Genomic DNA, 115,343 nt, shown 5'->3' with positions numbered 1-115,343 from the left:
GCGGGCCCGCTCACCGGGAGCGACACGAACAAGGAGGACACCCGCAAGGGCCTGGAGGAGCTCACCGGTGTCTACCTTCACCAGCGGTTCGTCAACGACACAGCGAATCGTTCCGTCAAGCTCCGGGTCCTCACGGCCAACGGCGGCCAGGACATGCTGCGGCAGACGACGGCGGTCAGGAAGATCATCGAGGTCGCCCGGCGGGACCCCTCCGTCGTCGGCGTGGTGGGCCTGGGCCGCAACACCACGGACAGCGCGGCGGCCACCGGGCTCCTCCAGCGTGCCGGGCTGCCCGTGGTGGACACCACCAACTCCGGCAGCGACCTGGCCCGTCTCTACCCGAACTACTTCGGCCTCGCCGCGACCGACGAGGAGCAGGCCGACGCCGTCGGGCTGATAGCCCGGCAGCTGGCGGACCGGCTGGACCGTCCGCAGGCCGTCGTCCTGTCCAGGAAGGTCGGCAACGAGGACAAGGACCGCTACACCACCGAGCAGCGCAGGGTCGCCCTGGAGATGCTGAAGGAGTCCGGCTTCGCCCTGGCCGCGGACACCCGGTACTCCCTGTCCAAGGACGGCGGCTCCGCCAACCTCGACGCACCGCTGCACGCGATCTGCGGGGCGGAGCGCGTGCCCGACGCCCTGTACTTCGCCGGCCGGGTCGAGGACGTCAACACGCTGATGTCCGGCCTCGGGCAGACGGCCGGCTGCTCCGACAAGAAGATCACGGTCTTCACGGGCGACGATCTGGCCAAGGCGCGCTTCGACGACTCGACGAAGCTCGCCGACAAGGTCACGCTCTACTACGGCGCCCTCGCGCCCATGAGCCAGGGCGGCGGCCGGGCCTTCTACGACGACTCCCGCAAGGCCCTGCAGGCGCTGCTCCCCGAAGGGCAGCAGCTGCCCGAGCTGCCGAAGGACCGCCCGTACGAGGACATGATGTACGCCAGCGGGCAGACCGTCATCTCCTACCAGGCGACGGCCGCCCTCTACGCCGCCGCGACCCGGAGCGACACCCCGCAGAGCGCCGCGGAGACCTGGGCGACGCTCTACTCGGTGGCCCTGCACGACATGCCGACCGGGACCATCACCTTCCGGGGGACGACCCCGTACGCCGACCAGAAGGTCCACGGTCTGAACGTCGTCGAGGTCACCCGCCTGGGGCCGGACGCGCAGAGCCGCGTCGTCTGCGGCCGGGCCGCGGGCGACCCGGCGCCGCTCACCCGCGCGGACTGCCGGGTGCCGTAGGGGCCGGCACGCCGCCGCCTCGCGGCCTCAGTCCACCAGGTCCCGCACCACGGCGTCGGCCAGCAGCCGTCCCCGCAGCGTGAGGACCGCGCGGCCCTCGCCGTACGGTCCGGGCTCCAGCAGGCCGTCCGCCACCGCGCGGCCCGCGGCGGCGAGGCCGGTGGGGGCGAGCAGCGACAGCGGGCAGCCCTCCACGAGCCGCAGCTCCAGGAGGATGCGCTCGACCCGCCGGTCCTCGTCGCCGAGCACCTCACGGCCGGCCCCGGGCGAGCGGCCCTCGGCCAGGGCCTGCGCGTAGGCGCCGGGGTGCTTGACGTTCCACCAGCGGACCCCGCCGACGTGGCTGTGCGCCCCGGGGCCGGCGCCCCACCAGTCGGCGCCGCGCCAGTACAGCTCGTTGTGCAGGCAGCGGCCCTCGGGCGTACGGGACCAGTTCGACACCTCGTACCAGGAGAAGCCGGCCGCCGCCATGGCCTCGTCGGCGATCAGATAGCGGTCGGCGTGGACGTCATCGTCCGTCATCGGGACCTCGCCCCGGCGGATGCGCCGGGCGAGCTGGGTGCCTTCCTCGACGATCAGCGCGTACGCCGACACATGGTCGGGGCCGGCGCCGATCGCGGCGTCGAGGGAGGCCCGCCAGTCGTCGTCGGACTCCCCCGGGGTGCCGTAGATCAGGTCGAGGTTGACGTGCTCGAAGCCGGCCTCGCGGGCCTCGGCCACACACGCCTCGGGCCTGCCGGGCGTGTGGGTGCGGTCGAGGATCTTCAGGACGTGCTTGCGGGCGCTCTGCATCCCGAAGGAGACCCGGTTGAAGCCGCCCTCCCGCAGCTCCGCGAGATACGCGGGACCGACGGACTCGGGGTTGGCCTCCGTGGTGATCTCGGCGTCCTCCGCCAGCCCGAACTCCTCACGGATCGCGGCGAGCATCCGGACGAGGTCGGCGGCGGGCAGCAGCGTCGGCGTACCGCCGCCGACGAAGACCGTGCGCACCGGGCGGGGGTCGTCGCCGAGCACCTTGCGGGCCTGGCGGACCTCCTCGACCAGATGGGCCGCGTAGTTGTCCCGGGACGCCAGGGCACCCCCGGAGCCGCGCAGCTCGGTCGCGGTGTACGTGTTGAAGTCGCAGTAGCCGCAGCGCGTGGCGCAGTAGGGCACGTGCAGGTAGAAGCCGAGCGGGCGTCCGGCGGCGCCTTCCAGGGCGTGGCGGGGCAGCGCCCCGTCGTCGGGCACGGGCTCACCATCGGGCAGTACGGAAGGCATGCCGTCCATTGTCCCTCGCCGGCGGAGCTGCCCCGTCCGGCCGTGTTCCGCTACCCGTCGACCTGGAGGACGAGCAGGGCCAGGTCGTCGTCGGGCGGGCGCTCGGCGAAGGTGTGGACGGCCTCCTTGATCCGGTCCGCTATCCCGGCCGCCGGAAGCCCGGCGCAGCCCGCGAGGACCCGGGCGAGGCCGTCGCCGTCGTCGAACATCAGCCGCCCCGAGCGCCGCTCCGTGACCCCGTCGGTGACGCACAGGAGGCTGTCGCCGGGCGTCAGGTCGAAGCTCTGGCTCCCGTACGCCACGTCCTCGACGATGCCGAGCAGCACCTGCGGCTCGGCGGCGGGGCGTACGGAGCCGTCGGGACGCAGCAGCAGCGGGAGCGGGTGCCCGGCGCTCGCCACGGTGCAGCGCACCCCGCCGTCCGGGAGCGGCACGAGCTCGCCGTACAGCAGGGAGAGGAAGCGGGACTGGGTGCCGTCCTGGATCTGCTCGCCGTCCTGGATCTGCTGGCCGCCGGCCGCCGCGACCATGAGGGCCGCTGCCTCGGCGGCCTCCATGGCGTCGTCCAGGAGGAGCCGGTTGAGCCGGTCGAGGACCTCGCCGACGCGGAAGCCCTCGCGGGACAGCAGGCGCAGCCAGGGCCGGGCGAGGCCGGTGACGACGGCGGCTTCGGGGCCGCTGCCCTGGACGTCGCCGAGCACGAAGCACCAGCGGCCGCCGGGGCACGGGAACAGGTCGTAGAAGTCGCCGCCGACCACGCCGTCGTCCCCCGGTTCGTACACCAGCGCGCTGCTGACCCCGGGGATGTCGGCGACCTTGCTGGGCAGCAGGCCGCGCTGCAGGATGCGGCTGATGGTGGCCTGCCGGGTGTAGGCGCGGGCGGCGCCCACGGCGAGGCCGACCCGGCGCACGAAGTCCGCGAGGAGGGCGGCGGCCTCGTCGGGGATGTGGTCGGCGCCCTCACGGCCCACGAGGACGGCGCCGAGCGTGCGCCCGCCCGAGATGATGCGGTGGGCGAGCGCCGCACCCGTGCCGTCGGTGCCTTCCGTGGGTTCCGCCCCGGCGCCCGACGGCCAGGGGATGGGCACGGGTCCGGTGCCGACGCTTCCGGGCAGGCGGAGCGGCTCCTTCTCCAGCGTGGGGCGCAGCAGCCCGGTCCGCGCCTCGTCCCGGTGCCAGACCCCGGCGAGCCTGGGGGCGGCCGACGGGCCGCCGCCCTCGCTCTCCAGCCATATCGCGCACCAGTCGGCGATGCGGGGCACCAGGAGCCGGCCCGCCGTCGACGCCACCAGGTCCTCGTCGAGCTGGCCCGCGAGGAGGCCGGACGCCTCGGCGAGGAAGGAGAGCCCGCCGCGCCCGGCCCAGCCCGTGTCGTCGCGGAGCACGGGCCCGCCCTCGGGGGTCACGATCCGGCGGGGGCGCGGGCCGCGTACCCGGGCGGCGCCGTCGGGGGGCGGGGTGTCGGGCAGTCCGTAGCGGTCGTCGCCGGGGAGGCGCGCCCAGACGGTCTTGAGGCCGGTGCGGTAGGTGATGCCCCAGGACTCGGCGAGGGTGGCGACGAGCTGGAGCCCCCGGCCGTACTCGGCGGGGTCGGGCCGCTCGGGACGGTCGTCGCGTACGGACCGGGCGGGGTGGTGGTCGGTGATCTCCAGCACCAGTGCGGCCGGCTCGGGTCCGGCCGAGTCCTCCAGCCTGAGGAGCAGCTCGACCGTCGTACCGGCGTGCACGACCGCGTTGGTGACCAGTTCGCTGGCCACGGTCAGGGCGTCGTCGGTGAGCCGTTCGCCGAATTCACCCGTGGTGGGCAGGCCGAGCCCGGTCCAGTCGGCGAGCGCGGCACGGACGAATCTGCGGGCCGCGGCCGAGGCCTGCGGGATTCCGGGCAGGCTGGTGCGTGCGACCGGCCATGGATCGTCGCCCTGACCGGCGACGACGGTCCCGGGACGCTGAACGATGTCCCGCTGCAAGGGTATGGGCCCCACGGTGCGGCTCCTGAGGGTCTCGCGAAACGCCGCTGACGTATCCCGACAGGGTGACAGACCGGGCGTGCCCATAAGCGCCGAGTGACGTAAGTGGCCGGAGTCGGACGGAAAGAGCCGGGGCCGGCGGGCGCTTCCGCACCCACCGGCCCCGGCTCGGGCCCGCTCCTCGGCCGCCACGCCTCGCGCGGCGGCTGTCAGTCCTCGCGTTCGTCGTCAGGCCTCGCGGGAGCCCGCGTACATGTCGTCGATGAGGTCCTTGTACTCGCGCTCGACGACCGGCCGCTTCAGCTTGAGGCTGGGCGTCAGCTCACCGTGCTCGATGTCGAGGTCGCGCGGCAGGAGCCGGAACTTCTTGATGGTCTGCCACCGCTGGAGGCCCTCGTTGAGACGCTGCACATAGCCCTCGATCAGCTCGACGGTCTGCGGCGAGGCCACCACATCGGCGTACGCCTTGTCGCCCAGACCGTTCTCCTTCGCCCAGCCGAGGATCGTCGGCTCGTCGAGCGCGATCAGGGCGGTGCAGAAGTTACGGTCCGCGCCGTGCACCAGGATGTTGGAGACGAACGGGCACACGGCCTTGAACTGGCCCTCGACCTCCGCCGGGGCGATGTACTTGCCGCCGGACGTCTTGATCAGGTCCTTCTTGCGGTCGGTGATCCGCAGATAGCCGTCCTGGGAGAGCTCGCCGATGTCGCCGGTGTGGAACCAGCCGTCGGACTCCAGCACCTCGGCGGTCTTCTCGGGCAGCCGGTGGTAGCCCTCCATCAGACCGGGACCGCGCAGCAGGATCTCGCCGTCGTCCGCGATCCGGACCTCGGTGCCGGGGAGCGGCTTGCCGACGGTCCCGGTGCGGTAGGCCTCGCCCGGGTTGACGAAGGAGGCGGCGCTGGACTCGGTGAGCCCGTACCCCTCCAGGATGTGGATCCCGGCGCCCGAGAAGAAGAGGCCGATGTCGGTGGCGAGCGCGGCCGAGCCGGAGACGCAGGCGCGGAGCCGCCCGCCGAAGGCCTCGCGGATCTTCGCGAAGACGAGGGTGTCGGCGACCTTGTGCTTGGCGCCGAGGGCGAACGGCACGGAGGCCTTGCCGGTGCGCCGGAAGTTGTCCTGGGAGACCGTGGCGTACTCGCGGGCCACCCCGGCCGCCCACTGGAAGATCTTGTACTTGGCGCCGCCGCCGGCCCGGGCCTTGGCGGCCACCCCGTTGTAGACCTTCTCGAAGATGCGGGGGACGGCCGCCATGTAGGTCGGCTGGACCACCGGAAGGTTCTCGATGATCTTGTCCACGCGGCCGTCGACGGCGGTGACGTGACCGACCTCGATCTGGCCGGACGTGAGCACCTTGCCGAAGACGTGCGCGAGCGGCAGCCAGAGGTACTGGACGTCGTCCGCGGTGATCAGCCCGGTCGCCACGGTCGCCTTGGCCATGTACGACCAGTTGTCGTGCGGCAGCCGTACGCCCTTGGGGCGGCCCGTGGTGCCCGAGGTGTAGATCAGGGTCGCCAGCTGGTCGGGGGTGATCGCGGAGACCCGGTCGGTGATCGCGTCCGGGTTCTTCACCAGGTACTCGTTGCCCCGGGCCTCGAGGTCGGCCAGGGTGAGCACCCAGCCCTCGGGGTCCCCTTCCGCGGGCTCGGCGCCCGCCGGGTCGATGACGACGACGTGCGCCAGCTCGGGCAGCCCGGCCCTGTTCTCCCGGGCCTTCGCCAGCTGGGCCGCGTCCTCGGCGATCAGGACGCGGCTGTCGGAGTCGGCCAGGATGAAGGCGGACTCCTCGGTGTTCGTGGAGGGGTAGATCGTCGTGGTCGCCGCGCCCGCGCACATCACACCGAGGTCGGCGAGGATCCACTCGACACGGGTGGAGGAGGCGAGAGCGACCCGCTCCTCCGGCTGGACACCCAGAGCGATCAGACCGGCCGCGATGGCGTGGACCCGCTCGGCGGCCTGCGCCCAGGTGAGCGACTTCCAGTCGTCCGGCCCCTGGCCCGAGGCGGCCGGCACCGGGTAGCGATACGCCTCCCCGTCCGGAGTGGCCGCCACGCGGTCGATGAAGAGAGTCGCCACGGAGGGCGGTCGGCTATCGATCAAGGTCAGTGTGTCGCTCACGACGTCCTCCGGGCCTGCGGCATTGCTACGACCGGCTTATGGGTGCTGCTGCTTGTATGTCCTGCTTCTCGTTCCCGCTCGGCCTGCTTGTTTAACTGGCGAGTAACTAACGGGTGGTGATCAGACTAGAGCGCGTGGGACCGTCGCGTAAGGGGCAACAGGCCGCCGCTTGATAACGAAGCGGGCCCCTGCGCCGCGGATGTCCGCGACGCAGGGGCCCGTTGGGCTACTCCCGGGTACGTCCGACGACGTACCCCCGGGGCGGCCCCTGGCGGGGCGGGGGCGGTGCTACTTCTTGCCCTTGCCGTCGCCGGCCGACTCGTCGGTCGACAGGACGGAGATGAACGCGTCCTGCGGCACCTCCACGTTGCCGACCATCTTCATCCGCTTCTTGCCTTCCTTCTGCTTCTCCAGCAGCTTCCGCTTACGGGAGATGTCACCGCCGTAGCACTTGGCGAGGACGTCCTTGCGGATGGCGCGGACGGTCTCACGGGCGATGACCCGGGAGCCGATGGCCGCCTGGATCGGCACCTCGAAGTTCTGCCGGGGGATGAGCTTCTGCAGCTTGGCGACGAGCCGGACGCCGTACGCGTACGCCTTGTCCTTGTGCGTGACCGCCGAGAAGGCGTCCACCTTGTCGCCGTGGAGCAGGATGTCGACCTTGACGAGCTGGGCGGACTGCTCACCCGTGGGCTCGTAGTCGAGGGAGGCGTAACCGCGGGTCTTGGACTTCAGCTGGTCGAAGAAGTCGAAGACGATCTCGGCGAGCGGCAGGGTATAGCGGATCTCGACCCGGTCCTCGGAGAGGTAGTCCATGCCGATCAGGGTGCCGCGCCGGTTCTGGCAGAGCTCCATGATCGCGCCGATGAACTCGCTGGGCGCCAGGACCGTGGCCCGGACGACCGGCTCGTGCACCTTGTCGATCTTGCCCTCGGGGAACTCGCTCGGGTTGGTGACGGTGTGCTCGGTGCCGTCCTCCATCTCGACGCGGTAGACCACGTTGGGGGCGGTGGCGATGAGCTCGAGACCGAACTCGCGCTCCAGGCGCTCACGGATCACATCGAGGTGCAGCAGGCCGAGGAAGCCGACGCGGAAACCGAAACCGAGCGCGGCCGAGGTCTCCGGCTCGTACACCAGGGCGGCGTCGTTGAGCTGGAGCTTGTCCAGGGCCTCGCGAAGGTCCGGGTAGTCGGAGCCGTCCAGGGGGTAGAGCCCCGAGAAGACCATCGGCTTGGGGTCCTTGTAGCCGCCCAGCGCCTCGGTCGCGCCCTTGTTCAGGGAGGTGATGGTGTCACCGACCTTGGACTGCCGGACGTCCTTCACACCGGTGATGATGTAGCCGACCTCGCCCACACCGATGCCGTCGGCCGGGGTCATCTCCGGGGAGGAGACACCGATCTCCAGCAGCTCGTGGGTGGCGCCGGTCGACATCATCTTGATGCGCTCGCGCTTGTTGAGCTGGCCGTCGACGACCCTGACGTAGGTGACGACACCGCGGTAGGCGTCGTAGACCGAGTCGAAGATCATCGCGCGGGCGGGGGCGTCCGCCTGTCCGATCGGGGCCGGGACGTCCCGGACGACCCGGTCGAGCAGCGCGTCGACGCCGACGCCGGTCTTCGCGGAGACCTTGAGCACGTCCTCGGGCTGGCAGCCGATGAGGTTGGCCAGTTCCTCGGAGAACTTCTCGGGCTGCGCGGCGGGCAGGTCGATCTTGTTGAGCACCGGGACGATGGTGAGGTCGTTCTCCATCGCCAGGTAGAGGTTGGCCAGCGTCTGCGCCTCGATGCCCTGCGCCGCGTCGACCAGGAGGATGGTGCCCTCGCACGCGGCCAGCGAACGGGACACCTCGTAGGTGAAGTCCACGTGGCCCGGGGTGTCGATCATGTTGAGGATGTGGGTCGAGCCCTTGTCCTCGCCCTCGGTGGGCGCCCACGGCAGACGGACCGCCTGGGACTTGATGGTGATGCCGCGCTCGCGCTCGATGTCCATCCGGTCGAGATACTGAGCGCGCATCTGCCGCTGGTCGACCACTCCCGTCAGCTGGAGCATCCGGTCGGCAAGGGTCGACTTGCCGTGGTCGATGTGCGCGATGATGCAGAAGTTGCGGATCAGCGCCGGGTCGGTACGGCTCGGCTCGGGCACGTTGGTAGGAGTCGCGGGCACGCAGGGTCCTGATTCTTGAGACGCCGGACGCCGTGTCTCGGGTCGATGTCGGGTCGGACGGATCGATACGTAGCCTCCATCGTCCCACGCCTGCGGGACCGGGACCGGTTTGGGCCGGTCCGAGGGTGACTGCTACCGTGGGCAGCTGTGCCTCGTGGCCCTCAGAAGCGGCGTGGCGCACATAGAAGATCCAACGAACCTGAAAAGGCTCTTTCGTGGCGAACATCAAGTCCCAGATCAAGCGGAACAAGACGAACGAGAAGGCGCGCCTGCGCAACAAGGCCGTCAAGTCCTCGCTCAAGACCTCGATCCGCAAGGCCCGTGAGGCTGCCGCTGCCGGTGACGTCGAGAAGGCCACCCTGGCCGTCCGCGACGCCTCCCGCCAGCTCGACAAGGCTGTCTCGAAGGGTGTCATCCACAAGAACGCCGCCGCCAACAAGAAGTCGGCGCTGGCTCTCAAGGTTGCCGCCCTCCAGGGCTGAGCTACTGATGTGATCGCCGGGACGGACCCAGCGGGCCCTCTCTCCCGCTCCTGACCGGCACCCCGCGCCGCACACCGAACCTGCGTTCGCCACGCGGGTGCGGCGCACCAAGCGTGAACCGAAGGCCCCGGCCGCGTCCTCCCCAGGACGCCGGCCGGGGCCTTCGTGCATGGCCGCCGGTCGGGGACTTCGTGCGCGCCGGCCCCGGTCCCGGCGGGCAGGTTTCGCGCGTGGCCGTTGGCCGGGGGCTCCGCGCGTGCCCGCCGGGCGGCTTCGCGCGTGGCCGAGGTGCCCCCGGGCCGAGGGGCCCTGCGGCGGTGGTCAGCGGTTGCCGGAGCGGGCCGCGCGGGCTACGGCGACCACGGCCTTCTCGAGGGCGTACTCGGCGTCGTCCCCGCCGCCCTTCACCCCGGCGTCGGCCGCGGCGACCGCGATCAGCGCCGCCGCCACCCCGTCCGGGGTCCATCCGCGCATCTGCTGACGGACCCGGTCGATCTTCCAGGGCGGCATGCCCAGCTCGCGGGCCAGGTCCGCGGGCCGGCCGCCCCGGGCGGAGGAGAGCTTGCCGATCGCCCGGACGCCCTGCGCGAGGGCGCTGGTGATCAGGACGGGGGCGACACCGGTGGACAGGGACCACCGCAGCGCCTCCAGCGCCTCCGCCGCCCGGCCCTCGACCGCGCGGTCGGCGACCGTGAAGGAGGACGCCTCCGCGCGGCCCGTGTAGTAGCGGCCGACGACGGCCTCGTCGATGGTGCCCTCGACGTCCGCGGCCAGCTGCGAGGCGGCGCTCGCCAGCTCGCGCAGGTCGCTGCCGATGGAGTCCACCAGCGCCTGGCACGCCTCCGGCGTCGCCGAGCGCCCGAGCGCCCGGAACTCCGACCGTACGAAGGAGAGCCGCTCGGCCGGCTTGGTGGTCCTGGGGCACGCCACCTCGCGCGCCCCCGCCTTCCGTACCGCGTCCAGCAGCCCCTTGCCCTTGGCCCCGCCCGCGTGCAGGAGCACGAGGGTGATCTCCTCGGCGGGGGTGCCCAGGTAGGCCTTGACGTCCTTGACGGTGTCGGCGGAGAGATCGTGGGCGTTGCGCACGATCACCACCTTGCGCTCGGCGAAGAGCGACGGGCTGGTGAGCTCCGCGAGCGTGCCGGGCTGCAGCTGGTCCGGGGTGAGGTCGCGGACGTCGGTGTCGGCGTCGGAGGCGCGGGCCGCGGCCACCACCTGCTGTACGGCGCGGTCCAGGAGCAGGTCTTCCTGGCCCACGGCGAGCGTGACGGGGGCGAGCGGGTCGTCGGTGGAACTACGTCTGGTGGCCATCGCGGTCCAGCATCCCACGCCCCTGTGACAGGACCGCGGGGCAGCCGCCGCCCCGGCACACCCCTCCCCCGGGCATACCGGAGAATGACGGGGTGAGCGATGTGAGACATGTGCTGGTGCTGCCCGACCGCGACGCGGCCGAGGAGGTCGCAGGGGAGCTGTCCGAGCGGTTCGGCGTGGCCGAGGAGCCTCAGCTCGTACGGGACGCCCTGGCCGGCGAGGACGACGCCGAGGACGCCCAGTGGCTGGTGGTCGTGGAGGACCCGTCCGCCCGGCTGGACTCCGCGGCACTCGACGCGTTCGCCGCGGAGTACGAGGGCTGGCTGGAGGCGCCGTAACCGTACTGCCGGACGCCGGTGCGCCCGGGCAGCGACGGACCGTGGGCGGGCCCGGAGCGGTGCCGGCCCTCGGTGGGCGGGGGCGGTGCCGTCCGTCGCTGTGCCGGGGAGACGGTGTTGTCCGTCGGCGTGCCTGGGACGTGTCAGCCCTTGGGGACGATCTGGATGTCCATCTCGATCTTGATGCTCGGGCCGACCACGGCGATGCCGCGCGCCAGCATCGTCTGCCAGGTGAGCGTGAAGTCCTCGCGGTGCAGTTCGGTGGTGGCCCGGCAGGCGGCCCGGGTCTCGCCCTCCAGGCCGTTGCCCAGACCGAGGTACTGGGTGTCCAGCGTGACGGTGCGGCTCACCCCGTGCAGGGTCAGCGCGCCGGTGACGCCCCAGCGCGTACCGCCGCGGTGGACGAAGCGCTCGCTGTAGAACTCCAGGGTCGGGTAGCGCTCGACGTCGAGGAAGTCACCGGACCGCAGGTGGTCGTCGCGCATCTGCACGTTCGTGTCGATCGAGGAGGCGTCGATGATGACGTGCATGGCGGAGTCCTCCATGCGGTCGGCGATCCGCACGGCACCCGCGAAGGTGTTGAACCTGCCGTGGATGCGGGCCATGCCGATATGACGCGCCGTGAACCCGATCTGGGTGTGCGACGGCTCGATCTCCCAGTCGCCCGGATCGGGGAGCTGCGGCGGCTGCGCCACCTGGAGGGAGACGTCGCCGAGACCGGCGTGGGCGCCCTGGGTCACCGTGGCCGAACCATGGAAGGGGGTGAAGCCCTCGGCCGTGACGCCGAGCCGGTAGTCACCCGCCGGCACAGTGGCGACGACGTTCCCGAAGGGGTCCGTCTCACCGCCGACGACCTTGCGCCCCGCACTGTCCGTGACGACGAACTCCGCCTGCCGCACGGGCTCGGAGACCGGATCCAGGACCCGGCAGCTCAGCATCCCGGCGTTCTGCGGAACCGGGATCCCGGTGAGGGCGCTGCTCTGTGCGGTGCCCGACTTCGCCCTGCTGCTTCGCCAACGGCCGAACATGTGCACGTACTCCCCAGGGGCGGTTCTCACCTCGGACCCCTGACATCCGGACGTCGTTGTCGGAGCAGCGGTCCGCCGACGAATACGCATTCGATCACCGTTGCGATGTTCGAGGCAAACGCCGCAGCTCAGAGGGGTTGTGCCGAGCTGTGTGCCGCTGTACACAGCTGATACCTAAGGTCCGTATTGACCGGTGCCGCATCAGGTGGTGGGCGTCAGCGGAGACCGCACCGTGGGCGGGTGGGCGAGCACCACACCGAAGTGTTCCCGGTAGGCGGCGAGCACCTCGGCGTCGTCGCCCAGTTCCCTCTCGTCTCGCTCCCCCCGCACGGTGGTGATCAAGGTACGGCCACGGAGCGTCACCCGGCCGTCCTCCGTGCGCCGGGAACAGATGAGCGACCGGGAGAAGTGGGAGTCCGGCGAGGTGCGGTGGTACCAGGCCCCGGCCCGGAAGTCCGCCAGCACACGCGGCCGCAGGTCCAGTCGGAACTGCCGCGAACCGTCGCGCAGCAGATCGAGGTCTCCCTGCGGCGCCTCCCGGAGGCGGAACCTGCCGCAGGGGTCCTCCTGTTCGGTGCGCGCCTCCAGCTCGAGTGGGTGCAGGGCATGGTCGCCGAACCCGACATCGGCGAGCCAGGGGCCCGTACCGTCGTCGGTCTCCACGCGCAGGGCGACATGGTCGTACGGGACACCGAGGCGTCCAGCGTCCCCGAACACCCGCGCCTGGAGCAGGGTGACGCGGAAGCCCAGCGCGCGCAGCAGCGCGGCGAAGGCGCCGTTGAGTTCGTAGCAGAAGCCGCCCCGGCGGCGCGTGACGATCTTGTCGACGAGCTTCGCCTCCTCCAGGACGATGTCCTCGCCGAGATGGATCGAGAGGTTCTCGAAGGGCACAGCCATCAGATGACGGACCTGCAGCTCGCGCAGCGCCTCGGCGTCGGCGCGCGAGGGGCGTGCGGCACCGATGCGTTCCAGGTAGGCATCCGTCCAGGCCGGGGCGGACGCGGGGGCGGCCTGCTGCTGCGGTTCCTCGTTCATGCGGGAAGTCTGTCGCGGGGCGTACGGCGGCGCCAAGGGGCCCCGGACCTAGGACCGTCGGCCGATGCGCCCGCCGATGGTGCTGGTTAGCGTCTCGGCCATGACGGAGCGAGAACCGGCGCGCGGCCCGGAACAGCGTAAGCAGGACACACTCGATCGCCTGGAGAAGGAGAAGGACGTCTGGGTGGCGACGGCCTCTGCCGACGGGGTCCCGTGTCTGGTGCCGCTGTCGTTCGTGTGGCACCGGGGGACGCTGCTGCTGTCCACCCGCCGCACCAATCCGACGGCGGTGAACGTGAACCCGTCCGGGCAGGTCCGACTCACTCTCGGCCACACCCGCGACGTGGTGCTGATCGAGGGAACGGCGGAGATCGTGGAAGGGGTGGACCTTCCGGCGGAGTCGGCGGACGCCTTCGCCGAGAAACTCCACTGGGACCCGCGCGAACACCCTTGGGTGTATCTGCGCATCACTCCGCACACCATCAAGGCATGGCGCGAGGTGAACGAGCTGGCCGAGCGCGATCTGATGCTCGACGGCACCTGGCTAGTCTGACGCCCCCTCGGGACACACCACCGGAGACGACCGCAGCGGTGGAGGCGGCTGCGGGGGCGTCGACTCCGGGAGTGGGGGCGGCTGCGGGAGCGGGACGGCGCACCGGGCGTACGCCGCGTTCACGTCCTCGCTCTCGCTCTCGTTCATGTTCACGATCTCGATCTCGATCATGAGCGGCCTGCCGCGCGCAGCCCCGTGCCTGAACCTGTCACCGCGATCGCACCATGGATGTCGGTGCGCAGGACCTTCGCGCCCGTCGCCTCGAGCGCTTCGAGCGTACGGGCCGCCGGGTGCCCGTACGGGTTGTCCGTGCCGCAGCTGATCAGCGCGAACCTCGGGTGTGCGCTGCGCAGGAGCCCGGGGTCCTGATGGCCGGAACCATGGTGCGCGACCTTCAGCACGTCCACCCGTGGCAGTGCCGGATGGCTGCGCAGCACGCCTTGTTGCGCCGGCGGTTCGAGGTCACCCAGGAGCAGAAGGGTCAGGCCGCCGGACCGGACGAGGAGTGTGACGCTGGAATCGTTGGGCTCCTCGGTCACATGGACCGGTGTTGTTGCCCCTGGCACGTCGGCGGCGGGCCAGAGCACTTGCCATTCGAGGGGCCCCGTCCGGCGTCGTTCCCCCGGAACGGCCCGGACCATCGGGATACGTGCCGCTGCGGCCGTTCTCTTCACGAAGGCCGCCTGGTCCGGCGGTTCGTCGAGACTGGTCGTCTGGATCGCGCCGACCTCACGGCCGCTCAGCACACCGGGCAGACCGCGTACATGATCGGCGTGGAAGTGGGTCAGCAGCAGAAGAGGGACACGGGTGATGCCGAGGTCACTCAGGCACCGGTCCACGAGGCGGGGTTCAGGACCGGTGTCCACCACCACGCCCGTGCCCTCCCCGGCGGCGAGCACCATGGCGTCCCCCTGTCCGACATCGCAGAGCGCGAAGGCCCAGCCCGGCGGCGGCCATCCCGTCATGAACCGGGTGAGCGGTACGGGTCTCAGCACCACGAGCACCAGCAGGAGCGCGGCGGCGGAGCAGACCCATGGGTGGCGGGCCAGACGGCGGGCCGACAGCACCACCAGGGCCGTGAGGGCGGCCAGCAGGGCCGCACCGCGCCAGCCGCCCGGCCAGTCGGCCTCCGCCCCTGGAAGCGCGGCTCCGGTGCGGGCCACGGAGGCGAGCCACCCGGCCGGCCAGCCGGCGACCTCGGCCAGAACCCGGGCGGCCGGCAGCGAGGCGGGGGCCACGGCGAGCGCGGCGAAGCCCAGGACCGTCGCCGGCGCCACCGCGAACTCGGCCAGCAGATTGCAGGGAACCGCCACCAGGCTGACCCTCGACGCCAGGACCACCACCACGGGCGCGCAGACCGCCTGGGCGGCTCCCGCGGCGGCCAGCACCTCGGCGAGCCGGGCCGGGACCCCGCGCCGCTGAAGCGCATCGCTCCACCTGGGCGCGAGGGTGAGCAGAGCCCCCGTGGCGAGCACGGACAGCAGGAATCCGTAACTGCGGGCCAGCCACGGGTCGTACAGCACCAGCAGCAGAACGGCGGCGGCCAGTGCGGGAATCAGCGATCTCCGCCGACCCGTCCCGATGGCGAGCAGGGTGATCAGGCCGCAGGCGGCCGCGCGCAGGACGCTCGGCTCGGGGCGGCAGACGATCACGAAGGCGAGCGCGACCCCTCCGCCGATCAGGGCGGTCATGCGTAGGGAAATGCCCAAGCGGGGTGCCAAGCCACGGCGTTCGCTGCGCGATGCCGTTCCTGGCGGACCGATGAGGAGGAAGAGCAGGATCGACAGGTTGGCCCCTGACACAGCGAGCAGGTGGGTGAGATCGGTGGCCTTGAAGGCGTCGTGCAGGTCGGGCGGAACCCGCGAGGTGTCGCCGACGACCAGCCCCGGCAGGAGAGCCCGCGCATCGGCGTCGAGCCCGTCGGTTGCCTCCCGCAGCCCGGACCGCAGCCGCCCTGCCGCACGTTGGAGGAGGGAGGGCTCCGACGTGATCCGCGGTGGGGCGTCGGCGTCCGTGCCGAGCACCGCTGCGATGCGCTCCCCCTCGTGACGCGGTGGCGCGAGCCGCCCCGTGATACGGAGCCCCGTCGAGGGCAGCAGCCGCTGCCACCGCGCCGCCGCCTTCCCCGGGGCGACCATGACGAGCACCGGGGTGCGGAGCTCGGTGACCGTGCCGTCGGGGGCGGTCAGCCGGTCGACCTCGGCGTCCAGAAGCAGGGATACGGGTGTGCTGTGATCGCCCCGTACACGCGGACGGGTCTTCCGGGGATCGGAGGTGACGGTCACCTCCGCCACGACCCGCGCGTAGGACTCCGCGAGATCGGGGACGGGGCCGCTGCGGGAATCCGCACTGTGGAGCCCGGCCGCCGCACCGCCTGCGGCCGCGCAGAGCAGCACCGCGGCCACGGCCGTGGTACGCGTCCCCGCGCGCCGGGGCAGTCTCACCACCCCTGAAGCCCCAGGGGCCCCGGCCTCTGGAACCCCGCATCCCGGACCCGCCTGCCCCGCCGAGCCAGCCTGGCCCCCTTGCCCCGACCGAACCGCGCGCCCAGCCGGGTCCGCGCCCCCAGCTGGGCCCGCGCCCCCAGCTGGGCCCGCCTGTCCTGCCCGGCCCACCCGGCCTCCGCGCCCCGACACGTCCCGAGTACGTGCTCGCGCCATGACCCGGGGTACGGCGATGAGGCAACCCAGACCCGCACATGCGCAGAGCAACGCCCCAGCGGCCACCCAGCGGCCCGGCGCTCCCAGGGCCAGGGCGGAGGCCGCCCACGCCGCGAGGGCGGGAGGGACCAGCCGCAGATCGACCGGCGCCTCCTGTCGTGGTTCGGCGACACCCAGCCGCCGGCCCGAATCCGTGTGGACGTCAGGGCCGTTCATGGCGTGACCAACGGCCGGAGGTCAGCGAACCGGCGGTCTCCGATGCCGTCGACCTCGCGGAGCTCGTCGACGGAGCGGTATCCCCCGTGTTCGGTGCGGTAGTCGATGATGTGCTGGGCGAGCACCGGTCCGACTCCGGGCAGGGTTTCGAGCTGCTCGGCGGTGGCTGTACCGAGGCTCACCGGCGCCCCTGGCCCGGCTCGCCCCGCCACCGCGCCGCCGGCCCCTGTTCCGCCTGGGGGTGGCGGGGCGCCCGGCAGCCCCACCGCGACCTGCTCACCGTCCGTCAGGACACGCGCCCGGTTGAGCGTCGTGAGATCGGCGCCTTCACGGGCCCCTCCCGCCGCGCGCAGGGCGTCCTCGACGCGGGAGCCTGCCGGCAGATGCTGGATCCCGGGACGGCGCACCTTGCCGCTCACATCGACGATGATCTGTCCGCCGGATGCGGCGCCGGCCGGTGAGCCTGCGCCCGGCGCGGGCGTGGGCCCCGGCAACTGGGCGCCGGCGGGTTCCGATCCGTCTTCCTGGACCGCGGCGGCCTCCGTGACCTGATCCGGAGCTCGTACGGGCTCGGGGCGTGCCGACCAGAAGTGTGTGCCGGCGAACACCGCGGCCCCGACCAGCACAACGGCGAGGGCGGCGAGCGCGCGTGGCTCCAGGCCGCACCGCAGCTGTACCCACAGAGGTAACCGGTCCCGCAGCGCGGGCCCCGCCTCCCGCCACCACGGCCTCCGCACATCGGGCCCGCCGGACGCTGCGCGACGCAGCGGGTGTTCGGGCTCAGCAGGAGAGGCCCCCACGGCGCCCGCGTCGGGCGTCGAGGGCGCTGGTGAGGCAACCGCCCAGGAAGGTGTCGCCCGTGTACGCCCGGGGCCGCCGGACAGCGCCGCAGCCGCGCCCGTCGCCGTTGCCTCAGCAGGCCTGGCTGCGGCGACGGGCCTGGACACGGGAGCGGCCGGCGCCGGCTCGCCCGCCATGAGCGCGTCCGCGCGGAGGCGGGAAGCTGCCGCGATCTCGGCGTCGGCCCCCCGCGCGGTCCGCCGCCTTCGCCCGTGCCGTGCGCCGGACGCGGTGCCGGGCGACGTACCGGCTGCTCCACCGGGACGGACACCGGGCCTGTTCCTGAGGCGCTCAGCCGGGCCGGAGCCATGGGACGCGCGTCGTGCGATGCGATGCGCGCCCCGGTGCACACCCGGTACGGGCGGGTCCATGGCCGCATGCGCGGGCAGGTCCGCAGGCACAGCCGCGTGCGAGGGAAGACCCTTGGGCCGGGCTTCGTGCGAGGGAAGGCCCGCGGGCCGGGCTTCGTGGGAGGACAGGCCGGCAGACCGGTGCGGCGCGGGTGGACTCATGGTGCCGCCGCCCGGGCGTTGCTGGTCGGCGGCGCGGTGGGAGGTGGCGAGAAGCGATCGGGAGGTCATGCCTCAGGACGCTAGACACATCCAGGAAATTCCGCTGAGCTGCCCCAATTACGGTGGATAACTCGCTAGTTGTGGATAAGTGCGCCACCCGCAGGAGTGAGGTTCAGCGCGGCGCGATCACCGCTGCCAGGAGCCCCGGCCCCGTGTGCGCCCCGATCACGGCGCCCACCTCGCTCACGTGCAGGTCCACGAGTCCCGGAACCCGCGCCCGCAGCCGCTCCGCCAGACGCTCGGCACCGTCCGGAGCTGCCAGATGATGGACGGCGATGTCCACGGCGCCCGTACCGGCCCGCTCGGCGACGATCTCCTCCAGCCGCGCGATCGCCTTGGACGCCGTGCGCACCTTCTCCAGCATCTCGATGCGTCCCCCGTCGAGTTGGAGGAGCGGCTTGACGGCCAGCGCCGACCCCAGCAGCGCCTGGGCGGCTCCGATACGCCCACCCCGGCGCAGGTAGTCCAGCGTGTCGACGTAGAAGAACGCCGACGTGTCGGCCGCCCGCTTCTCGGCCGCCGCGACCGCCTCGTCCAGGCCGCCTCCCGCCTCGGCGGCCTCGGCCGCGGCGAGCGCACTGAACCCCAGGGCCATGGCGACCATTCCGGTGTCGATGACACGCACCGGAATGGGCGCGTCCTTCGCGGCGATCACGGCGGCGTCGTAGGTCCCGGAGAACTCGGCCGACAGATGGAGGGAGACGATGCCGGTGGCCCCTGTCTCGGCCACGGCGCGGTACGCGGCGGCGAACACCTCCGGGCCGGGCCGTGACGTGGTCACCGAGCGGCGCTTCTGCAGGGCGAGCGCCAGCGACCTGGCCGAGATCTCCGTGCCCTCCTCCAGTGCCTGGTCCCCCAGGACGACGGTCAGCGGCACCGAGGTGATCCCGTGCCGTTCCATCGTCTGGGGCGGCAGGTAGGCCGTTGAATCGGTGACGATCGCGACATGGCGGGACATGAGCCGGAGATTACCTTCCGGGGCGGGGGCACGGCAGCCCGGGACCGGTTTGCTGATCATTTACGGGTGCCCGTTTCCGCGCTCGACGCACCTCGGGCGACCCGTATCCATCCTCGACGCACCTCGAAGGCCCCGTATCCATCCTCGACGCGCTCCAGGGGGCCCGCATCCATCCTCAACCCTCGACACGCTTCAGGCGGCCCGTCCCCACCCCCCGGCGCACCGCGGTCCCCGGAGCGGTTCAGGGCACGCCCGGACACGTCCCCGGCCCGCACCGAGCGCAGTCCGTGTGCACTCGCGGCCGGTGCGCGTCAGTTCGTCGTTTCCGGCCTGGCCGACTTCTGCCACGGATAGCCCCCGCGCAGTCTCGGGTCCGGAGGAGTCAGGGACGGCGGTGTCGCCTCGTTGGCGGGCCCGCTCCAGCTGTGCCCCGCCGTATCCGGCCCCCGCGCGTCCCGCCCCTGGGCCGGCTCCTCTGTCGTCCAGTGACGCAGCGCCCCGGCCTCCAGGTCGATCTGCGCGTTGAGCGCGGCCAGGTCGTCGTCGGCGAACCGCCTGGCCCGGTCGCGCGCCGCCCAGCGCAGCGATTCCGCCGCATGCGTGATGCGCTCCGTGCGCTCCTTCAGCCCCGGCAGCAGCGTGGCCACCGTCGCCCGGTCCGGTTCGCGCTCCAGACGCTTGAGCTCGTCGTCGAGCTCGCGGCCGTGGGCGCTCAGGCGCTCGAAGAGCCCCAGCGACTCCGAGAGGGAGGTGTCCTCCGCCATCGCGGCGTTCAGCGCGTCCTGGGTGGCCCTCATCGAGGTGCGCAACGTGAGCCTCAGCTGCGCCAGCTCCCCCGGGACGCCCGGCTGGCCGTAGCTCTTGGCCCGCAGTGTGGTGTCCTCGACGGAGCGGCGCGCCTGTGTGATCGTCCGGTCCACACCGCGCTTGGCCGCGCGCACGGTCTTCACACCGGCGTACACCCCGAGCGCCATGAAGGCCACGAACAGCAGCGTCAGGATCAGGATCACGGCTTCCATGAACGCCCCTCGGGTTGTCGGATCGGCCGCCCGCGTGCGGTCGCCCCTTCTACCGTAAACGGAACGGGCAGGCCGAGGGTTCCACCGGAACCCCCAACCTGCCCGTAAGGGAAACCCCTGCCCCGGAGGGAGGGCCCTGCCCCTGGGAGAAGGCCCTGGCACGCTCGGCGAACGTCCCCGGGCTCACCCGGACCGCTACGCGGGAACGATGTTGACCAGCTTCGGCGCCCGCACGATCACCTTGCGGATCCCGGCCCCGCCCAGTGCGGCGACGACGTTCTCGTCGGCCAGGGCCAGTGCCTCCAGGTCCTCGTCCGAGATCGACGGTGCGATCTCCAGACGGGCCTTGACCTTGCCCTTGATCTGCACGACACAGGTCACCGTCTCGTCCACGACGTACGCCGGGTCGGCGACCGGGAAGTCCTGGTGGACGACGGACCCGGTGTGGCCCAGCTTGCGCCACAGCTCCTCCGCCACGTGCGGTGCCAGCGGCGCGATCAGCAGCACCAGCTGCTCGGCGACCGACCTCGACAGCGGACCGCCCGCCTTCGTCAGGTGGTTGTTCAGCTCCGTGACCTTGGCGATCGCCGTGTTGAAGCGCATCCCCGCCATGTCCTGGCCGACCCCGTCGATGGCCTTGTGCAGTGCCCTCAGGGTGTCCTCGGCGGGCTCCGTGTCCACGACGGTGACCTCACCGGTCTCCTCGTCGACGACGTTGCGCCACAGCCGCTGCAGCAGCCGGAACTGACCGACCACGGCCCGGGTGTCCCAGGGGCGCGAGACGTCCAGCGGTCCCATGGCCATCTCGTACAGCCGCAGGGTGTCCGCGCCGTACTCGCCGCAGATCTCGTCGGGCGTCACGGCGTTCTTCAGGGACTTGCCCATCTTGCCCAGGACACGGCTGACCTTCTCGCCCTCGTAGTAGAAGGCGCCGTCGCGCTCCTCCACCTCGGCGGCGGGGACGGCGATGCCCCGGGCGTCGCGGTAGACGAAGGCCTGGATCATGCCCTGGTTGTACAGCTTGTGGAACGGCTCGGCCGACGAGATGTGGCCCAGGTCGTGCAGCACCTTCGACCAGAAGCGGGCGTACAGCAGGTGCAGCACGGCGTGCTCGGCGCCGCCGACGTACAGGTCGACACCGCCCGTCGGCTGCCCCTCGCGCGGGCCCATCCAGTACTGCTCGATCGACGGGTCGACCAGCTGCCGGTCGTTGGTCGGGTCCAGGTAGCGCAGCTCGTACCAGCAGGAACCGGCCCAGTTGGGCATGGTGTTGGTCTCGCGGCGGTAACTCCGCGGACCAGCTCCGTCGCCCAGGTCCAGCGTGACGTTGACCCAGTCGGCGTTCCGGGACAGCGGTGTCTCGGGCTGGGTGTCGGCGTCCTCCGGGTCGAACGTCCGCGGCGAGTAGTCCTCGACCTCGGGCAGCTCCAGCGGCAGCATCGACTCGGGCAGCGGGTGGGCGATGCCCTCCTCGTCGTACACGATCGGGAAGGGCTCGCCCCAGTAGCGCTGACGGCTGAACAGCCAGTCGCGCAGCCGGAAGTTGACGGTGCCCTCGCCGACGCCGTGCGCCTGCAGCCACTCGGTGATCTTCGCCTTGGCGTCGACGACACCCAGGCCGTCCAGCGAGATCTCGTCATTGGCGGAGTTGACCAGCTTCGCCTCGTACGAGCCGAAGGCGTCGTCCCACGTGGAGGGATCGGTCCCGCGGTCGTCCGACGGCTGGACGACACAGCGCATCGGCAGCTCGAAGGCGCGCGCGAAGGCGAAGTCGCGCGCGTCGTGCGCCGGTACGGCCATGATCGCGCCGGTGCCGTACCCCATCAGGACGTAGTCGGCGATGAAGACGGGCACCTTCTCGCCGCTGACCGGGTTGGTGGCGTAGGCGCCGGTGAATACACCGGTCTTGTCCTTGGCCTCCGCCTGCCGCTCCACGTCGGACTTGGCCGCGGCCTGCTTGCGGTACGCGGTGACGGCCTCGGCCGGGTTCGCGTGGCCGCCGGTCCACACCGGGTGGGTGCCTTCGGGCCAGGCGGCGGGGATGATCCGCTCGACCAGCTCGTGCTCGGGCGCCAGCACCATGTACGTGGCGCCGAACAGGGTGTCCTGCCGGGTGGTGAAGACGGTGATGTCACCGGCTCCGTCCACCGGGAAGTCGACGCGCGCACCCTCGGAACGGCCGATCCAGTTGCGCTGCTGCAGCTTGATGGCCTCGGGCCAGTCCAGCCCGTCCAGGTCGTCCAGCAGCCGGTCCGCGTAGGCGGTGATGCGCATGTTCCACTGGCGCAGCTTGGCCTTGAAGACCGGGAAGTTGCCGCGCTCGGAGCGGCCGTCGGCCGTCACCTCTTCGTTGGCCAGCACGGTGCCCAGCCCGGGCGACCAGTTGACCGGGGCGTCCGAGGCGTACGCCAGGCGGTACTGCCCCAGGATGTCGGCGCGCTCGGCGGCGCTCAGCGCGCCCCACTCGCCGCCGCCGGGGACGGGACGCTCACCGCTCTCGAACTGCGCGACCAGTTCGGCGATCGGGCGGGCCCGGTCGGCCTCGGTGTCGTACCAGGAGTTGAAGATCTGCAGGAAGATCCACTGGGTCCACCGGTAGTACTCCGCGTCGATCGTCGCGAACGAGCGGCGCTTGTCGTGGCCCAGGCCCAGCCGGCGCAGCTGGACCTTCATGTTCTCCATGTTGGCCTCGGTGGAGGTCCGGGGGTGCGTGCCCGTCTGCACGGCGTACTGCTCGGCGGGCAGGCCGAAGGCGTCGAAGCCCAGGGTGTGCAGGACGTTGTGCCCGGTCATCCGCTGGTGGCGGGCGTAGACGTCGGTGGCGATGTAGCCCAGCGGGTGACCGACGTGCAGACCGGACCCCGAGGGGTACGGGAACATGTCCATGATGAACTTCTTCGGCCTGGCGGCCAGCTCGGGGTCGCCCGCCAGATCACCGGTCGGGTTGGGCGCCTCGTACGTACCCTCGGCGTCCCAGAAGTCCTGCCAGCGTGCCTCGATGTCGGCGGCCATCGCTGCCGTGTAGCGGTGCGGCGCGGCCACCTCGGCCGCGGTGTTCGTCTCGCTCATGATTCTCAAAGCTCCATCGATCGTCATCTGCCGGCGCCCACGTCTACGGACACACGTCTACGGAAACGAAAAATCCCCTCGCACAGGAGGGGACGCCGCGCCGAGTCCGACCAGGCATTCTCACCGGTCGGGAATGATCAGCGCGGCTCGCTAAGCAGAAGGCGTACGGCACGCATGGCGTCAGGGTACCGCACGGGCCCGGCGCCCGGTCCGGCAGATACGTGCCCGGGAGGCTCCGGCGGCCCCGGCCGCTCCGCGCCCGGAAGGCACGTGATCCACGCAGATCTTCCACACGACCCACACACTCCGGGGGTTACTCCGCGTACTGCCTCCTATCGGGGCAACAGTTCAAACCTCGTACCGGCCGGTAAACGGCGACCTAGCATGCGGCAACGGGACCGCTTTGCCGAGCCATTCGGAGTCGCCCCCCATGAAGCCTCATCGCAGGATCCGCTCGTCCCCCTCCATGCGTACCGGCCCGGAGATCAGCCGCCCGGTGCAGGGCGGGCTGACCGTCGCGGCACTGGTGCTCATCCCTCTGCTCGCCGTCGCCGGGAGCGACGGCATGCGTGCCACGTTCGACTTCACGACCGGCGTCCTGACGCTGGTCTCCCTCACCGCGGCGGTCGCCTGGGGCCTGCTGGCCACCGACCGGGTCTTCCTCTCGACCCGCCAGCGGCTCATCTGCCAGGGCATCCACCGGGCCACCGCCGTCACCTCACTCGGCTTCCTCCTGCTGCACGGCACGGTGAAGGTCGCCCTCGGCCACGTCGGACTGCTCGGCGCCCTCATACCCTTCGGCACGGGCGTGAGCGGCACGGCCGGTCTCATCGGCTTCGGTTCGCTCGCCGGGCTGCTGATGATCATCGCCGCGGCGACCGGCGCCATGCGCAGCGCCTTCGCCACACCGGGCAGGATCGCGGGCCGCTGGCGTGCACTGCACGCGCTCGCCTACCCCGCCTGGTGCGCCGCCCTGGTGCACGGCCTGTACGCCGGCCGGCAGCCCGCGACCTGGGTCGTCGTGATGTACATGCTCTGCCTGACGGCGGTGGCCGCGGCGCTGGCCCTCCGCCTGCTTCCCGGCCCGACCAGGCGCCGGCTCACCGACCTGGTGACCGGCCTGATCGGCACGGACGCCCCTCCCGCACCCGATCCGGTCATACGCACGTCCCCGCTCCCCGGACCTGAGCACGCCTCCCCACCGGCCGGCCGGGGTCTCCCGCCCGATGCCCCGGGCTGGGGCGACGACCACGGCGCACTCGGGACCCCGGTCCGCCCCAGGACCCTCTCCGCACCGCCACCGGGAGCGCCCGCCGACGACCCGTACGCCCGGCCGCTGCACGGACAGCAGCCCTACGGACCGTCACCGTACGAACCACCCCTGTACGAGCCCCCGCCGCGCAGCTCCGAGCGGCTCACCCCGGGCGCGGTTCCGGCCCCGGCTCCCGCAGGTCCCCGGCCCGGCATCTCCGCGGCGTACCGCGCCGTCTCCCGGCCCTCCGGCAGGCCACCGGAGCGCACGGACAGCCGCTGGCCCACCCCGTCCCCCGCGCCTCCCGCGCAGGCGCCCAGGGCCCCGTACACCCCACCCCCAGGTTCCGGCTCCGTCTCCGGCCAGGAGACCGAGCAGCTGCCGGGTCCGCTCTACCCGCCCCCGGCGGGAGAGCCCTGGCACGCACCGGCAGGAGACCGACCGTGAACGTCCCCCTCCCCGATGTGCCCGAGGTCCGTGTCGTCGGACTCCCCCAGCTGACCACCGGCTTCGACCTGGTGGAACGCCTCGACCTCGCCATGCACCTGAAGGTGCACGGCCCGCTCGAACCGATGACCGGCGAGCGCCTCGCCGAACTGGCCGAGTCCATCTCGCTGCGCGGCCGGGGCGGCGCGGGCTTCCTTTTCGGCAGGAAACTCCGCGCCGTGGCGAAGGCCTCCATACGGCGCGGGGTACGGCCCGTCGTCGTGATCAACGGCAGTGAGGGCGAGCCCGCCTGCCGCAAGGACACCGTGCTGCTCAACCGCACCCCGCACCTCATCCTCGACGGCGCGCTGCTCGCCGCTGAGGCTCTCGGGGCGCGCACGCTGGTCGTGGCGGTGACGCGTAACTCCACGGAGATCTCCGTGCGGTCCGCCCTGGCCGAACGCGGCCTGTCCGACCGGCGCGGACAGCATCTCCGCGCGCGGGTGGTGCGTACCCCGGAGCGCATGGTCTCCGGCGAGGCCTCCGCGGTCATCCGTGCCGTGAACGGCGGCCCCGCCCTGCCCCCGGGACGGCGCGAGCGCGCCGCCGAGTCCGGTGTGGGCGGCGCCCCGACCCTCCTGTCCAACGCGGAGACGTACGCACAGCTGGCGGTCGCCGCACGGCTCGGCTCCCGTCGCTACGGCCACACCGGCCTCCCGGACGAACCCGGTACGGTCCTGCTCACGGTCTCCGGGGCCGTGGCGCGCCCGATGGTGATCGAGGTGCCGACCGGCGTGCCCCTGCGTTACGTCCTGCAGCTGGCCGGCGCCCCGCCGCTGCCCCAGGGTGTGCTCACCGGCGGCTACCACGGCAACTGGATCGACGCGGTCGCCACGCACGACGCCATGGTCTCCAGAGCGTCCCTGGCCGCGGCGGGCGGAGCGCTCGGCGCCGGCGCCATCCTGCCCATCGGGCCGGAGACCTGCCCGATCGGTGAGTCGCTGAGGATCGCGAACTGGCTGGCCGCCGAGACCGCGGGCCAGTGCGGCCCCTGCAAGCTGGGGCTGCCCGCGGCGGCGGGCGGCCTCTCCGACGTGCTGAACGGCGGTGGCCCGGCCGCCCTGGAGGCACTCCGCGAGGTGACCCAGGCGGTGAAGGGCCGCGGGGCGTGCAAGCACCCGGACGGATCCGCCCGCTTCCTGGCCTCCACCCTGTCGGCGTTCACCGACGACCTGGCGGCGCATGTGCTGGACGGCGGCTGCGGGCGGGAGACGCTCGGGGTGCTGCCACTGCCGTCCCCCGGCTACGAGGACCTGGAGGAGTCCATCCCGAGCGGCGAGAAGCTGGCGGTGGACTGGACGCTCTGCCAGGGGCACGGGCTGTGCGCGGACATCGCTCCCGAGCTGATCAGGCTGGGCCCCGACGGCTATCCGGCCCTCGCGGACGCGGCCGTTCCGATGCATCTGCGGGGCAGGGCCCAGCGTGCCGTACGGCGGTGCCCCGCGCTGGCCCTCCGCATCGAACAGGCCCCCGCCGAACGCCCCGCGCTGCCGAGCGCCCAGCGCAGGGCCCTGGGCAGCGGACGCGGCTGACCGGCCGGCACCGTGGCGGCGACCTGGATGTGACGGGCACGACAAACGAAGAAGCGGGTCATCCGATTCGGATGACCCGCTTCTTGCCCGTGGAGCTAAGGAGAATTGAACTCCTGACCTCCTGCATGCCATGCAGGCGCTCTACCAACTGAGCTATAGCCCCGTGCTGTGGTGTTCGCCGCCCGGTTTCCCTGGCGACATCGAGAACATTACACGGTCCCCCCGGCCCATCAAAAATCGTTTCCACTCCGCCCGCTCATGACCGCTGCGAACCGCTCCGACCAGCGGTTGCTCCGGCCCCGAACAGCCCGCCCGGGGACCGGAGTCAGGCCGTGGCGAAGGAGTAGAACCGCTTGAGGGTGCAGTGCTCCTCGAGCAGTCGGCCGTAGATGGGCTCCCCCTCGAGCTCCCTGTACGTCTCGATGGGGTCCCCTTTTATGATCAGCGCCCGCGCGCACTCCTCGCACCAGTACTGGAACTCCGCGTTGACGGGGTCCATGTCCCGGACGATCGGCGTACCGCTGCCGCACCAGTCGCACTTCCGCCTGTGTGCACCCATCCGGTCAGCTCCGGGGGTGGCCGCAGGCCGTGCACGCGAGGGAGCCCTCTTGCGGGGCGCCAGGAGAACGGCTCACGGTGAAGCCGCGAGTGGTGGAGCCGTGAGTGGTGGAGCCGTGAGTGGCGGATCGGTGACGGCCGGTGCGGTGGGTCGCGGTGGGGGTAAGGAGCAGGCCCGGGGCCCGTACGCGGCTCGCAGGCATCGCGCTCCCTCCCGATCGGTCCGTCGCCCCCTCCGGCGCTCCGATTCTGCCATGGCGCCGCAAGAGGGTCAGCCCGACGAGAGCCCTGCCGCGCGCCTTTGTCCTGAAGAAGAGGCACCGGACCGGCCCGCGTACCTGCGGAGAAGGGCCCGGAGCGCCCTGTCGGCCCTTGTGCCAGGCGGGCCAGGGCAGTTGAGGCGCGACCGGCGCGCACCGGCGCACGGGATCGCGAGACCGGCAAAAAAGATCCCGCCCCCTGCCGGGGACGGGATCTCGACTGTGGAGCTAAGGAGAATTGAACTCCTGACCTCCTGCATGCCATGCAGGCGCTCTACCAACTGAGCTATAGCCCCGCTGTTCGCTGTGTTTCCCTGCGTTTCCGCGCTGCGAACAAGAAGAACTTTAGCCTGCGACGAGCCGGAAAGTGAAATCCGGCCCCCGCCGCCCGCAGCGGGCCTCCGGGCGCCCGCTAGTCGTCGTCGCCGAGCACGGGTTCGGGGAGCGTCCCGGCGTTGTGCTCCAGCAGGCGCCAGCCGCGCGCGCCTTCACCCAGCACGGACCAGCAGCAGTTGGAGAGCCCGCCGAGTCCCTCCCAGTGGTGGGCCTCGAGACCGAGCAGCCGGCCGATGGTCGTCCGGATGGTGCCACCGTGGCTCACGACGACGAGCGTGCCCGACTCGGGCAGCTTGCCCGCGTGCTCCAGGACGACCGGGGCCGCGCGGTCGGCGACCTCGGTCTCCAGCTCACCGCCGCCCCTGCGGACCGGCTCACCACGCTTCCACGCGGCGTACTGCTCGCCGTACTGCCCGACGATCTCCTCGTGCGTGAGGCCCTGCCAGGCGCCCGCGTACGTCTCACGCAGCGCGGCGTCGTGTGCGACGTCCAGGCCGGTGACCGAGGCGAGCTCGGCAGCCGTGGCCGCCGCACGCCGCAGGTCGGACGCCACGATCGCGTCCGGCTGCAGCGAGGCGAGCAGTCTGGCGGCGCGGCGGGCCTGGCCCACCCCGGTCTCGGTCAGCTCGATGTCCGTGGACCCCTGGAAGCGGCGCTCCAGGTTCCACGCCGTCTGACCGTGCCGCCAGAGGACGATCTTGCGGCCCCTGCCGCTGCTACGGCCGTTCAGCTCTGGTCACCTTCCGTGCCGCCGTTGAGCTGGGCGTGCTCCTCGGCCTTGCCCCGGGTCTTGACCGCGTCCTCGGGGAGGGCGATCTCGGGGCAGTCCTTCCACAGGCGCTCGAGCGCGTAGAACACGCGCTCCTCGCTGTGCTGGACGTGGATCACGATGTCGACGTAGTCGAGGAGGATCCAGCGGGCGTCGCGGTCGCCCTCGCGGCGTACCGGCTTGGCGCCGAGCTCCTTCTGCAGCCGCTCCTCGATCTCGTCGACGATCGACTTGACCTGGCGGTCGTTGGGAGCCGAGGCCAGCAGGAAGGCGTCGGTGATCGACAGCACGTCGCTGACGTCGTAGGCGATGATGTCGTGCGCGAGCCGGTCGGCCGCCGCCTGGGCGGCGGCGTTGATGAGCTCGATGGAGCGGTCCGTGGCGGTCACATGCAGGCTTTCGTCGGCGGTCAGATCAACCTCTAGGGTCTCACGGACCGCCGACAGCCCTTACGACGTCTGCTCGGGGATCTTGTAGTTCTGCCCGAGGGCCACGGACACGTCGGCGTTCGCGGCCGGCTCGCCCTTCTTCACCGCGCTCTCGGGCAGGCCCAGGGTCTTGGCGACCTCGACCGCCTTCGCCTTGTCCTCGGCGGTCCCGTAGACCACCTCGGACGTCGCCAGGGTGTCCGCCTTGCCGCTGTCGACGAAGGCGTAGCCGCCGTTGACGAGCTGCACCCTGGCGTACTCCGTGCCCTTGGTGTTCCCCGTGGCGTTCTTGATGCCGACGCGTACGGCCGCACCCTGGTCCGGGGCCTTCACCTTGCCGCCGAGGACGTCCTTGACGACGCTCTCGGTCGCCTTCTCGGTGAGGGTTCCGTCGCTCTGGACCGGCAGGATCTCCGTCTTGTAGTCGCCCACCTTGGCGTGCCCGGCGAGCTTGGCCAGCGAAGCACCCAGGTCCTGCTCCGGCAGGGACGGGTCGAGGATCTGCGCGAGGGTCTCGATGGTGACGGTCGCGGCCTTGGGGTCCTCCGACAGCTTGCGCAGCACGCTCCGCATGACCTCGCCGAAGCGCGCCAGCTGCTTGGCCTCCGGCTCGCCCTCGCCCTGGTAGGTGGCGTACGCGACGGCCATCGGGCCGCTCAGCGTCTGTGCCTCCCCCTTGTTCACCAGGGGCGCCGCGCCCTTCTTGGAGTCGGGCACGGCGGTGTCGGTGTCGACCTCGATGTTGCCCACGAGCTCGACGAGGTTCTCGAGGTACGGGGTGTCGAGTCGCCAGGTACCGCTGATGCTGGTGCCGAGCAGGGTGTCGATCGCCTCGCGGGTGCCGGTGGACCCGTCGTCGTCGACGGACTTGCCGAGCGTGGTGGTGGACCCGTCCTCCGTGGCCACGGCGAGCGAGTTGGGGAGCAGGACCGTGGTGCCCTGGCCGGTGGTGACGTTGTCGACGAGCAGCGCCGTCGAGGTGCCGCCCTTCTTGGTGTTGTGCAGGTGGACGACGATGACGTCCCGCTTCTGCGGGCCGGTGGCCGCGGCGCTCTGTCCGTCCTTGCCCGAGACTCCGGGGATCTTTCCGGCGAACCAGAGGTAGCCGGCTCCGCCGACGACCACGAGCGCCACGACGACTATCAGCGCGACCATCCGGTTGTGCCCGCGCCGGCGTGCCTCCTCGCGTCGCTCGCTGCGGCTCTCGGTGAACTTCAGCCAGTCGATGACGTCTTCGGAGTCCTCGTCGGGCTCCTCGATGAAGGAGAACTGCTCGGTCCGGTAGTCGCGGTCGGCACGGCGCTGCCCGGGGACGGCGGGGTCGGCCGGCGGTTCCGGTTCGCTCCGCTGTTCCGGGAAGGGGGGCGGGGGCGCGGCCGCCGGTGCGGCGGGGGCCTGGGGCGCGTTCCACTGCTGGGTGGAGTCGTCCACGGCGGGCTGCCGGCCCGTGTCGTAGCCGTACGCGCCGTAGCCGCTGCCGTCGTCGTAGCCGTATCCCTGCTGCGTCGGCTGGGCCTGCTGCTGGGGCTGCTGGGTGGGCTGGGCGGCGTACGGGTCGTACTGCTGCCCCCCGGCGTACGGGTCGTAGCCGTATCCCTGCTGCGACTGCCCGTCCTGCTGCGGCTGCTGGGACTGCTGGGGCTGCTGGGCGTACGGGTCGTACTGCTGCTGCCCCTGCTGCTGATAGACCGGCTGCCCGTACTCGTCGTAGCCGATGATCTGCGGCTGCTGGTACGGGTCGTACGGGTTGTGTCGGTCGTTCACAGGTGCCCCTCTCCGTGGCTCATTCGCCGCGGTACAGCTGGCGCTTGTCGATGTAGCGGACGACGCCGTCCGGCACCAGGTACCAGACCGGATCCCCCTGGGCGACCCGGGCACGGCAGTCCGTGGACGAGATCGCCAGCGCGGGCACCTCCACCAGCGAGACGCCACCCTTGGGCAGCCCGTCGTCCGTCAGCAGATGACCCGGTCGGGTCACGCCGATGAAGTGGGAGAGCGAGAAGAGCTCCTCGGCGTCGCGCCAGGTCAGGATCTGGGCCAGGGCGTCGGCGCCGGTGATGAAGAAGAGGTCCGCGTCACCGTGGACCGTGCGCAGGTCCCGCAGCGTGTCGATCGTGTACGTCGGTCCGCCGCGGTCGATGTCGCTGCGGCTCACCGAGAACTGCGGGTTGGACGCCGTCGCGATGACCGTCATCAGATAGCGGTCCTCGGCCGGCGAGACCTGCTTGTGGCTCTTCTGCCAGGGCTGCCCGGTCGGGACGAAGACGACCTCGTCGAGGTGGAAGTGGGCGGCCACTTCGCTGGCCGCCACCAGGTGTCCGTGATGGATCGGGTCGAATGTTCCGCCCATCACTCCGACTCGGCGCTTGCCGGGGCCGGTAGGCACTTCCTGCTCTCCCATGCGTGCAGACCCTACTGGCACAGCTGTTCGCCCTCTGCCTCAGCGGTCTCGGTTGAAGCGGGTGGTGATCCACAGCAGGAGCAGCAGCACGAAGAGCGCGCCACCACCGGTGAGGTACGGGCTGAGGCTTTCGTGGTTACCACCCTGCTCGCCTTCGGAGGCGAGGGTGACCAGCTGGTGCGCGGTGCTCGAGAGGCTCATCTTCTGCAGGACCTATCCATCGGGAATCAGGAGGGAGACGTCGCGCACATCGTATGCGGGCGCCGTGGGCACGCTCACGCCGACTCAGTCGTTGTTGTCGTCGTTGCGGTATCCACGAAGCAGGAACCAGGCGAGCACGGCGGCTCCGACGAGCGAGACGAGCAGCACGATCCGAAGCGTGTTGCCCGGTCCCTGGTCCTCGGACACGGCGGCGAGCATGACGGCGGTTTGCGGCATTCCGGGCGCTCCTCAAAGTTATCCACAGCCCCCGCACACCGTAGCGCCAGCGCATACGCTGGCTTTTGTCAGGGGGACGAGCAACGTCTCGTACGAACAGGGGGCATCCATGACCGACAGCAGTCACGAGAGCGTGCCGAGCAGGCACCGCAAGCGATTCCCGGACATCTCCTCACGTGCTTACGAGCACCCGGCGGACCGCTCGGCCCTCGTGGCCCTGCGCAAGCTGAGCGGTTTCGACACCGTCTTCAAGGCGCTGAGCGGTCTGCTGCCCGAGCGCAGCCTGCGGCTGCTCTTCCTGTCGGACTCCGTCCGGGTGAGCGACGCCCAGTTCGCGCATCTCAACGACATGCTGCGGGACGCCTGTTACATCCTGGACCTCAAGAAGGTCCCGCCGATGTACGTGAACCAGGACCCGCAGCCGAACGCCATGTGTATCGGCCTCGACGAGCCGATCATCGTGGTGACGACCGGGCTGGTCGAGCTCCTCGACGAGGAGGAGATGCGGGCCGTGGTCGGCCACGAGGTGGGCCATGCGCTCTCCGGCCACGCGGTGTACCGCACGATATTGCTCTTCCTCACCAACCTGGCGCTCAAGGTGGCGTGGATCCCGCTCGGCAACGTGGCGATCATGGCGATCGTGACGGCGCTGCGCGAGTGGTTCCGCAAGTCGGAGCTGTCGGCCGACCGCGCGGGGCTGCTGGTGGGGCAGGACCTGCGGGCCTCGATGCGCGGGCTGATGAAGATCGCCGGAGGCAATCATCTCCACGAGATGAATGTGGACGCCTTCCTCGCCCAGGCCGACGAGTACGAGAAGGGCGGCGACCTCCGAGACTCCGTGCTCAAGATCCTCAATGTGCTGCCCCGCACGCACCCGTTCACCACGGTCCGGGCGGCCGAGCTGAAGAAGTGGTCCGAGAGCCGGGACTTCCAGCGCATCATGGACGGCCACTACCCCAAGCGCGACGAGGACAAGAACACCTCGGTGACGGACTCCTTCCGTGAGTCCGCGTCGCACTACGCCGACACGGTGCGCACCAGCAAGGACCCGCTGATGAAGCTGGTCGGCGACATCGCGGGCGGTGCGGGCGACCTGGGAGGCAAGCTCCGGGACAAGTTCACCGGCGCGGCCGGCGGGAACACCGGCGGCGGCTCCGCGAAGGGCGGCGCTCCGGGGTCGGCGGCTACGGACGGCTCCGAGGGGACCTGGCGGCGTCCGGGCCCCGAGGAGGAGGGCCCTGAGCCGGGGAACTGACGCCGAGCGTGCCGCAGAGCGTCGCGGCGGGCACCCCCGTGGCGTACGGGTCGGTGCCCGCGGGGCCCCGGGTGTCCGCCCGCTCGCCCGCCAGCAGCGGGCGGAGGACTCCTGTCGTATCGGCCGAGCAGGACTGCGGACCCGCCTGGACGTAGGCGCTGCGGACCTCCAGCCGGTGCAGCCGGATGTCCTCCCGGTCGAGCAGGAAGTGCAGGACTCGGCGCACGGTGAAGAGAGAGGCTCCGTCGGCCCGGTGGGGGCCGGATACGGCGGGCCTCAGCGCGTACGTGAAGGTGTGGTCGGACACCACCTCCAGGGTGTCCGCCCCCGCCTCCGTGTACGCGAGGGTGCCGTTGACCCGGACATCGGTGTCGGCCAGTTCCACCTCGGCCGGGTCGAAGCGCACCAGCCAGCCGGTCGCGCTGTGCTCGCCGTCGTCGGCCGGTGCGTCCATGCTCGCGTCGAACTGCGCCGTCTGGTCCGGGTCGAGCAGCCGCCCGACCGGCCGGACGACGCCGGCGGTGAGTACGTCGGGGTCGAGGGAGGAGCCCACCAGGTAGTCCTTGACCGTGGTCAGGGCCATGGTCACCTGGCTGTCGGAGAAGTTCTTCGTCCGCCGGACCGGCGGGAGGTTGATGCCCGAGGCGCCGGTGCGGTGCCCGGCGGCCGGGCCGTCGGCGAGGAGCGACTCGGCGGCCCCTCCGGGCACGGGGCCCCGGGGAGCGAGGGGAATCACCGTGGTCTGAAGAGGCTCGGCGCGCCTGCCGACGGGCGTCGGGTAGGGGTTGCGGAAGCCGACGTAGACGGCGGTCGCGAAGGCCAGCACGATCAGCAGGACGAGGGCGATACCCGCCCGGGAGCGGCGCCGGCGGGCGGTGGGGCGCCCGGGGAGGGAGCGGACGGCCCGTGCGTGGTCGCCCATGCGTTCCTGCGCGGAGAACTCCTGCAGCCGGGCAGCTCGGACGAACGATTCGTCGAAGACGAGTGAGCGGTACTCGTCCTCCCCGCCCGAGGGGTTCTCGGGTGGCCCTTCCGGCGGTTCTCCGCGGCCTGTCATGAGTTCTCCCGATCTCCGCGCCACCGGCGGAGGCCGGCGCTGGGATCCGCCTCAGCCGCAGGGCATCGGGCGGACCGGTCCGTCACGGGTTCGGCACATGGGCTTCCGACACATGGATCCGGCGCATGGACAAGGGGCTGGCCCTCGTTCCCGGGGACGGGGACGGGAGGAGGGGGCGCGAGGTCATACCTTCAGATTGGGTCGATCCCCATCAAGGTAAACGCCGCGCAGGTGGGACCGCAGGTGGAGCGCCGCCGGGAGGGGGCTGCGCCGGGGGGACACGGGTCCGCCCCACGGGCTCAGCAAGAGGCAGCGGGAGCACGGGCAGCTGACTCAGGAGGGAGCAGGGGCACGGACAGCAGGCACGGGCAGCGGACTCAGGAGGCAACAGCGCCAAGAACAGCAGGCTCGGACAGCGGGCCCAGGAGGGATCTGGGGCACGGACAGCGGGCGCTCAGGGGGTGCGGGGAACGGCGGAGACCGCGGGGCGGGAGTAGTCGGCCGAGGCGGAGGGGACGATCCCCGGTGTGTCGACGCCGCTGGTCGCCGGCGGCGGCACCTGGTCCTGCCGGCCGGCCGCGCCGCCCCGGTACACGGCGTTGAAGGCCAGCGCCACCATCCCGATCCCCATCAGCAGAGCGAGCAGCCAGGCGACCGGGCGGTGCCAGCGAGCAGAGCCCCGGTAGGGGCGCAGGGAGCCGCCGTGACGGCCGTAGGGGCCGTCCTCGTCCTCGTAGAGCCCGTCAGGTCCGTCGGGGTCCAGGGGCTCGCCGAAGGCCCTCTCGCGGCCGTACACGCCGTCGGGGCCGTAACCATCGTCGTGGAGGTCGTCGTCCAGGGTTCCGCCACCCGAACGCGCCCGGCTCGCCTCGGCTTCGGCGCGTGCCTGCGCGGCGGCCAGCAGCCGCTCCACCGCGGTGGGTTCGTGGATCTCGGCGGACCGGACGAAGTCCTCGTCGAACACCACGGAGGCGAAGTCCTCGTCCGCGCCCCCGCGGTCGTCGTCGGGCTCCCAGCCGTCCGGGAACGGCCTGCCCCCCACGTCGTCCGGCACAGCTTCAGCGTAGCCGCGGCGGGGCGTTTTGGGCAGGGAGCCCGCATATTCGCCCGATCCGCCGCGGACGCCGAGGACCGCCGGGCCGACGGATCGGCTAACGGATGTGGCCGTCGCCGGTGACGATGTACTTCGTCGACGTCAGCTCCGGAAGCCCCATCGGCCCACGGGCGTGCAGCTTCTGCGTGGAGATGCCGATCTCGGCGCCGAATCCGAACTGGCCGCCGTCCGTGAAGCGCGTGGACGCGTTCACGGCGACCGTCGTGGAATCCACCAACTGGGTGAACCGGCGCGCTGCCGCCTGCGAAGTGGTGACGATCGCCTCGGTGTGGCCCGAGGACCAGAGCCGGATGTGCGCCACCGCGGCCTCCAGCGACTCCACCACGGCCGCCGCGATGTCGTACGAGAGGTATTCGGTCTCCCAGTCCTCCGGCGTCGCCGCCACGACGGTCGCCTTGGACCCCTCGGCGTACGCGAGGACCCGCTCGTCGCCGTGCACCGTGACCCCGGCCTCGGCCAGCGCGTCCAGGGCGAGGGGCAGGAAGTCCGCGGCGATGTCCTTGTGGACCAGGAGGGTCTCGGCGGCGTTGCAGACGCTCGGCCGCTGCGCCTTGGAGTTGACCAGGATCTCGACGGCCATCGCGAGGTCGGTCCGCGCGTCGACGTACACGTGGCAGTTGCCGGTGCCCGTCTCGATGACGGGGACCGTCGACTCCTCCACCACGGTGCGGATCAGGGAGGCGCCGCCGCGCGGGATCAGTACGTCGACGAGGCCGCGGGCCCGCATCAGCTCGCGCACCGAGTCGCGGTTCTCGCCCGGGACGAGCTGCACCGCGTCCGCCGGGAGACCGGATCCGCCCACCGCGTCGCGGAGGACCCGCACGAGAGCGGTGTTCGAGGCGTACGCCGACGAGGAACCGCGCAGCAGCACCGCGTTGCCGGACTTCAGGCAGAGCGCGGCGGCGTCGACCGTCACGTTGGGCCGGGCCTCGTAGATGATGCCGACCACCCCGAGGGGCACCCGCACCTGCCGCAGGTCGATGCCGTTGGGGAGGGTGGAGCCCCGGACCACTTCGCCGACCGGGTCGGGCAGCGCCGCCACGTCACGGGCGTCCGCGGCGATGGCGCGGACGCGCTCCGGGGTGAGTGTGAGCCGGTCGACGACCGACTCGCTCGTCCCGGCCTCCCTGGCCTTCGTGACGTCCTCGGCGTTGGCCTCGACGATCTCGCTGGTGCGTACCTCGAGCGCGTCCGCGATCGCCAGCAGGGCGTCGTCCTTCGCCGCGCGCGGGAGTGGCGCGATGTCGTCGGCGGCGGCGCGTGCCCGGTAGGCGGCCTGGGCGACCGGGGACATGTTGTCGTACGGCGAAAGCGTGGTCATGCCCGCAGGGTAATGCGCACGCTGCGGGCATCCCTCACGTATCCCGTGATGCGAGACAGGCGTATCGGTGCGTGTGCGCCCGGCGCGGTAGCCCCCGTCAGTACGGGTGCACCCCGACGGGGGCGGCCGGTGGAGGTCCGTAGCCCTCGGCGATACGCAGGTGGTACGTCTCCCGGTCGATGACCTCCAGGCCGACGATCTCCCAGGGCGGGAGCTTCGCTGTCGAACGGTGTTCGCCCCACAGCCGCAGCGCCACCGCCGCGGCGTCGTGGAGGTCCCGGGCCTCTTCCCAGTAGCGGATCTCCGCGTGGTCGTTGGCGTACCGGCTGGTCAGCAGGAACGGATGGTCGTGCGCCAGCTGCTCCAGCCCGCGCCTGACCTCCTTCAGCGGTGTCTCGCCGCCGGAGACGCTGAGGGTGATGTGCCACAGCTTGGAGCGGGTCAGTTCCTCTTCCGTCACCACCGGTTCCTGGTCGGTGGTCTGGTCGGCGGGCGTGCCGACGAAGTCGGCTCCCGCCCCGACGCTGCTCAGGGCACGGCTGCCCGTTCCGCGGGGCGGCGCCCCCGGGCGCGCTCGTCTCACCGGCGGCCTCCTGTGAATGTGTAGCTCCGACCCCTCTGCGTCCCCGTGACAAAGTTGACCAGCCCGGGACCGGGCGTGGGGCGGTTTTCGTGAAGGTCTCCGCCCGAAGGCTGGACTTTCAGCCGTTTCAGGGGGTCGGGCGGGGCGTGAGGATGACGAGATCGTCCCTGTGTACGACTTCCCGTTCGTAGGCGGGTCCCAGCTCGCGTGCGAGGTCCCGGGTGGACCGGCCGAGCAGCTGGGGGATCTCCTTGGCGTCGAAGTTGACGAGCCCTCGGGCGACGGCCCGGCCGGCCGGGTCGCGCAGCTCGACCGGGTCGCCCGCGGAGAACTCCCCCTCGACCCCGGAGATCCCGGCGGGCAGCAGGGACGTACGGCGCTCGACGACCGCGCGCACGGCTCCGTCGTCCAGCGTGAGGGCGCCCTGCGGGGTCGAGGCGTGGGCCAGCCAGAGCAGCCGGTCGGCCGAGCGGCGCCCGGTGCGGTGGAAGTAGGTGCCGGTGTCGCGTCCCCCGAGGGCGTCGGCGACATGGCTCGCCGACGTGAGGACCACGGGGATCCCGGCGGCGGTGGCGATCCGGGCGGCCTCGACCTTGGTGACCATGCCGCCGGTGCCCACGCCCGCCTTCCCCGCGCTGCCGATGGTGACGCCCTCCAGGTCGGCCGGTCCGCTCACCTCCGCGATCCGGGAGGTCCCCGGCTTGCTCGGGTCCCCGTCGTAGAGGCCGTCGACGTCGGAGAGGAGCACGAGGAGGTCGGCGTGGACCAGATGGGCGACGAGCGCGGCGAGCCGGTCGTTGTCCCCGAAGCGGATCTCGTCGGTGGCCACCGTGTCGTTCTCGTTGACGACGGGGAAGGCGCCCATCTCCAGGAGCTGGTCGAGCGTGCTGTAGGCGTTGCGGTAGTGGGCGCGCCGGCTGGTGTCGTCCGAGGTCAGGAGCACCTGCCCGACCCGTACGCCGTAACGGGCGAAGGAGGCGGTGTAGCGGGCGACGAGCAGTCCCTGGCCGACGCTGGCGGCGGCCTGCTGGCGGGCCAGGTCCTTGGGTCTGCGGACGAGTCCGAGCGGGGCGAGGCCGGCCGCGATGGCACCGCTGGAGACGAGGACGATCTCGCGTTCCCCGCCGCTCCTCACCTTGGCGAGGACGTCGACGAGGGCGTCCACCCGATCGGCGTCAAGCCCTCCCGCCGCGGTGGTGAGGGAGGAGGAGCCGACCTTGACGACGATCCTGCGGGCGTCGGTCACACCCGGCCTGCGGCCCTCGCTGCCCCCGGAGGGTGTGCGGATCGCGCCTTCGGGCACGGCAGCCCGTTCCTCGGATTCCCTTGCCCCTGACACGTACGCCCGTCCCCATCACGTCGTCCTGCTCGGTTCCGCCCAATCTACGTGAGGGGGCGGGGCCGGCATCGTGCCGTCTCAGCTGCTGTCGCCGCACGGACGCCCCTACCGAGGCCGACCGCTCCGGGTCACGCTTCGACATGCCCACGAATGGAGCCATTTACGCAATCTCCACCCGCCATTCATAGGGCTACCCTCTATTGCGTGACAGATGAACTCTCCCGCCAGAGGCGCATTCTCCTCAGATCGGGCAAAAGCCCCTTCGATGTGGCTTCCCTCGAACAGTCCCTCGACAGAGATGTCTTCGCGACCAACGCGGGCAACCTGATCTTCAGCGATGCGTCGCACAAGATTCTGACGACTCCGCGGGCAGAGGTCTTCTCCAACGGCATCCGCACGGATCCGTCGGCGGCGGGCCGGATAAACGAGGAGTACGACGTCTTCGTCGTCCCCTTGGCGAACGCCTTCCGCCCGACGTTCGAGCGGCCCCTGAAGCGGATGACGCAGCTGATCAAGAAGCTGCGCATCCCCGTCGTCGTCCTGGGTGTCGGCGCGCAGGCCGACCTCAAGTACGACGCCACGCGACTGAAGGCGATGGAGCCGACGGTCAGGGAGTTCGTCACCGAGGTGCTCAACCGCAGCGCCTCCATCGGCGTGCGGGGCGAGTTCACCGAGCAGTACCTCAAGAACATGGGCTTCCGGGACGTCGAGGTCATCGGCTGCCCCTCCATGTTCATGAACGGCGAGACGTTCACGCTGGAGAAGAAGTCCGAGTCGCTCACCGCGGAGTCCCGCATCTCGGTGAACGGCTCGCACAGCGCCGTACGGTCGCACGGCCTCGACGCCATCATCCGTCAGGCCCACGAGCGCTACCCGAACCTCCGGTTCGTCGGGCAGAACCTCCTCGAGGCCCAGCTGCTCCACTGGCGGGAGACGTCGAACCCGATCGGCGCCCAGACGTCGATGCCCACCCACCCGTCCCACCCGATGTACCGCGAGGGCAAGGTCCGGCTCTACGTCGACCCGGCCACCTGGATCGACGAGCTACGCGCGTTCGACTTCTCGTTCGGCTCCCGCATCCACGGGAACATCGCGGCGCTGCTGGCCGGCGTCCCGAGCACCGTGCTCTGCAGCGACTCCCGGACCCTGGAGCTCTGCCGCTACTTCGGCATCCCGCACCGCAAGATCTCCGAGACGCCGAAGAACATCGACCCCGCCGAGCTGTACGAGGCGGCCGACTTCAGCGAGCTGGTCAACGGCCACAAAGAGCGGTTCCTCCGCTTCACCGGCTTCATGGAGAGGAACGGCCTGGAGAACACCTTCCACCACGGTGACGGCGGGCAGGCGTTCGACACGCACATGTCCAAGCTGGCCTTCCCGCCCGCAGTCCGCCCGTGGACCGAGACCGACCCCGACTCCCTGAGCAGCCGGTTCAGCTTCATGCAGAGCCGGATGAACGAGCTGTCCGCCGAGAACGCCCTGCTCCGCAGCCAGCTGGAGAAGAAGGCCGGCCCGGTCAGCATCAAGCTGCAGACGGGTGAGGGAGCGGCGGCGTGGCCCTCGGCCTACCGGCGCGCCCGGCGCGTGGTGGGGCGCCCCGTCCGACGGCTGCTGCGCCCCGAGCAGTAGAGGCCCCCGGCCACCGCCGCTCCCCCGCCGACGGACGGTCACCCCGCTTGCCACGCCGCGCCCGCCTCAGACCTTGTGGGCGCGGCGCGGCATGTGCAGACCCGCGGACCGGGCCGTCCTGCGCGCCTTGCCCACGAGCCGGCGCAGGAAGGCCGCGGCGGACTGGGGACCCGGCACGTCGATGCGCTTGCGGCCGACCCATTCGCGCACGGTCAGCTCGTACGCCGACAGCGGCAGCACCCCCTCGCCGAAGTGCGGGTAGACCAGATACAGCCTGCCCCGCAGGCCCTTGCGGACCGCGCGGGGTTCCTTCTTGTCCCGTACGAACTGCAGGACGTCCAGGAGCAGATCGAGCCTGCCCTTCGCGATGAGGAGCAGCCGGAGCCGCTCGTTGACCTTGAGGCGGCGGGCGAGCCCCGGTGACCAGTACGTCTCCAGCAGCGGTGCCGCCAGCCTCATCTTCTCCTGCCGCACCTCGTCGGACTGCCGGAGCAGCGCCGGGCCGAACTGCGGGAGCAGGGTGATGACGAACGGCCGGACCATCAGGACGTCCCGGTTCGGGCCCGGCGGGACGTGGGTGGCGATCAGTGACATCAGCGCCCGCGCCGAGTCGAACCGCAGCACGTAGCTGCCGCTCTTCGTCACGTGCTTGCCGTCGTCCCGGCCCACGAGGTAGTAGCAGGTGTAGTCGGCCACGACGGAGACGCCGCTGCCCCGCAGGTAGGCCTCCATGGTGAAGAGCGCGTCCTCACCCGTCTTGAGCTCCTCGTCGAACCGCATGCCGTGCCGCACCAGCAGCTCGCGCCGGAACAGCTTCTGCGCGCTCAGGGTGAACTTGATGTTGGAGGAGAAGAGATCGGCCCGCTCGACCGTCTCCTTCCACATCGACTTCGCCGCCCCGCGGTTGACGCCGACGACCTTCCCGAGCACCACGTCCGTGCCGGCGCGGTCGCCCATCGCGACCATCCGCTCCAGGGCCTCCTCGCCGAAGTAGTCGTCGGCGTCGAGGAAGAAGACGTACCGGCCGCGGGCGAGGCCGAGGCCGACGTTGCGCGGGCCGCTGGGGCCGCCGGAGTTCTCCTGACGGACCACGCGCATCTCGATGGCGGTCCGGGCGGCGAACTCCTCCAGGTACTCCCCCGTGCCGTCGGTGGACCCGTCGTCGACGGCCACGATCTCCATGCGCCCGGCCGGAAGCGTCTGCGCCTCGACGGACTCCAGGCAACGGATCAGGTACGGCATCGCCTCGTAGGCGCCGATGATGACGGTCACATCTGGTGCGGTGCTGCTCATCTCTCCCCGGTTCACGCATAAACGTATCAATCAGGAGAAACGATGGAACGACGGTCTATGGCCCGTTCCCTGCACGGACACGCCGAACGGCCCGTACGTTCCCCTCCCTGAGGAGGAGACGGACGGACCGTTGGTCAGGTTGCGTCTCGAACCGGACGACTTTCGAACATCTGGATGACAGCCGGATTACACCCGGAAGTCAGCCCACATCAGGCCATCTCCGTCACTTTCCGTCACGGAACGGCCCTCCTGCGCTTCCGGCGCGGTTCAGCGGATCGGCGAGGGACCCGCGCCGATCTCCGCGTCGGCCTCGGGCGTGGTGGGCACGTCCGGGTCGACGGCGGCCTCGGCCTCGGCGACGATCTCCGCCGCGCCGTCCCCGGCCCCGCTGGAGGCGGCCTCCGGGTCGGGCAGCGGTGCCGGCACCTGCTCGCCCACACGCTGGGCGACACCCGCGTTGCGGGCCTCGGCCTTGGCGGCGAGCGCCAGCACCGCGGCGTTGAACTGCTCCATGGAGGTGGGCTCGTCCGGACCCAGCAGATAGCTCTTCAGCTGGTGCCGGGCCTCTGCCAGCGTGTCGGCCGCCGGATCGGCGACGGCCCGCAGCAGCTCGTCGATCTCCTCCGCGCCGTTGGAGAGGATGACGGCCGCCCGTACGGCGGTGTTCTGGCGCTTGAACTCGTCGGCGCCCAGCTCGGCCGAGTCGGTGACGGCGTACGGCTTGCCGCTCGCGATGAAGTCCGAGACCACACTGGAGATGTCCGAGACCATGGCGTCCGACTGGTTGAAGCAGTCGTAGAGCTTCGGCTGCGAACCGGCCACCGTCCGGTGCTCCCACCAGCCGAACGAACGCCAGTAGGCGTCGTTCCACGCGGCACGCAGGGTGGCGATCTCGGCCTGGCGGGCCGGGTCGGCCAGCGCGACGCGGGATTCCTCGGACTCGTCGCCCCCGGCGCGGCCGGGCTTCGCCAGCTCGGCCAGACGGGCGTCTATCCGGGCCAGCTCCGCCTTGGCGGCGCTCTGCGCGCCGGCGGCTGCCGACGCTTCCTTCACCCAGCGCGGGTCGGTGGCACGGTCCTGCGCCGCCTTGGTGACCATGGCCTTGATCCGGGCGTTGACGGCCTTGGCCTTGGCGCTGCGGATGCCGGTGAAGGGGTGCGGCTTGTAGATGACCCGGACCGGGCTGTCCGCCTTCAGCAGCCGGCGCACGATGTTCTCGCCGGCCAGCAGCAGCGAGGTGTTGCCCGGGTTGTCGTCCCAGCCCTCCCAGGTCGGGGCGTAGAGCACCGTCGGAATCGGGTTCCTCGTGGTGCCGGTCCAGCTCTGGATGGGGGCCAGCTGCGGCCGCCCGACCTCGACGATGTCCTCGTCGCGGATGCCGACGTCGGCCAGCGCGTAGCGGTCGCGGCCCGCGCGGCCGGCCGTCCACACCTCGTCGTACACCTTGGAGTACGGGTTGACGCTGGCCAGCTTGTCGCTGTCGCCGTGGCCGATGAAGACGTGCTTCATCGTCGGGACGCGCAGCATGTGGATGTTCTTGCCGACGTTCGCCGGATACAGGCACACACGGACCGTGGAGAGGTCCAGGTTCATCAGGTGGGTGCCGGCGGGCACGCAGACCACGGGCACGGAGGTGTCCGCGAGCTGCGCGACGAGGTTCCGCTCCCGCATGACGATCAGCGGGCGCCCCTCGACGGCGGCCATGGTGTCGAGCCACATGTTGCCCTGGTAGGCGGACTCGTTGGAGCCGGAGAAGTAGAGCACCACGGTCGGCTGGTACTCGCCCAGCCAGGTGTCCAGCGCCTTCAGCACGGCGGGGGCCGAGGGGGCGCGCCGGCTGCGGCGCAGATACGGGATGAGCAGGGCGTTGTAGCCGACGGCCAGCAGCAGCGTCACACCGGCGCCGATGTACCCGGCGAGGTCCTCACCCGTGCCGGCGGCGATCAGGACGCCCGCCACCGCGGGGAGGTCGAGGTGGAGCATCTTCTCGCTGGCGCGGTGCAGCAGCGCGCGCGGCGGGGCGTCGGGGATGCGGACGGCGTGCAGGTCCACGTTCCGGGTGACGATCGGCAGGCTCCGGCGCAGCCGGATCAGCGTCGTCAGCGCGCCGTGCGGGGCCTGCAGACCGTAGAAGAGGAGGAAGCACGCGACCGCCGCGTAGAAGAGCGGCTCCTCCGCGAGGTCCAGCCGGGCCAGCAGCAGGATGATCATCAGCTGGCGGAGCAGGAAGCGGATGGGCAGCCCCGCGCGCACCTTGCCGAGCCGGTTGATCAGGTAGCTGCCGCGCTGGTGCAGATACCAGTCCGCGACGTACGTGACAGCCGTGGCCGCCGCGAAGAACCAGATGTCGGGAAGGAGAGCGGCGATCAGGACGCAGGGGTACCCCAGCGTCATCAGTATGGCCGCCGACAATTCTGACCGACTGCCCACACGGGCCAGGCGAATGGCTGTCGAAATCACGAAGAACCTGCTCCAGGGGGTGCCGGTTGTTTCACGTATAGAGGGAAATGTGAAGGTGCGGCTTCACGCACTCGGGCCTCTGCGTTCACCTTTCGGTGAGCTCAGAGGCCCGTAAAAGTACATTTGTCAAGAATTATTACACATCTTCCTGACGGTCCAGCACCGAGGCCAGCGCCTGCTCGAAGCCCGAGGCCTCGCTGACGTCACGGGTCGGGTCCTGCTGCCGTACGTCGATGACGTGGCCCGTCATCGCGGACAGGAGGACGTCCAGCGAGGTGCGCGCCACGGCCTCGGAGGAGAGCAGCGAGCCCTCGGGCTCCTGGCCGAACGCCTTGGTCCGCATGGGGGTCGCGGTGCGCTCCGGGTTCACGCAGTTGACCCTGATGCCCTCGCCCGCCCACTCGTCGGCCAGCGCCTGGGTGAGGTTCACCATCGCGGCCTTGGTGGAGGAGTAGAGGCTGTACTCGGCGCGGCCCCGGGTGTAGCTGCTGGAGGTGTACAGCAGCAGCTGGCCCTGGGTCTCCGCCAGGTACTTGTACGAGGCGCGGGCGATCTGCACGGGCGCCAGGTAGTTGACGTTCAGGGCTTCCTGGATCGTCGTGTTGTCCGTCTCGGCCAGCTTGCCGATGCGCAGCACACCCGCGGTGTTGATCACGTAGTCGATGCGGCCGGTCTCGCCGTACGCCTTGGAGAGCGCGTCGTCGATGTGCTCCGGGTTCTCGACGTGCGTACCGGTGGTGGAGCGGCCCAGCGCGTAGACGCTGGCGCCGTACTGCTCGGCCAGCGCGGCGATGTCGGCGCCGATGCCGTACGAACCGCCGAAGACGACCAGGGTCTTGCCCGAGAGCAGTTCGCGGTAGGCGGCCTCGTCGGCCTGGCGGGGGGCCGCGGTGGAGGCCAGCTGGAAGAGCTTGTCGGTGATGAAGACGTCGACCGGCTGGGTCACCTTCATGTTGTACTCGTCGCCCGCGACCACGTAGATCGGCACGTCGGGGAGGTACCGCAGGACCACCGAGCAGTCGTCGGTGGCCTGGAAGTTCGGGTCGCCGGCCGCGACCTCGTACGCCTTGCGGATCGTGGACAGCTTGAAGGCCTGCGGCGTCTGGCCGCGGCGCAGCCGGGACCGGTCCGGGACGTCGGTGATGAACTCGCCGTCCTCGCCGTGGGTCCGGGTCACGATGATCGTGTCGGCGGACGGGATGGCGACGTCGACCGCCTGGTAGCGGTCGAGGGCGTCGACGCAGTCCTCGATGACGCGCTGTGACAGAAGCGGACGGACCGCGTCATGGAAGAGGACGTTACGGTCCTCGCCCTCCGCGAGCCCCTCGCCGAGGGCCGCGATGGCGCGCTCGGTGGTCTCGTTCCGGGTGTTGCCACCCTCGATGATCTTGATGACCTTGGTGAGCCCGGCCTTGGCGACGATCTTCTCGACGTCCGGCACGAAGCCGGGCGCCATCAGGACGATGACGTCGTCGATGCTCTCGGCGTTCTGGAAGATGGTCAGCGTGTGCTCGATGACTGCCTTACCGGCGATCTTCAGCAGCTGCTTGGGGATCGACAGTCCCACACGCTGGCCGGTCCCACCGGCGAGCACGACCGCTGTGGTCCGGGGCTTGGCTTCATGCGGCACAGACACAGACGACCTACCTTGCGATGACAGGGGGGAACAGTGTGATGGTCGCACTCTCCGTGACCGTCTCGCAAGGCGGACGTTTACCGGCGCTCGCCCGAGGGAAACCCGCAGTTCACCGTCTGGCCAGGCAGATTGAGCCGCCGGGCCCTGTACCCGGAGTGACAGACTCCACAGACGTGTTACGCAATCCGCACATCACCGGTCCCCGCACCGCCCCCTACCTGGCAGTTCTCTGTGTATCCGGGGTGTGTTCGGTGTGTGTCCGCAGGCGTGTCCGGGGCCCGTTCCCCCTGGACCGGACCGGCGCCGGGTGCCCCCGCCGTACGGGGCACCCGCCGCCGGGCAGGCGGGACTTTCAAAACACGCCCTAGAGCCCGTGTCCGTCCATGGGGTCGAACTCCTCGTACTCGCGCTGTGCGTCGTCGCGCTCGGCCTCACGCTCGCGACGGCGCTGCGCGGCGGGACGCGGAGCCTCCATGCGGTGGTCCTCACCACGGCGGCCCAGCATCTCGGCACCGGCGGCCATGGTCGGCTCCCAGTCGAAGACGACCGCGTTGTCCTCGGCGCCGATGGCCACGCCGTCGCCGGCCTGGGCACCCGCCTTGCGGAGCTCGTCCTCGACGCCGAGGCGGTTGAGCCGGTCCGCGAGGTAGCCGACGGCCTCGTCGTTGTTGAAGTCGGTCTGACGGATCCAGCGCTCGGGCTTCTCGCCGCGCACGCGGTAGATGCCGTCGTCCTCCACGGTCACCGTGAAACCGGCGTCGTCGACGGCCTTGGGCCGGATGACGATCCGGGTCGACTCCTCCTTGGGCTTCGTGGCCCGCGCCTCGGCGATGATCCCGGCGAGGGCGTACGAGAGCTCGTTGAGGCCCTTGTGCGCGATGGCCGAGACCTCGAAGACGCGGTAGCCGCGTGCCTCCAGATCGGGGCGGATCATGTCGGCGAGGTCCTGGCCGTCCGGGATGTCGATCTTGTTGAGGGCTACGATGCGCGGGCGGTTCTCGAGGCCGCCGTACAGCCGCAGCTCCTCCTCGATCATGTCGAGGTCGGAGACCGGGTCGCGGTCCGACTCCAGCGTCGCGGTGTCCAGGACGTGCACCAGGACGGAGCAGCGCTCGACGTGGCGCAGGAACTCCAGGCCGAGGCCCTTGCCCTGGCTGGCGCCCGGGATGAGCCCCGGGACGTCGGCGATCGTGTATACGGTCGAGCCCGCGGTGACGACGCCCAGGTTGGGGACGAGGGTCGTGAACGGGTAGTCCGCGATCTTCGGCTTGGCCGCGGAGAGCACCGAGATCAGCGAGGACTTGCCCGCGCTCGGGTAACCCACGAGCGCGACGTCGGCGACGGTCTTGAGCTCCAGGACGATGTCCCGGCTCTCCCCCGGCTCACCGAGCAGCGCGAAGCCGGGCGCCTTGCGGCGGGCCGAGGCCAGCGCCGCGTTGCCGAGGCCGCCGCGGCCGCCCTGGCCGGCGACGAAGGTGGTGCCCTGGCCCACCAGGTCGGCGAGGACATTGCCGGCCTTGTCGAGGACGACGGTGCCGTCCGGGACGGGCAGCACGAGGTCCGTGCCGTCCTTGCCGGAACGGTTGTCACCAGCGCCGGGCTGACCGTTCGTGGCCTTGCGGTGGGGGTGGTGGTGGTAGTCCAGCAGGGTGGTGACGGACTGCTCGACGACGAGGATCACATCGCCGCCGCGCCCGCCGTTGCCCCCGTCGGGGCCGCCCAGCGGCTTGAACTTCTCACGGTGCACGGAGGCCACGCCGTGGCCTCCGTTACCCGCGGCGGCATGCAGCTCGACGCGGTCCACGAAGGTGGTCATGGTGGGTGCCTCCAGGTACAGCGGAAAAATGCGGGAATGTCTTTTGACGTAACGCGCCGAGGGCGGACCCGCTTCCCCGGAAACCGGGAAAGCTGAGATCCGCCCTCGGGAGGTGCTGTGTCGTTCGGCCGGTGCCTGGATCAGGCAGCGACGGGAACGATGTTCACGACCTTGCGGCCACGGTGCGTACCGAACTCCACCGCACCGGCGGTCAGCGCGAACAGCGTGTCGTCGCCGCCACGGCCGACGCCCGTGCCCGGGTGGAAGTGGGTGCCGCGCTGGCGGACCAGGATCTCACCGGCGTTGACGGCCTGACCGCCGAAGCGCTTCACGCCGAGCCGCTGAGCATTGGAATCGCGCCCGTTCCGAGTGGACGATGCGCCCTTCTTGTGTGCCATGTCTCCTCAGTCCCTTACTTCGCAGCCGCGGGGATACCGGTGACCTTGATCGCCGTGTACTGCTGGCGGTGACCCTGGCGACGGCGGTAACCCGTCTTGTTCTTGTAGCGAAGGATGTCGATCTTCGCGCCCTTGTGGTGGTCCACGACCTCGGCCTGGACCTTGATGCCGTCCAGCACCCACGGGTCGCTGGTCACGGCGTCGCCGTCGACAACGAGCAGGGTCGAGAGCTCGACCGTGTCGCCAACCTTGGCGGTGGAAATCTTGTCAACCTCAACGATGTCGCCGACAGCAACCTTGTGCTGGCGACCACCGCTGCGCACGATGGCGTACACGCGGATCTCTCTCTCACTCGGAACGGATCCCCTGATGCCAGCCGCCCGCGCGGGCCGGGGCCCACGACAGTCCGGAAGGATGAGCGGCCTCCCCCGGGGACGGATCACCGGGAGGGATGTGCTCAGGGGGTAGGCGCACAGAAACACGCCGAGGGTCAAGATTACGGGGCGGGGAGCGGGGGGTCAAACCGGGTGCCGCGCTCCCCGCGCGGGCACCCGCCCCCGGTCACCGGCACCCGGTCCCGGCGCTCCCGCACCGCCGGATCCTCACTCAGCCGAAGTACTCGTCCGGGTCCAGCCCGCCCATGCACACGGCCCCGTTGACCCCGAAGTTGTTGCCCGCGTTGCTGCTGAACTTGCCGGGCCCGATCGTGCCGACGAGCGTGTACCGGGTGCCCGCCCTCCACTCCCAGACAGCCGCGTTCACCGGCAGGTTGTTCACGTACGACCCGATGTCACTCATGTAGCTCGGACTCGCCGACAGGATGAAGCAGGCCTTGGTGCTCGTCGAAGTCAGAGCGAGCCCCTTGTAGTTGATGAAGTCGTACAGACAGAGCTTCCCTGCCGGGCAGCCGCCCACCGCCGCCGCGGGTGCCGCGGTGGCGCCGAGAGCGCCGGCCGCCATCGCCATCCCGCTCACCGCGAGAGTCGCCTTACGGATCCAAGCCATGGTGAGAGCCCTTCGTCGATACGGAGTGTGCGGCGTGCACCGCGTGAACCTACGGACATCCGGATCACGCTGCCCGGCTTCCGCACCGCACCTGGCCGGATTACCTTGCCCTCCGCGTCTCTCTGACCGGATTTCGCCGCGAGCCGTCCCCGGGGCCCGGTGATCATCCACCGTGTCGTCGTCCGGGGCCCTGCGTGGAGCCGGGCCTCACCTGGCCCGGGGCCCCGCGTGGAGCCGGGCCTCACCTGGCCCCTGGACCTGCCCGGGGCCCAGTACTCTGCTCCTTGGCTCGTTCCGGGCCCTCGGCCGGCGTATGCCGCCCCATGGACACGAACGGCCCGCCGAGGGCATATCGCCCCGGCAGATCCCGCACTCGAAGATAGTGACCAGATGCCCGCTGCCTCGATACCCGCGCGCGGCACGCGTGACCAGATGCCCGCTGCCTCGATACCCGCGCGCGGCACGCGTGACCGGCTGCCTTCGCTGACCGGCCTGCGGTTCTGGGCCGCGTTGGTCGTCGTCCTCTACCACCTGTCGCGGCAGGCGGGGCAGCTGCCCTGGATCAGCGATCTGGCCTGGTACGGGCGTAGCGGTGTGACGTTCTTCTTCGTGCTGTCCGGCTTCGTGCTGGCCTGGACGTACGACGGCAAGGCCGTGCCGGCCCGTGTCTTCTTCTGGCGGCGCTTCGCCCGTATCTGGCCGCTGATGGCCGTGTCCGTGGTGGCCTCGATGGTCGTGTGGCACCTTCTGGGCACCGCTGTGTCCTTCAGGGGCGCCGCAGCGAGTCTGGGCCTTGTGAACACCTGGGTGCCGGTTCAGCAGTACATCAAGGGCGGCAACCCGGCCGCCTGGTCCCTGAGCGACGAGGCCTGGTTCTACCTGCTGTTCCCCGCGCTGCTGGCGCTTCCTCTGCTGCGGTCGGCGCGTGGGCGGGTCTGGTGCGTGGTCATCCTGTGCGCCGCCTCGGTGGCCGCGTGGCTGAGCGGTTCGTTCTTCGACGACCCCGCGGTCCGGACCTGGGCGATCGACTACTTTCCGCCGACCCGCACGATCCAGTTCGTGCTCGGTGTGGTCACCGGCCTGGCGCTGAAGCGCGGTTGGCGGCCGCCCGTGGGGCTCCCTGTCGCCATCGCTCTGGCCATCGCCGCCCACATCGCCCTCGTGCCGTGGCACCGCGCGGTCCCGGACGGCCTCTGGTACGGCCCGTACAGCGCCTCCCAGCTGCTCACGGCTCCGCTGTTCGCCCTCCTCGTGGCCGCGGCGGCCACGGCCGACCTCGAAGGCCGCAGGACGGGTCTGGGAGGTCCGTGGATGATCAGGCTCGGCCACTGGTCGTTCGCCTGGTACCTCTTCCACGAGATCGTGATCCGGGCGTACCTCGGGCACTTGGGCAAGCCGGTCGGCGAGACCGCCGTCCTGACGGTCTGGCTGGCGGTCCTGGCGATCAGCCTCACCATCGCGGCGATCGCCTACCAATGGGTCGAACACCCCGTGGAGCGTCTGCTCCGCCGCCACGGTCCGGGCGGTGGTGCTCCGCGCGCCGCGGCCGGTACGCCGGACGGAGAGACGCCCGGGACCGCGGCACCGGGCCGGCCCCACGCTCCCTCCGGGAAGTAGCCCCGTACGGCGCAGGCGGCCGTCCCCTGCTTCCCGCCCGGGAGCTCGTACGGACCGCCGGTGCGCGGCTCGTATGCTCTCGGCAAGTCCTCGCTCCGGAAGGTATGACACGTGAACTACAGGGTTCAGCCCACCGCCCAGGTCGACGCCAGCGCCGAGATCGGCGACGGCAGCAGCGTCTGGGAGCTCGCCCAGATCCGTGAGGGCGCCAAGCTCGGCGAGGGATGTGTGGTGGGCCGCGGTGCGTACGTGGGCACCGGCGTGCAGATCGGCGACAACGTCAAGCTCCAGAACTACGCCCTGGTGTACGAGCCCGCCGAGCTCGGCGACGGCGTGTTCGTCGGCCCGGCCGTGGTCCTCACCAACGACCACAACCCGCGCTCCGTCGACCCCGAGGGCAAGCAGAAGCGCGGCGGCGACTGGGAGGCCGTCGGTGTGAAGGTCGCCGAGGGCGCCTCGTTGGGGGCGCGTTCGGTCTGCGTGGCACCGGTACGGATCGGTCGCTGGGCCATGGTCGCGGCGGGGGCCGTGGTCACCAAGGACGTGGCCGACTTCGCCCTCGTCGTCGGCGTGCCGGCCCGGCAGATCGGCTGGGTGGGCCGAAGCGGCGTCCGCCTCGTCGAGCGACCGGACGAGGCCGGCGTATGGGAGTGCCCCCAGTCCGGCGCGGTGTACACGGAGGAGAAGGGCGTCCTGTCCGAGCGCTGAATGGACCAGACCGATACCCGACCGACGACGGGGGGGAGGTCGCCCGGTCCACCGGGAGCCCCTGTGGACGTCCGACATCGCATCCAGGGTCGCGGCCCTCACTGCGGGACCGGCGCGAGGTCCTCTCCAGGACGGCGGACAGGTGAGTTCCACTTCCCGAAGGTGTGCGGACGGCCATCTTCCCGCCCAGCCCGGTTACCGGGTCTCCCGCTCCCGCCCGTCCTCGACGGGAACTGAAGCAGACGTACGAAGCATCCCGCCGGAAATCCGGCGGGTCGCGCGCATTTCTCCTCCCTCAAGGAGACCCGCCCCTTTTTGTTCGCCTGATTGTTATCAGGCTGCGGAAGGGCACCGGCACAGGCCCCGACGCAGGTGACAGCGCTGTAACACGCCTTTCACACCCCCGAGGTGGAGCGCCTGGGGCCCGGCGATTGCCTACCATTGCCATGACATCCCGTGTGTGACCTGACCCAGAAGAAGAGTGCTCAGTGAAAGTCATCAGCATCGTCGGTGCCCGTCCACAATTGGTGAAGCTGGCGCCCATCTCGGCCGCCTTCGCAGGTACGGAACACGAGCACTTCATCGTGCACACGGGACAGCACTACGACGCGGACCTGTCCGACGTCTTCTTCGACGGGCTCGGTATCCCGGATCCCGATGTACACCTGGGCGTCGGCTCCGGAAGTCATGGAGCGCAGACGGGATCCGTGCTCACCGCGCTCGACCCGGTCCTCGAACGGGAGCAACCGGACTGGGTCTTGGTCTACGGGGACACCAACTCCACCATCGCGGGCGCGCTGTCCGCCGTGAAGATGCACCTCCCGGTGGCTCACCTGGAAGCTGGACTGCGCTCCTTCAACCGGCGCATGCCGGAGGAGCACAACCGCGTGCTGACCGACCACTGCGCGGACCTTCTTCTGGCGCCGACCGAAGAGGCGATGCGCCACCTGGCGGCCGAGGGGCTCTCCGAGCGTTCCGAGCTGGCCGGCGATGTGATGGTCGACATCTGCCTGCGGATCCGTGACGCGGTGCTCGCCGGCGAGCACGCGGCGCCCGCGCTGCCCGAGGGAATCGACCCGACGCAGCCCTTCCTCCTCGCCACGTTGCACCGGCCGGACAACACCGACGACCCCGCACGGCTGTCGGCGATCCTCGAGTCGCTGGCCGGCCTGCCCCTCCCGGTCGCGCTGCTCGCCCACCCCCGTCTTGTCTCCCGTGCCGAAGCGCACGGCATCAAGCTGAACCAGGGCGCCGTGCATGTCGGCCGTCCTCTCCCGTACGCCGGTCTCGTCGCTGCCGTGCTGGCCTCCTCGGGTGTCGTCACCGACTCCGGCGGCCTGCAGAAGGAAGCTTTCCTCCTCGAGAGGATCACGACGACGATCCGCCCCGAGACGGAGTGGGTGGAGACGGTGGACACCGGCTGGAACGTGCTCGTTCCCGACCCGCACCGCATGGACGCGGACACCTGGGCCGCCACGGTCACCCGGCCGACGCCCACGGCCGACCCCGGCACGCCGTACGGCGACGGGCACGCCGCCGAGAACGTCGTCCGGATCATGGAAGAGTGGAAGGGGGGAAGCCGGCACGCGTGACATACGGAGCGCCGTTCGCGGCGCTAATACGTATATGTCACCGTGCTAGCGTCATCCGTTATGTCAGCGTCTTCCAGGTCCGGGGTGCCCACAAAAGGCGCACGGCCGCATGTGATCTACCTTGCCATCGGTTTTCCGCCAGCCGCCAAGAGCTGTGCGTACCGGATGCGCGAGACTGCGAATCAGTTCATCAAGGCGGGCTGGGACGTCACCGTCGTCACGATCGCCCAGGAGTCCTGGGAGCGGGACTCGGGCGTCGACCTCACCCTCCTGGACCAGGTCGACCCGCTGGTGAACATCGTCGAACTGCCTTTGTCGCGTGAGGACCTGGAGACGGACATCCGTCTTTACAGCGAGGACCGCGCGCTCAAGCCCAACGCCTGGGTCGCTCAGCTTCGGACCCGTCAGACCACGACCTTCCCGGAGGCCAACTTCGGCGAGTGGCGCGGCGCGCTCGAGCAAGCCGTGCTGGACATCCACGGGGAACACCGGGCGGACCTCCTCCTGGCCAGCTGCGTGCCGTACGTCAACCTCGCCGCTGCGTGGAAGCTGTGGGAGCACGCCCGCGTGCCGTACGCGGTCGACTTCCGTGACGGCTGGTCCATCGACGTCATCGAAGGCGTGGAGGCCTTCTCCCGCGACTCCGAACTCGGTCGCTGGGAACGCAAGATCCTGGATCACGCGGTCTCCCTCTGGGTGGTCAACGATCCGATCGCCGATCACTACCGCTCGCGGTACCCGGACTTCGCCGATCGAGTGCGCGTCGTACGCAACGGATATGACGCGGACAGCTCGCCGGGCCGTGCCCACAAGCCCGATCCCGAGTCGGGTCTCGTGTTCGGCTATCTGGGCACGGTGAACTTCACCGCCCAGCACCTGGAGACGGTGCTGAATGCCTGGCGGGCGGCTCGCGCGCAGGAACCGCTGTTGGCCGGGTCTCGCTTCGAGGTGCGCGGTCACATCGGCAACGGCGCCGGCCGTGAAGCCAACCGGCACGCAGAGATCCTCAAGCAGGCGGAGGCCGACGGCGTCCGCTTCGGAGGACCCGCCGCCAAGGCCGAGGTTGCCTCGATCTACGCCGGCTGGGACGCCATGGTCCTCATCCTCATCGGGGGCCGCTTCGTGACTTCGGGCAAGGTGTACGAGTACATGGCGACGGGACTTCCGATCGTTTCCGCCCACGTGGTCGAGCACGACGCGTCGAACGTCCTCGACGGCCATCCGCTGTGGACCGGTGCGGTCGGCCTGGACGAGGAAGCCTTGACCCGGTCGTTCATCCAGGCGGCACACATGGCCGTCGAGACCAGCGACGCGGTGCACGCGGAGGCCATGGCCCATGCGGACCAGTTCACCCGCGAGGTGCTGATGACTGCCGCTGTGAAGGAGCTGATCGATCAGCTCGCCACGGACGAGGCAGCGAGCACACCCGCCAAGGACACGGCTGTCCTCGCCGAGAAGTCGATCGTCACCGGAGGGACCGCATCGTGACCGAGGTTCTGTTCATCGCGACCAGGAGACCCGAATTCGGAATCCTCACGGACACCGTGGTGAAGTTCCGCGACCGGGATGCCAAGGTCTACCTGGCCGGTACTTTCCACATGGAGCCGGTCACCGAGGAGCTTTCCGGAGCGGCGCTGGAGGGCGTTCATCAGCTTCCGCGAGGTCTCTCCCGGAGAAGCACATCGGTACGGCGCAAGGCCAAGGCGTCGCCTGCGGGAATGCGGGTATGGCTGCAGGCACAGCGGGACCGCTGGTTGCGACGACGGGCCCTGAGCGCCCAGGTCCTGGTGGCTCTGGACCCGGGCGCCGTCTACACCGTGTGGCGGCTCTCGCAGTACAACCCGACGGCGGAAGCTCACTTCGGTGTCGCCGCGGGTCTGAGGGCGCTCGACAAGCTCAAGGAGCAGGGAACGGCCGCACGCCAGGCCAGTCTCCCCGCGCTGGGTGCCGTCGCCAAGGACGTACGCCGGTCGATCGACGGCCTCCCGGCCGCCATGATGCGTACCGCCACCGCCCGCCCGGTCATGCGCTCCACCGTGGGCGCCCGTCTGTGGCGCTCCGCGGTGACCGCACCGGGTGTCCCGGTCAAGGCGCGGGTGGCGGCCTCCCGCTACGTCGCGGAGGGCATGCAGTGGGCCGGCCGGACCAGCGGGGCGGCCATAGCGCTCACATCGGCGGCGGCGAGGATCCCTGATCCCGCCGTACGGGCGGAACTGCTGTACGAGGGCGTCATGACGGAGATCGCCAGGGGCATCAGTCCCCGCGATCTCGGCAATGCGGTCAGTGCCCAGCTGGCCTACGCCGACGAGCAGTACGCCCAGGACAACTACGAGGTCGCCTCCGAGGCACTGAACAAGGCTCTGTTCCTCGACTTCCACCGGGTCCTGCACATAGACCAGCTGAGCTCGCCTCTCGCCGAGCACGCGGAGGGCTACATCAAGCGCCTCCACGGCTCGACCGCGTTCCAGGCCGTCTCCCGTGCCCGCGGCAGGAAGACTCCTCCGGCCGATCCTCCGACCGACCGGCCGCTGCGGCTGCTCGTCACCACGAGCGCCAACGCCAACTTCCTGCACCACGTCCTGGCACTGTACGAGGACCACCCTCAGGTCGAGCTCCGCTACCTGGACCTCGCTGCCCAGAAGTCGCTCAAGCGCATCTCGTGGGCCGGGCGCCTCATGCTGGAGGACCGGCTGGCCGACGGCGCGTCCGACTACCAGGCGGACGTCGAGCGGCTGATGCGGCCGTACCTGGACTGGGCGGACACGGTGTTCCTCGACTGGTCGGTCGGACCCGCCTCGATGCTGACCACCATCGATCCCGGTGACACGCGCATCGTGGTGCGGCTGCACAGCTACGAGGCGTTCACTCGCTGGCCGCACATGACGGACTTCTCCCGTGTCGACGACCTCATCTTCGTCGCCCCGCACGTGCGGGACCTGGTCACGTCACTGGTGCCGCAGTTGCGGAGCGATTCCGCTCCCCGCATGCATCTGCTCGACAACGCGATGGACCTGTCGGGCTTCGTCCGCCCCAAGTCCGCGGACGCCCGCTTCAACCTCGGCCTGATCGGAGTCAGTCAGGTCGCGAAGGATCCGCTCTGGGCCGTGGACGTGCTCAAGCGTGTTCGTGAACACGACGAGCGTTACCGTCTGCTGCTCGTGGGCGGCGACATGGATCCGAAGACCAGCAAGGCCACCAGCGACTACCTGAAGCTCTTCGAGCGGGAGCTGGCGCCTCTGGTCGAGTCCGGCGCGGTGGTGCGTCTGGGTCCCACCGACGACGTGCCAGGCGCTTTGACCGACATCGGCGTGATCCTGAGCTCGTCCGTACGCGAGGGATGCCATGTGGGGCTGATGGAAGGCGCCGCGAGCGCCGCCCTCCCGGTCGTCCGTGACTGGCCCTTCTACGCCGGTCGGGCGAACAGCGCACGGACTCTGTACCCCGAAGGCTGGGTGGTCGACTCACCAGAGGAAGCCGCACGGCGGATCCTGGACATCACCTCGACCGAGGAGTCCTGGCAGAAGGCGGGCGAGCTGGCCTCGGAGCACGCGGTCTCGACCTGGGACTGGAGCGTGGTCCAGAAGCAGTTCGACCGGCTCTTCCTCGACGAGGTCTGATCCACGTACGACAACGGCTGAGGCCCGCACCCCCGGGGGGTGCGGGCCTCAGCCGTTGTCTCAGGTCTCAGCGCTTCATCGGCGTGCGTCCGGGTGTCTCAGACACCACCCGTCCCAGGCCGAGGCCACCATTGCACGGATGTCGTGGCGCGACGTCCAGCCCAGCTCACGCCTGATGCTGTCGGAAGCAGCGACGACCCTGGCGGGGTCCCCGGGGCGTCGCTCCTCGACCACGGGCTTCAGCTCCGCGTAACCGGTGATGTCCTGGATGACATCGACCATCTCGCTGACCGAGACCCCTTGGCCACGGCCTATGTTGAGCACCAGGGACGCCGACCGGTCGTCCAGGAGCCGCTGAGCAGCTGCGAGATGGGCCGTGGCGACATCTTCGACGTGTATGTAGTCGCGGACGCATGTGCCGTCGGGAGTGGCGTAGTCGTCGCCGAAGATCCGTGGCGACTCGTTGCTCGTGAGCCGTTCGAAAACCATCGGGACCAGGTTGAAGACGCCGTCGTCCCCCAGTTCGGCCGACGCCGCTCCCGCCACGTTGAAGTACCGCAGAGAGACCGTAGCCATGCCGTGGGCCTTACCGGCCGCGGCCACCATCCACTCACCGGCCAGCTTCGTCTCCCCGTACGGGCTCAGAGGCCGGCAGGGAGTTTCCTCCGTCACCAGGTCGACATCGGGCATGCCGTAGACGGCCGCCGAGGAGGAGAACACGAAGCGGTCCACGCCGGCGTCGCAGGCGGCGTCGAGCAGGACTCGCAGCCCCTCGACGTTCTCGTGGTAGTAGTGAAGCGGACGGTCGACCGACTCGGCGACCCGCTTCTTTCCCGCGATGTGCACGATGCCGGTCACCGCGTGCTCGCGCAGTACTCGGCCGACCACGTCCCGGTCGAGTACGGACCCTCGCACCAATGGCACCTCCGCCGGGAGCCTCTCGGCGCGGCCGGTACTGAGGTCGTCGAGGACGACGACGGAGGTGTGGCCTGCCATCGCCCTGACGACGTGCGACCCGATGTATCCGGCGCCACCTGTGATCAGCCAGGTCATCGGATCACCCGCCGATGACGACGCGTCGTACGCCCGCCCACTTGGCCGGGTCGGTCGTACGACGGCCGTCGACCAGGACGCGGACGTCCGGCAGGTCGGCGGCGGCCAGCTCGCGGTACTCGGCGTGGTCGGCCTGCAGGATCGCGGCGGTGACGGCCTGGCCCTCGTGCGGCACGAGGCCGTGCGCGGTCAGCTCGTCCGCCGTGTACATGGGGTCCGAGACGAACGGCACCGCGCCGCGCGCCTTCAGTGCCTCGACGACGCCGAAGACGCCGGAGAAGGCGGTCTCCTTGACGCCACCGCGGTAGGCGGCGCCCAGCACCAGGACGCCGACGCCGTCCAGGTCGCCGTAGGCGGCGGCCAGCAGGTCGACGGAGTACTCGGGCATCGCGGCGTTGGCCTCACGGGCCGAGCGCACGACGGTGGCCTCCGGGTCGTTCCACAGGTACATCCGCGGGTAGATCGGGATGCAGTGGCCGCCGACGGCGATGCCGGGCTGGTGGATGTGGCTGTAGGGCTGGCTGTTGCAGGCCTCGATGACCTTCTTGACGTCGATGTCGTTCTTGTCGGCGAACCGGGCGAACTGGTTGGCCAGACCGATGTTGACGTCGCGGTAGGTGGTCTCGGCGAGCTTGGCGAGCTCGGAGGCCTCCGCCGTGCCGAGGTCCCAGACGCCGTTCGGACGCGGCAGGTCCTCGCGGTCGTCGAAGTCGAGCACGGCCTCGTAGAACTCCACGCCGCGCTGCGTGGACGCCTCGTCGATACCGCCGACGAGCTTGGGGTAGCGGCGCAGGTCCGCGAAGACGCGGCCGGTCAGCACGCGCTCCGGGGAGAAGACGAGGTGGAAGTCCACGCCCGGGGTCAGGCCGGAGCCCTCGGCGAGCATGGGCGCCCAGCGGGTGCGGGTGGTGCCGACGGGCAGGGTGGTCTCGTAGCTGACGAGGGTGCCGGGCTTCAGGCCCGCGGCGATCGCCTTCGTCGCCGAGTCCATCCAGCCGAAGTCCGGGGTGCCCTCGGCGTCCACGAACAGCGGGACGACGACCACGACGGCGTCGGACGCGGCGACCGCGGCCGTCGTGTCCGTGGTCGCGGAGAGGAGGCCCGCGCCCACGGTCTCCTTGAGCTTGACGTCCAGGTCGTGCTCACCGGGGAACGGCTCGGTGGCCGCGTTGACCAGCTCGACGACCTTCTCGTTGACGTCCGCGCCCACGACCTTGTGGCCCTTGGCCGCGAACTGCACGGCGAGCGGAAGGCCGATCTTGCCGAGCGCGACTACACAGATGTTCATCGGATTACTTTCCTCTTCAGCCTGGACAGCTTGCGGCGCAGGCGCCTGAACACACCCGTCTTCGTCTCCCACAGTGGTGCGGTCGTGATGACGAGACGGCCCTTCGGATTCACGTTGGCGGCGACACGGTGTGGCACCGCTCCTCCCCAACGCCGGGCGAGCGGCATCGGAAGGCCGTCGGCCCGCACGGGAATCTCGTACACCGAGCCTGCCACGTCGACGTAGACCCGAACGCCGCGCTTGGCATTGACCGGCTTGATGGGGATGCGGGCGGTCAGGCGGGTTCTCGTCCCGTCCATCACTGTTTCTCTGGCGAACTCGCCCACCACGTTCAGCGGCCCTGCTCCGGCAGACAGCCGGCGCGCGCCCGGTTTGTCCGCGCTCTTGGGCATCGCGCCCTGCGCCAGCGCTACGACCGCCGAGGACGTGTCGCCGATGACACCGAGCCTCAGAACGAGCGCGAGCGAGAGTTCCGCCCCCTCCTGCTCCCACTCGGCCGATTCGAGCTCCGTGTGTTTCGCGAGCCGGCCGGCCACGCCTTCACCCAGGACTTCGTAGTAGCGGTCGGGCAGTCCGACCGCACTGTCCCTGAAGCCCGGGTACGTCGCGAACGCCCGCCCGTCCTCGAGCAGAAACGGCGGAGCCCCGTACTCGGCCTCGTCCGTGAGAGCACGGGAGAGCTCGTCGACCGCGCCCCGAAGGGCAAGGCCGAAACGCACGCGTCGGGTCACGCCCGTATTGTCACGCAGCTCGTCGGTGAAGTACGCGTCGAGCAGTGAGGCTATTCCTTCGCACACCTGGCGCTTGGTTTCCGCATCGAGGGATACGAAATCCTTCTGCAGAAGCTTGGACAGCTCCCACTCGAAATGCCGCTTGAAAACTGCATCACGCTTCGGGCCGGGCTCGATCAGACCGGCAACATGCTCCATGATCTTGGCGGCGCAGCCAAGACGTGCCAGATGATCGGCTCGATAGGTGATATTGCTGGCGTCGCCGCGTTTGACCGCGTAATAGCACGTGTAGTCGGCAACTACCGAAATCTTGCGAGCTCGTACACACGCCTCGATAGTGAATGGCTGATCGCTGCCGACCGGCATGTCTTCCGGAAAGCGCAGGTTGTGCTTTTCAACGAGCTCGCGCCGGAAGAGCTTGGTATTGGCCAGCGTGTAGGGGAGCGCGGACTCATACAGGCTGATATCCGGATCGCTCTCCGCATAGAGCTTCTGGTGCACGTAGCGGCCGTTGGTGCCGACCATCTTGCCGACGACCACGTCGGAACCGTGCTCGTCGGCACACGACACCATTCGCTCCAGCGCTTCCTCACCGAGGTAGTCGTCGGAGCCGATGAAATAGACGTAACGGCCGGTGGCCACCTCCAGGGCGCGATTGCTCGGTGCGGCCGGGCCACCGGAGTTCTCCTGGTGCAGCACGGTGAACGTGTCGGGGAACTTCGCTGCGAAACGGTCCAGTTCGGCCCCGCTGTCGTCCGTCGACCCGTCGTCCACTGCGACGACCTGCAGGCGGTCAAGGCCGATGCTCTGCCCTGCCAGCGAGTTCAGACACTCCGTCAGGTACGGCATGGTGTTGTAGACGGCTACAACGACGGTCACATCCGGTCTGGTCAACTCTGCAGCTCCTGACCGACTTCCTGCCCGCCCGAAAGTTGTACGGTGGTGCGGTTCTTCGCCGACTCCAGAACCGCTGCCGCGACCTCAACGGTACGCAGCCCCTGCCGCAATGTGCAGATATCGGCCGACTCGCCCCGCACCGCGTCCCTGAAGAGCTCGTGCTCGACCAGCAGCGGCTCGCGCTTCGGGATCGCGTAGCGGATCATGTCGCCCTCGGAGACCCCGCGGAACGCGCGCAGCGCCTCCCACTCGGTGGTCACCGCCGCGTTCGAGTGGAACGTCAGGTCGGCGGTGAGGGTGTCGGCGATGTAGCAGCCGCGCTCGCCCGTGACCGAGGTGAAGCGCTCCTTGAGCGGGCTCAGCCAGTTGACCAGGTGGTTGACCATGGTGCCGTCGGAGAGCTGGCCCACCGCGGAGACCATGTCCTCGTGCGGACGGCCCGACTTGGAGACGGTGTGGGCCGCGATCGAGGTGTACGTCTGGCCGGTGACCCAGCCCGTGAGGTCGATGTCGTGCGTGGCGAGGTCCTTGACCACACCGACGTCCGCGATGCGGTGCGGGAAGGGGCCCTGGCGGCGGGTGACGACCTGGAAGACGTCGCCGAGCTCGCCGGCCTCCAGGCGGCTGCGCAGCGAGCGCAGGGCCGGGTTGCAGCGCTCGATGTGGCCGACGCCGGCCACCAGGCCGCGCGACTCGAAGGCCTCGACGAGGCGGCGGGCGCCCTCGACGGTGTCGGCGAGCGGCTTCTCGATCAGGGCGCAGACGCCCGCGTCGGCCAGCTGGAGGCCGACCTCTTCGTGCAGGGCGGTCGGGCAGGCCACGACCGCGTAGTCGATGCCGAGCGCGAGGAGTTCCTCGACGGTCGACAGGACGGGGGCGCCCTGCGCCCAGCCGTTCTTGTCGCCCATCGGGTCGACGACGCCGACCAGCTCCACGCCTTCGAGTCCGGCGAGGACCCGGGCGTGGTGGCGCCCCATGGAGCCGAGGCCGACGAGGCCGGCCTTCAGTACGGCGGTGCTCACAGGTTCCCCCCCAGTGCGTTCACCGCGTCGGCGATGCGCGCGAGGTCGCCCTCACCGAGCGACGGGTGGACGGGAAGCGAGACGACCTCGGCGGCCGCGCGCTCGGTCTCCGGCAGGTCCCAGTTCCGGCCGGCCTTCTGGTCCGGCTCCCAGTACGGCTTCAGCCGGTGGATCGGGGTCGGGTAGTACACGGCGTTGCCGATGCCCGCCTCGGTGAGCTTGGCCATCGCGGCCTCACGGTCGCCCCGCACCCGGATCGTGTACTGGTGGTAGACGTGGCGGGCGCCCTCGGCGACCGGCGGCACCGTCACGTTCGGGGCGGTGATGTGCGCGTCGAGGTAGGCGGCGTTGGCGCGGCGCTGCTCGGTCCAGCCGGCCACCTTGGTGAGCTGTACGCGGCCGACGGCGGCGGCCACGTCCGTCATGCGCATGTTGGCGCCGACGATCTCGTTGGCGTACCGCTGCTCCATGCCCTGGTTGCGCAGGAGGCGCAGGGTGCGGGCGAGTTCGGCGTCGGCCGTGGTGACCATGCCGCCCTCGAGGGAGTGCATGTTCTTCGTCGGGTAGAAGCTGAACGTTCCGCCTTCGCCGAACGCCCCGACGGGGGTGCCGTTCAGGGCCGCGGCGTGCGCCTGGCACGCGTCTTCGACGACGGCGAGTTTGTGCTTCCGCGCAATGGGCATGAGCTTGTCCATCGCCGCCGGGTGACCGTAGAGGTGCACCGGCATGATGGCGGCCGTGCGCGGCGTCACGGCTGCTTCGACCGCGGCCGGGTCCAGGCCGTAGCTGCCGGGCTCGATGTCGGCGAACACCACGTCGGCGCCGACGAGTCGGACGGCGTTGGCGGAGGCGGCGAAGGAGAACGACGGGACGATCACCTCGTCACCCGGGCCGATACCGAGGGCGAGCAGCAGCATGTGCAGAGCCGAGGTACCGGAGTTGACGGCGACGCAGTGGCGGCCGTCGACCAGCTCGGAGAAGCCCTCCTCGAAGGCCGCGACCTCCGGGCCCTGCACGACGCGACCGCTGCGCAGCACGCGTACCGCGGCCTCGATCTCCTCTTCACCGATGACCGGGCGGGCAGCAGGAATCGGCTGCTCGTTGATGCTCGTCATGGACGTCCTCCTTGAACACCGCAAGAGCTCTTCACAGGCAGAGGTCCGGGGTGCGGGACGTCTCACGAGGCCGCGCATAACCCCACCGGCGGATCGCCGACGCCCTACCGAGGAAACTGGACCCGGTCGGTCCTGAACCGGGTCGGTCACCGACCGTAGTTCCATTCCAGGAACTTCACAGGCAGCGACCGCCGTCACATTATCAGGGATTTCTCAGGTGATTTCGGGCTCGTTAACCGGCCCGTGCATCAGTTCTGAAACAAAGCACGTGTCCCGCCCCGAAGTCTTCGGAGCGGGACACGGATCGATGAACAACCGGTTACGGAATGCTCAGTCGGCGGTCGTTCCCGAGTCGGCGGACGACGTCGAGGCCGTCACGGAAGGCGACGACTGCTCGGCGGCGACGGTCTTCTTCGTCGCTGCCTTCTTCGTCGTCGTCTTCTTCGCGGTGGTCTTCTTCGCGGCCGTCTTGGCTGCCGCCTTCTTGGGGGCGGCGGCCTTCTTCGCCGTGGCCTTCTTGGCGGTCTTCCGCGCCGCGGCCTTCTTCACCGGGGCTTCGGACTCCTCGGTGACGGACTCGGCGCCGGACTCCGTGGCGGAGGCGCCGGGCGTGTCGGACTCGGCGTCCGCGACCACGACGACCGCTGCCTCCTCGGCCCCGGCCGGTGACCCCGCCGGAGCGGTGGCCTTACGGGTCGCGCGGCGACGGGCACGCGGCGGGGCCGCGGGAGCGGACTCCTCGTCAGCCACCGGAGCCTCGGGCGCCGTCGCCTTCTCCGAGGACGCCTTGTCCGCGGAGGCGGGCGCCGGGGCCTCGACCACCGGGTCCTCGGCCGCGACGGGCTCTGCCGCGGGCTCGGCCGGGTGGACCGGCGGCGTCACGTCGGCCTGCTGGGGCGAGCCCGCCGGGGCGGACGCCTTCCGGGTCGCCCTGCGGCGCGTACGGGCCGGGGGTGCGGCCTCCGCCTCGGGTGCGGCGGGAGCCTCCACCGGGGCCTCGGCCACCGGCTCGGGCTGCCGCTTCTCCTCGGAAGCCGAAGCGGCCGAAGCAGCCGGAGCCGCCGGGGCGGCCGGCTCGGCCGGGGCCGCCGGAGCGGCCCCTTCCGCCGCAGCGGGCGCACCGGCCGGAGCCGTGACCTTGCGGGTCGCGCGCCGGCGGCCACGGCCGCGGGACGCCGCCGCCTCCGCCTCGGCCGGGCTGCTGTACAGCTCCTCGTCGGCGACGAACTCCGGCTCGGGCAGCGCCACCGGGGCGGCGACCTCGGCGGCCACCTCGGCCTCGGTCTCGGCCTCGGCGTGCTGCTCGGTGTGCTCGTGCTCCTGGCCGTGCTCGTGCCCGGAGCCGCCGCGGCCGCGCTTCTTGGACCGCTTGCCACCACCGCCGCCGCCGGACGCCGTGGGCTGCTCCATGTGGACGATCACACCGCGCCCGTTGCAGTGGACACAGGTCTCGGAGAAGGACTCCAGCAGACCCTGGCCCACCCGCTTACGGGTCATCTGGACCAGGCCCAGCGAGGTGACCTCGGCGACCTGGTGCTTCGTACGGTCGCGGCCCAGGCACTCCAGCAGACGCCGCAGCACCAGGTCCCGGTTGGACTCCAGCACCATGTCGATGAAGTCGACGACGACGATGCCACCGAGGTCACGCAGCCGCAGCTGACGCACGATCTCCTCGGCCGCCTCCAGGTTGTTCTTGGTGACGGTCTCCTCGAGGTTTCCGCCCTGGCCGGTGAACTTGCCGGTGTTGACGTCGACGACGACCATCGCCTCGGTCTTGTCGATCACCAGGGAGCCGCCGCTCGGCAGGTAGACCTTGCGGTCCAGCGCCTTCATCAGCTGCTCGTCGATGCGGTACGTCGCGAAGACGTCGACCTCGGACGTCCAGCGCGACAGCCGGTCGGTGAGGTCCGGCGCCACGTGCGAGACGTAGCCGTGGATGGTCTCCCAGGCGTCGTCACCGCTGACGATCACCTTCGAGAAGTCCTCGTTGAAGATGTCGCGGACGACCCGGACGGTCATGTCCGGCTCGCCGTAGAGCAGCGTCGGCGCGTTGGAGCTGCTGGTGTTCTTCGACTTCTTCTGGATCTCTTCCCACTGGCCCTGCAGCCGCTCGACGTCGCGGCGCAGCTCGTCCTCGCTCGCGCCCTCGGCCGCGGTGCGCACGATGACGCCCGCGTCCTCGGGGACGATCTTCTTGAGGATGGTCTTCAGCCGGGCGCGCTCGGTGTCGGGCAGCTTGCGGCTGATGCCGGTCATCGAGCCCTCGGGCACGTAGACCAGGTAGCGGCCGGGCAGCGAGACCTGGCTGGTCAGGCGGGCACCCTTGTGGCCGATCGGGTCCTTCGTCACCTGGACGAGGACGGACTGGCCGGACTTGAGCGCGGTCTCGATGCGGCGCGGCCCGTGGGCCATGCCGAGCGCCTCGAAGTTGACCTCGCCGGCGTACAGGACGGCGTTGCGGCCCTTGCCGATGTCGACGAAGGCGGCCTCCATGGACGGCAGTACGTTCTGCACCTTGCCCAGGTAGACGTTGCCGACGTAGCTGGTGGCCTGCTCCTTGTTGACGTAGTGCTCGACGAGCACGTTGTCCTCGAGGACGCCGATCTGGGTGCGCTCGCCGCTCTGGCGAACGACCATGACGCGCTCGACGGCCTCACGGCGGGCCAGGAACTCGGCCTCGGTGATGATCGGCACACGGCGGCGGCCCTGCTCGCGCCCCTCGCGGCGGCGCTGCTTCTTGGCCTCCATACGGGTCGAGCCCTTGATGGACTGGACCTCGTCGAAGCCGGTGCCGGGCTCGCGCTCGGCCTCCTTCTTACGGGGCTCGCGGACCTTGACGACGGTGCGCTCCGGGTCGTCGGCTCCGGTGCCCGTGTCCTCGCCGGAGGCGTCCCCGCTACGGCGGCGACGGCGGCGACGGCGACGGCTGCTGCTGGAGCCGGAGGAGGACTCGTGCTCGTCGTGGTCGTCGTCCTCGTCGTCCTGTCCCTGCTGCTCGTCCTCGGAACGGTCCGAGGCGGCGTCGTCCTGCTGCTCCGCGTCGTCCGTGTCGTTGGCCTCGCCGCGACGGCGGCGACGGCCGCCACGACGGCGGCGGCGGGAGGGCCGGTCGCCGTACTCGTCCGTCTCGTCGCCCTCGTGCTCGGCGTCCGTGCCGGTCTCGGCCTCGTCCTCGACGGGAGCGGCGGCCTCGGCGGGCTGCTCGGCCGGCAGCGTGACCGGCGTCGCGGCGGGCTCGGTCTCGACGGCCTCGCCACGACGGCGGCGGCGACGGCGCGAACCGCCCTGGGGCGCGGACTCGGCGGTCTCGGCGGGGGCGGCCTCGGCGGCCTGCCTGCCCTCGGCCTTGCGCGACGCCCGGTCCGAGCGCTCGGCGCGGTCCGTACGGTCCGAGGACTTCTGGTCCTCGAAGTCGTCGCTCTCGTCGTGGGCCGGGGCGGAACCCGCGGCGGCTGCGGCAGCGGCCGCGGTCTCCGGGGTCTGGAACATCGGCTCGGCGAAGACCGGGGCCTGGAACACGGCCACGGCGGGACGGGTCGCGCGTCGGCCCTTGCGGGCGGGCTCCTCGGTCTTCCCGGTGAACTCGGGCCGGCCGGCGGCGGCGGTGGCACGGCGGCGCTGGCGGCCGCGCGGCGCGGCTTCCTCGACCTGCTCGGTCTCGGAGGCGAGCTCCTCGGCCACGGCGGCGGGAAGCTCCTCGCCCTTCTCGGCGGCGGCCTCGGCGGCCTCCTCGACGGGCTGCGGGGAGCCGGCCGGGGCCGATGCCTTACGGGAGGCGCGGCGGCGGCCACGTGCCGGGGCGGCGGTCTCGGCGGCGGAGGCCGGGGCGGCCTCTTCGGCCCGGTCGGGCTGCGCGGCCTCGGCGGCCGGTTCGGCCACGATCTCGGCCGGGGTCTCGGTCTGCGCGCCCTGCGGCGCACCGGCCGGAGCGGACGCACGACGACGGCCGCGGCCGCGCGGCGCGGCGGCGGGCTCGGCGGCCGGCTCCACGGCGGCTTCGGCGGCGGGCTCGGGGGCCTTCACCGGCTCGGCGGCGGGCTCCTGCGCGACGGCCTCGGCCGGCTGGGGCGCGCCCGCCGGAGCGGTGGCCTTACGGGTGGCACGGCGGCGGGGGCGCGAGGGAGCGGCCTCGGCGACGGGGGCCTCCGCGGCGGGGGCCTCGACGGTCTCCTCGGCTTCGTCCTCCTCGACCGGTTCGGTCTCGGCGACGGGCTCCACGACCTCGGCGGCACTCTGCGGCGCACCGGCCGGAGCGGTCGCCTTACGGACCGCACGGCGACGGGCGCGTGCCGGCGGCGCGGCCTCGGCGACGGGCTCGGCAGGGGTCTCGGCGGCAGCGGTGGCCGTCTCGGTGACGGGCTCCACGACCTCGGTGGCGCCCTGCGGCGCACCGGCCGGAGCGGTCGCCTTACGGACCGCACGGCGACGGGCGCGTGCCGGCGGCGCGGCCTCGGCGACGGGCTCGGCAGGGGTCTCGGCGGCAGCGGCCGGTATGGCCGGCGTGGTGTCCTCGGCGGGGGCCGCTCCCGGCGCGCCGGACGGCGGTCCGGCGGGGCGGGACGCCGCGCGGCGCCTGCGGCGCGGCGGCAGCTTGTCCCCGGGGGCGTTGTTGTCTTCGGCGTTTCCGGTCGTACCGGATTCGTTCGGCTCGTGCATGCGGGCGGTTCTCCCGTCGCGCTCCCGGGCGCCACGCCTGAATCCGGTCCGGCGCGATTCGCGTGATGTGCGCGATACCGCCGTCCGGGGCGCGGGCGCCGCACGGGAGCTGATGTCTGGCTCGCCGGTTCCGTACGCGTGACGCACGGCCTGGCGAAAGTCTTATGGGGCGGTGCGCGGCCCGACCCAGGTGGCTCCCGAGTCCGAGGGCTGCGCTACAACGACCGCCTTACGCGGAACCTGCACCTTCCGGCACCGTCGCGGCGGCGGCCGGATCGGCCGTGGATACGGCCGGGGCTGCCTCGCGGTCGGGCGCGAGCGGGTCGGTCACCGTGCCGGACTCCTCGTCGAAGAGCCCCTGCGCCAGCCTGGTCACCGCAGCGGGGACCGGCGGCGTTAGGTCGGCCACAGCGCGGAGACCGGACAGGACGTCGTCGGGTCGCACGGCAGGTGTCACGTGCCGTACTACCAGGCGCAGTATCGCACAGGGCCTGTCCCCGGACCTATCAGGCTGTGGATCAATGGCTTCCAGGTCGGCCACGGCGGCGCGGGCGTCGAAGCTCCGCATGCCGTTCTTCGCACGTCGCTGGACCTCGACGGTCCCGGCCGCGAGGAAGGCCGTCACGGCCCGCTCCGCGTCCTGGACGGTGACGCCGTCCAGCCGCATCTCCCAGACGGAGGCGGTCAGCCGGTCGGCGAGGCCGGAGGTGCGGGCCTCCACCGCGTCGATCACGTCGAGGCCCTCGGGCATCGACGCGTCGAGCAGCTTGCGCAGGGTGTCCGGATCCCGCGCCTCGGTGAGGGCGATCTCCAGGAACTCGGCCTCGCTGCCCGTACCCGTCGGGGCGGCGTTGGCGTACGACACCTTGGGGTGCGGGGTGAAGCCGGCCGAGTAGGCCATGGGCACCTCGGAGCGGCGCAACGCCCGCTCGAAGGCACGCTGGAAGTCTCTGTGGCTGGTGAACCGGAGGCGGCCCCGCTTGGTGTAGCGCAGTCGGATGCGCTGCACCGCCGGTGCGGGCGGCGGGCCTTCGGGCTGTCGCTTGCCCAGTGGTTCTTCTCCTCGGTGCGGGGCGGCCGCGGTGGCTGCCGCCCACGAAATACGGGGTGCCCCGGGGTGCCGCTCCGGCTCACCCCCGCCTGACGGTTTTCTCGGCAAGCGGGGAGATCTCGGATGCGGGCGCCGCGCTGGGGACAGTCGTTGTCCTACCCAGGGTACGCGCAGCGGACCCTTCGAGTTCCCGCGCGTCCGTGACCTGCGGCGTTCCCACCAGCGCACGCCAGGCGTCCCTGCGCGCCGCGCGGAGGGTCTCCCGGGCGGAGGCCAGGGCGCCGCGGGCCGCGCGTCCCGCCTCCAGCGCGGCCGCCCTGGCGGGGGCCCAGACCGCCCTGCGCAGGAAGTGCCCCACCGGTGTGCACACCGTGCGGTAGACCCAGGTCACCGGTGCGCCGGCCAGGTGCCACGCCAGCCAGGCCAGCACACGTCCGACGGCGCGCGAGAGGTAGCCGGCGATCCGCCAGGCGACACCGAAGGCCGCCGCGATCTCCCGGCCCACGGGGGCGAGGACGCGCCGGTACACCCATCCGAGGGGCAGTACGAGCAGGGTCATGACCAGCCACACCGCGGCGGTCCACAGGCCCCGCGCGCCGGCGGCCAGCCCCTTTCCGGCCATCCGGAGCATCCACGCGATGCCGTGGCCCACCGGGGTCAGCACGTACCGGTGGACCTGGAGGAGCGGCACGACGACCAGGTGGACGACCAGCCAGTCCGCCGCGACGCCGAGCGGCTTGAGGACGTACCGCCAGGCGCCGACGGCCGGCCACACCAGGAGGAGGGTGACGAGCCCGGCCGCCGCCGGGACGAGCAGCCTGTCGTACACCCACCGCAGCCCGTGTCCGGCCGGGGTGAGCACGGCCGAGTGGAGCCACCTCAGCGGGACGACGACCCCGTACCGGACGACGGGGACGACGACATGGCGCCACAGGCCGGCCCAGGGCCGTACGAGAAGGGTGACGGCCAGCCACCCGAGGGCCCGGCCGACCGGGGTGAGCACCTGGTCGTACACCCACTCAAGCGCCCGGCCGAGGGGGCGCAGCAGCGCCCGCTCCACGAACCGGCCGCCCGCGACGAGCAGGTCCCAGAGCATGCGTACGGGCAGGACGAGGACCAGCACCACGATCCTGACCGGGATTCTGACGAGGGTCGTCAGACAGCCTTCCCCGCCTTCGTACGGCGGGGGCGTGCGGGGCTTGTCGAGGTCCATGCCCTGGGAGACGCGAACGCCCGGCCCGGAGTTTCCCGGGCCGGGCGTTTCGTCACCGGGCTGTCACTCGGACGCCCGGGAGGGGAGCTACTTCACGACCGTCAGCGGCAGGAGCTTCTTGCCGGTGGGGCCGATCTGGATGTCCAGGTCGAGCTGGGGGCACACGCCGCAGTCGAAGCACGGCGTCCAGCGGCAGTCCTCGACCTCGGTCTCGTCGAGGGAGTCCTGCCAGTCCTCCCACAGCCAGTCCTTGTCCAGGCCGGAGTCCAGGTGGTCCCAGGGCAGGACCTCCTCGTAGGTCCGCTCGCGGGTGGTGTACCAGTCGACGTCCACGCCGAAGGCGGGCAGCGTCTTCTCGGCGCTCCGCATCCAGAGGTCGTAGCTGAAGTGCTCGCGCCAGCCGTCGAAGCGGCCGCCGGACTCGTAGACCTCGCGGATGACGGCGCCGACCCGGCGGTCACCACGGGAGAGCAGGCCCTCGACGATGCCGGGCTTGCCGTCGTGGTAGCGGAAGCCGATGGAGCGCCCGTACTTCTTGTCGTCGCGGATCTTGTCCCGGAGCTTCTTCAGCCGGGCGTCGGTGTCCTCGGCGCTGAGCTGCGGGGCCCACTGGAAGGGGGTGTGCGGCTTGGGCACGAATCCGCCGATGGAGACGGTGCAGCGGATGTCGTTCTGCCCGGAGACCTCGCGGCCCTTGGCGATCACGTTGACCGCCATGTCGCCGATCTGGAGGACGTCCTCGTCGGTCTCGGTGGGCAGGCCGCACATGAAGTACAGCTTCACCTGGCGCCAGCCGTTGCCGTAGGCGGTGGCGACCGTGCGGATCAGGTCCTCCTCCGAGACCATCTTGTTGATGACCTTGCGCATGCGCTCGGAGCCGCCCTCGGGGGCGAAGGTGAGACCGGACCTGCGGCCGTTGCGGGTCAGCTCGTTGGCCAGGTCCACGTTGAACGCGTCGACGCGGGTGGAGGGCAGCGAGAGGCCGATCTTGTCGTCCGTGTACCGGTCGGCGAGGCCCTTGGCGATGTCACCGATCTCGGTGTGGTCGGCGGAGGAGAGCGACAGAAGGCCGACCTCCTCGAAGCCCGTGGCCTTGAGGCCCTTCTCGACCATCTCGCCGATGCCGGTGATGCTTCGCTCCCGCACGGGGCGCGTGATCATGCCGGCCTGGCAGAAACGGCAGCCGCGGGTGCAGCCGCGGAAGATCTCGACGGACATCCGCTCGTGGACGGTCTCGGCGAGGGGGACGAGGGGCTGCTTGGGATACGGCCATTCGTCGAGGTCCATGACGGTGTGCTTGGACACGCGCCACGGCACGCCGGACTTCTGGGGCACGACACGGCCGATGCGGCCGTCGGGCAGGTACTCGACGTCGTAGAAGCCGGGGACGTAGACGCCGCCCGTCCTCGCGAGACGGAAGAGCACCTCCTCGCGGCCGCCGGAGCGGCCCTCGGCCTTCCAGGCGCGGATGATCTCGGTGATCTCCAGGACGGCCTGCTCGCCGTCGCCGATGACCGCGCAGTCGATGAAGTCCGCGATCGGCTCGGGGTTGAACGCGGCGTGGCCGCCCGCCAGCACGATCGGGTGGTCGACGGTGCGGTCCTTGGACTCCAGCGGGATGCCCGCGAGGTCCAGGGCGGTGAGCATGTTGGTGTAGCCGAGCTCGGTGGAGAAGCTCAGGCCGAACACGTCGAACGCGCCGACGGGACGGTGGCTGTCCACGGTGAACTGGGGCACCTTGTGCTCGCGCATCAGCTCCTCGAGGTCGGGCCACACGCTGTACGTGCGCTCGGCGAGGACGCCGTCGCGCTCGTTGAGCACCTCGTAGAGGATCATGACGCCCTGGTTGGGGAGACCGACCTCGTAGGCGTCCGGGTACATGAGGGCCCAGCGGACGTCGCATTCGTCCCACGGCTTGACGGTGGAGTTGAGCTCACCGCCGACGTACTGAATGGGCTTCTGCACATGCGGGAGGAGTGCTTCGAGCTGCGGGAAGACCGACTCGGCAGACATCTGAGGACCTTCGTAGCTGGCAGGGGTGACCATCAAGCGTAACCCGGTGCTCAGCCTTTCAGCGCCGCCCGCAGTCCCGGCCGCGACGCCCGCGCCCAGACCTCGGGCAGCTCGCGTTCCCGTTCCGCCGCCGCGGCCTCCTCGTGCCCGTACAGCAGGCCCCAGGTGAACGCGGACTCCCCCGCGCCGTGGGCCTGGACCGCGAGGGTGCGCAGGGCGTCCCTGGCGACGACGCTGTCCTGGTGGTCGCCGAGGACCGACTGCACGGACTTCATCCGTTTGGCGAACTTCCTGGCGGGCTTCCCGATCGCCGGCCTGGCGGCCTCTGCGGCGTAGCGGACGCGCTTGGCGGCCTTGCGCGCCTCGTGCATGGCCACGTCGCGCTCCTCCCCCGGGTCGCGCTCCAGCGCGTGCCCGATGCGGGTGGCGAGGCGTTCGTAGTCCTTGAGTACGGCGCGGGGCAGGACGTCGCGCGGCGGCCGCGCGGCAGCGGGGCGCAGGGGCGGGTCGGCGAGGAGGGCGTCCAGGGAGTCCAGCAGGGCCAGATAGCGGTCCGCGTCGAGCACGGAGGCGACGCGTCGTCGTGAACCGGCGCGCCGCGCGACGGAGGTGAGCTTCAGCCGGGCGCTGACGGGACCCAGCAGAAGGGGGGCGGGCAGCCCGGCGACCTGGGAGCGCAGGCGTGCGTCGAGGACTTCCTGGTCGCGGTCGACCCCGAGTTCGGCGGCGAGCCACTTGAGGTCGTCGCGGAGGGGGTCGGTGACCCTCCGGTCGAGGATCCCGCGGTACGTCCTGAAGGCGCTGCGCAGCCGGCGGGTGGCGACCCGCATGCGGTGCACGCTGTCGGGCAGGTCGCGGCGCACGGCCGGATCGAGCTCGACGAGGGCCGTGACCTGCCGGCGTACGTAGGCGAGCACATGGTCGCCCGCGGTGCGCGGGGACGGCTGCTTCGCCTTCTTCGGGCGCGGCGCGGCGGGGGCGGTCTCGGCCAGCGCCCTGGCGAGCTTGGACGGTGCGGCGGAGGGCCTGATGCCGGCCTTGCGGAGCCGCCGCTCGACGGCGTCGAGGACGGCGGGGTCGGCGTCGTCGGCCAGCTCGACCTCCAGCTCGGTCCACGCCGACGTGGTGCCGTGGCCCGCTTCGGTGAGGCGCTCCGCGAGGACCTCGTCGACGCTGAGCTCGGCGAGCAGGGTGCCGTCCTCACCGAGGAGGTGGTGGACGTCCCGGGCGGAGAGTATCCGGACGACGGGGGTCACCGGGGTGGTCCGCACCCGGGAGCGGAGCAGCTCGCCGAGGCCGGGCGGGAGGGCGTCGCTGAGCGGGGCCCGGATCTCGTCGCGGACGTCGGCGGAGACCGGGATCTTGAGGTGCCATCCGGCGTCGTTCCCGCCCGTCCTGCGGCGGAGCGTGAGGGAGTCCGCGGCGAGGCGGAAGTCCTCGGTGTCGTAGTAGACGGCGTCGAGCTCGCTGAGCCCGCGGTGGACGACCTCCGAGACCCCGGCCGCACGGGTCAGGTCGGGCAGCCGGGTTTCCGGGGTCGCTTCGTACTTCCGCTCGACCTCGCGCTTCGAGTCCGCCATATCTCGAACCTATCCGCGATGCCGGCGGATATGCAGAGCGGAGCGGTCAGGCTGACATCGGACGTTGCACCTTGATCGACTGGAGGAGTCCGACGGCCACCCAGACGGCGAACATCGACGAGCCTCCGTACGACACGAACGGCAGCGGCAGACCGGCCACCGGCATGATCCCGAGGGTCATCCCGATGTTCTCGAAGGACTGGAAGGCGAACCAGGCGATGATGCCGGCGGCCACGATCGTCCCGTACAGCTCCGTCGTCCCCCGCGCGATGCGGCAGGCGCGCCACAGGACGACGCCGAGCAGGACGATGATCAGTCCGGCTCCGAGGAAGCCGAGCTCCTCCCCCGCGACGGTGAAGACGAAGTCGGTCTGCTGCTCGGGGACGAACTGGCCCGTCGTCTGGGAGCCGTTGAAGAGCCCGGTGCCCGTGAGCCCGCCTGAACCGATGGCGATGCGGGCCTGGTTGGTGTTGTAGCCGACGCCTGCCGGGTCGAGCGCCGGGTTGGCGAAGGCCGCGAAGCGGGCGATCTGGTAGTCGTCGAGGACGCCGAGCTGCCAGACGGCCACCGCGCCCGCCGTCCCCGCGCCGAGGAGTCCGAAGACCCAGCGGTTGGAGGCGCCGGAGGCCAGGAGCACACCGAGCACGATGACGGCCATGACCATGACGGAGCCGAGGTCCGGCATCAGCATGACGACGGCCATCGGGACGAGGGCCAGGCCGAGGGCCTTGGCGACGGTCCGGTGGTCGGGGTGCAGCTGGTCGCCCGCGTCGACGCGGGCGGCGAGCAGCATGGCCATGCCGAGGATGATCGTGATCTTGGTGAACTCGGAGGGCTGGAGGGAGAAACCGCCCGGAAGGAGGATCCAGGCGTGCGCCCCGTTGACGGTGGCGCCCAGCGGGGTGAGGACCGCGAGGACGAGCAGCACCGACAGCCCGTAGAGCACCGGCACCGCTCCCCGCAGGGTGCGGTGCCCGAGCCAGATGGTGCCGACCATCAGCGCGAGGCCGATGCCGGTGTTGAGCGCGTGCCGGAAGAGGAAGAAGTACGGGTCGCCGTGGGTGAGGGACTCACGGCCCCGGGTCGCCGACCAGACCAGCAGCGAGCCGACGAAGGACAGCGCGACGGACGATCCGAGCAGGGGCCAGTCCAGCCGCCGCACGACGGAGTCGCGGGCGGTGAGCTTGGCCCAGAGGGTGCGTTCCTCGGGGGCGTAGCGCGAGACGGAGAAGCCCGCCATCAGTCACGCCTCCCCACGGTCGCGGGCAGGGCGCCCGCGAGTGCCTGTGTGCCGTCGTCGACGGGCGCGGGGGTGTACGGCTTGATCTTGGGCGACTCGATCTGTCCGTCCGGCTTGATCTTGGGCAGGGTCTTCTGCGGCTTGGGCAGGAGCGCCTTCTTGAGGTCCTGCTTGCCGCCGGCGTCGAGTCCGTAGAGCGCGTTGTAGATGTTGCGCACGGCGGGCCCGGAGGCTCCGGAGCCCGTACCACCCTGGGAGATCGTCATGACGATCGAGTAGTCCTTGGTGTACGTGGCGAACCAGGAGGTCGTCTGCTTGCCGTAGACCTCGGCCGTGCCCGTCTTGGCGTGCATCGGGATCTTGTCCTGGGGCCATCCGCCGAACCTCCAGGCGGCGCTTCCCCGGGTCGCGACTCCCGCGAGGGCTTCGTCTATCTTGTCGCGCGTGTCCGCCTTGAAGGGCAGCTTGCCGTGGGACTGGGGCGCGATCTCCTGGACGGTCTTGCCGTCGCCGCTGACGATCGCCTTGCCGACGGTCGGGTCGTACAGGGTGCCGCCGTTGGAGATCGCTGCGTAGATGGTCGCCATCTGGATCGGGGTGACGAGGGTGTCACCCTGGCCGATCGAGTAGTTGACGGAGTCACCGGCGCGCATCTTGTTGCCCTCGATGCAGCCTTCGTACGCGATCTTCTCGACGTACGTGCCGTCCTTCTTGCCCTGCTTGCACCAGGACGCCTTGTTGGCGTCGTAGAAGTCCTGCTTCCACTGGCGGTCGGGGACGCGGCCGGAGACCTCGTTGGGGAGGTCGATGCCGGTCTCCTTGCCGAGCCCGAACTGGTGGGCGGTCTTGTAGAACCAGTCCGCCGGGTTCTTCTTCGGCTTGTTGCCGCCGTCCTTCGCCCACTCCTTGTGCGCCAGGCCGTAGTACACGGTGTCGCAGGAGACTTCGAGGGCGCGGCCGATGGTGATGGAGCCGTAGCCCTGGGACTCGAAGTTCTTGAAGGTCTGGCCGCCGATGGAGTACGAGCTCGGGCACGGGTAGTTGCCGTCGAAGTCGTATCCGGCGTTGACCGCGGCGGTCGAGGAGATGACCTTGAAGATCGACCCGGGTGCGGCGGTCCCCTGGATGGCGCGGTTCAGCAGCGGGAAGTTGGACTTCTTGCCGGTGAGCTTCGCGTAGTCCTTGGCGGAGATGCCGCCGATCCAGGCGTTGGGGTCGTACGTCGGCAGGGAGGCCATCGACACGATGCGGCCGGTCTTGGCCTCCATCACGACGACGGCGCCGGAGTCGGCCTTGTACAGCTCGTTGGTGTTGCGGTCCATCTCCTTGCGGGCCGTCTCCATCGCCTGGTTCAGCTCGTACTCGGCGACGGCCTGGACCCGGGCGTCGATGGAGGTGACGACGCTGGCGCCGGGCTCGGCCTCGTCGTTCTGCGCCTGCCCGATGACGCGGCCGAGGTTGTCGACCTCGTACCGGGTGACGCCGGCCTTGCCGCGCAGCTCCTTGTCGTACGTGCGCTCAAGGCCGGAGCGGCCGACCTGGTCGGAGCGGAGGTACGGCGAGTCGGTGTCCTGGGCCTTGGTGACCTCTTCGTCGGTGACCGGCGAGAGGTAGCCGAGGACCTGGGCGGTGTTGGCCTTGCCGGGCGCGGCGTAGCGGCGTACGGCGGTGGGTTCGGCGGTGATGCCGGGGAAGTCCTCGGCGCGCTCACGGATCTGGAGGGCCTGCTGCGTGGTGGCCTCGTCGGTGACCGGGATCGGCTGGTAGGGCGAACCGTTCCAGCAGGGCTGCGGGGTCTTGGCGTCGCAGAGCCGGACTTTGTCCAGGACGTCCTTGGGCTTCATGTCCAGGACGCCGGCCAGCCGGGTGAGGACACCGATGCCGTCGTCCTTCATCTTCATCAGCTCGGTACGGCTCGCCGACACGACCAGACGCGTCTCGTTGTCGGCGAGGGGCACCCCGCGCGCGTCGAGGATGGCTCCCCGGACGGCGGGCTGCACGACCTGCTGCACGTGGTTGTTCTTGGCCTCGTCGGTGTACTCCTGGCCGTTGCGGATCTGGAGGTACCAGAGCCGGCCGCCGAGCGTCAGGAGCAGGGAGAAGACGAGGACCTGGATCACGACGAGACGGATCTGGACCCGCTGGGTCCGGCCCGTCTCCGGAATGTTGCTCACAGGGCGCCCCCGGTACTGGTGGGTCGGGCGGGGGTACGGGGGTCGCCCCCGGAAGGAAACAGCCTCACAGCCGCTTGACCCCCTTGATCCTTCCTGCGCGTGAAGCGCGGCTGCGGGCCGCCCTCAGGCGCATCCCGTTCCGCTGGCTGCCGATCCGCAGCCCGGTGCCGGTGGCCAGCCAGCCGGCGGCGACGTCGCCGCTGCCGGAGCTGTCGGCCACCGGGTCGTTCTCGGTGCGTCTCGCCAGCGCCATGATCAGCGGGACGGTGAACGGCGCGAGGAGCAGGTCGTACACCGCGGCGGTGAAGAGCAGGCTGCCCAGGCCCACATGGCGGGCGGCCGTGTCGCCGACGAGGGCGCCGACACCGGCGTACAGCAGGGTCGATCCGAGCGCCGCGGCGACGACGAAGGCCATCGGGGTGAAGGCGGACTTGAGCTGGCCGTTCTCCGGCCGCGCCAGTCCCGCGAGGTAGCCGATGACGCAGAGGACCAGGGCGTAGCGTCCGGCCGCGTGGTCGGCGGGCGGTGCCAGGTCGGCGAGGAGGCCCGCGCCGAAGCCGATGAGGGCGCCGCTGACGTGCCCGTACACGAAGGCGAGTCCGAGGACGACGAGGAGCAGCAGGTCGGGGGTGGCCCCGGGGAGCTGGAGGCGGGCGAGGACGGAGACCTGAATGACGAGGGCGACCACGACCAGGGTGACGGAGAGCAGCGTCCGGTTGAAGCGCATGGGGATCAGCTCTATTCCTGGTCGTTCGCCGCGTCGCCGGCGGCCGTGTCGGCGTCGCCGGAGGCGTCCGGGGAGGCGCCGGGGGAAGCGGACGCGTCGGGTTTCTCGTTGACGTTCCCGACGACCTTCCCCTCGGCGTCGACGAGGTCGCCGTTGGGCTGGACGGTGACCGTGACGGTCGGGGTGGGCTTGGGCTTCTCCGGCTTCTTGGGCTGCTTCGGCAGGACCATGTCGCGGGGGTCCTCGCGGGGCGCCTGGACGACGATGCCCACGACGTCGAGCTTGGTGAAGCCGACGAAGGGGCGGACGAAGACGGTCCGGGTGAGGTCACCGCCGGACGGGTCGACGCGGACGACCTCGCCGACCGGCACGCCGGGGACGAAGGGCTTGTCCTTGCTGGAGCCGAAGGTGACCAGCCGGTCGCCCTTCTTCACGTCGGCCTTGCCGTTGAGGAACTGGACCGACAGCGGCCGGGAGCCCTGCCCGGTGGCGAAGCCGAGCTCGTCGGTCTTCTCCATCCGGGTGCCGACGGTGAAGTCGGGGTCGTTGGCCAGCAGGACGGTCGAGGTGTTCGGGCCGACGGTGGTGACGCGGCCGACGAGTCCTTCGCCGTTCAGTACGGTCATGTCGCGCTTGAGGCCGTCGTTGGCACCGGCGTCGATGGTGATCGTCCAGGAGAAGCCCTGGGCCGCTCCTATGGCGATGACCTCGGCGGCCTTGATGCCGTACTGGCCGGCCCCGGCGCTCTTCAGCATGGTGTCCAGCTGACGGACCTTGCTGGTGTTGCGGTCGTCGCTGCCGAGCTTCGTCTTCAGCGCTGCGTTCTCGTGCTCCAGTGCCGCGATCCGGTCGTGCCGGTCACCGGAGTCCCGTACGGCGCCGATGGCGTTGCCCACCGGGTCCACCGCCGCCGAGACGCCGTTCTCGACCGGCCCGAAGACCGTGGCGGCGGCCTGCCGGGCTCCGTCCACCGGCGACTCCTCGCCACCGCGGATATCCACCGTGATCAGGGCGAATGCGATGGCGATCAGCAGCACCAGGAGCAGCCGGCTCTCTCGTGTGTCCCTCACGTGCGGCGGCCGTGCCTTCCTCGTCGGAATGTTCGTGCCTGTATACCAACGTTCCGCCGTACGGGACGGCAGTGCCCGTACGGCGGAACATCGTGTTCTACCGTCGGGGCTGGGCGTCCAGCACCTGCTGGAGCGCCTCGAACTCCTCGACGCACTTGCCGGATCCGAGTGCCACCGAGTCCAGCGGGTCCTCGGCGATGTGGATCGGCATGCCCGTCTCGTGGCGCAGCCGCTCGTCGAGTCCGCGCAGGAGCGCGCCGCCACCGGTGAGGACGATGCCGCGGTCCATGACGTCGCCCGAGAGCTCCGGCGGGCACTTGTCGAGCGTCGTCTTCACGGCGTCGACGATCGCGTTGACCGGCTCCTCGATGGCCTTGCGCACCTCGGTCGCGGAGATGACGACGGTCTTGGGCAGGCCCGAGACCAGGTCGCGTCCGCGGATCTCGGTGTGCTCGTCCTTCTCCATCTCGAAGGCCGAGCCGATCGTGATCTTGATCTGTTCGGCGGTGCGCTCACCGAGGAGGAGGGAGTACTCCTTCTTGATGTGCTGGATGATCGCGTTGTCCAGCTCGTCACCGGCGACCCGGATGGACTGGGCAGTGACGATTCCGCCGAGCGAGATCACCGCGACCTCGGTGGTGCCGCCACCGATGTCGACGACCATGTTTCCGGTGGCCTCGTGGACCGGCAGGCCGGAGCCGATGGCCGCGGCCATGGGCTCCTCGATGATGTGCACCTGGCGCGCGCCGGCCTGCGTGGACGCCTCGATGACGGCGCGTCGCTCGACCCCTGTGATGCCGGAGGGCACACAGACAACGACCCGGGGGCGGGCCAGGTAGCGGCGCTTGTGGATCTTGAGGATGAAGTAGCGGAGCATGCGCTCCGTGATCTCGAAGTCGGCGATCACGCCGTCCTTCAGGGGCCGCACGGCAACGATGTTGCCCGGTGTGCGGCCGATCATCTTCTTTGCCTCGGCTCCGACCGCCAGGATTCCGCCGGTGTTGGTGTTGATGGCCACGACGGACGGCTCGTTCAGAACGATGCCGCGCCCCCTGACGTACACCAGCGTGTTGGCAGTCCCGAGGTCGATAGCCATGTCACGGCCGATGAACGACATTGAGTTCCCCTTGTTCCCCATGAGGATGCGTCGGGCCTTCCCAAGAAGCGAAGAATGGCTTGTTCCAGGTAGGCGAGGGTTGGCGCTGCGGGCGTGGAAGCTTCCATCGTAGTGCCGTATGCACGGACACAGCGCGAGGGTCCTTCGCCATGACGAGCGGAACGGCTGCCCGTTCCACCCATGGTGACGTTACGTCGGAGGGATGCGTTCCCGCGAGACGTGACCCTATGCCGAAGGGCGACCGAATTACTTCGGTCGCCCAGGTCATGAGCGCTGATTGGCGGAGCCGAAGTCAGGAAAGTCCGGGAAAGAACAGCTTGAGTTCTCGCTCTGCGGACTCCTCGGAGTCCGAGGCGTGGATGAGGTTCTCCCGGGTGATGGAGCCGAAGTCACCGCGGATCGAGCCGGGCGCGGCGGCGATCGGGTCGGTCGGGCCGGCCAGGGCGCGGACGCCCTCGATGACTCGCTCGCCTTCGGCCACCAGAGCGACGACGGGGCCGGACGCCATGAACTCGACGAGCGGCTCGTAGAACGGACGGCCCTTGTGCTCGCCGTAGTGCTGCTCCAGGGTCGCCTGGTCGAGCGTGCGCAGCTCCAGCGCGGTGATCGTCCAGCCGGCCTTGCGTTCGATGCGGCCGACGATCTCGCCGATCAGCCCACGCCGGACGGCGTCGGGCTTGAGAAGGACGAGGGTGCGCTGAGTCATGTACGGCTCCTTGCAGACTTCCGGTGCGGGTGAGGGCGAGATTACAGGGGTACGCGAACGGCCCTACGGCCGGGTTTACGCTGCGTCATCCTTGGGCCGGGGCCTCGGCGCTCTCCTGTGCCTCGGCCTGGGCCGCCCACCGCGCCTTGGCCTCGTCGATCCTGCGGCCGTAGTGCACCGAGGCCCACCACAGGGCCGCGAAGATCACGCCCAGGATGAACATCATCGGGACGAAGAAGCCGCTGAGCACCAGCACGATCTGGAGCGCCCAGCCGAGCTGTACGCCACCCGGCCGGGTGATCACACCGCAGAGCAGGACGGACAGCAGCATGCCGATGCCGCAGACCGTCCAGACCGTGGCCATGGACAGGTCGTCGGACTTCATCGCCACGAGGCCGGCGAAGCCGATGACGAAGAACTCACCGATCAGCGTCGAAGCACAGAGCGTACGCACAGGTCAGCGCCTTCCCAGGAGCAGCCGGGCCTCGCCGACCGTGATCACGGACCCGGTCACCAGGACTCCGGCGCCCGCGTATTCGGCCTCTTCCTCCGCAAGGGTGATCGCCGCCTCCAGGGCGTCGTCGAGGCGGGGCTCGACCTGGACGCGTTCGTTGCCGAAGACTTCGACGGCGACGGCGGCGAGCTCGTCCGCGTCCATGGCGCGCGGGCTGGAGTTCTGGGTGACGACGACCTCGGCGAAGATCGGCTCGAAGGCTTCGAGGAGCCCCCGGACGTCCTTGTCGCCGCTCGTGCCGACGACCCCGATGAGCCGGGAGAAGCTGAACGCCTCGGAGACACCCTCGGCGGCGGCGAGGGCGCCGGCCGGGTTGTGCGCCGCGTCCAGGACGACGGTGGGGCTGGACCGCACGACCTCCAGGCGGCCCGGCGAGAGCACCGAGAGGAAGGCCTTGCGGACCGCTTCCACGTCCAGGCTGCGGGCCTGCTCCGCGCCGATCCCGAAGAACGCCTCGACGGCCGCCAGTGCCACGGCCGCGTTGTGCGCCTGGTGCGCCCCGTAGAGCGGAAGGAAGATGTTGTCGTACTCGCCGCCGAGGCCCCGGAGGGTCAGCAGCTGGCCGCCGACCGCGATCTCGCGGGAGACGATGCCGAACTCCATGCCCTCGCGGGCGACCGTGGCGTCCACCTCGACGGCCTTCTTCAGCATGACCTGCGCGGCGTCGACCGGCTGCTGGGCCAGGATCACCGTGGCGTCCTGCTTGACGATGCCGGACTTCTCACCGGCGATCTCGGCGGCGGTGGAGCCGAGGCGGTCGGTGTGGTCCAGCGAGATCGGGGTGACGACGGCGACCGAGGCGTCGATGACGTTCGTCGCGTCCCAGGTGCCGCCCATGCCGACCTCGACGACCGCGACGTCGACCGGCGCGTCGGCGAAGGCCGCGTACGCCATGCCCGTCAGCACCTCGAAGAACGAGAGGCGGTAGGGCTGCTGGGCGTCGACCATCTCGACGTACGGCTTGATGTCGTTGTACGTCTCGATGAACCGCTCGGGGTCGATCGGGGCGCCGTCCAGGCTGATCCGCTCGGTGATCGACTGGACGTGCGGGGAGGTGTAGCGGCCGGTGCGCAGATCCAGGGCGTTCAGCAGGGCCTCGATCATGCGGGCCGTGCTGGTCTTGCCGTTGGTCCCGGTGATGTGGATCGAGGGGTAGGCGCGCTGGGGCTCGCCCAGCACGTCCATCAGAGCCGCGATGCGGGTCACCGAGGGTTCGAGCTTCGTCTCGCCCCAGCGTCCGGCGAGCTCCTGCTCCACCTCGCGCAGCGCCCGGTCGGTCTCCGGGTCGGAGGGGCGGTCGGGGACCGCCTCGCCCTGGGGCGGACCCGACTGGGTGCGCAGCGTCCGGCTCCCGGCCTCGATCACCGCCAGGTCGGGGTCGCGCTGGGTCTCTTCGTCGACGATCTCCGCGAAGGCGTCGTCGGGGTCGGACGCGTCGTGCCGGTCTGAAGGGCGGGGCTCACTCACAGGGCCAGTCTACGGATGGCCGCGGACATCGCGCGCAGCGCCCGCCGCCGCGCTCCCCCGGGACACGGCGAAGCCCCCGCGCTCCCGGTCGGTCGGGGGCGCGGGGGCTCCGTGATCAGAGGATCAGCCCTGCGGCAGGTTCGCCAGCTGGGCGGTGATCCGCTCGATGTCGGACTCCGCCTTGGCGAGCCGGCCACGGATCTTGTCGACCACGTTGTCCGGGGCCTTGGCCAGGAAGGCCTCGTTGCCGAGCTTGCCGGTGGCCTGGGCCTTCTCCTTCTCGGCGGCGCCCAGGTCCTTCGAGAGCCGCTTGCGCTCGGCCTCGACGTCGATGGTGCCGGACAGGTCAAGGGCGACCCTGGCTCCCGCGACCGGCAGCGTCGCCGTGGCGTGGAAGCCCTCGCCTGCGGGCTGCAGACGCAGCAGCTGGCGGATGGCCGCCTCGTGCGGGGCGAGCGCCGTCCCGGTGACGGTCAGCTCGGCCGGGACCTTCTGGCCGGGCTGGAGCCCCTGGTCGGAGCGGAAGCGCCGGACCTCGGTGACGACCTGCTGGACGAGCTCGATCTCCTTCTCGGCGGCCTCGTCGCGGAATCCGCTGTCGGCCGGCCAGTCGGCGACGACGACGGACTCCTGACCGGTGAGGGTCGTCCAGAGCTCCTCGGTCACGAACGGGACGATCGGGTGCAGCAGCCGGAGCGTGACGTCCAGGACCTCGCCGAGGACCCGGGCCGAGACCTTGGCCTGCTCGCCGCCCGCGAAGAAGGTCGTCTTGGACAGCTCGACGTACCAGTCGAAGACCTCGTCCCACGCGAAGTGGTAGAGGGCGTCGCTGAGCTTGGCGAACTGGTAGTCCTCGTAGAACGCGTCGGCGTCGGCGACCGTCTTGTTCAGCCTCGACAGGATCCACCGGTCGGTGGCCGAGAGCTGCTCGACGGGCGGGAGGTCACCCTCCACCGTCGCGCCGTTCATCATCGCGAAGCGGGTGGCGTTCCAGATCTTGTTGGCGAAGTTGCGGGAGGCCTGGACCCAGTCCTCGCCGATCGGGACGTCGGTGCCGGGGTTGGCGCCCCTGGCGAGGGTGAAGCGGACGGCGTCGGAGCCGTACGTGTCCATCCAGTCCAGCGGGTCGACGACGTTGCCGAAGGACTTCGACATCTTCTTGCCGCGCTCGTCACGGACCAGACCGGTGAGCGCGATCGTGCGGAACGGGGCCTCGCCGTCCATGACGTACAGGCCGAACATCATCATCCGGGCGACCCAGAAGAAGATGATGTCGTGGCCGGTGACCAGGACGTCGGTCGGATAGAACTTCTTGAGGTCCGGGGTCTCCTCGGGCCATCCGAGGGTGGAGAACGGCCACAGACCGGACGAGAACCAGGTGTCCAGGACGTCGGAGTCCTGCGTCCAGCCCTCACCCGTGGGCGGCTGCTCGTCGGGGCCGACGCAGACGACCTCGCCCTCGGGGCCGTACCAGACGGGGATGCGGTGGCCCCACCAGAGCTGGCGCGAGATGCACCAGTCGTTGAGGTTGTCGACCCAGTCGAAGTACCGCTTCTCCATCTCCTTGGGGTGGATGTCGACCCGGCCGTCACGGACCGCGTCACCGGCGGCCTTCGCGAGGGTCTCGACCTTGACCCACCACTGGAGCGACAGCCGGGGCTCGACCGTCGTGCGGCAGCGGGAGCAGTGGCCGACGGAGTGGACGTACGGACGCTTCTCCGCGACGATCCGGCCCTGCCCGCGCAGCGCGCCGACGATGGCCGAACGGGCCTCGAAGCGGTCGAGGCCCTCGAACGGGCCGGCGACGGTGATGACGCCCCGCTCGTCCATGACGGTCATCGACTCCAGGCCGTGCCGCTGGCCGATCGCGAAGTCGTTCGGGTCGTGGGCGGGGGTCACCTTGACGGCACCCGTGCCGAACTCCGGGTCGACGTGGTGGTCGGCGACGACCGGGATCGTGCGGTCGGTGAGCGGCAGCTTGATCCGCCTGCCGATGAGGTGTGCGTACCGCGCGTCGTCCGGGTGGACCGCGACGGCGGTGTCCCCCAGCATCGTCTCGGCGCGGGTGGTGGCGACGACCAGCGTGTCCTCGCCCTCGCCGTACCGGATGGAGACCAGTTCGCCGTCGTCGTCCTGGTAGTCGACCTCGATGTCGGAGATCGCGGTGAGACAGCGCGGGCACCAGTTGATGATGCGCTCGGCGCGGTAGATCAGGCCGTCGTCGTACATCTTCTTGAAGACGGTCTGGACGGCGGCGGAGAGGCCCTCGTCCATGGTGAAGCGCTCACGGGACCAGTCGACGCCGTCGCCGAGGCGGCGCATCTGGCCGAGGATCTTGCCGCCGTACTCTTCCTTCCACTGCCAGACGCGCTCGACGAACTCCTCGCGCCCCAGGTCGTGGCGGGACTTGCCCTCCTCGCCGAGCTGCTGCTCGACCTTGTTCTGGGTGGCGATGCCGGCGTGGTCCATGCCGGGCAGCCACAGCGCCTCGAACCCCTGCATCCGCTTACGGCGGGTCAGGGCGTCCATGAGCGTGTGCTGGAAGGCGTGGCCCAGATGGAGGGAACCGGTGACGTTGGGCGGCGGGATGACGATCGTGTACGGGGGCTTCTCGCTCTCCGGGTCCGCCGTGAAGTAACCGCGCTCTACCCAGCGCTCGTACAGCTTCCCCTCTACATCGGCCGGCGCGTACTGGGTCGGCAGTTCGGGGGTGCTGGCTGGCTGCTGCGCTGCGTTCTCGGTCACGGCACACAGTTTAGGGGCGTCACAGTCGTGCACTGAAACCGGTTTGTTCAGTAACGGTGTGCGCCCGGATGCCCAATGCGAGCGCCGCTTCCGTCAGGATGTTCGGAACGCATAAGCATTCTGGAGGGGACAGCGCAATGAGCTACAACCAGCCGGGCCCGTACGGCGGGCAGCCGCCGCAGGGCCAGCCCGGACCGTACGGCCAGCAGCCGGGCCCGTACGGGCAGCAGCCGGGCCCCTACGGCGGCCCGCCCCCGCAGGGCCAGCCGCAGGGGCAGCCCGGCTACGGCTACCCGCAGCAGGCCCCCCAGGGCGTCCCGCCGCAGCAGCAGCCCCCGCAGGGCTACGGCTACCCGCAGCAGCAGCAGCCCGGACCGTACGGCCAGCAGCCGCCCACCCCGCCGTACGGCGGCCAGCAGGCGTACCCGGGCATGCCGCCGCAGCCGGGCGCCCCGAAGAAGAAGACGGGCCTGATCATCGGCGCGGCCGTGGTGGCGCTGGCGGTCGTGGCGGGCGGCGTGTACTTCCTGACGTCGGGCGGGGGCAACGGCGATGTGGCCGACTCGACCAAGGGGTACAAGCTGACGCCGGCCGCTTCGGTGGACGACTACAAGAAGGACGCCACGAAGACGTCCTCGGACACGCTGACGAGCAAGGAGAAGACAGAGGCCGCGGCCCTGGGCATCAAGGGCCCCCACAAGGCCGAGGCCCAGTACGCGAGTGGCGAGCTCGAGAAGAACCCGCTCACGACCAAGATGCTGATGCTCTTCGGTTACTGGGGCGAGGTCTCCGACCCCGCGAAGGCACTCGACGGCATGTTCGCGCAGGCCAAGATGGGAATGGCCGCGAACGACGATGCGACGACCTCCCTGGTGGGCAGCCCGAAGGAGGTCACGCCCGCCGGCTTCGAGGGCGCGCTGATGAAGTGCCAGGACATGAAGGTCGTCAACGACGAGGCCGACGGCAGCGTGGCGAACGGCCCCAAGGAAATGACCATGCCGGTCTGCATCTGGTCCGACTACAGCACCGTCGGCGCGGTCATCGGCGTCGACATCGGCGCGGCCATGACCAACAAGTCCATGTCGCAGGACGAGGTGGCGGCTCTCACGGCCAAGATCTACAACACCTCCCGCACCAAGGTCTGATCCCGCCCAACGCGAAGGGGCGCCCGGCCGGTGGCCGGGCGCCCCTTCGGCGTCTGTGGTGCGCTGCCGCTACGCGGACTTCTCGTGGCGGCCGCCGTCGTTCTTGCCGATCGTGCGCGGCTCGCGCGGGACCAGCGTCGGGTTGACGTTGTTGCGCACGACGTCCGGGGTGATGACCACGCGGGCCACGTCCTTGCGGGACGGGACGTCGTACATCACGGACTGGAGGACTTCCTCCATGATGGCGCGCAGACCGCGCGCGCCCGTCTGCCGGAGGATCGCCTGGTCGGCGATGGCTTCCAGCGCCTCGCGCTCGAAGTCCAGCTCCACACCGTCGAGTTCGAACAGCCTTTGGTACTGCTTCACCAGCGCGTTGCGCGGCTCGACCAGGATCTGGAGCAGCGCCTCGCGGTCCAGGTTGTGGACCGAGGTCAGCACGGGGAGGCGGCCGATGAACTCGGGGATCATCCCGAACTTCACCAGGTCCTCCGGCATGACCTCCTGGAACTGGTCGCTCGCCTGGATCTCCAGCTTGGACCGGATCGTGGCCCCGAAGCCGATGCCCTTGGCGCCGGCCCGCGACTCGATGATCTTCTCCAGGCCCGAGAAGGCACCGCCCACGATGAACAGGACGTTCGTCGTGTCGATCTGGATGAACTCCTGGTGCGGGTGCTTCCGTCCGCCCTGCGGCGGCACGGAGGCGGTGGTGCCCTCCAGGATCTTCAGCAGGGCCTGCTGGACGCCCTCGCCCGATACGTCGCGCGTGATCGACGGGTTCTCGCTCTTGCGGGCGACCTTGTCGATCTCGTCGATGTAGATGATGCCGGTCTCGGCCTTCTTGACGTCGTAGTCAGCGGCCTGGATCAGCTTCAGCAGGATGTTCTCGACGTCCTCGCCGACGTAGCCGGCCTCCGTCAGCGCCGTCGCGTCCGCGATGGCGAACGGGACGTTGAGCATGCGGGCCAGCGTCTGCGCGAGGAGCGTCTTGCCGGAGCCCGTGGGGCCCAGCAGCAGGATGTTGGACTTGGCGAGCTCGATCGCGTCGTCGCGATTCGTGCCGCCGCCGTTCTCCCCGGCCTGGACCCGCTTGTAGTGGTTGTACACAGCGACCGAGAGGGCCTTCTTCGCGGGCTCCTGCCCGACGACGTACCCCTCGAGGAACTCGTAGATCTCGCGCGGCTTGGGGAGCTCCTCCCACCGCACCTCGGAGGTCTCGGCGAGCTCCTCCTCGATGATCTCGTTGCAGAGATCGATGCACTCGTCGCAGATGTACACACCGGGTCCCGCGATGAGCTTCTTCACCTGCTTCTGGCTCTTTCCGCAGAACGAGCACTTGAGCAGGTCGCCGCCATCACCGATGCGTGCCACGAGGTGCTTCCCCTTCGCCTGGGAGCAGCCTGGTTCAGCGGCTCCTGGTGCCTCTATCCGACGGTACCTTGCCTGGCCCCCCGTTCGGGCCCCCCTTGGCACGGTTCACACGGCCGGGGCCGTGCGGTTGGAATGTGCCAAGGGGAAAGACCGACGTCAGACGGACGCGCCTGCGGTGGTCTTACGGGTGGACACGATCTGGTCCACCAGACCGTACGCGAGTGCGTCGTCCGCCGTAAGGATCTTGTCGCGCTCGATGTCCTCGCGGATCTTCTCCAGCGCGGTGGTGGAGTGCTTGGCCAGCATCTCCTCGAGCTGGGTGCGCATCCGCAGGATCTCGTTGGCCGCGATCTCCAGGTCGGAGAGCTGCTCACGGCCGGTCTGCGAGGACGGCTGGTGGATCAGCACACGGGCGTGCGGGAGCGCCATGCGCTTGCCCGGGGTGCCGGCGGCCAGCAGGACGGCGGCGGCGGAGGCGGCCTGGCCCATGCAGACCGTCTGGATGTCCGGCTTCACGAACTGCATCGTGTCGTAGATCGCGGTGAGCGCGGTGAACGAGCCGCCGGGGCTGTTGATGTAGATCGAGATGTCACGGTCCGGGTCCATCGACTCCAGGCACAGCAGCTGCGCCATGACGTCGTTGGCCGAGGCGTCGTCGATCTGGACGCCGAGGAAGATCACGCGCTCCTCGAAGAGCTTCGCGTACGGGTCGTACTCACGCACACCCTGCGAGGTGCGCTCCACGAAGCGCGGGACGACGTAGCGGTTGTCCACCTGCGGGCCGGTGTAGAGGCCGCTCGCGGAGGCGCCGGAGAAGTTGTTCATGTGGGTCTTCACCATCCTGGTGGCGTATCTGTGGGCTGGAGGTCTCGGCGTACGAGAGGGTGCGGGGTGCTGCACGCCCGGATCAGGCGCCGGTGCCGCCGCCGCCCGGGATGCCCGACGCGACCGAGATGATCTCGTCGATGAGGCCGTAGTCCTTGGCCTCCTCGGCGGTGTACCAGCGGTCGCGGTCGCCGTCGCGGATGATCGTCTCCACGGTCTGGCCGGAGTGGTGGGCGGTGATCTCCGCCATCCGCGTCTTCGTACGGAGCAGGTACTGCGCCTGGATCTTGATGTCCGAGGCCGTACCGCCGATGCCGGCCGAACCCTGGTGCATGAGGATGTCGGTGTTGGGGAGCGCGAAGCGCTTGCCCGCGGTGCCGCCGGTGAGCAGGAACTGGCCCATCGAGGCCGCCATGCCCATACCGATGGTGACCACGTCGTTCGGGATGTACTGCATGGTGTCGTAGACCGCCATGCCCGCAGTCACCGAGCCGCCGGGGCTGTTGATGTAGAGGTAGATGTCCTTGTCGGGTTCCGCGGCAAGGAGCAGAAGCTGTGCGGTGATCTTGTTGGCGATGTCATCGTCGACCTGCTGACCGAGGAAGATGATGCGCTCGCCGAGCAGTCGGCTGTAGACCTGGTCACCGAGGCCTCCACCGAGGGACGGCTCTCCGGCGGCGTAGGGCATCAGATTCGTCACGTATCCACCTGCTCGTCTCTGACGGCTCCGGCCGTCTCAGCGTCTTCGTACCGGGTGGGCCGGGACTACCCGACCCTTCCTCTTCATGGACCCTAACGCGCAGGTGGGACAACGCCATCCCGCTTCCCCAACTGTTCGCTGGGAGCGCAAGGTGAGCAGTCCCCGCAAGGGTTCCCGGGCGCGTTCCCGGTGCGCCGCCGGGGGCTCCCGGGGATCCGAACGCGCTCCGGGGGAGCTTCCGGGCCGGCTCTCCCGGGAGGCGCGCGGGACGATACGACGACGGGCCCCGGACTGGTTGCGTCCGGGGCCCGTCGTGCGGATCAGATCAACGAGCGGAGCGGGGCTCAGGCCTCGTTCTTCTCGTCCTTCTTCTCGTCGGCTGCCTCGGTGCCCTCGGCGGCCTCGACCGCTTCGGTGGCCTCCTCGGTGCCCTCGGCCGCCTCGTCCTCGTCCTCGAGCTCGACGATCTCACCGTTGGTGTCGACGACCTTGGCGGCCTCGACGACCACGGCGAGCGCCTTGCCGCGGGCGACCTCGCCGACGAGCATCGGCACCTGGCCGCCTTCGACGACGGCCTGGGCGAACTGGTCGGGGCTCATGCCGGAGGACTGCGCACGCCGCATGAGGTGCTCGGTGAGCTCCTCCTGGTTGACGTTCAGCTTCTCCTTGTTGACGAGCTCGTCGAGGATGAACTGGGTCTTGATGCCCTTGATCGCCTGCTCGGAGGTCTCGTTCTCGAACTCCTCCAGGGTCTTGCCCTGGATCTCGAGGTACTTCTCCAGGTCGAGACCCATCTGGCCGAGCTGGTGGTGCTCCAGGTTGTGCTTGCGGGTCTGGACCTCGTCCGCGAGGAGCTTCTCGGGGATCGGGACCTCGGCCAGCTTCAGCAGCTCCTCGAGGACACGCTCCTGGGCCTGCGTGGCCTGGTCGTACTGCTTGGTGTTCTCGAGGCGCTTGCGGCTGTCCTCGCGCAGCTCGGCGAGCGTGTCGAACTCGCTCGCCATCTGCGCGAAGTCGTCATCCAGCTCGGGCAGTTCGCGCGAGGCGACGGCGGTGACCTTGACGGTGACCTCCGCTTCCTTGCCCTCGGCGGAGCCGCCCTTCAGCTCGGAGGTGAAGGTGGCCTCGCCACCGGCCTCCAGACCGGTCACGGCCTCGTCGATGCCGTCGAGGAGCTCGCCGGAACCGATGGTGTACGAGACACCCGCGGCCACGCCGTCCTCGAGGACCTCTCCGTCGACCTTGGCCTCCAGGTCGATGGTCACGACGTCGCCCTCGGCGGCGGCGCGCTCGACCGGGTTGGTCGAGGCGAAGCGCTCGCGGAGCTGCTCCACGGCCTTCTCGACCTCTTCGTCGGTGACTTCGAGTGCGTCCACGGTGACCTCGATGCCGGAGTAGTCCGGGATCTCGATCTCGGGACGGACATCCACCTCGGCGGTGAAGGCCAGCAGTTCGCCATCCTTGAGCTCGGTGATGTCAACCTCGGGCTGACCCAGAACGTTGAGCTCACCCTCGTTGACAGCCTCGGTGTAGAACTTCGGAAGGGCGTCGTTGACGGCCTCCTCCAGCACAGCACCACGGCCGAACCGCTGGTCGATGACGCGGTTGGGGATCTTGCCCTTACGGAAGCCCTTCACCGTGACCTGCTGGTTGATCTTCTTGTACGCCGCGTCGAGGCTGTCCTTGAGCTCCTCGAAGGGCACCTCGATGCTGAGCCGAACCCGAGTCGGGTTCAGGGTCTCCACGGCGCTCTTCACGGTTCGGTCTCCTTGGTGGCTGACTTCTTGGGGTTCTGCTGGGCCGCCGAGAGGCGGCTTCGCGGATCGAGCCCGGTACATCAGACACACGGGCACGCAATTTGCATAGTAACGGCAAGGGGGAGCACTCCCACAATGCGATCTTGCTGGTGGTCGGGGTGGCCGGATTCGAACCGACGACCTTCCGCTCCCAAAGCGGACGCGCTACCAAGCTGCGCCACACCCCGTCGGTGCGACACGTAGGGTACATGCAGAAGCGCGGTGCGTCGGCCGGTTCTCACAGGCGGTCACCGGCGCCGTCACGGAGGCACGCCGATACGGGTGTGCGCGCACCTTCCCCGACCCGCTACGATGCTTTCCGTACCGCGGTCCACCGGACCTGCGATGCGGTGCTTGCGGGCGTAGCTCAATGGTAGAGCCCTAGTCTTCCAAACTAGCTACGCGGGTTCGATTCCCGTCGCCCGCTCCAACGGCCCAGGGCCGGGCGGAGGATCCTTCCTCCGCCCGGCCCTGGGCCGCGTTCGTCCCCGTGAGACACGTGGGGCACGTGAGACGCCTCAGGCGCTATGCGGTCGGCAGCGCGTCCCTGACCGTCTTCGCGGAGGAGGCCGGGTCGTAGCCCTCGGGGACACCCTCCACCAGGATGATGTCGCCCTCGATGTGCCGCGAGCGCAGTGGCGCGATCTCCCGGTACCCGGGCGAGTCCCACCAGGCCCGCGCCTCGGCGATGCCGGGGAAGCCGAGGACGACGACAGCCCCCGGCCAGCTGCCCTCCTTCACCTCGTGCGGCGTGAAGTGCACCAGGAAGCTGCCGCCGTACGGCTCGAAGGTGACGGGAAGTCGTTCGACGTACTCGGCGATCTCCGGATGCGGGGCGGCGTCCTGCAGGTGGGCTATCACGTAGGCGGGCATGGTGGCCTTCCGGTCGGCGGGGCTCCGTGATCCTGAGCCTGGCACGCCCGGGGCTTCTACTCGATTACCCGACAGGTAAGGCGCCTTCGCCGGCGAGGTACGACGATGGGTCGGCGGATGCCCCTCGGCCCGGCCGCGCCTGAGGCCCGGCCGGCGTCCTCCCGCCGTGCCGGGCTCGCCGCCTCAAGAACCCGTGGGGCCCTCAGAAGCTGATCTGGTTGATCGTGTCGGCTATCGAGTTCATGAATCTGTTGATCGACGGCGCCATGCCGGTCGAGGCCAGGAAGAAGCCGAAGAGCACGGCGACGACCGCCGGGCCGCCCTTGATGGATCCGCCGCGGATCAGCACCACCAGGACGACCCCCAGCAGAAGCACCACAGACAGTGAAATGGCCACGACTGATCACACCCTTGGTCGGTCCGCCTTGCCGGCCCGGTGGCGTGCGGCCGGCACACCTCCGTCGCGTCCATCGTGCCACCAACTCCCCTGTGGCTGCTGCCGGGTGATGAAGAGGGATGACCGGATCGCGCCATCCTCGCGCCCGCGCGCTCCCGCGCGAGCCCCGGCGTGCCCCCCTCGTGCTCCGGCGCGCAGGACGGGCCGTCGCGGGGCGCGGGGCGTGCGGCCACTGGGCACACGAAGGACAGCCGCAGGACGCGGGACAAGCGGTCGCGAAAAACTGTGAAGCCGCTGTGCGCAGGGAAGTTCGAATATCGGCCGGTGTGATCGTTTCCATATCCCCACACTTCATTCACAGCGATTTGCCGGGAGTTCGTGCGACGAAATTCACTCTCGTCAACAACTCGCCGATATGCACCATTTAAGCCGGATGAATCAGTACGTAACGGGCACAGTCCGGTGGTTTCGTTTTTGAATGACTGGGAACACGCGATATTCCTTGAGGGTTTTACGCATACCGATCGACCGGTCTAAGGTGCATGAGATGTCCAAAGCTCCGAGCGAAATTCAGAGGGCCCCGATCACCCCGGAGAGCCGGGAGTCGGAGCCGAGACACGAGCAGACCGTGACGATCGCGGAGGCCCCTTCCCCCGCCGCCAGGACCGCTCCGGCCCGCGCCACGGAGCCCAAGCCGGCCAAGCGTCGTGACGCGTACTTCGACAATGTGAAGTACCTCGCGATCGTGCTGGTCGCCGTGGCCCACGCGTGGGAACCGGTGATGGACGGCAGCCGCACGACCCGGGCGCTGTACATGATCGTGTACACGTTCCACATGCCGGCGTTCATCCTCGTATCGGGCTATTTCTCACGGTCGTTCGACATGAGCGCGCCCAAGGTGAAGCGTCTCGTCACCGGGGTCGTGGTGCCGTACGTGATCTTCGAGACCGCCTACTCGCTCTTCAGGCGCTACGCCGGCGGCGTGGAGGACACGCCCATCACCCTGCTCGACCCGCTGTTCCTCACCTGGTTCCTGATCGCGCTGTTCATCTGGCGGGTCACGACACCGCTGTGGCAGTCGCTGCGCCACCCGCTTCCGGTCGCCCTCGGGATCGCGATGCTCGCCTCGGTGACGCCGGACATCGGCGACGATCTGGACCTCCAGCGCGTCTGCCAGCTCCTGCCGTTCTTCGTGCTCGGCCTGCTGATGAAGCCGGAGCACTTCCAGCTGGTCCGGCGCCGCGAGGTGCGGATGCTCTCGCTGCCGCTGGTGGCCGGTGCGCTGGTCTTCGCGTACTGGGCCGCGCCGCGCATGCAGCTCGGCTGGTTCTACCGCAGCAACAGCGCCCAGGAGATGGACTTCCAGTGGTGGGCCGGGCCCGTGATGACCCTGGCGATGTTCGGGTGCGCGCTGCTCCTCACGGTCGCGTTCCTCGCCTGGGTCCCGCGCCGTCACATGTGGTTCACCGTGCTGGGCGCCGGGACCATCTGCGGCTACCTGCTGCACGGCTTTCTGGTGAAGGGCGCCGGCTACTACGGACTGTTCGACCGGTACGAGTGGCTCTCGGGCCCGCTGGGCCTCGTCGTCGTCTCCCTCGTCGCGGCCCTGGTCGTGACCCTGTTCTGCACCCCGCCGGTCCGCCGCGCCCTGCGTTTCGCGACCGAGCCGGACATGGACTGGGCGTTCCGCCGCAGTCCCGCCAAGCGCTGAGCCTGTCCGGATCGGCCCCTCCCGCCGGGGGCCGGTCCCGCCGGCGGGTCAGCCGGCCGCGGGGTTGGCTTGATCCCGCCGTTCGGCGGGCCTGACACCCCCGTCGAGCCCCAACAGCCCCCGTACCTGCGCATATTTCTCCGTCAGCCGGGTACGGGTGGCCGGCTCCAGCACCGCGAGCCGGTCCGGGTCGGCGTTGTGCGCCAGATCCGACTCCTTGATCAGCAGCGCCCCGGGCGTGGCGAGAATCCGCCCGGTGTACGCGAAGAGGTCCTCGCCGTCCCGCTTGGTGACGGCGAGGACCATTTCCTTTACCCGCCCGGGAAGCGGGGCCTCGTCCAGCCACTGCCGGGACAGCGCCCCGTCCTCCACCGCGTCGTGCAGCCAGGCGGCGGCGATCTGGTCCTCGCTGCCGCCACGGATCCGTACGCCCTCGGCCACCGCGGCCAGATGCTCGGCGTACGGGCGCCCCGCCTTGTCGGTCTGCGCGGCATGGGCCTCGCGGGCGATCGCCTCCACCTGGGCCGGCGTCAGATACGGGTTCGGCATGGGCCGACTGTACGCCGGGATCCGCCCTCCTCCACAGGGTCCGGGAGTGCCCCTTGAATCGTTCGGTAAACTAATTACTGACGATTCCTTGACGCACTCTTGACCCAATGAAGGAGACGGGCTCATCGGACACGCAGACACGCTCATCGCCATGGGGGGCGCGTTCCTCGCCGCCGCCATCCTTGCCCGCGTCGGCGGCCGCATCGGACTGCCGACCATCCCCCTGTTCATCCTCGCCGGGATCCTTCTCGGCCCGCACACGCCCGGGGTCGTCCTCCTCGACGACCCGCACGACCTGGAGATGCTGTCCGCGCTCGGCCTGGTGCTGCTGCTCTTCTACCTGGGGCTGGAGTTCCATCTCGACGACCTCAAGGCGGGCGGCCGGAAGATGGTGCTCGCGGGCACCGTCTATCTGATCCTCAACGTCGGCGCCGGTCTCGGTTTCGGGTTCGTCCTGGGCTGGGGCAACGCCGAGGCGCTGGTCCTGGCCGGCGTGATCGGCATCTCGTCCTCGGCGATCGTGACGAAGATCCTGGTCGACCTGAAGCGGCTGAACAGCCCGGAGACCAAGCCGATCCTCGGCATCATCGTCGTGGACGATGTCTTCCTCGCCCTCTATCTGGCCGCCCTGCAGCCGATCCTCTCCCACTCCGACGGGCTCGGCGCCGCCCTGCGGGACGGTGGCAAAGCGTTCGGTTTCCTGTTGCTGCTGGCCCTCGTGGCCCGTTTCGGCACCAGGGTCATCAGCAAGCTGATCGACACACGGGACGACGAGCTGCTGGTCATCTCGTTCCTGGGTGCCGCGGTCCTCGTCGCCGGTGTCTCCGACTGGTTCGGGGTGGCCGACGCGATCGGGGCGTTCATGGTGGGGCTGATGCTCGGCAGCACGAGCTCGGGTGACCGCATCATGAAGCTGGTGCACCCCCTGCGGGACGCCTTCGGTGCGATCTTCTTCTTCGCGTTCGGGCTCTCCATCAACCCGGGGGACCTGCCGAGCGTGATGTGGCCGGTGCTGGTGGCGGTCGCGCTGACGGTGGCGATGAACGTGCTCTCCGGCATGTTCTCCGCCCGGGTGTACGGGTTCGGTCCGCTGGAGGCGTCGAACATCTCCACCACACTGATGGCGCGCGGTGAGTTCGCGTTGATCCTCGCGACCATGGCGGCGGGAGCGGGACTGGACGAACGGCTCTCCCCGTTCATCGCCGGATATGTGCTCCTCCTCGCGGTCCTCGCACCGCTGGCCGCCGGACGGTCGACCTGGCTGGCCCGGATCCTGCCCGGAGGCCGGGTGAAGGACAGGGACGAGGAGAAGGTGTCGGTCCCGGCGTGACGGAGCCCGGTTCGGGTGCGGGGGTCACCGGCCCCCGTGCCCGGCACCGGGCACTCTCACGTTCGGGTGACAGGGGGTCCACGCCTTGACGCCCGTACCGTTTCAGGCGTTTCGTGCGGTTCAGGCGCGACGCGTTCAGTCGTTCCGTGCGGTTCAGGCGCGACGGGACAGCAGCAGGAGAGCGCGGTCGTCGTTGACGTCCTTCGCGCACGCCTCGATCAGATGCCAGGCGGCCCCTTCGAAGCCCGTCGAGACATAGCGGTCGGCCTCGCCGGTCAGCCGGTCGATGCCCTCGGCGATGTCCCGGTCCGACGCCTCCACCAGGCCGTCCGTGAAGAGCATCAGGACGTCCCCGGGCGCCAGTGAGCCCTTCACCGCGTGGAACTCCGCCCCGTCGTACACCCCGAGCAGCGGGCCCTCGGCCGCCATCTCCTCCCACCGGCCGCTGCCCGCGTGGAGTTGCAGGGCGGGGGGATGGCCGGCCGAGAGGAGTTCGTAGTCACCGGAGTCCAGGTCCAGGACGAGATGGATGGAGGTGGCGAAGCCCTCGTCCCAGTCCTGGCGCAGCAGATAGCCGTTGGCGGCGGGCAGGAAGCCGTGCGGGGGCAGCGAGCCGAGCAGGCCGCCGAAGGCCCCGGACAGCAGCAGGGCGCGGGACCCCGCGTCCATGCCCTTGCCGGAGACATCGGTGAGCACGACCTCCAGGGTGCGCCCGCCGTTGGTACGGGCGGCGACGACGAAGTCGCCGGAGAAGGACTGGCCGCCGGCCGGGCGGAGCGCCATCTCGCGGTGCCAGCCCTCGGGCAGCCGGGGCAGCGCGCTCTGGACCCGGATCCGCTCGCGCAGGTCGAAGAGCATCGTGCCGCCGCGCCGCCACGGCACCCCGACCCTGGCCCGGAACTGGGCGAGTACGAGCCCGAAGAAGCCGCAGGCGGCGACGACGAGGACGGTCCCGGGGGTGACCCGGGCGGGGCCCTCCGCGTAGGGGCCCAGGGTGATGGACTCCACGATCAGGGCCGTGGCCGCGGTCGCGTAGAGACTCAGCAGACTGGCCGGCCGCAGCAGCAGACCGCCCGCCACGATCGGCAGGGCCAGGGCGGTCGGGGAGCACCAGACCGGGTTCAGCAGCGTGGTGCAGGTGATGACCGGAATGATGACCAGCAGGCCGGCCAGGGCTATCCAGTCGGAGCCGTCACCCCGGAAGTAGTCGACCCCGGACCTGCGCAGCGCGATGCGCGCCCGGTGCAGTGATCTTCGCCACCGGGCGGTGTAGGTGTCTGCTCCTCTGCGACGGGCCATTGTCGGGACCTTATCCACCCGACGGCCTCCGGTGCAGGGGGACCCGGTGACAATCTGTTCGAAACGGGTTCGCCCGAACGGCTTTGCCCTGGTAAGCAGGGCTCATGAACACGGAACTGCGCGCGTTGTCGGCCTCGGATTGGGATGCCTGGTTCGGCTGTGTGGAGTTGGCGTTCGGTGGCGTCCCCTTCTCCCCGGAGAGCCGTGAGATGTACGCCTCGCTGGCCGAGCCGCAGCGTGCGATCGGCCACTGGGACGGCGCGGAGTGCGTGGGGACGGCCGGGGCGTACAGCTTCCGGGTGACCGTGCCCGGCGGAGCGGTGGTGCCGGCCGCGGGCGTCACGATGGTGAGCGTCTCCTCGACGCACCGCCGGCAGGGCCTGCTGACGGCGATGATGCGACGCCAGCTGGACGACGTCCGCTCGTGGGGCGAGCCGCTGGCGATGCTGCTGGCGTCGGAGCCCGGCATCTACGGCCGGTTCGGCTACGGCGCGGCCACGACGGAGACCAAGCTGCGGATCGACACCACCAGGGCCGGTCTGGCGCTGCCTCCCGGCACGGACGGGGTGCGGCTGCGCCGGTCGTCCCCCGCGCAGGCGCTTCCCGCCTGCGAGGCGGTGTACGCGCGACTGGCGGCGGACCGGCCGGGCGCCCTCCTGCGCCGTCCCGGCTGGGAGCGGCTGCCCGTGAACGACCCGGAGAGCGGCCGGGGCGGCGGCTCCCCGCTCCAGTGCGTCCTGGCGGAGCGGGACGGCGAGGTGACGGGCTACGTCACCTTCCATGTGCGTCCCGCCTGGGAGGACGCCGGCCCCCGGGGCACGGTGGCGGTGCGTGACCTGGCGGCGCTGGACGCCCCGTCGTACGCGGCGCTGTGGCGCCATCTGTTCGGGATCGACCTGACGACGGTGGTCGAGTGCTCCAACCGGCCGCCGGACGACGCCGTGCTCCGGCTGGTCACCGACGTCCGGCGCTGCGAGGTGCGGGTGCGGGACGGGCTGTACGTCCGGCTGGTCGATGTGGCCGCCGCGCTGGAGGCCCGGAGCTACCGGACCCTGGTCGACGTGGTGCTGGAGGTGGAGGACGCCTTCTGCCCGTGGAACGAGGGGCGTTGGCGGCTGACCTCGGGAGCCGGGGGCGCCGCCGTCTGCCGCAGGACCGCCGACGAGCCCGAACTGGCGCTCTCCGCCGCTGATCTGGGGGCTGCCTACCTGGGCGGGGTGTCGCTGACGATGCTGGCCGGTGCCGGGAAGGTACGGGAGCTGAGGGAGGGCGCGCTGGCCCCGGCCTCGCTCGCCTTCTCCTCGGACGTCCAGCCGTGGTGCCCGCACGGCTTCTGAGCCCGCGCGGTCCGCGGCGTTCCTACCGGCCCGCCGCGGACGGCTGACAGACCGGGCACCAGAAGAGGTTGCGGGCCGCCAGGTCCGCCGTACGGATCTCGGTGCCGCAGATGTGACAGCCCTGCCGGGCCCGGCGGTAGACGTACACCTCTCCGCCGTGGTCGTCGACGCGCGGGGGCCGGCCCATCGCCTCCGGCAGGTGCTCGGGGCGGACCGTGTCGATGCGGTTGTTCCGTACGCCCTCGCGCATCAGGGCGCCGAGGTCGGCCCAGATCGCGTCCCACTCGGCCCGGTCCAGGTCCTTGCCCTGGCGGTACGGGTCGATGCCGTGCCGGAAGAGGACCTCGGCGCGGTAGACGTTGCCGACGCCCGCGACGACCTTCTGGTCCATCAGCAGGGCGGCGACCGTGACGCGGCTGCGGGAGATCCGCTGCCAGGCCCGCTCCCCGTCCTCGTCGGCGCGCAGCGGGTCCGGGCCGAGCCGGTCGTGTATCGCGCGCTTCTCGGGGCCGGTGATCAGGGCGCAGGTGGTGGGGCCGCGCAGATCGGCGTGGTGGGCGTCGTTGAGCAGCCGCAGCCGGACCGTGTCGGTGGGCGGCGGGGCCGGAGCCGTACCGAAGCCGAGCTTGCCGAAGAGGCCGAGGTGGATGTGGATCCAGACGGCTCCCTCGAAGCCGAGGAAGAGGTGCTTGCCGTGCGCGTCGACGCCGGTGAGGGTCCGGCCGTCGAGCAGTGCGGCGCTCTCGGCGAACTTGCCCTGGGGGCTGCTCACCCGTGCCGGACGGCCCGCGAACCGCTCGCGGTGGTCGGCGGCGAGGCGGTGGATCGTATGCCCCTCGGGCACGGCGTGTCTCCTGGGAACGCGCTTGTGCCGCCGGGCTCGGGGGCCCGGCGGCACAAGGGAGGCGGGTGCGGGCGGTCAGGGCGTGTTCTGAAAGTGGTGCCGTCCGCCCGGAGGGCGGGCGGGACTTTCAGAACACGCTCTTAGCCCTGCTGCGGGTGGTGGGCCGGGATCGGGGGGAGCTCGCCGGTGGTCTCGTACGCGGTGAGCATGTCGATGCGGCGGGTGTGCCGCTCCTCGCCGGAGTACGGGGTGGCGAGGAAGATCTCCACGAACTTGGTGGACTCCTCGACCGTGTGCATCCGGCCGCCGATGGCCACCACGTTGGCGTCGTTGTGCTCACGGCCGAGCGCGGCGGTCTGCTCGCTCCAGGCGAGCGCGGCGCGGACGCCCTTGACCTTGTTGGCGGCGATCTGCTCGCCGTTGCCGGACCCGCCGATGACGATGCCCAGGCTGTCCTTGTCCGCGGCCGTCCGCTCGGCGGCCCGGAGGCAGAACGGCGGGTAGTCGTCCTGGGCGTCGTAGATGTGGGGACCGCAGTCGACGGCCTCGTGGCCGTGGGCGGTGAGCCACTCGACGAGGTGGTTCTTCAGTTCGAAGCCGGCATGGTCGGAGCCGAGGTACACGCGCATGGAGCGAAGTGTGGCACGGACGGGGCGGGGTAATGGTCAGCGGGGTCGGGACCCACCGGGCTCTCCCGCCCTCCGGTGCAGGCCCTGGGCCTGTGTGCAAGGCCACACGGGCAACGATCGGGTCAAGGAACCGGATGAGGGGGTTCCGATTTCGGTGTCGATCGGGCTTGAATGCGTGGCCTTGCCTTCGCACCACCCCCGCCGAGGCAACACCACCGACACACGTGATCAGAAAACGTAAGGATTCGATCCATGACGTCGCAGACGACTCTGGCCGGACCGGGCCAACAGCCCGGCGAGCCGGGTAAGCCGGATTCTCCGGACGGGCTCCAGGCCGGTCTCAAGAACCGTCATCTCTCGATGATCGCCATCGGCGGCGTGATCGGAGCGGGCCTCTTCGTCGGCTCCGGCGCCGGCATCGCCGCCGCGGGACCGGCCATCCTCCTGTCGTACGCGCTCGTCGGCCTGATGGTCGTCTTCGTCATGCGGATGCTCGGCGAGATGGCCGTGGCCCGGCCGAGCTCCGGTTCCTTCTCCGCCTACGCCGACCAGGCGCTGGGCCGCTGGGCCGGCTTCTCCATCGGCTGGCTGTACTGGTTCTTCTGGGTCGTGGTGCTCGCCGTCGAGGCCACGGCGGGTGCCAAGATCCTGGAGAGCTGGGTCCCCGGCGTGCCGCAGTGGGCGTGGGCCCTGATCGTCATGGTGGTGCTGACGGCGACCAACCTGGTCTCCGTCGGCTCGTACGGCGAGTTCGAGTTCTGGTTCGCCGGGATCAAGGTCGTGGCGATCGGCGCGTTCGTCGTCGTCGGACTGCTCGCCGTCTTCGGCGTCCTGCCGGGTGCGGACAACGCGGGGTCGGGGCTCGCCCACCTCACGGACTCCGGCGGGTTCTTCCCCGAAGGGCCCGGGGCCATCCTCACGGGTGTGCTGATGGTCGTCTTCTCCTTCATGGGCAGCGAGATCGTCACGCTGGCCGCCGGTGAGTCCGAGGACCCGCGGCGCGCCGTCTCCAAGGCCACCAACAGCGTGATCTGGCGTATCGCCATCTTCTACCTGGGCTCGATCTTCGTGGTCCTCACCGTGCTGCCGTGGAACGACCCCTCGATCGTCAAGGACGGTTCGTACGTCGCCGCGCTGAACGCCATCGGCATCCCGCACGCCGGCCAGGTCATGGACGTCATCGTGCTGACGGCCGTGCTGTCCTGTCTCAACTCCGGCCTCTACACGGCCTCCCGCATGGCCTTCTCGCTGGGACAGCGGGGGGACGCGCCCAAGGCGTTCGCCCGGGTGAACAAGCGGGGCGTGCCGCAGGCGGCGATCCTCTCGTCGGTCGTGTTCGGCTTCGTCGCGGTGTTCTTCAACTACCAGTGGCCCGACACGGTCTTCGCGTTCCTGCTGAACTCCTCCGGCGCGGTCGCCCTGTTCGTGTGGCTGGTGATCTGCTTCACCCAGCTGCGGATGCGCGGCATCATCCTGCGCGAGGCGCCCGAGAAGCTCGTCGTACGGATGTGGCTCTTCCCGTACCTGACGTGGGCCACGATCGCGATGATCTCCTTCGTCCTGGTCTACATGCTGACCGACGACGCCGGGCGCGAGCAGGTGCTGCTGTCGCTGCTGGTCGCGGCGCTGGTGGTGGCCGTCTCGCTGGTGCGCGAGGCCCGGAGCCGGAAGGCGAAGGCGCCGGTCGAGTGATCGACGCGCATACCTGACGGCGGCTGTCAGGTATACCCGGAAGGCTCTCCTTCGCCCCGCGAACCCCGCGAGCGAACGGAGAGCCTTTCCCATGAGCACCACCCCCGCGACCGACAGCTTCCAGACCGGTTTCCCGATCCGCCCCGAGCTCCTGGTGGAGGCGTCGGGCCCCGCCGACGTACGGGCCGCGGTGCGTGACGCCGCCGCGCGCGGCCTGTCCGTCGCCGTCCACGCGACCGGGCACGGGCTGCCGGGCCCGGTCGAGGGCGGGGTGCTGATCAGCACCCGCCGGATGGACGGCGTGGAGATCGACCCGGAGCGCCGCACCGCGCGGATCGGCGCGGGCACGACCTGGGAGGCGGTCGTCGCCGCGGCCGCCCCGCACGGGCTCGCCCCGCTGAACGGCTCCTCCCCCGGCGTGGGCGCCGTCTCGTACACGCTGGGCGGCGGACTGGGCATCCTGGCCCGGGAGTTCGGCTACGCCGCCGACCATGTCCGCTCGCTCGACGTGGTGACGGCGGACGGGGTGCTGCGCCATGTCACCCCGGACGAGGAGCCGGACCTCTTCTGGGGGCTGCGGGGCGGTGGGCACCGGCTGGGCGTCGTGACCGGGCTGGAGATCGGCCTGGTGGCCGTGGACCGGCTGTACGGGGGCGCGCTGGCCTTCGACGGGGACGCGGCCCCGGAGGTGCTGCGGCGCTATCTGGAGTGGACGCGGACGGTGCCGGACACCTGCACGTCCTCCCCGTCGGCGATGCGCTACCCCGACCTGCCGCAGGTGCCGGAGGCGCTGCGCGGGCGGTACGTGGTCTCGGTGCGCGTCGCGTACACCGGGCCGGCCGCGGAGGGCGAGGCCCTGGTGGCGCCGCTGCGCGCGATCGGGCCGGCGTTCTCGGACTCGCTGCGGGAGATGCCGTACAGCGAGAGCCACACCATCCACAGCGACCCGCCGTTCCCGCACGCCTACTACGGCGAGGGTCTGATGCTCAGCGGCATGGACGCCGGGACCGCCGCCCGGGTGCTGGAGCTGACCGGTCCGAAGGCCCCGATGATGACGGTGGTCCAGCTCAACCACCTGGGCGGCGCCCTCGCCGCGCCGCCGGTCCACGACAGCGCGGTGCCCCACCGGGACGCGGGCTTCCTGCTGCGGCTGCTGTCACCGCTGGACGGGACGGACGTGGCGGCGGTACGGGCGCTGTACGCGCGCGTGGCCGCGGAGACCGCGCCGTACGCCCTGGGCCGGGCGCTGAACTTCTCCTTCGGCGGCGGGGACCGCGCGGAGACGTACCGGGGCGTCCACGGCCCCGGGACGCGCGAGAGGCTCGCCGGTCTGGTGTCGCGATACGACCCGGCGAGCCTCTTCGGTGGTGCGTACGAGCAGGTCAGCCCCGGCGCCCGATGAGCTTCCAGGAGGCGGGCAGCGCGCCCATGGCCAGCGCGGCCTTGAGGGCGTCGCCGATCAGGAACGGCACCAGGCCGGCCGCGATCGCGGCGCTCATCGACATGCCGGTGGAGAGCGCCAGGTAGGGCACGCCGACCGCGTAGATGATCAGGGAGCCCACCACCATCGTGCCCGCGGTGCGCAGGACCGACCGGTCACCGCCCCGGCGGGCCAGGCCGCCGACGACCGTGGCGGCGAGCAGCATGCCGAGGACGTAGCCGAACGACGCGCCGCCGGGGCCGGAGGTGCCCTCGGAGAACCACGGCATGCCGGCCATGCCGACCAGCGCGTACAGGGCGAGGGAGAGGAAGCCGCGGCGGGCGCCGAGCGCGGTGCCGATGAGCAGTGCGGCGAAGGTCTGGCCGGTGACGGGGACCGGGGAGCCGGGGACGGGCACGGCGATCTGGGCCGCGATGCCGGTGAGGGCGGCGCCGCCGACGACCAGCGCCGTGTCCACGGCGTAGCGGTGCCGGGCTGCGGGCAGCAGGTCGGCGAGGACCGCTCCGGAGCGGACGGGGGCGGCAGCAGTACTCATCGGGACTCCGCGGGTGAGGTCGGCAGGCAGGGACGGACCGGAGTGTCCGGCCTGTGTCCGCCGGAGACCCCCGGGGTGACGTTAGCCGACGGCATATCCCCCGATCACCATCAGCCGCCCACAAAGCGGTGGTTGGAGGCTTAGTGGGGTTCACACAAAGAACGTCACGCAATCACTCGGCAGCGTGACGCTGGTCACGAAGGTGGGGGTGTATCCCGTCCTCGATTCGGGAAGGGGTGCCGCCGCGTGAGACTGTAGGTTCCCCATAAATGATCCGAGAGTGATCCGCAGCTCATGCACGACGCGCCCCCCACGCACTCCCCCGTACGCTCCGAGCCCCTGGCCCACGGCCTGAAGCAGCGCCATCTGACGATGCTCGGCCTGGGCGGGGTGATCGGGGCCGGACTCTTCGTCGGGTCGGGCGCCGGGATCGCGGTCGCCGGGCCCGCCGTCGTCGTCTCGTACCTGATCGCGGGCGTGCTCGCGATGCTGGTGATGCGGATGCTCGGCGAGATGTCGGCGGCGATGCCCGCGTCGGGTTCCTTCTCGGTCCACGCGGAGCGCGCGCTGGGCCGCTGGGCGGGTTTCAGCGTGGGCTGGCTCTACTGGTTCATGCTGGTGGTGGTGCTCGCCGTGGAGGCGACGGCCGCCGCGCAGATCGCCCACGGCTGGGTGCCCGCGGTGGGCCAGTGGCTCTGGGTGCTGCTGTTCATGGTGGTGTTCACCGTGACCAACCTGACGGCCGTGAAGAACTTCGGCGAGTTCGAGTTCTGGTTCGCCGCGCTCAAGGTGACCGCGATCGTGGCCTTCCTGGTGCTCGGTGTGCTGGCCGTCCTCGGGGTCCTGCCCGACACGGATCCGGTGGGCCTGACGAACCTCACGGGCCGGGGCGGCTTCCTGCCGAACGGCTGGGACGGCGTGGTCTCCGGGGTGCTGACGGTGGTGTTCGCCTTCGGCGGTCTGGAGGTCGTGACGATCGCCGCGGCCGAGACGGACGACCCGGCGCGCGCCGTGGGGCGTGCGGTGCGCAGCGCCGTGGTGCGCATCCTCTTCTTCTACGTCGGTTCGATGCTGGTCATCGTGACCGTGCTGCCGTGGACCGCGCAGCAGGCCGGGCTCAGCCCGTATGTGAAGGTCCTGGACTCGATCGGGGTGCCGTCGGCCGGGCAGATCATGAACGTCGTGGTGTTCGTGGCGCTGCTCTCGGCACTCAACGCCAATCTGTACGGCTCGTCCCGGATGATCTTCTCGCTGGCCGAGCGCGGCGAGGCGCCTCGCGGGCTGCTGAAGGTGTCGGGCGGCACGGGGACGCGGGGCGGCGGGGTGCCCCGCCGGGCGGTGCTGGCCTCGGTGGCCTTCGGCTTCGTCTCCGTACTGCTCAATCTGGAGTGGCCGGACACCGTCTTCCTCCACATGCTCAACTCGGTCGGCGCGGTCCTCCTGTTCGTCTGGGGCCTGATCGCCGCCTCGCAGCTGCGGCTGCGGCGCCGGCTCGAGAGGGAGGCGCCGGACGCCCTGGCGCTGCGGATGTGGTGCTTCCCGTACCTGACGTGGGTGACCCTGGCCGGCCTGCTGGCGGTCCTGCTGCTGATGCTGACCGACGACGCGGCCCGGCCGCAGGTGCTGTGGTCGGCGGGGGCCACCGCCCTGGTGCTGCTGGTGGCGGTCGTACGGGAGCGACGGGCGAAGCCGTAGGCAGGTGGACACCTTGTGTGAGCCCGGTGACCGTATAGCGGACAACGGTTCCCCGTGGTCGGGGCTCGTGACCACACTGTGGGCCGTCCCCTGTCCCGACCAGTGAACAGAGCCCGTCCATGTCCCGGACCTCAGCGCCGCCCCCCACGGACGCCGCAGCCCCCACCGCCGACTCGGCGCTCACCCACGGACTCAAGCAGCGCCATCTGTCGATGATCGCCCTCGGCGGCGTGATCGGCGCGGGGCTGTTCGTCGGCTCCGGTGCGGGCATCGCCGCGGCGGGCCCCTCGATCGTCATCGCGTACGGCATCTCCGGACTGCTGGTCATGTTCGTGATGCGGATGCTGGGCGAGATGTCCGCCGCCAATCCCGCGTCCGGCTCCTTCTCCGTCCACGCGGAACGGGCGATCGGGCCGTGGGCCGGCTTCACCGCCGGATGGTCGTTCTGGGTGCTGCTCTGTGTCGCCGTCGGCCTGGAGGGCATCGGCGCCGCGCAGATCGTCACGGGATGGCTGCCGGGCACCCCGGAGTGGGCCTGGGTCGCCCTGTTCATGGTGATCTTCCTCGGCACGAACCTCGCCGCCGTGAAGAACTTCGGCGAGTTCGAGTTCTGGTTCGCCGCGCTCAAGGTCATCGCGATCACGCTCTTCCTGGTGCTGGGCCTCCTCGCGATCCTGGGCGTGCTGCCCGGCACGGACTCCCCCGGCGCCTCGAACCTCACCGGGGACGGCGGCTTCATGCCGAACGGTTCGGAGGGCCTCATCATCGGTCTGCTCGCCTCCGTCTTCGCGTACGGCGGCCTGGAGACGGTCACCATCGCGGCGGCCGAGTCCGAGAACCCGGTGCAGGGTGTCGCCAAGGCCGTGCGTACGGCGATGTGGCGCATCGCCGTCTTCTACATCGGCTCGATGGCCGTCATCGTGACCCTCGTGCCGTGGGACGACCCGAAGGTGGCCGAGGTCGGGCCGTTCTACGCGATGCTCGACCACCTCGGCATCAGCGGCGCCGCCGAGATCATGAACGTGGTCATCCTGGTCGCCCTGCTCTCCGCGATGAACGCCAACATCTACGGCTCCTCCCGCATGGCCTGCTCCCTCGTCGCCCGCGGCCAGGGCCCGAAGCTGCTCGGCAAGGTCTCCTCGGGCGTCCCGCGCAACGCGGTGCTCGCCTCCTCGGTCTTCGGCTTCCTGTGCGTGCTGCTCAGCTACTGGCGCCCCGACGACGTCTTCCCGTGGCTGCTCAACATGATCGGCGCGGTGATCCTGGTCGTATGGATCTTCATCTCCGTCTCGCAGCTGATCCTGCGCAAGCGGATGGAGCGCGAGTCCCCGGAGCGCCTGGTCGTACGGATGTGGCTCTTCCCGGTCCTGACGATCGTGGCGCTGGTGGCCATGGCCGGCATCTTCGTCCTGATGCTGCGCCAGCCCGACACCCGTGACCAGCTGCTGGCGACCGGGGCGCTGACCGTGGTGCTGATCGTGATCGGCGTGGTGCGGCAGAAGCGCGCGGAGCGCGGGGCGCCCGCCCGGAACTGAGTGCGGGCGGCACGGCCGGTCTGCGAGGGTGCCCCCATGAATCCCCTCCTCCCCGCAGATCCGACCGTGCTGCACCCGATGCCCGGGCAGCCACGGGTGGTGCAGCTCCAGCCGCTGGTGACGTCCCCGCTCATCGAGGTCGGCGCGTACTCGTACTACGACGACCCCGATGACGCGACGGCGTTCGAGACCCGCAACGTGCTGTACCACTACGGCCCCGAGAAGCTCGTCATCGGCCGCTTCTGCGCGCTGGGCACCGGGGTGCGGTTCCTCATGAACGGCGCCAACCACCGCATGGACGGCCCGTCCACGTTCCCGTTCCCCACCCTGGGCGGCTCCTGGGCCGACCACTTCGACCTGCTGACCGGGCTGCCCGGCCGGGGCGACACGGTGGTCGGCCACGACGTGTGGTTCGGCTACCGGGTGACGGTGATGCCGGGCGTGCGGATCGGCAACGGCGCGATCGTGGCCGCCGGTTCCGTCGTCACCTCCGACGTGCCGGACTACGGCATCGTCGGCGGCAACCCGGCGAAGCTGCTCCGCACCCGCTACGACGACGCGGACATCGCCCGGCTCCTCGCGCTGGCCTGGTGGGACTGGCCGGCCGAGCACATCACCGCGCACATCCGCACCCTCATGGCGGGCAGCGTCGACGACCTGGAGGCGGTGGCGCCCCAGCCCGGCTGAGCCCGCGGGAGCGCCTCACCGGGCGCCGTCACGCCGATCCGGCCGCGTCTCAGTCGCCCCCGCCGCCGCCGTCCCCGCCCCCGCTGTCGCCGCCACCGTCACCGCCGCCGGAGTCCCCGCCGTCGCCGCCGTCCGCGCCCCAGCCGTCCCCGCCGCCGGGTTCGTTGTCGTCGCTGCCGTGACCGAGATTGCTGAACCAGGGGCGGTCCCACGCCACATCGGTGGCGATCGGCTCGCCGCCGTCCCCCCTGTACCGCTCCGACCGGAACCGCGCGGTGCCGGTCGTGTCACCTATCCCGAAGGCGACGGCGAAGGCATGGGCCATCACGGCGTCCAGCGGGTCGGCGCTCTCGTGACGGACCGGGGCGAGCGGCCGCAGCAGGGTCTCCGGCGTGCGGGCCGGGCGGCGCGGGGGGCGTGCCAGCAGGGCGACACGCCGGTCGTCGCGCAGCAGCCAGGAGTGCGTCGCGTCCTCCCGCCGCAGCACCCAGTGCGCCCCGGGCAGCCGCGCCTCCACCAGGCTCTTCGACTTGCGCAGCTTCTTCTTCAGCACGAGCTCCGCCGTGGCGTCGCCGACGCTCAGGCGCAGGCCCTTGGACGGGTCGGGGTCGTCGCCCAGGAAGCCACGGGGTGCCCGGATGCGTACGGCGGGGGCGTGCGGCCCCCAGACGTCCACGCGCACCAGCCGGCGGTCCACGGCGACGGCGACCGGACCGGCCGGCCCCTCCACGAGCCTCCGGGCGATCCACAGCGGTACGCCCTCGGCCTCGGCCCTGGCCGACAGCGCGGCCACCTGCTCGGGCCCGCCGCACCGCCGTACCGCCCACTCCCCCAGGGCGTGGGCGAACTCGGCGGCCCTGCGCACCTTCAGCGGGGTGGCCGTGCCGGTGACGCGGGTCAGCGGGACGGCGCCGGGACCCTCCGGGAGCCGGTCCAGCGGGCGCTCGGACCCGCCGCCGCCCAGCCAGTGCCCGCGCCGGTAGGCCTCGGCCATGGCACCGAGGTTCAGCTCGGCCGACGGGGTGGTCCGCCCGCCCCTGCGCAGCCGGTCCTCGGTCAGCTCCACGGTCTGCGCCAGCGGATTCCAGGACCGCTCGGCATAGAGCACCTGGCTCACGACAACCCCCCATGTACGTACGTGTGTACGCGCCTCGGCCGAGGACGCCACTCACGGCGACCCTATCCGCGACCTAGGTCCAAGGGCTGATCACTTCCGTGGCCTCCTCCTGCTAGCCTGCAATTGCGAACAACTTGCAATAACAACCAGGTAGCAGTTGGAGGGTTCGATCCCATGGCCACGTACACGCTTCCGGAACTCCCGTACGACTACGCGGCGCTCGAACCGGTCATCAACCCGCAGATCATCGAGCTCCACCACGACAAGCACCACGCCGCGTACGTCAAGGGTGCGAACGACACCCTGGAGCAGCTGGAAGAGGCCCGTGACAAGGAGGCCTGGGGCGCGATCAACGGCCTCCAGAAGAACCTCGCGTTCCATCTCTCCGGGCACATCCTGCACTCGATCTACTGGCACAACATGACCGGCGACGGCGGCGGCGAGCCCCTCGCGGCGGACGGTGTGGGCGATCTGGCCGACGCGATCGCGGAGTCCTTCGGTTCGTACGGCGGGTTCAAGTCGCAGCTGACGAAGGCCGCGGCCACCACGCAGGGCTCCGGCTGGGGCGTCCTCGCGTACGAGCCGGTCAGCGGCAAGCTGATCGTCGAGCAGGTCTACGACCACCAGGGCAACGTCGGCCAGGGCTCGGTCCCGATCCTGGTGTTCGACGCCTGGGAGCACGCCTTCTACCTGCAGTACAAGAACCAGAAGGTGGACTTCATCGAGGCCATGTGGCGCGTCGTCAACTGGCAGGACGTGGCGAAGCGCTACGCCGCCGCCAAGGAGCGCGCGGACGTGCTGCTGCTCGCTCCCTGACCTGCCGGAGACACCCGAGCGTCCTGCCTCGTGATCGTCTTCTCAACCTTCACCCGGCAGGCGGATCAACGGAGAGCCCCCGCGAGGACGTGACTCGCGGGGGCTCTCCCATGCGCGCCGGGCTCGGACGCGGGGCTCAGATGCGGAACACCGAGCCGATGAACTCGGAGAGCAGCCGCTCCTTCAGCGGCCCGGGCAGCGCGTCCAGCAGGACCAGTACGGGTGCCATCCGGCCGGGCAGCGCGCCGCCCTCGCCGAGCCCGGCGAAGGCCAGGACGGCCGCGATCTCGTCCGGGCCGAGGGTCAGCGGGTCCAGCCCGGCGGCGAACGCCGCGAGAGCCGGGTCCACCGTCACCGGCTCCAGGGCGCGGGCCCGCGCCAGGGCCACCGCGAGGTCGTCGAGCAGCGCCTCGACCCGGCCGGCCGTCGCCGGGGTGAGCGTGAGGTGGAGGTTGGGCGGGAGGCCGTCGAAGGAGAGCTGGGGCTGGAGGTACCAGCCGAGCTCGCGCATCTCGTCGGCGAGATGCAGGAGCAGACCGAGGTCGGGGGCGCCGTCCTCCCCGGCGACGGTGAACGCGACGAGCCCGGCCGCGGGGTCGCCGAGCACCCGTACGCCGTCGAGGGAACGCAGCCCCGCGAGCAGCCGGTCCGACGCCTCGGCGACCCGGCCCGCCAGCGCGGTGTAGCCCTCCTCGCCCACGTACCGGAGGACCGCCCAGGCCTGGGCCAGCAGACCGCCGGACTTGGTGCCCTGCACCGTCGGGTTGACGACCGGGTAGCCGGGCCAGCCGGCGTGCGCGAAGTACTGGTGGCGGCGCAGCTCGGCGTCGCGGTAGAGGACCACGGAGGCGCCCTTGTCGGCGTACGCGTACTTGTGCAGGTCCACCGAGAGCGAGGTGACGCCGGGGACGGAGAGGTCGAAGGGCGCCACCTCGCGTCCGGCGCGCCGCAGGTGGGGCAGGATCCAGCCGCCGATGCAGGCGTCCACATGGCAGAGCGCCCCGCGCGCCGCGGCCGCCCCGGCGATCTCGGCGACGGGGTCGATCACCCCGTGGGCGTACGAGGGGGCGGAGGCGACCACCAGCGCGGTGCGGTCGGTCAGCGCGGCGGCCGTGGCGGCGGCGTCGGCGCGGAAGGTGACGGGGTCGACGGGGACGACGACGGGTTCCACGCCCAGGTAGTCGGCGGCCTTGTGGAAGGCGGCGTGGGCGGTGGACGGCAGCACCATCCGGGGCGCGGTGATCCCGCGTACGGTCCTGGCGTGGTCGCGGGCGGTCTTGACGGCGAGCAGGATGCTCTCCGTGCCGCCGCTGGTGAACGTCCCCTGGGCGCCGGGGGTGCCGAGCAGGGCGGCGACCGCGCCGACCACGTCGTTCTCCAGCCGGGCCACGCTCGGGAAGACCGTGGGGTCGAGCCCGTTGACCGTCGCGAACGCGGTGTACGCCTCGGCGGCCAGCTCGTCGAGGCCGTCGAGCCCCGCGTCGTAGACGTAGGCGAAGGTGCGGCCCCCACGGGTGGGGGCGTCCGCCTGACGCAGGGCGCGCAGCTCGGCGAGCACCTCGGCCGCGCGGCGGCCGTCGGGCAGGGCGGGATCAGTCGGCACGGGCGGGCTCTTCCTGGAGGAGGCGGGTCACGGGCGGGGTCACGCGGTAGCGGCGCAGCAGCAGGAGGCTCGCGGCGGCGAGCACGGCGGGCAGCACGCTCATCCCGGCGGTGATCCCGGTCAGCGCCGTGGCGGGCTGGTCCACGTGGTGCGCGGCGTCGGAGGAGCGGAAGCCGGTCACGGCCAGCACGAGGGCGAAGACCCCGGCGCCCAGGGCGAAGGCGAGGGTCTCGGCGGCCGTCCACAGCCCGGTGAAGGTCGCGGCCCTGCGCCTGCCGGTGGTGGCGGCGTCGGCGGCCAGGGTGTCCGCGAGCATCGTGAGGGGCAGCAGTTGCAGTCCCGCGTACGCGATGCCGACGAGGACCACCGCCGCGTATCCGACGGCCGGGCCCGCCGCTCCGGTGAAGGCGAGGAGGACCGCCCCGGCCGTGTAGAGCAGCGAGGCGCACCACTGGGCGTAGGTGACGCCCTTGCGGCGGGCCAGCCGGTTCCACAGCGGCATGAAGAGGACCAGCGGGCCGATCAGGCAGGCGAACAGCGGGGTGACCGCGCCCGCCGAGCCGAGGGTGTACGTCGCGAAGTACTGGACGCCGGCGAGCATCACGCCGATCGCGAGGGCCTGGAGCGTCCACATCCCGGCCAGGTGGAGGAACGGCGTGCTGGAGCGGGCGGCGGCGAGCTGGGCCCGCAGCGAGGGTTCGGCCTCGCTGCGGAGGACGGCCGGGGCGCGGCGGGTGGCGGCCCACGCCCCGAACATGCCGACGGCCAGCAGCACGGCGACGGCGGCGCCCATCAGCCGGTAGCTCTCCGGGGTGTCGCCGTCGGCGTGCGCGATGGCGGGGGCCAGCGCCCCGGACAGCAGGATGGCGACGCCGAGGAAGCCCACCCGCCAGCCGAGGACGCGGCCGCGTTCGTGCGGGTCCTCGGTCATCTCGGCGGGCATGGTCACGTACGGCACCTGGAAGACGGCGTACGCGGTGGCGGCGAGCAGGAACAGGACGGCGACGTAGCCGGCCGCCGGGGCGCCCCGCAGCGGTGGCGCGGCGAAGATCAGGGCGAAGAGCGGCGGCAGGGTGCAGGCGCCGGCCAGCAGGAACGGCCGGCGCGGCCCGCCGCGCAGCCGGCTGCGGTCGGAGACGGCGCCGACCAGCGGATTGATCAGGACGTCCCATGCCTTGGGCAGGAAGACGGCGGCGCCCGCGACGGCGGCGGGCACGGCGAGGACGTTGGTGAGGTAGTAGAGGAGGATCAGGCCCGGCACGGTCGCGAAGGTGCCCGTGCAGAGCGAGCCGAGACCGTAGCCGATCCGCACGGTGCGCGGCAGGGGCGGGGCCGCGGGATGGTCCGAACCGGCCGCTGGCATGGGCAGATCCTGAACGATGTTCATCTTTTCGGCAAGACCCGCGGGCCCCGCGACACATGACCGGAACACCGGGGGCCCGCGTCCCCGCCTCCTGCCGGTGCCGCTGCGAGACTGGCGGGATGACGGACGACGGGCGGCAGACGGACCGGGACCTGGAACGGGCCGTCCTGGAACTGCTGGAACGGCGCGGGCCCGGCGCGACGATCTGCCCTTCCGATGCCGCGCGGGCGGTGTACGAGGGGGACGACGACGGCTGGCGCGCGCTCATGGAGCCGGTCCGGCGCGCGGCCGGGCGGCTCGTCGAGGCGGGCGAGGTGGAGATCACCCAGGGCGGCCGGCCCGTGGAGCCGGCGAAGGCCCGCGGTCCGGTCCGTATCCGCCGGGTCCGCTGACCCCGGGACCGCCCGGCGGTGCGGGCCGGCCCCGGGAGCCCGCACCGCCGGAGCCAGGTCAGTCGAAGACGGGGCCCTGGGTGCGGGTCCGCTTGATCTCGTAGAAGCCGGGGATCGACGCCACCAGCAGCGTGCCGTCCCAGAGCTTCGCGGCCTCCTCGCCCTTCGGGGCGGGGGTGACGACCGGGCCGAAGAACGCGATCTGCTCGCCGTCGGCGCCGGGCACGGCGATGACCGGGGTGCCGACGTCCTGGCCGACCTTGTCGATGCCCTCCTGGTGGGAGGCGCGCAGCTCCTTGTCGTACGCGTCGGAGTCGGCGTACTCCAGGAGCTCGGCCGGGAGGCCGACGTCCGCCAGGGCGCCCGCGATCGCCTCGCGGGTGGGGCCTTCGCCGTTGTTGTGGATGCGGGTGCCGAGCGCCGTGTACAGGGGGCCGACGATGTCGTCGCCGTGCTTCTGCTGGGCGGCGACCACGACACGGACGGGCGCCCAGGCCTGGGTGCGCATCATGTCCTGGTACTCCTCGGGCAGCTCGTCGAGCCTGGGCTCGTTGAGCACCGCGAGGCTCATCACGTGCCAGCGCACCTCGACGTCGCGGACCTTCTCCACCTCCAGCATCCAGCGGGAGGTCATCCAGGCCCAGGGGCAGAGCGGGTCGAACCAGAAGTCGGCCGGGACCTTGCCGCCGGGCGTGCTGTTCTCGGACATGTCTCTCCTCGTGAAAATCGGTCTGCGCCTGTGAGCCGGAACACCATGGGGCCCTCCCGCCATTCCCGCGCGCGGGTGCCGGGGGCCGCATGGGAGGATCGAAGGTCTTCGATCGAGACACAAAGGAGTGCTCCGTGCCCGGTGAGAACCTGTCCCGCGACGAGGCCCGCGAAAGGGCCGAGCTGCTGACCGTCGACGGTTACGAGGTCGCCCTCGACCTGCGTTCCGCCGTCGGTGAGCCCGACGGGGGCGACGAGGCCGGTCCGCGCACCTTCCGCTCGCAGACCACGATCCGCTTCCGCGCGGCCCGCGCGGGGGCCTCCACCTTCGCCGATCTGCTGGCCCCGGCCGTGGACGCGGTGTCGCTGAACGGGAAGGACCTGGACCCCGCGGCCGTCTTCGACGGAACCCGGATCGCGCTCGACGGCCTCGCCGAGGGTGACAACGTCCTGGTGGTCGACGCGCGGTGCGCGTACAGCCGGACGGGCGAGGGCATGCACCGCTTCGTCGACCCGGAGGACGGCGAGGTCTACCTCTACACGCAGTACGAGCCGGCCGACGCCCGCCGCGTCTTCGCCAACTTCGAGCAGCCCGACCTCAAGGCGCCCTACCGCTTCGAGGTGACGGCGCCCGAGGGCTGGCGGGTCTGGTCCAACGGCGCGGAGGAGTCGCAGGAGGGCGAGGTCCACCGGTTCGCGGAGACGCTGCCGATCTCGACGTACATCACGGTGGTCGTCGCGGGTCCGTACCACTACGTCAGCGACCACTACACCCGGACGTTCGACGACGGTACGAAGCTGGAGGTCCCGCTCGGCGCGATGTGCCGCAAGGGTCTCGCGCGCCACTTCGACGCCGAGGACGTCTTCCTGATCACCAAGCAGGGACTGGACTTCTTCCACGACCACTTCGACTACCCGTACCCCTTCGGGAAGTACGACCAGGCGTTCGTGCCGGAGTACAACCTGGGGGCGATGGAGAACCCGGGCCTCGTCACCTTCCGCGAGGAGTACATCTACCGCGGCAAGGTCACCTCGGCCTCCTACGAGCGCCGCGCCAACGTCATCCTGCACGAGATGGCGCACATGTGGTTCGGCGACCTGGTCACCATGCAGTGGTGGGACGACCTGTGGCTGAAGGAGTCCTTCGCGGACTTCATGGGGACGTTCTCGATGGTGGAGGCGACCCGCTTCACCGACGGCTGGATCACCTTCGCCAACAACCGCAAGGCGTGGGCCTACCGCGCCGACCAGCTGCCGTCCACGCACCCGATCACGGCCGACATCCGTGACCTGGAGGACGCCAAGCTGAACTTCGACGGCATCACGTACGCCAAGGGCGCCTCGGTGCTCAAGCAACTCGTCGCGTACGTGGGACGGGACGCGTTCCTGGAGGGCGCGCGCCGCTACTTCAAGCAGCACGCCTACGGCAACACCCGGCTGGGCGACCTGCTCTCGGTGCTGGCCGAGACGTCCGGGCGCGACATGACGGCCTGGTCGCGCGCCTGGCTGCAGACCGCGGGCGTCAACGTGCTGACGCCGGCCGTGACGTACGACGGCGAGGGCAGGATCGCGGAGCTCTCCGTGACCCAGGAGGCCGCCGACTCCCACCCGGAGCTGCGGCCCCACCGGGTCGCGGTCGGCCTGTACCGGCTCTCCCCGGACGGCGCGCTGGAGCGGTACGCCCGCGCCGAGACCGACGTCGCCGGTGTGCGCACCGTCGTCACGGAGCTGGCCGGGGCCGAGAAGCCCGACCTGGTCCTGGTCAACGACGACGACCTCACGTACTGCAAGGTCCGCTTCGACGAGGGCTCGCTGGCGACCCTGCGCGCCCACCTCGGTGACGTCACCGACCCCCTGGCGCGGGCCCTGTGCTGGTCGGCGCTGTGGAACTCGACGCGGGACGCGCTGCTGCCCGCCAGGGAGTTCGTCTCGCTGGTGCTGGCGCACGCCGGCCGGGAGAGCGACATCGGCGTCCTCCAGATGCTGCACGCCTGGGCGCAGTCGGCGCTGGTGCACTACGCCGCGCCGGCCTGGCGCGAGGAGGGCGGCCGGGCGCTGGCCGAGGGCGCGCTGGCGGAGCTGCGGCGTGCGGAGCCGGGCAGCCAGCACCAGCTGACCTGGGCCCGGTTCTTCGCCGCCGTCGCGGCGTCGGACGCGGACTTCCAGCTGCTGGGCGAACTGCTCGACGGCTCGGCCGGGATCGACGGCCTGGACGTCGACCAGGAGCTGCGCTGGGCGTTCCTGTCCCCGCTGGCCGCGCACGGCAGGGCGGACGAGGCCGCGATGGACGCCGAACTGGCCCGGGACGACACGGCGTCCGGCAAGCGGCACCACGTCCGGTGCCTGGCCTCACGCCCCTCGGCCGCGGTCAAGGACCAGGCGTGGGCGGCGGTCGTGGAGTCGGACAAGCTGTCCAACGCGCTCGTCGGGGCGACAATCGCGGGCTTCGAGCAGCCCTCGCAGCGCGAGCTGCTGGCGCCGTACACGGCCTCGTACTTCGAGGCGATCGAGCGGGTCTGGGCCGAACGGTCCATCCAGATCGGCATGGACGTGGTCAAGGGCCTGTTCCCCGGGCTGCAGGACGACCCCGCGACCCTCACCGCGACGGACGCGTGGCTGACCTCGCACCCGGACGCGGCACCGGCGCTGCGACGCCTCGTCCTGGAGGCGCGGGACGATCTGGCCCGGGCGCTGCGGGGTCAGGAGCGCGACGCGAGGGCGTGAGATTCCGGCGTGGGGCCCCCCCCCCCCGCGGGGCGGCCCCCCCCCAAAACCCCGCGCGCCCCCCCCGTAAGTCAATAGAACAAGCCGAAATTTGTACCGGCGGCGCCGGGGTTTTGGAA

General features: G+C 70.8%; 90 protein-coding genes and 4 tRNA genes (1 of these 94 only partly in view). 26 read left to right on the top strand and 68 right to left on the bottom strand.

From position 1 onward, the window contains the following. Positions 1-1,245, top strand: the final stretch of a protein-coding gene (locus ACZ607_RS01350) for an ABC transporter substrate-binding protein (protein WP_469730562.1). Its footprint begins 1,641 nt before the window's first position; the window shows 1,245 of its 2,886 coding nt (coding positions 1,642-2,886); its start codon lies beyond the left edge, outside the window; the stop codon is at positions 1,243-1,245. 27 nt (positions 1,246-1,272) lie between these two features. Here the strand turns inward: ACZ607_RS01350 and hemW are convergent, their stop codons facing one another. The 4 genes from hemW to lepA all read right to left on the bottom strand — a co-directional run bounded on the left by hemW (position 1,273) and on the right by lepA (position 8,753). Further along, positions 1,273-2,505 carry a radical SAM family heme chaperone HemW gene (gene hemW / locus ACZ607_RS01345; protein WP_469730560.1) on the bottom strand — a complete coding sequence of 411 codons (1,233 nt, stop codon included), beginning with the start codon at positions 2,503-2,505 and terminating at the stop codon, positions 1,273-1,275. Between the two features lie 50 nt (positions 2,506-2,555). After that, the gene (locus ACZ607_RS01340) at positions 2,556-4,487 is read right to left on the bottom strand and encodes a SpoIIE family protein phosphatase (RefSeq protein WP_469730558.1); all 1,932 of its coding nucleotides are present in this window, start codon (positions 4,485-4,487) and stop codon (positions 2,556-2,558) included. A gap of 213 nt (positions 4,488-4,700) precedes the next feature. After that, entirely contained in the window at positions 4,701-6,590 is a 1,890-nt protein-coding gene (locus ACZ607_RS01335) for an AMP-dependent synthetase/ligase (protein ID WP_469730556.1), read from the bottom strand. Between the two features lie 288 nt (positions 6,591-6,878). Then, a complete protein-coding gene (lepA, locus tag ACZ607_RS01330) occupies positions 6,879-8,753 on the bottom strand; it encodes a translation elongation factor 4 (RefSeq protein ID WP_469730554.1) in 1,875 nt (624 codons plus the stop codon). A 215-nt stretch (positions 8,754-8,968) separates the two neighbouring features. On the opposite strand from lepA, the gene rpsT reads away from it, so the two are divergent. Next, on the top strand, positions 8,969-9,235 hold the full coding sequence (gene rpsT / locus ACZ607_RS01325; RefSeq protein WP_469730552.1) for a 30S ribosomal protein S20: 267 nt from the start codon (positions 8,969-8,971) through the stop codon (positions 9,233-9,235). Between the two features lie 321 nt (positions 9,236-9,556). Here rpsT and holA read toward each other — a convergent pair whose 3' ends face one another. Next, positions 9,557-10,546, bottom strand: a complete 990-nt coding sequence (gene holA / locus ACZ607_RS01320; RefSeq protein ID WP_469730550.1) for a DNA polymerase III subunit delta — start codon at positions 10,544-10,546, stop codon at positions 9,557-9,559. Positions 10,547-10,638: 92 nt separating this feature from the next. Between holA and ACZ607_RS01315 the strand changes: the two genes are divergently transcribed. Further along, positions 10,639-10,884 carry a hypothetical protein gene (locus ACZ607_RS01315; protein ID WP_469730548.1) on the top strand — a complete coding sequence of 82 codons (246 nt, stop codon included), beginning with the start codon at positions 10,639-10,641 and terminating at the stop codon, positions 10,882-10,884. A 143-nt stretch (positions 10,885-11,027) separates the two neighbouring features. On the opposite strand, the gene ACZ607_RS01310 is transcribed toward ACZ607_RS01315, so the two are convergent. Continuing rightward, positions 11,028-11,912, bottom strand: a complete 885-nt coding sequence (locus ACZ607_RS01310) for a YceI family protein (RefSeq protein ID WP_469731818.1) — start codon at positions 11,910-11,912, stop codon at positions 11,028-11,030. 201 nt (positions 11,913-12,113) lie between these two features. Next, entirely contained in the window at positions 12,114-12,947 is an 834-nt protein-coding gene (locus tag ACZ607_RS01305; RefSeq protein WP_469730547.1) for an arylamine N-acetyltransferase family protein, read from the bottom strand. A 100-nt stretch (positions 12,948-13,047) separates the two neighbouring features. Between ACZ607_RS01305 and ACZ607_RS01300 the strand changes: the two genes are divergently transcribed. After that, positions 13,048-13,500, top strand: a complete 453-nt coding sequence (locus ACZ607_RS01300) for a pyridoxamine 5'-phosphate oxidase family protein (RefSeq protein ID WP_469730545.1) — start codon at positions 13,048-13,050, stop codon at positions 13,498-13,500. 167 nt (positions 13,501-13,667) lie between these two features. Here ACZ607_RS01300 and ACZ607_RS01295 read toward each other — a convergent pair whose 3' ends face one another. From ACZ607_RS01295 to leuS, 5 genes are all read right to left on the bottom strand, one after another. Next, positions 13,668-16,376 (bottom strand): ComEC/Rec2 family competence protein, encoded by a 2,709-nt coding sequence (locus tag ACZ607_RS01295; protein WP_469730543.1) that lies wholly within the window; start codon positions 16,374-16,376, stop codon positions 13,668-13,670. Beyond that, a complete protein-coding gene (locus ACZ607_RS01290) occupies positions 16,373-17,113 on the bottom strand; it encodes a ComEA family DNA-binding protein (protein ID WP_469730541.1) in 741 nt (246 codons plus the stop codon). Before ACZ607_RS01290 ends, ACZ607_RS01295 begins: the two co-directional genes overlap by 4 nt. 787 nt (positions 17,114-17,900) lie before the next feature. Beyond that, positions 17,901-18,746, bottom strand: a complete 846-nt coding sequence (locus tag ACZ607_RS01285) for a DegV family protein (RefSeq protein ID WP_469730539.1) — start codon at positions 18,744-18,746, stop codon at positions 17,901-17,903. A gap of 311 nt (positions 18,747-19,057) precedes the next feature. After that, positions 19,058-19,765: a hypothetical protein gene (locus ACZ607_RS01280; protein WP_469730537.1), complete on the bottom strand. Its 708-nt coding sequence runs from the start codon at positions 19,763-19,765 to the stop codon at positions 19,058-19,060. A 195-nt stretch (positions 19,766-19,960) separates the two neighbouring features. Further along, complete coding sequence (gene leuS / locus ACZ607_RS01275; RefSeq protein ID WP_469730536.1) at positions 19,961-22,834, bottom strand: leucine--tRNA ligase; 2,874 nt, start codon at positions 22,832-22,834, stop codon at positions 19,961-19,963. Positions 22,835-23,264: 430 nt separating this feature from the next. On the opposite strand from leuS, the gene ACZ607_RS01270 reads away from it, so the two are divergent. Next, a complete protein-coding gene (locus ACZ607_RS01270) occupies positions 23,265-24,533 on the top strand; it encodes a hypothetical protein (RefSeq protein WP_469730534.1) in 1,269 nt (422 codons plus the stop codon). Next, positions 24,530-26,104, top strand: a complete 1,575-nt coding sequence (locus ACZ607_RS01265) for a ferredoxin (RefSeq protein WP_469730532.1) — start codon at positions 24,530-24,532, stop codon at positions 26,102-26,104. Before ACZ607_RS01270 ends, ACZ607_RS01265 begins: the two co-directional genes overlap by 4 nt. Before the next feature lie 90 nt (positions 26,105-26,194). Here ACZ607_RS01265 and ACZ607_RS01260 read toward each other — a convergent pair. The 9 genes from ACZ607_RS01260 to ACZ607_RS01220 form a co-directional block, all read right to left on the bottom strand. Then, positions 26,195-26,267 (bottom strand) — tRNA-Ala (locus ACZ607_RS01260). Between the two features lie 162 nt (positions 26,268-26,429). After that, on the bottom strand, positions 26,430-26,663 hold the full coding sequence (locus ACZ607_RS01255) for a hypothetical protein (RefSeq protein WP_033305681.1): 234 nt from the start codon (positions 26,661-26,663) through the stop codon (positions 26,430-26,432). Positions 26,664-27,145: 482 nt separating this feature from the next. Continuing rightward, positions 27,146-27,218, bottom strand: a tRNA-Ala gene (locus ACZ607_RS01250). 116 nt (positions 27,219-27,334) lie between these two features. Then, on the bottom strand, positions 27,335-27,988 hold the full coding sequence (locus ACZ607_RS01245; protein ID WP_469731817.1) for a histidine phosphatase family protein: 654 nt from the start codon (positions 27,986-27,988) through the stop codon (positions 27,335-27,337). Beyond that, on the bottom strand, positions 27,985-28,416 hold the full coding sequence (gene rsfS / locus ACZ607_RS01240; RefSeq protein ID WP_006124372.1) for a ribosome silencing factor: 432 nt from the start codon (positions 28,414-28,416) through the stop codon (positions 27,985-27,987). The genes ACZ607_RS01245 and rsfS overlap by 4 nt, the downstream gene beginning before the upstream one ends. Before the next feature lie 60 nt (positions 28,417-28,476). Further along, entirely contained in the window at positions 28,477-30,219 is a 1,743-nt protein-coding gene (locus tag ACZ607_RS01235) for an LCP family protein (RefSeq protein ID WP_469730529.1), read from the bottom strand. Positions 30,220-30,238: 19 nt separating this feature from the next. Further along, positions 30,239-30,856, bottom strand: a complete 618-nt coding sequence (gene nadD / locus ACZ607_RS01230; RefSeq protein WP_469730527.1) for a nicotinate-nucleotide adenylyltransferase — start codon at positions 30,854-30,856, stop codon at positions 30,239-30,241. A gap of 39 nt (positions 30,857-30,895) precedes the next feature. Beyond that, the gene (locus ACZ607_RS01225; protein ID WP_164493695.1) at positions 30,896-31,057 is read right to left on the bottom strand and encodes a hypothetical protein; all 162 of its coding nucleotides are present in this window, start codon (positions 31,055-31,057) and stop codon (positions 30,896-30,898) included. Between the two features lie 84 nt (positions 31,058-31,141). After that, entirely contained in the window at positions 31,142-31,294 is a 153-nt protein-coding gene (locus ACZ607_RS01220; protein ID WP_469730526.1) for a hypothetical protein, read from the bottom strand. Positions 31,295-31,403: 109 nt separating this feature from the next. On the opposite strand from ACZ607_RS01220, the gene ACZ607_RS01215 reads away from it, so the two are divergent. Next, the gene (locus ACZ607_RS01215; RefSeq protein WP_469730524.1) at positions 31,404-32,549 is read left to right on the top strand and encodes a M48 family metallopeptidase; all 1,146 of its coding nucleotides are present in this window, start codon (positions 31,404-31,406) and stop codon (positions 32,547-32,549) included. Here the strand turns inward: ACZ607_RS01215 and ACZ607_RS01210 are convergent. From ACZ607_RS01210 to proB, 5 genes are all read right to left on the bottom strand, one after another. Then, positions 32,479-33,606, bottom strand: coding sequence for an SCO2583 family membrane protein (locus ACZ607_RS01210; RefSeq protein ID WP_469730522.1), 1,128 nt, complete (start codon positions 33,604-33,606; stop codon positions 32,479-32,481). The two genes, ACZ607_RS01215 and ACZ607_RS01210, sit on opposite strands and share 71 nt — an antisense overlap. Before the next feature lie 454 nt (positions 33,607-34,060). After that, positions 34,061-34,660: an SCO2584 family spore wall biosynthesis protein gene (locus tag ACZ607_RS01205; protein WP_469730520.1), complete on the bottom strand. Its 600-nt coding sequence runs from the start codon at positions 34,658-34,660 to the stop codon at positions 34,061-34,063. Positions 34,661-34,757: 97 nt separating this feature from the next. Next, entirely contained in the window at positions 34,758-36,041 is a 1,284-nt protein-coding gene (locus tag ACZ607_RS01200) for a glutamate-5-semialdehyde dehydrogenase (RefSeq protein WP_469730518.1), read from the bottom strand. A 97-nt stretch (positions 36,042-36,138) separates the two neighbouring features. Beyond that, entirely contained in the window at positions 36,139-36,624 is a 486-nt protein-coding gene (locus ACZ607_RS01195) for a hypothetical protein (protein WP_469730516.1), read from the bottom strand. A 127-nt stretch (positions 36,625-36,751) separates the two neighbouring features. Then, positions 36,752-37,870 carry a glutamate 5-kinase gene (proB, locus tag ACZ607_RS01190; RefSeq protein WP_469731815.1) on the bottom strand — a complete coding sequence of 373 codons (1,119 nt, stop codon included), beginning with the start codon at positions 37,868-37,870 and terminating at the stop codon, positions 36,752-36,754. A gap of 297 nt (positions 37,871-38,167) precedes the next feature. Between proB and ACZ607_RS01185 the strand changes: the two genes are divergently transcribed. After that, positions 38,168-39,592, top strand: a complete 1,425-nt coding sequence (locus ACZ607_RS01185; RefSeq protein WP_469730514.1) for a polysaccharide pyruvyl transferase family protein — start codon at positions 38,168-38,170, stop codon at positions 39,590-39,592. Between the two features lie 66 nt (positions 39,593-39,658). Here ACZ607_RS01185 and ACZ607_RS01180 read toward each other — a convergent pair whose 3' ends face one another. The 7 genes from ACZ607_RS01180 to ACZ607_RS01150 form a co-directional block, all read right to left on the bottom strand. Then, on the bottom strand, positions 39,659-40,885 hold the full coding sequence (locus ACZ607_RS01180; RefSeq protein ID WP_469730512.1) for a glycosyltransferase family 2 protein: 1,227 nt from the start codon (positions 40,883-40,885) through the stop codon (positions 39,659-39,661). A gap of 267 nt (positions 40,886-41,152) precedes the next feature. Then, positions 41,153-43,345: a hypothetical protein gene (locus tag ACZ607_RS01175; protein WP_469730510.1), complete on the bottom strand. Its 2,193-nt coding sequence runs from the start codon at positions 43,343-43,345 to the stop codon at positions 41,153-41,155. A 136-nt stretch (positions 43,346-43,481) separates the two neighbouring features. After that, positions 43,482-44,981, bottom strand: a complete 1,500-nt coding sequence (locus ACZ607_RS01170) for a D-ribitol-5-phosphate cytidylyltransferase (protein ID WP_469730508.1) — start codon at positions 44,979-44,981, stop codon at positions 43,482-43,484. 364 nt (positions 44,982-45,345) lie between these two features. After that, on the bottom strand, positions 45,346-46,797 hold the full coding sequence (obgE, locus tag ACZ607_RS01165; protein WP_469730507.1) for a GTPase ObgE: 1,452 nt from the start codon (positions 46,795-46,797) through the stop codon (positions 45,346-45,348). A 140-nt stretch (positions 46,798-46,937) separates the two neighbouring features. After that, complete coding sequence (rpmA, locus tag ACZ607_RS01160) at positions 46,938-47,195, bottom strand: 50S ribosomal protein L27 (RefSeq protein ID WP_014045902.1); 258 nt, start codon at positions 47,193-47,195, stop codon at positions 46,938-46,940. 14 nt (positions 47,196-47,209) lie between these two features. Then, positions 47,210-47,530 carry a 50S ribosomal protein L21 gene (rplU, locus tag ACZ607_RS01155; protein WP_014045903.1) on the bottom strand — a complete coding sequence of 107 codons (321 nt, stop codon included), beginning with the start codon at positions 47,528-47,530 and terminating at the stop codon, positions 47,210-47,212. 271 nt (positions 47,531-47,801) lie between these two features. Then, positions 47,802-48,200 carry a peptidase inhibitor family I36 protein gene (locus ACZ607_RS01150; protein WP_469730505.1) on the bottom strand — a complete coding sequence of 133 codons (399 nt, stop codon included), beginning with the start codon at positions 48,198-48,200 and terminating at the stop codon, positions 47,802-47,804. Between the two features lie 390 nt (positions 48,201-48,590). Here ACZ607_RS01150 and ACZ607_RS01145 point away from each other — a divergent pair, with 390 nt between their 5' ends. From ACZ607_RS01145 to ACZ607_RS01125, 5 genes are all read left to right on the top strand, one after another. Further along, entirely contained in the window at positions 48,591-49,817 is a 1,227-nt protein-coding gene (locus tag ACZ607_RS01145) for an acyltransferase family protein (protein ID WP_469730503.1), read from the top strand. A 111-nt stretch (positions 49,818-49,928) separates the two neighbouring features. Beyond that, positions 49,929-50,525 carry an acyltransferase gene (locus ACZ607_RS01140; RefSeq protein ID WP_469730501.1) on the top strand — a complete coding sequence of 199 codons (597 nt, stop codon included), beginning with the start codon at positions 49,929-49,931 and terminating at the stop codon, positions 50,523-50,525. Between the two features lie 488 nt (positions 50,526-51,013). Next, a complete protein-coding gene (wecB, locus tag ACZ607_RS01135) occupies positions 51,014-52,117 on the top strand; it encodes a non-hydrolyzing UDP-N-acetylglucosamine 2-epimerase (protein ID WP_469730500.1) in 1,104 nt (367 codons plus the stop codon). Between the two features lie 165 nt (positions 52,118-52,282). Next, complete coding sequence (locus ACZ607_RS01130) at positions 52,283-53,605, top strand: glycosyltransferase (RefSeq protein ID WP_469730498.1); 1,323 nt, start codon at positions 52,283-52,285, stop codon at positions 53,603-53,605. Further along, the gene (locus ACZ607_RS01125; RefSeq protein ID WP_469730496.1) at positions 53,602-55,734 is read left to right on the top strand and encodes a glycosyltransferase family protein; all 2,133 of its coding nucleotides are present in this window, start codon (positions 53,602-53,604) and stop codon (positions 55,732-55,734) included. Before ACZ607_RS01130 ends, ACZ607_RS01125 begins: the two co-directional genes overlap by 4 nt. Before the next feature lie 75 nt (positions 55,735-55,809). Here the strand turns inward: ACZ607_RS01125 and galE are convergent, their stop codons facing one another. The 19 genes from galE to ACZ607_RS01030 form a co-directional block, all read right to left on the bottom strand. Continuing rightward, positions 55,810-56,787: a UDP-glucose 4-epimerase GalE gene (gene galE, locus ACZ607_RS01120; protein WP_469730494.1), complete on the bottom strand. Its 978-nt coding sequence runs from the start codon at positions 56,785-56,787 to the stop codon at positions 55,810-55,812. Positions 56,788-56,791: 4 nt separating this feature from the next. Next, entirely contained in the window at positions 56,792-58,075 is a 1,284-nt protein-coding gene (locus ACZ607_RS01115; protein WP_469730493.1) for a nucleotide sugar dehydrogenase, read from the bottom strand. After that, complete coding sequence (locus ACZ607_RS01110; RefSeq protein WP_469730491.1) at positions 58,072-59,700, bottom strand: glycosyltransferase family 2 protein; 1,629 nt, start codon at positions 59,698-59,700, stop codon at positions 58,072-58,074. Before ACZ607_RS01110 ends, ACZ607_RS01115 begins: the two co-directional genes overlap by 4 nt. Next, positions 59,697-60,725 (bottom strand): Gfo/Idh/MocA family protein, encoded by a 1,029-nt coding sequence (locus tag ACZ607_RS01105; RefSeq protein ID WP_469730489.1) that lies wholly within the window; start codon positions 60,723-60,725, stop codon positions 59,697-59,699. The genes ACZ607_RS01110 and ACZ607_RS01105 overlap by 4 nt, the downstream gene beginning before the upstream one ends. Further along, positions 60,722-61,840 carry a DegT/DnrJ/EryC1/StrS family aminotransferase gene (locus tag ACZ607_RS01100; protein ID WP_469730487.1) on the bottom strand — a complete coding sequence of 373 codons (1,119 nt, stop codon included), beginning with the start codon at positions 61,838-61,840 and terminating at the stop codon, positions 60,722-60,724. The genes ACZ607_RS01105 and ACZ607_RS01100 overlap by 4 nt, the downstream gene beginning before the upstream one ends. 330 nt (positions 61,841-62,170) lie before the next feature. Further along, positions 62,171-66,496 carry an Rne/Rng family ribonuclease gene (locus ACZ607_RS01095; RefSeq protein WP_469730485.1) on the bottom strand — a complete coding sequence of 1,442 codons (4,326 nt, stop codon included), beginning with the start codon at positions 66,494-66,496 and terminating at the stop codon, positions 62,171-62,173. Positions 66,497-66,725: 229 nt separating this feature from the next. Beyond that, entirely contained in the window at positions 66,726-67,505 is a 780-nt protein-coding gene (locus ACZ607_RS01090; protein WP_469730482.1) for a TIGR03936 family radical SAM-associated protein, read from the bottom strand. 121 nt (positions 67,506-67,626) lie between these two features. Next, complete coding sequence (locus ACZ607_RS01085; protein ID WP_469730480.1) at positions 67,627-68,760, bottom strand: hypothetical protein; 1,134 nt, start codon at positions 68,758-68,760, stop codon at positions 67,627-67,629. Between the two features lie 87 nt (positions 68,761-68,847). Continuing rightward, positions 68,848-70,773, bottom strand: coding sequence for a TIGR03960 family B12-binding radical SAM protein (locus ACZ607_RS01080; RefSeq protein WP_469730478.1), 1,926 nt, complete (start codon positions 70,771-70,773; stop codon positions 68,848-68,850). 50 nt (positions 70,774-70,823) lie between these two features. Continuing rightward, complete coding sequence (locus ACZ607_RS01075) at positions 70,824-72,353, bottom strand: CYTH and CHAD domain-containing protein (RefSeq protein WP_469730477.1); 1,530 nt, start codon at positions 72,351-72,353, stop codon at positions 70,824-70,826. A 46-nt stretch (positions 72,354-72,399) separates the two neighbouring features. Next, the gene (gene rodA / locus ACZ607_RS01070) at positions 72,400-73,593 is read right to left on the bottom strand and encodes a rod shape-determining protein RodA (RefSeq protein ID WP_469730475.1); all 1,194 of its coding nucleotides are present in this window, start codon (positions 73,591-73,593) and stop codon (positions 72,400-72,402) included. Further along, on the bottom strand, positions 73,593-75,767 hold the full coding sequence (gene mrdA / locus ACZ607_RS01065) for a penicillin-binding protein 2 (protein ID WP_469730473.1): 2,175 nt from the start codon (positions 75,765-75,767) through the stop codon (positions 73,593-73,595). The genes rodA and mrdA overlap by 1 nt, the downstream gene beginning before the upstream one ends. Before the next feature lie 64 nt (positions 75,768-75,831). After that, positions 75,832-76,494 (bottom strand): rod shape-determining protein MreD, encoded by a 663-nt coding sequence (gene mreD, locus ACZ607_RS01060; RefSeq protein WP_469730472.1) that lies wholly within the window; start codon positions 76,492-76,494, stop codon positions 75,832-75,834. A gap of 11 nt (positions 76,495-76,505) precedes the next feature. Next, a complete protein-coding gene (gene mreC / locus ACZ607_RS01055; protein ID WP_469730470.1) occupies positions 76,506-77,564 on the bottom strand; it encodes a rod shape-determining protein MreC in 1,059 nt (352 codons plus the stop codon). 97 nt (positions 77,565-77,661) lie between these two features. Then, positions 77,662-78,681: a rod shape-determining protein gene (locus tag ACZ607_RS01050; RefSeq protein WP_073746922.1), complete on the bottom strand. Its 1,020-nt coding sequence runs from the start codon at positions 78,679-78,681 to the stop codon at positions 77,662-77,664. 292 nt (positions 78,682-78,973) lie between these two features. Then, a complete protein-coding gene (gene ndk / locus ACZ607_RS01045; RefSeq protein ID WP_469730468.1) occupies positions 78,974-79,387 on the bottom strand; it encodes a nucleoside-diphosphate kinase in 414 nt (137 codons plus the stop codon). A gap of 85 nt (positions 79,388-79,472) precedes the next feature. Beyond that, positions 79,473-79,841 (bottom strand): DUF4233 domain-containing protein, encoded by a 369-nt coding sequence (locus tag ACZ607_RS01040; protein ID WP_382982259.1) that lies wholly within the window; start codon positions 79,839-79,841, stop codon positions 79,473-79,475. Between the two features lie 3 nt (positions 79,842-79,844). After that, entirely contained in the window at positions 79,845-81,368 is a 1,524-nt protein-coding gene (gene folC / locus ACZ607_RS01035; RefSeq protein WP_469730465.1) for a bifunctional tetrahydrofolate synthase/dihydrofolate synthase, read from the bottom strand. Between the two features lie 123 nt (positions 81,369-81,491). Continuing rightward, entirely contained in the window at positions 81,492-84,113 is a 2,622-nt protein-coding gene (locus ACZ607_RS01030; protein ID WP_469730463.1) for a valine--tRNA ligase, read from the bottom strand. A 137-nt stretch (positions 84,114-84,250) separates the two neighbouring features. On the opposite strand from ACZ607_RS01030, the gene ACZ607_RS01025 reads away from it, so the two are divergent. Beyond that, positions 84,251-85,258 (top strand): hypothetical protein, encoded by a 1,008-nt coding sequence (locus ACZ607_RS01025; protein ID WP_469730461.1) that lies wholly within the window; start codon positions 84,251-84,253, stop codon positions 85,256-85,258. 69 nt (positions 85,259-85,327) lie between these two features. Here the strand turns inward: ACZ607_RS01025 and clpX are convergent, their stop codons facing one another. From clpX to ACZ607_RS01000, 5 genes are all read right to left on the bottom strand, one after another. Beyond that, positions 85,328-86,626 carry an ATP-dependent Clp protease ATP-binding subunit ClpX gene (gene clpX / locus ACZ607_RS01020; protein WP_469730459.1) on the bottom strand — a complete coding sequence of 433 codons (1,299 nt, stop codon included), beginning with the start codon at positions 86,624-86,626 and terminating at the stop codon, positions 85,328-85,330. A 156-nt stretch (positions 86,627-86,782) separates the two neighbouring features. Further along, a complete protein-coding gene (locus tag ACZ607_RS01015) occupies positions 86,783-87,466 on the bottom strand; it encodes an ATP-dependent Clp protease proteolytic subunit (RefSeq protein ID WP_469730457.1) in 684 nt (227 codons plus the stop codon). A 67-nt stretch (positions 87,467-87,533) separates the two neighbouring features. Beyond that, the gene (locus ACZ607_RS01010) at positions 87,534-88,139 is read right to left on the bottom strand and encodes an ATP-dependent Clp protease proteolytic subunit (RefSeq protein WP_031091967.1); all 606 of its coding nucleotides are present in this window, start codon (positions 88,137-88,139) and stop codon (positions 87,534-87,536) included. 356 nt (positions 88,140-88,495) lie between these two features. Beyond that, positions 88,496-89,908: a trigger factor gene (gene tig / locus ACZ607_RS01005; RefSeq protein WP_469730455.1), complete on the bottom strand. Its 1,413-nt coding sequence runs from the start codon at positions 89,906-89,908 to the stop codon at positions 88,496-88,498. A 150-nt stretch (positions 89,909-90,058) separates the two neighbouring features. Continuing rightward, positions 90,059-90,135 (bottom strand) — tRNA-Pro (locus tag ACZ607_RS01000). Positions 90,136-90,303: 168 nt separating this feature from the next. Between ACZ607_RS01000 and ACZ607_RS00995 the strand changes: the two genes are divergently transcribed. Then, positions 90,304-90,377 (top strand) — tRNA-Gly (locus ACZ607_RS00995). A gap of 95 nt (positions 90,378-90,472) precedes the next feature. On the opposite strand, the gene ACZ607_RS00990 is transcribed toward ACZ607_RS00995, so the two are convergent. Further along, positions 90,473-90,820: a DUF1330 domain-containing protein gene (locus ACZ607_RS00990; RefSeq protein WP_469730453.1), complete on the bottom strand. Its 348-nt coding sequence runs from the start codon at positions 90,818-90,820 to the stop codon at positions 90,473-90,475. Positions 90,821-91,022: 202 nt separating this feature from the next. Further along, positions 91,023-91,217, bottom strand: coding sequence for a hypothetical protein (locus tag ACZ607_RS00985; RefSeq protein ID WP_382982271.1), 195 nt, complete (start codon positions 91,215-91,217; stop codon positions 91,023-91,025). Positions 91,218-91,764: 547 nt separating this feature from the next. Here ACZ607_RS00985 and ACZ607_RS00980 point away from each other — a divergent pair. After that, positions 91,765-92,928 carry an acyltransferase family protein gene (locus ACZ607_RS00980; protein WP_469730451.1) on the top strand — a complete coding sequence of 388 codons (1,164 nt, stop codon included), beginning with the start codon at positions 91,765-91,767 and terminating at the stop codon, positions 92,926-92,928. 48 nt (positions 92,929-92,976) lie between these two features. On the opposite strand, the gene ACZ607_RS00975 is transcribed toward ACZ607_RS00980, so the two are convergent. Beyond that, positions 92,977-93,477, bottom strand: coding sequence for an HD domain-containing protein (locus ACZ607_RS00975; protein WP_469730449.1), 501 nt, complete (start codon positions 93,475-93,477; stop codon positions 92,977-92,979). Between the two features lie 151 nt (positions 93,478-93,628). On the opposite strand from ACZ607_RS00975, the gene ACZ607_RS00970 reads away from it, so the two are divergent. Beyond that, positions 93,629-94,807: a cation:proton antiporter gene (locus tag ACZ607_RS00970; RefSeq protein WP_469730447.1), complete on the top strand. Its 1,179-nt coding sequence runs from the start codon at positions 93,629-93,631 to the stop codon at positions 94,805-94,807. Positions 94,808-94,960: 153 nt separating this feature from the next. On the opposite strand, the gene ACZ607_RS00965 is transcribed toward ACZ607_RS00970, so the two are convergent. Continuing rightward, on the bottom strand, positions 94,961-96,106 hold the full coding sequence (locus ACZ607_RS00965) for a SpoIIE family protein phosphatase (protein ID WP_469730445.1): 1,146 nt from the start codon (positions 96,104-96,106) through the stop codon (positions 94,961-94,963). A gap of 104 nt (positions 96,107-96,210) precedes the next feature. Between ACZ607_RS00965 and ACZ607_RS00960 the strand changes: the two genes are divergently transcribed. Next, the gene (locus ACZ607_RS00960) at positions 96,211-97,443 is read left to right on the top strand and encodes a GNAT family N-acetyltransferase (protein ID WP_469730443.1); all 1,233 of its coding nucleotides are present in this window, start codon (positions 96,211-96,213) and stop codon (positions 97,441-97,443) included. Between the two features lie 22 nt (positions 97,444-97,465). Here ACZ607_RS00960 and ACZ607_RS00955 read toward each other — a convergent pair whose 3' ends face one another. Together ACZ607_RS00955 and ACZ607_RS00950 are read right to left on the bottom strand one after the other, a co-directional pair. Then, positions 97,466-98,287, bottom strand: coding sequence for an Fpg/Nei family DNA glycosylase (locus ACZ607_RS00955; RefSeq protein WP_469730441.1), 822 nt, complete (start codon positions 98,285-98,287; stop codon positions 97,466-97,468). 140 nt (positions 98,288-98,427) lie between these two features. Further along, entirely contained in the window at positions 98,428-98,916 is a 489-nt protein-coding gene (locus ACZ607_RS00950) for a ribose-5-phosphate isomerase (protein WP_124276487.1), read from the bottom strand. A 252-nt stretch (positions 98,917-99,168) separates the two neighbouring features. Here ACZ607_RS00950 and ACZ607_RS00945 point away from each other — a divergent pair, with 252 nt between their 5' ends. Further along, a complete protein-coding gene (locus ACZ607_RS00945) occupies positions 99,169-100,608 on the top strand; it encodes an amino acid permease (protein ID WP_469730438.1) in 1,440 nt (479 codons plus the stop codon). A 91-nt stretch (positions 100,609-100,699) separates the two neighbouring features. Continuing rightward, positions 100,700-102,010, top strand: a complete 1,311-nt coding sequence (locus tag ACZ607_RS00940) for an FAD-binding oxidoreductase (protein ID WP_469730436.1) — start codon at positions 100,700-100,702, stop codon at positions 102,008-102,010. On the opposite strand, the gene ACZ607_RS00935 is transcribed toward ACZ607_RS00940, so the two are convergent. Then, complete coding sequence (locus tag ACZ607_RS00935) at positions 101,991-102,584, bottom strand: biotin transporter BioY (protein ID WP_469730434.1); 594 nt, start codon at positions 102,582-102,584, stop codon at positions 101,991-101,993. The two genes, ACZ607_RS00940 and ACZ607_RS00935, sit on opposite strands and share 20 nt — an antisense overlap. 294 nt (positions 102,585-102,878) lie before the next feature. On the opposite strand from ACZ607_RS00935, the gene ACZ607_RS00930 reads away from it, so the two are divergent. The 3 genes from ACZ607_RS00930 to ACZ607_RS00920 all read left to right on the top strand — a co-directional run bounded on the left by ACZ607_RS00930 (position 102,879) and on the right by ACZ607_RS00920 (position 106,501). Beyond that, complete coding sequence (locus tag ACZ607_RS00930; RefSeq protein ID WP_469730432.1) at positions 102,879-104,279, top strand: amino acid permease; 1,401 nt, start codon at positions 102,879-102,881, stop codon at positions 104,277-104,279. A gap of 119 nt (positions 104,280-104,398) precedes the next feature. Continuing rightward, complete coding sequence (locus ACZ607_RS00925; RefSeq protein ID WP_469730430.1) at positions 104,399-105,814, top strand: amino acid permease; 1,416 nt, start codon at positions 104,399-104,401, stop codon at positions 105,812-105,814. A 36-nt stretch (positions 105,815-105,850) separates the two neighbouring features. Next, positions 105,851-106,501, top strand: coding sequence for a CatB-related O-acetyltransferase (locus ACZ607_RS00920; RefSeq protein WP_469730428.1), 651 nt, complete (start codon positions 105,851-105,853; stop codon positions 106,499-106,501). A gap of 49 nt (positions 106,502-106,550) precedes the next feature. Here ACZ607_RS00920 and ACZ607_RS00915 read toward each other — a convergent pair whose 3' ends face one another. Beyond that, a complete protein-coding gene (locus ACZ607_RS00915; RefSeq protein ID WP_469730427.1) occupies positions 106,551-107,618 on the bottom strand; it encodes a hypothetical protein in 1,068 nt (355 codons plus the stop codon). Positions 107,619-107,792: 174 nt separating this feature from the next. Here ACZ607_RS00915 and ACZ607_RS00910 point away from each other — a divergent pair, with 174 nt between their 5' ends. Further along, positions 107,793-108,434 (top strand): superoxide dismutase, encoded by a 642-nt coding sequence (locus ACZ607_RS00910; protein WP_469730426.1) that lies wholly within the window; start codon positions 107,793-107,795, stop codon positions 108,432-108,434. 136 nt (positions 108,435-108,570) lie between these two features. Here the strand turns inward: ACZ607_RS00910 and ACZ607_RS00905 are convergent, their stop codons facing one another. Together ACZ607_RS00905 and ACZ607_RS00900 are read right to left on the bottom strand one after the other, a co-directional pair. Then, a complete protein-coding gene (locus ACZ607_RS00905; protein WP_469730424.1) occupies positions 108,571-110,037 on the bottom strand; it encodes a pyridoxal phosphate-dependent decarboxylase family protein in 1,467 nt (488 codons plus the stop codon). Further along, positions 110,027-111,400 carry an MFS transporter gene (locus ACZ607_RS00900; protein WP_469730422.1) on the bottom strand — a complete coding sequence of 458 codons (1,374 nt, stop codon included), beginning with the start codon at positions 111,398-111,400 and terminating at the stop codon, positions 110,027-110,029. The genes ACZ607_RS00905 and ACZ607_RS00900 overlap by 11 nt, the downstream gene beginning before the upstream one ends. 119 nt (positions 111,401-111,519) lie before the next feature. On the opposite strand from ACZ607_RS00900, the gene ACZ607_RS00895 reads away from it, so the two are divergent. Continuing rightward, the gene (locus tag ACZ607_RS00895) at positions 111,520-111,792 is read left to right on the top strand and encodes a DUF3253 domain-containing protein (RefSeq protein WP_469730420.1); all 273 of its coding nucleotides are present in this window, start codon (positions 111,520-111,522) and stop codon (positions 111,790-111,792) included. A 58-nt stretch (positions 111,793-111,850) separates the two neighbouring features. Here the strand turns inward: ACZ607_RS00895 and ACZ607_RS00890 are convergent, their stop codons facing one another. Continuing rightward, positions 111,851-112,501 (bottom strand): mycothiol-dependent nitroreductase Rv2466c family protein, encoded by a 651-nt coding sequence (locus ACZ607_RS00890; protein ID WP_469730418.1) that lies wholly within the window; start codon positions 112,499-112,501, stop codon positions 111,851-111,853. 134 nt (positions 112,502-112,635) lie between these two features. On the opposite strand from ACZ607_RS00890, the gene pepN reads away from it, so the two are divergent. Then, a complete protein-coding gene (gene pepN, locus ACZ607_RS00885; protein ID WP_469730416.1) occupies positions 112,636-115,224 on the top strand; it encodes an aminopeptidase N in 2,589 nt (862 codons plus the stop codon). The last annotated feature ends 119 nt before the right edge of the window (positions 115,225-115,343 follow it).

The sequence above is a fragment of the Streptomyces sp. NPDC104381 genome, from assembly GCF_055583745.1.
The sequence above is the reverse complement of the archived record's forward strand: the minus strand, read 5'-3'. Positions and strand labels throughout refer to the sequence as shown.

Coding starts and splice junctions, on each gene's coding strand:
- hemW (WP_469730560.1), bottom strand. CDS start 2,505: ATGCCTTCCGTACTGCCCGATGGTGAGCCCGTGCCCGACGACGGGGCG.
- holA (WP_469730550.1), bottom strand. CDS start 10,546: ATGGCCACCAGACGTAGTTCCACCGACGACCCGCTCGCCCCCGTCACG.
- ACZ607_RS01310 (WP_469731818.1), bottom strand. CDS start 11,912: ATGTTCGGCCGTTGGCGAAGCAGCAGGGCGAAGTCGGGCACCGCACAG.
- ACZ607_RS01305 (WP_469730547.1), bottom strand. CDS start 12,947: ATGAACGAGGAACCGCAGCAGCAGGCCGCCCCCGCGTCCGCCCCGGCC.
- ACZ607_RS01300 (WP_469730545.1), top strand. CDS start 13,048: ATGACGGAGCGAGAACCGGCGCGCGGCCCGGAACAGCGTAAGCAGGAC.
- ACZ607_RS01295 (WP_469730543.1), bottom strand. CDS start 16,376: ATGAACGGCCCTGACGTCCACACGGATTCGGGCCGGCGGCTGGGTGTC.
- ACZ607_RS01285 (WP_469730539.1), bottom strand. CDS start 18,746: ATGTCCCGCCATGTCGCGATCGTCACCGATTCAACGGCCTACCTGCCG.
- ACZ607_RS01280 (WP_469730537.1), bottom strand. CDS start 19,765: ATGGAAGCCGTGATCCTGATCCTGACGCTGCTGTTCGTGGCCTTCATG.
- leuS (WP_469730536.1), bottom strand. CDS start 22,834: ATGAGCGAGACGAACACCGCGGCCGAGGTGGCCGCGCCGCACCGCTAC.
- ACZ607_RS01270 (WP_469730534.1), top strand. CDS start 23,265: ATGAAGCCTCATCGCAGGATCCGCTCGTCCCCCTCCATGCGTACCGGC.
- ACZ607_RS01255 (WP_033305681.1), bottom strand. CDS start 26,663: ATGGGTGCACACAGGCGGAAGTGCGACTGGTGCGGCAGCGGTACGCCG.
- nadD (WP_469730527.1), bottom strand. CDS start 30,856: ATGGGAGAGCAGGAAGTGCCTACCGGCCCCGGCAAGCGCCGAGTCGGA.
- ACZ607_RS01225 (WP_164493695.1), bottom strand. CDS start 31,057: ATGAGCCTCTCGAGCACCGCGCACCAGCTGGTCACCCTCGCCTCCGAA.
- ACZ607_RS01220 (WP_469730526.1), bottom strand. CDS start 31,294: ATGCCGCAAACCGCCGTCATGCTCGCCGCCGTGTCCGAGGACCAGGGA.
- ACZ607_RS01215 (WP_469730524.1), top strand. CDS start 31,404: ATGACCGACAGCAGTCACGAGAGCGTGCCGAGCAGGCACCGCAAGCGA.
- ACZ607_RS01210 (WP_469730522.1), bottom strand. CDS start 33,606: ATGACAGGCCGCGGAGAACCGCCGGAAGGGCCACCCGAGAACCCCTCG.
- ACZ607_RS01200 (WP_469730518.1), bottom strand. CDS start 36,041: ATGACCACGCTTTCGCCGTACGACAACATGTCCCCGGTCGCCCAGGCC.
- ACZ607_RS01180 (WP_469730512.1), bottom strand. CDS start 40,885: ATGAGCAGCACCGCACCAGATGTGACCGTCATCATCGGCGCCTACGAG.
- obgE (WP_469730507.1), bottom strand. CDS start 46,797: ATGACCACCTTCGTGGACCGCGTCGAGCTGCATGCCGCCGCGGGTAAC.
- rpmA (WP_014045902.1), bottom strand. CDS start 47,195: ATGGCACACAAGAAGGGCGCATCGTCCACTCGGAACGGGCGCGATTCC.
- ACZ607_RS01150 (WP_469730505.1), bottom strand. CDS start 48,200: ATGGCTTGGATCCGTAAGGCGACTCTCGCGGTGAGCGGGATGGCGATG.
- ACZ607_RS01145 (WP_469730503.1), top strand. CDS start 48,591: ATGCCCGCTGCCTCGATACCCGCGCGCGGCACGCGTGACCAGATGCCC.
- ACZ607_RS01130 (WP_469730498.1), top strand. CDS start 52,283: ATGCGCGAGACTGCGAATCAGTTCATCAAGGCGGGCTGGGACGTCACC.
- galE (WP_469730494.1), bottom strand. CDS start 56,787: ATGACCTGGCTGATCACAGGTGGCGCCGGATACATCGGGTCGCACGTC.
- ACZ607_RS01115 (WP_469730493.1), bottom strand. CDS start 58,075: ATGAACATCTGTGTAGTCGCGCTCGGCAAGATCGGCCTTCCGCTCGCC.
- ACZ607_RS01100 (WP_469730487.1), bottom strand. CDS start 61,840: ATGACGAGCATCAACGAGCAGCCGATTCCTGCTGCCCGCCCGGTCATC.
- ACZ607_RS01095 (WP_469730485.1), bottom strand. CDS start 66,496: ATGCACGAGCCGAACGAATCCGGTACGACCGGAAACGCCGAAGACAAC.
- ACZ607_RS01085 (WP_469730480.1), bottom strand. CDS start 68,760: ATGGACCTCGACAAGCCCCGCACGCCCCCGCCGTACGAAGGCGGGGAA.
- ACZ607_RS01080 (WP_469730478.1), bottom strand. CDS start 70,773: ATGTCTGCCGAGTCGGTCTTCCCGCAGCTCGAAGCACTCCTCCCGCAT.
- ACZ607_RS01075 (WP_469730477.1), bottom strand. CDS start 72,353: ATGGCGGACTCGAAGCGCGAGGTCGAGCGGAAGTACGAAGCGACCCCG.
- rodA (WP_469730475.1), bottom strand. CDS start 73,593: ATGGCGGGCTTCTCCGTCTCGCGCTACGCCCCCGAGGAACGCACCCTC.
- mreD (WP_469730472.1), bottom strand. CDS start 76,494: ATGCGCTTCAACCGGACGCTGCTCTCCGTCACCCTGGTCGTGGTCGCC.
- ACZ607_RS01050 (WP_073746922.1), bottom strand. CDS start 78,681: ATGTCGTTCATCGGCCGTGACATGGCTATCGACCTCGGGACTGCCAAC.
- ndk (WP_469730468.1), bottom strand. CDS start 79,387: ATGACTCAGCGCACCCTCGTCCTTCTCAAGCCCGACGCCGTCCGGCGT.
- ACZ607_RS01025 (WP_469730461.1), top strand. CDS start 84,251: ATGAGCTACAACCAGCCGGGCCCGTACGGCGGGCAGCCGCCGCAGGGC.
- ACZ607_RS01015 (WP_469730457.1), bottom strand. CDS start 87,466: ATGGTGAAGACCCACATGAACAACTTCTCCGGCGCCTCCGCGAGCGGC.
- ACZ607_RS01010 (WP_031091967.1), bottom strand. CDS start 88,139: ATGCCCTACGCCGCCGGAGAGCCGTCCCTCGGTGGAGGCCTCGGTGAC.
- ACZ607_RS00990 (WP_469730453.1), bottom strand. CDS start 90,820: ATGCCCGCCTACGTGATAGCCCACCTGCAGGACGCCGCCCCGCATCCG.
- ACZ607_RS00980 (WP_469730451.1), top strand. CDS start 91,765: ATGTCCAAAGCTCCGAGCGAAATTCAGAGGGCCCCGATCACCCCGGAG.
- ACZ607_RS00975 (WP_469730449.1), bottom strand. CDS start 93,477: ATGCCGAACCCGTATCTGACGCCGGCCCAGGTGGAGGCGATCGCCCGC.
- ACZ607_RS00970 (WP_469730447.1), top strand. CDS start 93,629: ATGGGGGGCGCGTTCCTCGCCGCCGCCATCCTTGCCCGCGTCGGCGGC.
- ACZ607_RS00965 (WP_469730445.1), bottom strand. CDS start 96,106: ATGGCCCGTCGCAGAGGAGCAGACACCTACACCGCCCGGTGGCGAAGA.
- ACZ607_RS00960 (WP_469730443.1), top strand. CDS start 96,211: ATGAACACGGAACTGCGCGCGTTGTCGGCCTCGGATTGGGATGCCTGG.
- ACZ607_RS00950 (WP_124276487.1), bottom strand. CDS start 98,916: ATGCGCGTGTACCTCGGCTCCGACCATGCCGGCTTCGAACTGAAGAAC.
- ACZ607_RS00945 (WP_469730438.1), top strand. CDS start 99,169: ATGACGTCGCAGACGACTCTGGCCGGACCGGGCCAACAGCCCGGCGAG.
- ACZ607_RS00940 (WP_469730436.1), top strand. CDS start 100,700: ATGAGCACCACCCCCGCGACCGACAGCTTCCAGACCGGTTTCCCGATC.
- ACZ607_RS00935 (WP_469730434.1), bottom strand. CDS start 102,584: ATGAGTACTGCTGCCGCCCCCGTCCGCTCCGGAGCGGTCCTCGCCGAC.
- ACZ607_RS00930 (WP_469730432.1), top strand. CDS start 102,879: ATGCACGACGCGCCCCCCACGCACTCCCCCGTACGCTCCGAGCCCCTG.
- ACZ607_RS00925 (WP_469730430.1), top strand. CDS start 104,399: ATGTCCCGGACCTCAGCGCCGCCCCCCACGGACGCCGCAGCCCCCACC.
- ACZ607_RS00920 (WP_469730428.1), top strand. CDS start 105,851: ATGAATCCCCTCCTCCCCGCAGATCCGACCGTGCTGCACCCGATGCCC.
- ACZ607_RS00910 (WP_469730426.1), top strand. CDS start 107,793: ATGGCCACGTACACGCTTCCGGAACTCCCGTACGACTACGCGGCGCTC.
- ACZ607_RS00900 (WP_469730422.1), bottom strand. CDS start 111,400: ATGCCAGCGGCCGGTTCGGACCATCCCGCGGCCCCGCCCCTGCCGCGC.
- ACZ607_RS00895 (WP_469730420.1), top strand. CDS start 111,520: ATGACGGACGACGGGCGGCAGACGGACCGGGACCTGGAACGGGCCGTC.
- ACZ607_RS00890 (WP_469730418.1), bottom strand. CDS start 112,501: ATGTCCGAGAACAGCACGCCCGGCGGCAAGGTCCCGGCCGACTTCTGG.